Source organism: Burkholderia sp. AU33803, from assembly GCF_002223095.1.
GTDB lineage: Bacteria > Pseudomonadota > Gammaproteobacteria > Burkholderiales > Burkholderiaceae > Burkholderia.
Genome location: NZ_NKFJ01000004.1, coordinates 1 through 113,231, shown reverse-complemented (window position 1 = coordinate 113,231; position 113,231 = coordinate 1). Strand labels below are relative to the sequence as shown.

Sequence of the window (113,231 nt, the reverse complement as noted above, 5' to 3'; positions counted from 1 at the left end):
CACCTGCTCGTTCGCGAGCACGGTCTGGTCGACCGGGTCCCAGTTCACGGTACCCGTCTTCTTGTACGCGATGCCCTTCTCGAGCATCTTCAGGAACAGCCACTGGTTCCACTTGTAGTAGTCCGGCTTGCACGTCGCGATTTCGCGCGACCAGTCGATCGCGAGGCCCATCGACTGCATCTGGCGCTTCATGTAGTCGATGTTGTCGTAGGTCCACTTCGCGGGCGGCACGCCGTTCGCCATCGCGGCGTTCTCGGCCGGCATCCCGAACGCATCCCAGCCCATCGGCATCAGCGTGTTGTAGCCGTTCATCCGCAGATAGCGGTACATCACGTCGTTGATCGTGTAGTTGCGCACGTGACCCATGTGCAGCTTGCCGGACGGGTACGGCAGCATCGACACGCAGTAGAACTTCGGCTTCTGCGAATCTTCCTTCGTCTTGTAGGCATCGGCTGCGCGCCAGTCGCCCTGGGCGGCGGCTTCGACGTCGGCGGGTACGTATCTCTCGTGCATGGTGTGGTTCGGACTAGGCTTTAAGCGACGCGACGGCGCGCGCGCAGGAGTGGATCGAAAATCGTGCTTGCCCGGCGGACCTGCAGGTTCGCTGTTGCCGGACCTGTTCGCGGTTTCCGGGCATTTTCCGGGTAACCCGCAGCATGCCCGGGTAGCCTGGAAAATTCCGGGTTACCTGAAAAAAGCCTGCCAACCGGGAAAAACGTTGATTATACCGCCCGCGCCCGCCCATTCGACCGGTCTTGCGGCGTGCGGCCCGATCCCGCGGCCGGGACAGGCCCGCCGGCTCCGCTCAGCGGGTAGCCGGCGCGGCGGGCGCCGCCGCGGAACCGCCCGCCTGCGGCGGCACGTCGGTCACGAAGCCGATCCGCGTGAGGCCGGCGGCCTGCGCGGCGCCCATCACCTGCGCGATCACGTCGTAGCGGGTCGCACGCGATGCGCGCAGCCGCAGCTCGGGCGGCGCGCCGCCCGCGGCGGCGACCCGGAAGCGCGCGGGCAGCGCGTCGAGCGCGACCGGTGCGTCGTCCCAGTACAGCTTGCCCGCGTCGTCGATCGACAAGGTGACGGATTGCGGCGTGTCGCGCGCGACACTGGCCGCGACCTTCGGCAGGTCGAGCCGGATCGCGTGCGTCATCAGCGGCGCGGTGATGATGAAGATGACGAGCAGCACCAGCATCACGTCGATCAGCGGGGTCATGTTGATCTCCGCCATCGGCGCGGACGTCTTGTGGTGCTCGAGTCCGCCGAATGCCATGGTCGCTCCTCTACGGTCTGTTCACGCGTCAGGCTTCCTGCGCGCACACGAACACGTGCAGGTCGCGCGCGAAGCCGTCGAGTTCCTCGGCGAGCTGGCGCACGAGCCGCCCGAGGATGTTGTAGGCCAGCACCGCGGGAATCGCGACGACGAGCCCGAACGCGGTCATGATCAGCGCCTCGCCGACCGGCCCCGCGACGTTCTCGATCTGCGCCTGCCCGCTCGCGGCGATGCTGCCGAGCGCATGGTAGATGCCCCACACGGTGCCGAGCAGCCCGACGAACGGCGCGGTGCTGCCGATCGACGCGAGCAGCACCTGGCCGAATTCGAGGCGCCGCTGCGAGCGCAGCATCGCGTGCCGCAACGCGCGCAGCACGCGTTCGCCGCGCTCGACGCGCGCGGCCAGGGCAGCCGGGTCGTGGTCGTGGGCCGCATCGCGCGCGGCTTCGGCGAGCGGCACGAACACGCGCTCGCGATCGGCGCCGGCGAGCACGGCGATGCCCGCGTCGAGCGACGGCGCGCGCCAGAACGCGGCGAGCGCGCGCGGCCCCTGCCGCTTCGCGCGGACCAGGAGCCAGGCTTTCATGAGGAGGAAGCACCAGCTGGCGACGGACATCGCCAGCAGCACATAGGCGACGGCATGCGTGATCGCATCGCCGCTTTCGAGGTAGTGGACAACGCCGGTGGGTATCGCCATCGGAGTTTCCCCGTGGTGTCAGCGCAGGCCGAGCACGTCCTGCATGTCGAACAGGCCGGCGCCGCGCGCCGACAGGAAGTGGACCGCGCGCAACGCGCCCTGCGCGTACGACACGCGGCTCGACGACTTGTGCGTGATCTCGATGCGCTCGCCGATCCCGGCGAACAGCACGGTGTGATCGCCGACGATGTCGCCGCCGCGCACCGCGGCAAAGCCGATCGACGACGGATCGCGCTCGCCCGTCACGCCGTGGCGGCCGTACACCGCGCAATCGTCGAGCGAGCGCCCGAGCGCGCCGGCGACGGCTTCGCCCATCATCAGCGCGGTGCCCGACGGCGCGTCGACCTTGTGACGATGATGCGCCTCGATGATCTCGATGTCGTAGCCGTGCGAGAAATGCTTCGCCGCGAATTCGAGCAGCTTCAGCGTGACGTTCACGCCGACGCTCATGTTCGCCGCGAACACGATGCCGATCTTGCCCGCCGCGGCCTGCAGCTCGGCCTTCTGCTCGGCGGTGAAGCCGGTCGTGCCGATCACGAGCTTCACGTCGTGGCGCAGCGCGGCCTCGATATGGGCCATCGTGCCTTCCGGACGCGTGAAATCGATCAGGGTGTCGGCCTGCGCGAACACGGCGTCGAGGTCGGCGGTCAGCTTGACCCCTGTTTCCTTGCCGAGGAACGCGCCGGCGTCCTGGCCGAGGAACGGCGAATCGGCGCGGTCGAGCGCGCCGACGAGCTGCGCGTCGGCATCGTTGAGAACGGCTTCGATCAGCATCCGGCCCATTCGGCCCGATGCCCCGGCAATCGCAATCTTCATGGCTTTCTACACGACAGGTATAAAAGCGGGCGGCGCAGGCCGCCCTGTATCCGCACGCCGGCTGCTTACTGCGCCGGCGCGGTGAGCGGCTGGTTCTGCAGGTTGTCCGAGCCTTGCGGGCCGACCGGCGTCGCCTCGTTCGACACGTTCGGCTGCGGCGGACGATGGAACTGGAACTGCGGCTGGATCGCCGGCGCGGCGCCCGGCGGCTGGCCGCCCGGCACCGGCGCGCCGCCCGAGGCCTTCGCGGCCGGCGTGAACCGGCGCGAACCCGAACCCTGCCCCGACACCTGGTTGGTCGCGCGGTTCGCCGCGCGGGCGGCCTGCGCGTTCGCATCCTGGTCGACCACCGCACCGGCCGCCGGCACGGCGGACGGGCTGGCGACCGCCTCCGGCGCCGGCGCGCTCGCGCTCGCTTGCGCGGCGCTCGCGGCGGCAGCCTCGGCGGCCTTCTTCGCCGCTGCGGCCGCCTTCGCCTTCTTGCCGCCGCGGTCGCCGTCGATATCGGCCAGCAGGTCGAGCTCCGAAGGCAGGTTGTCCGCCCCCGTCCAGCTCGCCAGGCGATCGCCCGAGAACGTCACGACGAGATCGCGCTGCTGGACGACTGCCGTCGAGCCGCGCTTGAAGTAAAAGAGGTAGTCCCAACGGTCGGCGTGGAACATGTCGGCCAGCAGCGGGGTGCCGAGCAACGCGCGCACCTGCTCGCGCGACATGCCGACCTGCAACTGCGCGGCCTTCTCCTGCGACACGAAGTTGCCTTGCACGACGGTGATCCGGTAGGGGGTGATGCTCTGCGCGATGCGCTGCGTCACGCTGTCGTACGACGAACAACCAGCCAGCGCGGCAACGGCGGCGGCAGCGATGATGACACTCCGCATGCGGCTCCTCTGAAAGTGCGAAAGAGATTCTGGAATCATTTCCCTCACCGTGCAGGCCCGTGTGCAGGCCGCGCGTGTTTCTGGAACGGCGAAAAGCCGGTAACATTGAAGCCCTGCATTGTACTCTAGGGATGCCTAGCCATGACCAATCCGACGGATCTCAAGAATATCGGGCTAAAGGCCACCCTACCGCGCCTCAAGATTCTCGAGATCTTCCAGCAAAGCCCGGTGCGCCACCTGACGGCAGAAGACGTCTACCGGAACCTGCTCAACGAGCAGCTCGACATCGGGCTGGCCACCGTCTATCGCGTGCTGACGCAGTTCGAGCAGGCCGGCCTGCTCACGCGCAGCAACTTCGAATCCGGCAAGGCCGTGTTCGAACTGAACGAAGGCTCGCACCACGATCACCTCGTGTGCCTCGATTGCGGCCGTGTCGAGGAATTCTTCGACGCCGAGATCGAAGGCCGCCAGCAGGCGATCGCGAAGGAGCGCGGCTTCAAGCTCCAGGAGCACTCGCTCGCGATGTACGGTTCGTGCACGACCGAGAACTGCCCGCACCGCAAGCACTGATTCGCGCGCCTCGCGCACGCAGCACGGCCCGGCCGGCATCTCGCCGCCCGGGCCGTGTTCTTTTCGGGATGGCGGCGACGCACCGCCGCGCGGGTCGTGCGCCCAGGCTTTCGGAAACCCTTCGACACGCCCCCCCGGGCTGCCGTCAGGCAGCCGGAGCCGGGCGTTGCCGTTGCGTCAGGCCGCGCAGGCCGGCTCGAACTCGAGCGCCCACGCGCGCTCGAGCGGGATCTCGTCGCAATTGGGCTGCGGCCCGCCGCGATCGACGATCACGAAATCGCTGACCGCGTCGAGCGCGAGCAGCGGATGGTGCCAGACGCCCTTCGCATAATTCACGCCCTGCCAGCCTTGCGCGAGGAACGCGCGCATCGCGTCCGGCCGGAATTCGCCCGCGGGCGCGACGACGATCGCGTAGCGCGACACGGCCGCGAGCGGGATGAATGCCTGGCTGCCGTGCGGATGGCGCTCCATCAGCGTGACCGCGACCGGCAGCGTACGCGGCTGCGCGCGGAACACGCTGACGAGCGGGCGGCCGCCGTCCGCGCACACGTCGATCGTCGCGAGATCGTGGAAGCGCTCGGTCGTGCCGCCGTTGATCGGAAAATGCCGCGCGCCTTCGAGCGCGATCACGTCGCCGAACGGCGCGAACGCTTCGCGCGTCAGGCGCTCGACGCGCAGGATCCGGGATTCGCTCATGCCGTTGCCCTCCTTCAAGCCGGCTCGCCCCACAGACGCAGGCGCGACACGCCGCCGTCCGGGAAGATGTTGAAACGCACGTGCGTGACGGGGCCGAGCGCGGCAAGCTGGTCGAACGTGTGGACGTGGTCCATCTGCAGCTTCTGCTCGCCGAGCAGTTCGGCCCAGAACATCGCCTGCGTGACGAGCGAATCGTCGGTGCCGCCCGCGACCCGCGCGGCCTGCAGCGAGCAGCGGTCGGGGAAATTGCCCTTGAAGAACGCGGTATCGACCTCGACGCGCCGGATGATGCCCGGCCGCGCGAGCGCGACGATCGCCCAGTCGTTGCCGGGCTCGCGGCGGCGCCGCGTTTCCCAGCCGTCGCCCATGTTCACGCCGCGCCCCGGCATCAGCATCTGCGACGCCGGGCCGAAGTGCTGGTTGTTCGCCGCCACCAGGTAGCCGCCGTTCTCGATCGCCGCGAGATCGACGAGCTCGCCGGCCGGCACCTGGCGCCAGTCGCGCTGCGGCTGGCCGTACACGCGCAGCCGGGCAAGGCCGCCGTCCGGGTACAGGTTCACGCGCAGGTGCGTATAGGGCTGCGCATCGTCGACACTCACGTAGTGATGCGAATTGCCCTGCAGCGTCGTCGCCGGGACGATCGGGCGCCATTGCGCGTCATCAGGCGGCGTGTCGCCTTCGGCGACGCACGCGTCGATCGACGCGGCCGGCGGGAAGTTGCCGGTGAAATGGCTCGTATCGAGGTCGACGCCGTGGATCACGCCCGGCCGCGCGAGCCGCACCACGCAGAAGTCGTGGCCGGTCGTGCGCTTGCGGCGCGTTTCCCAGCCGTCCATCCACTTGCCGTGGTCGTCGTACTTGCCGGGGATGAACACGGCCGGCTCGGGATTGAGCATGCGCTCCTTCGGCGCGAAGAATTCGTCGCTGGCAAAGAGCGCCTGCGCCCCGAGGCGCGGGTCGGCGAGGTTCATGTAGCGCCGCGTGAAGGCCGGCGCATTCGGATCGAGGATGGGGGCTGCCATGTCGTCTCCTGATGTGGGATCGCGTGCCGGCGCATCGAGGCGCCGGCCGCATGCATTCGGGTGCGCGGAACGACCAGGGGAAGCCGCCCCGCGCGGGGGTGCGCTCAGAGCGCGTGAGCCTGGTCGCCGGCGACCGGGGCCGCGCGGCCTTCCTCTTCGGCCGGCACGTAGCGCAGCTCGCGATTCAGCACGCGGGTCGCGCGGGCACGATCGATGTCGTTCTCCCACACCGCGACGACCACCGTCGCGACGCAGTTGCCGATCAGGTTGGTCAGCGCGCGGGCGATGCCGACGAACCAGTCGACCGGCAGGATCAGCACGAGGCCGAGCACCGGAATCGCGGGGATCGCCGACAGCGTCGCCGCGAGGATCACGATCGCCGAGCCCGGGATCCCGTGCGCGCCCTTCGACGTGACGAGCGACACGAGCAGCACGACGATCAGGTCATGCGTCGACAGCGGCGTGTTGGTGGCCTGCGCGATGAACAGCACGGCGAGCGTCAGGTAGATCGAGAAGCCGTCGAGGTTGAACGAATAGCCGGTCGGGATCACGAGGCCGACCGTCGAATCCTTCACGCCCATGTATTCGAGCTTGCGCATCACCTGCGGCAGCACCGCGTCCGACGACGCCGTGCCGAGCACGATCGACAGCTCCTCGCGCAGGTAGCGGATCAGCTTGAACACCGAGAAGCCCGCGAGCCGCATCACGACGCCGAGCACGACCGTGACGAACACGAAGCAGCTCAGGTAGAACACCGCGACCAGGTAGCCGAGCTGCTTGAGCGACGCGACGCCGTACTTGCCGGTCGTGAACGCGATCGCGCCGAGCACGCCGAGCGGCGCGAGCTTGATGATGAAGCCGATGATCCGGAAGAACACGTGCGACAGTTCCTCGATCAGCGAGTTGACGCGCTGCGCCTTGTCGCCGAGCAGCGACAGCGCGGAGCCGAACAGCACCGCGAACACGAGGATCTGCAGGATGTCGCCCTTCGCGAACGCGTCGATCGCGGTCTCGGGGATGATCTTCATCAGGTAGCCGGCCGTGTCCTTCAGGCTTTCGGCGTTCTTCGCGTACGTCGCGAGCGACGACGCGTCGAGCGAGCGCAGGTCGATGTTCATCCCGACGCCCGGGCGCGTGAGCCACGCGAGCACGAGGCCGATGCCGAGCGCGAGCGTCGTCATGATCTCGAAGTAGATCACGGCCTTCAGGCCGACCCGGCCGACCTTCTTCAGGTCGCCCGCGTTGGCCATCCCGCTGACCACCACGCAGAACACGATCGGCCCGATCACCATCTTGATCAGCTTCAGGAAGCCGTCGCCGAGCGGTCGCAGCGACTCGGCGAAATGCGGGAAGAACGCGCCGAGCGCGATCCCTAGAATCAATGCGACGACTACCCGGCCAAACAGCGAATTGAGGAATTTCGACACGGCGCTCTCCCGATCCAACGGTTGCAGTTTCGTCTGTTCATACTGGTAAGACCAGTGATGTTATGGTGGATAGTAGGAAGCCGATATAGTCGCGTCAAGGACGGACAAAATAGGGATTTCCCGCCCCTGCCCGCCCGGTTTCGATGCACCGGGCAAGGTCGGGTCGTGGCTTTCCCGTAGGCCGGCCATGCACCGCCTGCGTGCGGATTACAATGCCGGTCAGACCGGCCCAAGTTCACATCATGAAAAACGTTCCGCATACCGTGACCGACGCCGCCATCGCGACGATCCGCGACCGGATCGAGGCAGGCGTTTATCCGGTCGGCAGCCTGCTGCCGGCCCAGCGCCAGCTCTCCGAGGAGCTGGAGATCAGCCGCGCGTCGCTGCGCGAGGCGCTGTCGACGCTCGAGGCGCTCGGGATGCTGCGCATCCGCGCCGGCAAGGGCGTGTATGTCGAAAGCGCGCAGGCCACGGCCGCGCATGCATGGCGCTTCGCCGAGCAGTCGTCGCCGCCCGACACGTACCAGATGCGCTACGCGCTCGAAGGGTTCGCCGCGCGGATGGCCGCGCACGTCGTCAGCGACGACGACATCGCGTGGTTCGAGGACAACCTCGCCGACCTGCACGTCGCGCTCACCGAAAGCGCACTCGACGCGGCATCGCAGCTCGACTTCGACTTCCACATGCGGATCATCCACCTCGCCGGCAACGCGGCGATCGAATCGGTGCTGCGCAGCAGCGCGGACATCATGAAGGAAAGCCAGCGCATGCCGTTCTACCGGCGCGAGCTGCTGCTGTCGACGTGGCAGGAGCACCGCGCGATCGTCGACGCGCTGATCGCGCGCGATGCGGGCGCCGCCGGCATCGCGATCGAAACGCACATCGCGAACGCCGCGCAGCGCGCGGGCATCTTCTTCCCGACCCCGCGCACATGACGGCCCGGGCGGCCGCGCGTCGCGCGCGCCGCCCGGTCTTGCCGGTCAACCTCCCGACGGATCCCGATACGCGAGCGCACGCTCGATGAACGCACGCGCCGCGACGCTGCGGTACGCGCCCTTGCGCGTGAGCAGCGCGGCCGTGCGCGCGGGCAGCGGCGGATCGATCTCCAGCGCGCACAGGTCGGCGCTCTCGCGCGCGACCGCGTCGGGCAGCACCGTCGCGAGCCGGCCGCACCGCACGAGCTCCAGCACCGCGCTGACCGTATTCGTCTCGATCGCGATCTTCGGCTGCGCGCCGTGCTCGATGAAATACCGGTCGATGCGCTCGCGCGTCGCGAACGCGCGGCTCAGCAGCACCAGCGGCTCGCCGCCGAGCTCGGCAGGCGTCAGCGCACGGCGGCGCCGCGCGAGACGGTGCGTGCGGCCCGTCACGAGCGCGAGCGGCTCGTCCCATAGCGGCAGCGCGTCGATGTCCGGCGCGCGCGGCGGCATGAACGCGAAGCCCGCGTCGAGCCGGTCGTCGGCGAGCAGCGCCTCGATGCGCGCCTGCGGCATCGCATCGATCGTCAGCGCGATGTTCGGATGGTCGGCATGGAACGCGTCGATCAGTGAGCCGCTCAGGTAGGCCGCGAAGGTCGGCATCATCGCGAGCCGCAGCGACCCGCTGCCGAGATCGGCGACGTCGTGCAGCGCGCGCTGCCCCGCCTCGAGCTCGTGCAGCGCGGCGCGCGCATGGCGCGCATAGACTTCGCCGAACTCGGTGAGCTGCACCGTGCGGCCCGAGCGGTCGAACAACGGCACGCCGAGCGTGTCCTCGAGCTGGCGCACCTGCTGCGACAGCGTCGGCTGCGAGACGTGCAGCGCGTCGGCCGCGCGCGTGAAACTGCGCTGCTCGGCGACGGCCAGGAAATAGCGGATGTGGCGCAGGAGCATGGCGGCGGAGGTATTGGTTTTGCCAATGAAGCGCATAACGATCCAGTCTTGGACGCTATGGTTCGATTCCCGCATCATACGCACATCCGTTCCCGTGCATGACCGCTGTCACCACACCGGAACGGCTCGCCCGGGCCCGCCCTGCCTCCGCCCGCCGCACGACGATCCGCCGCCCGCCCGATCCGGGCCCGGCCGCGATCCGCCCGGCGCGCATCGGCTCACCGCCGATCCGTCGACGCCGGCCCCGATTTCCGTCACCTCGCGCAACCGACGGCTCCGTGCCGCCGGCCGGCGCCGCTGTTTTTCGCGACCATGGAACCGCATCACGACACCCACCCTCCCCTGACCCGCGCCATGACGCTGCTGTTCGCCTGCGCGTGCGGCATCGTCATCGGCAACATCTATTACGCTCAGCCGCTGCTCGCCGCAATCGCGCGCAGCTTCGGGCGCGCGCCGACCGAGCTCGGCTATCTCGTCACGCTGACCCAGCTCGGCTATGCGGCGAGCCTGCTGCTGATCGTCCCGCTCGGCGACGCGGTCAACCGTCATACGCTGATCGTACGGCTGCTGATGCTCAACGTCGTCGCGCTGGTCGCGGTCACGTTCAGCACGAACTTCACGATGTTCGTCGTCGCGAACGTCGCGGTCGGCTTCGTCACCTGTTCGACGCAGCTGCTCGTGCCGTTCGCCGCATCGCTCGCCGATGCGCGCTCGCGCGGCCGCGCGGTCGGCACCGTGATGAGCGGGCTGCTGCTCGGCATCCTGCTCGCGCGCGTCGCGGCCGGTGCGATCGCCGACGGGTTCGGCTGGCGTGCGGTGTACGGCATCGCGGCGGTGATGGTGGCTGCCCTGACCGTCGTGCTCGCCGTGAAGCTGCCGAAGGATCGCCGCGATGCGCGCCTCGACTATGCGGCGTTGATGAAGTCGCTCGTCGCGCTGGTGCGCGCACAACCGCTGATCGCACTGCGCTCGACCTACGGCGCGCTCGTGTTCGCGTGCTTCAGCCTGCTGTGGACGGGCCTCACGTTCCTGCTCAGCCAGCCGCCGTACAGCTATTCCGAAGGGCAGATCGGCCTGTTCGGCATCGTCGGCGCGGTGGGCGCGCTCGCGGCGACGTCGGCCGGCCGGCTCGTCGATCGCGGCCACGGCAATGCGGCGACGGGGCTGTTCGCGGCGGCCGTGCTCGCGTCGTTCGCGCTGATCGCCACCGGCGCGCATTCGCTCGCGGCGCTGATCGCGGGCATCCTGCTGCTCGACGTCGGCGTGCAAGGCATGCACATCTCCAACCAGAGCGTGATCTATGCGCTGGCCGGCAACGCGCGCAGCCGCGTGACGACGATCTACCTGACGAGCTACTTCATCGGCGGCGCATTCGGGTCGTTCGCGGCGAGCGTCGCGTACGGCATCGACGGCTGGCGCGGCGTGTGCATCGCGGGCGCTGCGCTTGCCGGCGTGCTGATCGCGCTGTGGCTCGCGTCGCAGCGCGTCGGCGTGCGGCAGGTCACGCAGTAACGCAGTAGCGCAGTAGCGCGTGTTCGCTGCACGACGAAAAAAGGCACGCCGCGCAAATCGCGGGCGTGCCTTTTTGATGGCGTCGAGTCCGTCCGTCGCGCGCTAGCGCGTGATCGTCACGCGGCCTCGTCCGCGAAGTCGATCAGCACCTTCATCGCGCGCTGCCGGTCACCGGCCAGTTCGAACGCGAGGTTCGCATCGCGCATCGGGAACACGCGCGTGACGGCCGGGCGCAGGTCGACGCGTCCCGCGTTGATCAACTGCACCGCGAGCGCGAATTCCGCATGAAAACGGAACGACCCGCAGATCGACAGTTCCTTCGCGACCACGACGTTCTGCGGCAGGCTGACATCGCCGCCGAGCCCGAGCTGCACGACGACCCCACGCGGACGCATCACGTCCAGCCCGTCACGCAGCGCGCGCGCATTGCCCGAACACTCGATCATCACGTCGAACGTGCCCTTGTCGGCGCCGTAGCGCTCGACCCAGCCGGCATCGGCCGCCGCATTGATCGTGCGGTCGGCGCCAAGGGCGCTCGCCACGGCCAGCGGCGCCTCGACGACGTCGGTCGCGACGATCTCCGCCGCGCCGTGCACGCGCGCCGCTGCCACCGCCAGCACGCCGATCGGCCCGCAGCCCGACACCAGCACGCGCTTGCCGATCAGCGGACCCGCGCGCGACACCGCATGCAGCCCGACCGCGAACGGTTCGGCGAGCGCAGCGAGCGACAGCGGCACGTGGTCGGCAACCTTCACGCACTGCACCGCGTCGCACACGAGCGCGTTGCGGAACGCGCCCTGCACGTGCGGCATCCGCATCGCACTGCCGTAGAAGCGCATGTCGAGACACTGGTTCGGCAGCCCTTCGAGGCAATAGCGGCACGCGCCGCACGGCCGGCTCGGATTGACCGCGACACGATCGCCGACCTTCACCGACGTCACGTCCGGCGCGACTTCCGCGACCGTGCCGGCGACCTCGTGGCCGAGCACCATCGGCTGCTGCAGCCGGATCGCGCCGAAACCGCCGTGCCGGAAGTAATGGAGATCGGAGCCGCAGATGCCGCCCATCGCGACCTCGACGCGCACCTGGCCCGGGCCGATCTCGCCCGCGTCCTGCTCTTCGACCCGCAGGTCGTTCGGCCCGTGGATCACGACACACATGCAACGCATACGCATGACAGCCTCCTTGTCAGACGGCACTGGTCAAGCCGCCGTCGACGAACAGCGTCTGGCCGTTCACGAAATCGGACGCGGCCGACGCGAGGAAGATCGCCGCGCCGCACAGCTCGTCGACGCGCCCCCAGCGGCCGGCCGGCGTGCGCTTGCACAGCCAGTCCGAGAACGCCGCGTCGTCGACCAGCGCACGGTTGAGCTCGGTTTCGAAATAGCCGGGCGCGAGGCCGTTCGCCTGGATGCCGTGGCGCGCCCAGTCGGCGCACATCCCTTTCGTCAGCATCCGCACCGCACCCTTGGTCGCCGCATACGGCGCGATCGTCGGCCGTGCGAGCTCGCTCTGCACCGAGCAGATGTTGATGATCTTGCCGCGGCCGCGCGCGATCATGTGCCGCGCGACCGCCTGCGCGACGTTGAACACGCCGTCGAGGTTCACGCGCATCAGCGCATGCCAGTCGTCGGGGTCGAACGCATCGAGCGGTGCGCGGCGCTGGATGCCCGCATTGTTCACGAGGATGTCGATCGCGCCGACGCGCGCCTCGACATCGTCGATCGCCGCGCGCACCTGCGCGTGCTCGGCAACGTCGAATACCGCGTAGTCGGCCGTGAAGCCTGCCTCGCGCAGATGCTGCACGAGCGCTGCGGCCTTCTCCTCATTGCGATCGTTGATGACGATCGCCGCTCCCGCTTCGGCCAGCCCGCGGGCGAGCGTCAGCCCGATCCCGCGCCCGGAACCGGTAATCAATGCGCGGCGGCCGTCGAGGCGGAACCGTTCAAGCGCGTGGGTCATGCGTGTCTCCTCGTGCCAGTCGAGCCGGCGGCCCATTGCGGCCGGTCTCGCGTTGACCGTATCTTCGGCTGCCGGCCGGGCGCGCGCCAATGGTCTTTATTGATCCGGTTATCATGAAACTTGATCACCGCCCTCGCCTGCCCGCCGCCCATGGAACTCAAGCAATTGCGCGCCTTCGTCACGCTCGCGGAAGAGCTGCATTTCGGACGCGCCGCGCAGCGCCTGTTCATCGTGCAGCCTGCGCTGAGCATGCAGATCAAGGCGCTCGAGGAAGAACTCGGCGCGCGCCTGTTCGAGCGCGACCGGCACAAGGTCGAACTGAGCGACACAGGGCGCGTGTTCCTGCCCGAAGCGCGCGCCACGCTGCAGCAGGCCGCGCGCGCGGAACAGCTGGCGCGGCTGTCGAGCCGCGGCGAGATCGGCACGCTGCGGATCGCGTTCGTGTCGTCGGTGCTGCCCGCGCTGCTGCCGGCCGTGCTGCGCACGATGCGCGAGCGCTATCCGCTGATCACGCTCGAGCTGAAGGACCTGCCGACACCCGACCAGATCGCCGCGCTGCGCGACCGGCGGATCGATTTCGGGATGATCCGGCTGCCGGCCGCGTATGCGGGCATCGACACGCGCGTGGTGCTCGAGGAAGGTTTCGTCGTCGCGCTGCCGCTCGACCACCCGCTCGCCGTGCACGATGCGATCGCGCCGGCCGCGCTGCGCGGCCAGCCCGCGTTCGTGCTCGCGCGCCGCTACGCGCCGGGCTTTCACGACGACATGCTGCTCGCGCTGAGCCGCGCGGGCACGACGCTCGAGATCGCGCAGGAGTTCGGGGAATTCACGACGATGCTCGCGCTCGTCGCGGCGGGGATGGGCATCGGGCTGATTCCGGCGGAGGCCGCCAGCGCGCTGCCGCCGAACGTGCTCGCGCGGCCGCTCGACCTGGCCGGGCACCGCACCGGCATCGGCCTCGCGTGGACCGACCTCGACAGCCCGCTGAAGCGGGCGTTCGTCGCCGCGCTCGAGCAGGTGACGGCCGCATCGAGCCATAACGGCGGGCCATAAAAAAGCCCGGCCGGAAAAACCGGGCCGGGCTCGTTCGCCGCGCAGGCCGCCTTGCGGCGGCCGCGCAACGTGCGGGATTACTTCGCGTTCGCGAATGCGACAGCCGTATCCAGCATGCGGTTCGAGAAACCCCACTCGTTGTCGTACCAGCTCGACACCTTCACGAGGCGGCCCGACACCTTGGTCAGCGTGGCGTCGAACGTCGACGAAGCCGGGTTGTGGTTGAAGTCGATCGACACCAGCGGTGCGTCGTTGTAGCCGAGGATACCCTTCAGCGCGCCTTCCGATGCTTCCTTCATGATCGCGTTGACTTCCTCGACCGTCGTGTCGCGCTTCGCGATGAACGACAGGTCGACGATCGACACGTTGATCGTCGGGACGCGGATCGCGTAGCCGTCGAGCTTGCCGTTCAGTTCCGGCAGCACGAGGCCGACGGCCGAAGCAGCGCCCGTCTTCGTCGGGATCTGGCTGTGCGTGGCCGAACGCGCGCGGCGCAGGTCTTCGTGATAGACGTCCGTCAGCACCTGGTCGTTCGTGTACGCGTGGATCGTCGTCATCAGGCCGGTTTCGAGGCCGATCTTGTCGTTCAGCGGCTTGACGAGCGGCGCGAGGCAGTTCGTCGTGCACGATGCGTTCGAGATGACGGTGTGCTCGGCCTTCAGCACGTCGTGGTTCACGCCGTAGACGATCGTCGCGTCGACATCCTTGCCGCCCGGTGCCGAGATGATCACCTTCTTCGCGCCGCCCTTCAGGTGCGCGCTGGCCTTTTCCTTCGTCGTGAAGAAGCCCGTGCATTCCATCACGACGTCGACGCCCAGCTCGCCCCACGGCAGTTCGGCCGGGTTGCGGTTCGCCAGCACGCGGATCTTGTCGCCGTTCACGACGAGGTAGTCGCCGTCGACCGACACTTCACCCGGGAACTTGCCGTGCGCGGTGTCGTACTGGGTCAGGTGCGCGTTGGTCTTCGCATCGCCCAGATCGTTGATCGCGACGATCTCGATGTCGTGCTTCTTGCCGTTCTCGTAGAACGCGCGCAGCGTATTGCGGCCGATGCGGCCGTAGCCGTTGATTGCGACGCGAATCGTCATGGTCTATCTCCTGATGGCTGAAAAAATTCGTTTCGTGCAGCTTCACGGTGCGACGCGCGCGAGGGGTGGCGCGCGTCGCGTCTGTCTCTTTAGGCCAGCACGGCCTTGGCGGTCTCGACGACGTGCTCGACGGTGAAGCCGAAGTACTTGAACAGCACGCCGGCCGGCGCCGATTCGCCGAACGTGTCGATCCCGACGACGCCGCCTTCGAGGCCGACGTACTTGTGCCAGAAGCTCGTCACGCCCGCTTCGATCGCGACGCGGCGCACGCCGTGCGGCAGCACGCGCTCACGGTATTCGGCGTCCTGGCGGTCGAACACGTTGGTCGACGGCATCGACACGACACGTGCCGCGATGCCTTGCTGCGCGAGCGGCTCGACGGCCTTCATCGCGAGTTCGACTTCCGAGCCCGTCGCGATCAGGATGATCTTGCGCGCGACGATCTCGTCGTCCCAGTCCTTCAGCACGTAGCCGCCCTTCTCGATGTTCGCGATCTGCGCATCGGTACGCGGGTTGAACGCCAGGTTCTGGCGGCTGAAGATCAGGCTCGACGGACGGTCGGCAGCGACCGCGTGGGTCCAGGCGACGGCCGTCTCGACCGTGTCGGCCGGACGCCATACGTCGTGGTTCGGAATCAGGCGCAGGCTCGACACGTGCTCGATCGACTGGTGCGTCGGGCCGTCTTCGCCGAGGCCGATCGAATCGTGCGTGAACACGAAGATCGACGGCACCTTCATCAGCGCCGCCACGCGCAGCGCGTTGCGGCTGTAGTCGGAGAACGTCAGGAACGTGCCGCCGAACGGCTTGTGGCCGCCGTGCAGCGCGAGGCCGTTGATCGCGGCGCTCATGCCGAATTCGCGCACGCCGTAGTTGATGTGGTTGCCCAGCTGGACGCCCGGGCCTTCCGGATTCGCACGGACGGCCTTCGATGCCTTCCAGTTGGTCAGGTTCGAGCCGGTCAGGTCGGCCGAGCCGCCGAGCAGTTCGGGTAGGGCGGCAGCCAGGCCTTCGATCGCCTGCTGCGACGCCTTGCGGGTCGCCACCGTCTCGCCACGCTCGTTCGCGCCGGCGATGATCGCCGCAGCCTTTTCAGCCCAGTCCGCCGGCAGCCGGTTGGCCATCCGGCGCTCGAATTCCGCAGCTTCTGCCGGGAACTTCGCGCGATAGGCCGCGAACGTCGCATCCCATTCGCTTTCCGCGCGCTTGCCGGCTTCCTTCGCGTCCCATGCCGCGTAGACTTCCTGCGGAATCACGAACGGTTCCCAGGTCCAGCCGAGCGCCGCGCGCGTCTTCGCGATTTCTTCCGCGCCGAGCGCCGCGCCGTGCACGTCGTGGCCGCCGGCCTTGGTCGCCGCGCCCTGGCCGATCACCGTCTTGCAGCAGATCAGCGTCGGCTTGTCCGACAGCTTCGCCTTCGCGATGGCTGCGTCGACCGCGTCGACGTCATGGCCGTTCACGTTCGGGATCACGTTCCAGCCGTACGCTTCGAAACGCTTCGGGGTGTCGTCGTGGAACCAGTTCACGACGTCGCCGTCGATCGAGATGCCGTTGTCGTCGTACAGCGCGATCAGCTTGTTCAGCTTCAGCGTGCCGGCGAGCGAGCAGGCTTCGTGCGAGATGCCTTCCATCAGGCAGCCGTCGCCGAGGAACACGTACGTGTGGTGATCGACGATCTTCGCGCCGTCACGGTTGAACTCGTCGGCCATCAGCGCTTCGCCGAGCGCCATGCCGACCGCGTTCGCGAGACCCTGGCCGAGCGGGCCGGTGGTCGTCTCGACGCCCGGCGTGATGCCGTATTCCGGGTGGCCCGGCGTCTTCGAGTGCAGCTGGCGGAAATTCTTCAGCTCTTCGATCGGCAGGTCGTAGCCGGTCAGATGCAGCAGCGAGTACAGCAGCATCGAGCCATGGCCGTTCGACAGCACGAAGCGGTCGCGGTCTGCCCAGTGCGGGTTCGTCGGGTTGTGCTTCAGATGGCGCGACCAGAGCGCGACGCCGATTTCGGCCATGCCCATCGGCATGCCGGGGTGGCCGGAGTTCGCTTGCTGGACGGCGTCCATTGCGAGCGCACGGATCGCATTGGCCATCAGGGTGGTGGAGGCGGGAGACGAAGTCGTCATGTCGAGTCCGGAGAACGAGTCGAGGAAACGGGGGCACGGCGGCATCCGGAAGCTCGAGCGTCAATCGTTCCCGGCGCGCGGTGCGGCGCCTGACGGACGCGAAGCGGACGGAGCCTACGGACGGGGCTGCAAAGCTCGTCATTTTAACAGATGGGCTGACATTTCCCTTGTCGGCGAGTAGTGTTCCGGCACGGTTTTCCGTCAAACCGCCCGCCTCCTATAATTCAGACGTCGGAACTGCCAGCCCTGAGTGGCCCGCCCGTGAGCACGACTCTCCTTTTCCACCCTACGCCCGACTCCGCCTACGGCTTCCCGAACGCCCGGCGGCTCGCGCACGTCGCGTCGCCGCACCAGCGGATCGAGGTCTGGGAAACCCCGCAGCTCGGCCGCCTGTTCACGCTGGACGGCCGGCCGATGACGTCGGTCGGCGACGAGTACGTCTATCACGAGTGCATGACGCACCCGGCCGCGCTCGCGCATCCGTCGCCGCGCAAGGCGCTCGTGCTCGGCGGCGGCGACGGCGGTGCGGCGCGCCAGTTGCTCAAGCATGCGTGCATCGCGCGGATCGTGATCGCGGAACTCGACGACGAGGTGGTCGGGATGGCGCGCCGGTATCTCGACGACGTGCACCAGGGCGCGCTCGACGACCCGCGCGTCGAGGTCGTGATCGGCGACGCCGCGCATTTCGTCGAGTCGACCGTCGAGCATTTCGATCTCGTCGTGTTCGACCTCACGCCGCCCGATTCGCCGGCGGCCGGCCTCTATACCCGCGCGTTCTATGCGCGGCTCAAGCGGATCCTGACGCCGTGCGGCGCGATCTCGATGCACCTCGGCTCGCCGGTGTTCCACGCGGCGCGCATCGCCGCGCTGCTCGACGACCTCCGCGCGAGCTTCGCGGTCGTCGATCCGTTGTCCGCGCACGTGCCGCTGTACGGCTCGCAGTGGCTGATGGCGATCGCGAGCGACACGCTCGACGCGGCAGCGCTGTTCGCCCACGACATCGACGAACGGCTCGCGGCCCGCCGCGTCCAGGGCTTGCGCTACTACGACGCGCGGCTGCATGCGTCCCTCTTTGCCCTGCCGCGCGCGCTGCGCGATACACTGGGCGTTCGCCGCTGAGCGTCCGCGCGGCCGCCACGCTTCCGTTTTTCCATCGCGTCCTTGCAGGATTCGTGATGCATGGCACCGAGGCGGAACGTCCTGGACGCCGTGCCGCCCCCCCTGAACGAACGCCCGGGCATGGAATCAGAACACGTGCCCGAGCGCCCCCACAGGAGATTTTCATGACCGATCCACGTCCGGCCAACGTGCCTTGGTTGACGCCCTACCTGGCCGTACGCAACGCGCGCGCGGCCATCGATTTCTTCAAGGCCGCATTCGGCTTCGAGCTGCGCGACGTGCACGACGAAGACGGCGCGATCATGCACGTCGAGATGGCCTATCGCGGCCAGCTGATCGTGATGTTCGCGCCCGAAGGCGCATTCGGCTCGACCGCGCGCACACCGAAAAGTGCGAACGCCACCGCGCCGCAATCGTTCTACCTGTATGTCGACGACGTCGACGCCACCTGGCAGCGCGCGCTCGACGCGGGCGCGAAGTCGCTGAGCGCGCCGCAGGATCAGTTCTGGGGCGACCGGTTCGCACAGATCGAGGATCTCGACGGCTACCGATGGGCGCTCGGGCGCCGTCTCGACGCATGACCCCAACCGTTACACGCATGAACGAAGCCACCACCACCGCGGCCGTGCCGCGCTTTTTCGTCGACGCAGCCCTGCGCGCCGACGCCACGCTCGCGTTGCCGGCCGAGGTCGCGCGCCACGCACAGGTGCTGCGCCTGCAGCCCGGCGACGTGCTCGCGCTGTTCGACGGCACCGGCGGCCAGTACCGCGCACGGCTCGTCGAGATCGACAAGCGCAGCGCACTCGCGCAGATCGACACGTTCGAACCGGCCGAGGCCGAGCCGCCCTATCGCGTGACGCTCGCGCAAGGCATCGCCGGCGGCGACAAGATGGACTGGGTGATCGAGAAGGCCGTCGAGCTCGGCGTGACGGCGGTCGTGCCGCTGTCGACCGCGCGCGGCGTCGTGAAGCTCGCCGGCGAGCGCGCGGACAAGCGCGTCGCGCACTGGCGCGGCGTCGTGCGCGCATCGTGCGAGCAATGCGGGCGCAACCGCGTGCCCGACGTCGCGCCGGTCGCCGGCTTCAACGCGTGGCTCGATACGCTGCCGGCGGCACCGGCCGACGGCGAACTGCGGCTGCTGCTGTCGCCGCGCGCGAGCATCCCGTTCGCGTCGCTGCCCGGCACGCCGCCCGCTGCAACCGTCACGCTGCTGATCGGGCCGGAAGGCGGGCTGTCGCCCGACGAGGAAAATGCGGCCCGCGCGCGCGGGTTCACCGCGCTGTCGCTCGGCCCCCGCGTGCTGCGTACCGAGACGGCCGGCGCGGCCGTGCTCGCCGCGCTCGCGGCGCGCTGGGGCGGGTGGTGATGAGTAGTCGTGCCTGCGCAAGACGGCGCAACACGCCCTGACCGCACGCCACCCGGCCGCTGCGCGATACGCGGCCGGCATCGCCGCGGGAATGCGGCCCGTTGCGATGCAGCGGTCTATCGCGACTTACTTGTCGCTCGACGAGCCATGCGGCATCGCTTCTGACAACGCATCGAGCACCGGCGTCAGCACGTCTTGCGGGCTGCCGGTCGTCCAGCCGCCGCCGAGGCTGTAGACATCGATCTTGCCCGTCACGGGGTACGTGACCGGCGCTGCGTCCAGCACCTTCGCCATGCCGGAGAAGATCGCATTGAACGCGGCAATCCGGGCTGCATCATTCTTCAGACGGCCGTTGCCGAGCTTCGCCTCCAGCGCCTTCGCGCCGGGCCTCACATCCGGGACGCGGCACGCAAATTCAACCGTCGCGATCGTCTCGCCCTCGCGAGCCGAGTTCGGTTGCTGCGACGACCCGGTTGGCTTGCACTCCGAGCGATTGATCGCACGCTGATAGGCTGCGGCCATGCTCTGCACCGACGGACGCAATGCGGCACTCGCCTTCGGCGGCATCGGCGCCAGCAAGTCTTCGGCCATGTCCTTGCGCATCGAATCGCCCATCTTCGACAGAACGTCGACGTTGAGCGCGTCCTTGCCGCCGTAACTCGTGCGCACCGCATCGTTGAATTCGCGGGCTTTCGACACATCGCCGTTGACGAATGCGCCGATGTAAAGGTCGACGGTCTGCTCGGGCGTGAGCGGCGCCGCATGCGCGGCGCCCGCCACGACCAGCAGGGGCAGCACGACGGCGCGTGCGGAACGGGAAATATTCATGGGAAGACAGCCCTCTCTCGATGGTTTGTTGTATGCGCCCGATGCGGCCGCTGCCGCGACCGGGCCGATCGAGATTGTCTCGAAAAAAGGTGCCGGATGAAAGGACAATGTCAGCGGGCCACGCGCCGTTCCAGCCCGTCCGCATCACGCAGGTGCAAAAAAGCCCGCTCGAAGCGGGCTTCCGAAGGGTGATTCGCCGAACCGGCCGCGGGCCGACGTGCGCTTACGCGAACGAATAGAACACGCGAAACGCGACCTTGCGCTCGGCCCAGAATTCGGCCGCCTCGCGGAACACGTCGAGTAGCGTCTCGCGCCCTTCCTTGTCGAACTTCTGCGCGATCGGCAGCCCTTCGAGGACGATCACGAAACCGGGCTGCGCGCCGGCCTTCGCGACGAGGTCGGTCAGGGAGTCGTACAGCGCGTCGTAGTTCTTCCCGAAATGCTTCGGGAACAGGAACGACGTCGCGATCGTTTCCATCACTTCCTGCTTCGATTGCGCGGCGCCGCAAAACGCATACAGGAAATGCTGGCCGAGCCGGCCGGCTTCGTCGGCAAGATCCTGCACGCGGAACGCGCGGATCGACTGCACGAGATTGGGTCGCACGGTCGTGAAAAGGCTCATAGGCTCCTCGTTCGATGAAAGCCCGGGCTCGGCTTCCTGTTGCTCCGGCGTGCCGCCGGCCTGCGCCGCCGCGTGCAGTTGGATCACGCGCTGAAACAGATTGCCGTCGCCGGCCGCGAACAGTTCCGCCGCCGCCGTTTCGTGCGCGTAGATGGAGTCGCTCATGCCATTCGTCCCGAAGTCATTCAACAATACGTTTAAAACTGTTGTAGTGGTCGCCCGTGTAATAACAGTTGTCGATCCGGCGCAATGGCCCGCCGCAGACGATCCGGCGCGCCCCGCGATTGCGGGCACGCGGCGTCGGCACCGTGTACTCATGGTAGTAGCCGCGCTTCGCTTTCGGCAGGATCCGCTCGCGGTTGCCAAACACGACGCCGTCTTTCTCGTACGGATAGGGACCGCCGGCGCCGATCAGGCCCAGCGTGGTCACGGCCTCGCGCGGAAGACGAGCGGTCGGAATCGTATCGAGCCCGCTCGCCGCCACGTCGGCCGGAACGGCCTCCCGTGCGTAAGCGGCGGAAACCAGACTGCCCGTCGGCGTGCCGACGATACCCATCGCGAACATCGCGAAGACGGACGCGAGCGCGCCGTTGCGGAGCCACTTGCGTGCCATGAACCAGGGTTCCCGCTGTTAAATCAAGTAGTTGACGACCAACAAAGGCGTTAGCGTAGCGTTATTGGCCGCGCGAATCAATGTCCGTTTGGGAATCGAAAGGCCAGTGATACCCGGAATTGCGCATTTTTTACCGAAATCACACTACATTTATCTTACATGAGCTAAAATGCGGGCAGCATCTCTGGCATGGCAAGACTCTGCCTCCTTGCCATGCCGGCTACGCTGAGTGGAGAGAGATGCTGATGTTGCTTGAGGGAAGCGCGTTTGCGCCCTGCCCGCGGCGTGCCCATTGCGGGCACGCCTCTTTTTGCTTTTGTTTACAATTTCGCCCGACGCGCCACGCCGGTTCGACCGGCCTGGCGCGTTCGTTCTGGCTCAGCGCGTGGCGTTCACGTCGGCGACCAGCAGCGCCGCCATGTTGACGATGCGGCGAACGGTCGCCGATTCGGTCAGCACGTGCACCGGCTGCGCCGCACCCAGCAGGATCGGCCCGATCGCGATGTTGTTGCCCGCGGCCGTCTTCAGCAGGTTGTACGCGATGTTCGCGGCGTCGATGTTCGGCAGGATCAGCAGGTTCGCTTCGCCTTCCAGCGTCGATTCCGGCAGGATCTCCTTGCGCAGCGCCGCGTCGAGCGCGACGTCGCCGTGCATCTCGCCGTCCACCTTCAGCTCCGGCGCACGTTCCTGCAGGATCGTGAGCGTATCGCGCATCTTCTTCGCCGAAGGCGCGTTGCTCGTGCCGAAATTCGAGTGCGACAGCAGCGCGACCTTCGGCTCGATGCCGAAGCGGCGCACTTCTTCCGCGGCCATGATCGTGATCTCGGCCAGCTCTTCCGGGGTCGGATCGACGTTCACGTGCGTGTCGACGAGGAAAATCTGGCGGCCCGGCAGCACGAGGCCGTTCATTGCGGCGTACACGCTGCAGCCCGGGCGCTTGCCGATCACCTGGTCGATGAAGTGCAGGTGGCGGTGCGTGGTGCTGATCGTGCCGCAGATCATCCCGTCCGCTTCGCCCTTCTTCACCAGCATCGAGCCGATCAGCGTCGTGCGGCGGCGCATCTCGACGCGCGCGAGCTGCTCGCTGATGCCCTTGCGCGCCATCATCTTGTAGTACGTCTGCCAGAAATCGCGGTAGCGCTCGTCGTGCTCGGTGTTGACGACCGTGAAATCGGTACCCGGCGTCAGGCGCAGGCCGTAGCGATGGATACGGTGCTCGATCACCGACGGGCGGCCGATCAGGATCGGCTTCGCGAGTTTTTCGTCGACGATGATCTGAACGGCGCGCAACACGCGCTCTTCTTCGCCTTCCGCGAACACGACGCGCTTCTTCTCTTCCGGCGCGGCGCGCGCAATCTGGAAGATCGGCTTCATCGTCGTGCCGCTGTGGTACACGAACTGCTGCAGGTGCTGCTTGTACGCGTCCATGTCCTCGATCGGGCGCGTCGCGACGCCGCCGTCCATCGCGGCCTGCGCGACGGCCGGCGCGATCTTCACGATCAGGCGCGGATCGAACGGCTTCGGAATCAGGTATTCGGGCCCGAACGACAGGTCCTGGATGCCGTACGCGGTCGCGACGATGTCGCTCTGCTCGTGCTGCGCGAGCTCGGCGATCGCATTGACGGCCGCGATCTCCATTTCACGCGTGATCGTCGTCGCGCCGACGTCGAGCGCGCCGCGGAAGATGAACGGGAAGCACAGGACGTTGTTGACCTGGTTCGGGTAATCGGTGCGGCCCGTGGCCAGCACGGCGTCCGGCCGCACTTCGAGTGCGAGTTCCGGCAGGATTTCCGGCGTGGGGTTCGCGAGCGCGAGGATCAGCGGGCGCTCGGCCATGCCCTTCACCATCTCCTGCTTCAGCACGCCGGCAGCCGACAGGCCGAGGAAGATGTCCGCGCCGTCGATCACTTCGGCCAGCGTCCGGGCTTCCGTTTCGCGGGCGAAACGCTCCTTGTCCGGGTCCATCAGCTCGGTGCGGCCCTTGTAGACCACGCCCGCCAGGTCGGTCACGATGATGTTCTCGAGCGGCAGGCCGATGTCGACCAGCAGGTCGAGACACGCGAGCGCGGCCGCACCTGCGCCGGACGCAACGAGCTTGACCTTCTTGATGTCCTTGTTGACGACCTTCAGCCCGTTCGTGACGGCCGCGGCCACCACGATCGCGGTGCCGTGTTGGTCGTCGTGGAACACCGGAATCTTCATCCGCTTGCGCGCTTCGCGCTCGACGATGAAGCAGTCCGGCGCCTTGATGTCTTCCAGGTTGATCCCGCCGAAGGTCGGCTCCAGCGCGGCGATCACGTCCACCAGCTTGTGCGGGTCCGACTCGTTCAGCTCGATGTCGAACACGTCGATGCCCGCGAACTTCTTGAACAGCACCGCCTTGCCTTCCATCACCGGCTTCGACGCGAGCGGGCCGATGTTGCCGAGACCGAGCACCGCCGTGCCGTTCGTGACGACGCCGACCAAGTTGCTGCGCGCGGTGAAGCGTGCCGCGTTGAGCGGATTCTCGACGATCTCCTCGCACGCGTACGCCACACCCGGCGAGTACGCGAGCGCGAGGTCGCGCTGGTTGATCATCTGCTTGGTCGGGGCGATCGCGATTTTCCCGGGGGTCGGGAATTCGTGATAGTCGAGCGCGGCTTCGCGAAGTTTGGCTTTGGAGGAGGCTTGAGTAGACATGTGTCTCTTGGCGGGCGGATTAGAATAACTCTTCGACGGCATTGTAGCGCCAATCATCGGCCGCCAGACCGGCGATTGGGGTGCAACAGCCGCGACAAAATTGTACTGAACGGTGCAGGAACGCGGCCGCTCGCCTCGTACAATGCCGTTCCTTCCACCGTTTCGGATCCATCCGCCGTGCCAGCCGCCCTCTCCGAGTTTTCGCTGATCGAACGCTTCTTCACGCGCCGCGCCGCGCAGGGCGCCCGCGCGTCGACGCTCGGCATCGGCGACGACTGCGCGTTGATCGCGCCCCGATCCGGGAAATTGCTGGCCATTTCGACGGACATGCTGGTGGAAGGCCGCCACTTCTTCCCCGACGTCGCACCCGACGCGCTCGGCCACAAGACGCTCGCGGTCAACCTGTCCGACCTCGCGGCGATGGGCGCCGAGCCCCGCGCGTTCACGCTCGCGTGCGCGCTGCCGCGGGCCGACGCTGCATGGCTGGAAGCGTTCAGCAACGGGCTGTTCGCGCTCGCCGAGCGCTACCGCTGCGAGCTGATCGGCGGCGACACGACGAGCGGCCCGCTGAACCTGTGCGTGACCGTGTTCGGCGAAGTCGCGCCCGACGCGGTACTGCGGCGTGACGCCGCGCGCGACGGCGACGACGTCTGGGTGTCCGGCACGCTCGGCGATGCGCGCGCCGGTCTCGGCGTCGCGCGCGGCGAATGGACGGCCGGTGCAAACGAAGCAGCCGCGTTCCGGCGCGCGCTCGAGTACCCCGAGCCGCGCATCGCGCTCGGCCTCGCGCTCGCGGGCGTCGCGCACGCGGCGCTCGACCTCTCGGACGGCCTCGCCGGCGACCTGCAGCACATCCTGGCCCGCTCGAACGTGCGCGCCGAGATCGATGCCGACGCGGTGCCGCGCTCGGCCGCGCTCGCGACGCTGGCGCCCGACGTGCAGCGCCGCTGCACGCTGGCCGGCGGCGACGATTACGAACTGTGCTTCACCGCGCCGGCGGCGGCCCGCGCGGCGGTCGAGGCGGCGGGCGTGACGGCCGGCGTGGCGGTTACCCGAATCGGTACAATACGCGCGTTGTCCGCGCCGTCGGAGCAGCCCGCGATCACGTGGCGCGACGCGGCCGGCGCGCCCCTCGCTCTCACGTTGCACGGCTTCGACCACTTCCATGCAGACTGACCCGACGCCCGCGCACACCGCGGCCGAGCCCGGCGCCGCATCCGGCGGCAACGCGCCGCGGCGCGCGACCGCGCGTTTCATGCTGTCGCACCCGGCGCACATCGTGTCGCTCGGCTTCGGCAGCGGGCTCGCGCCGATCATGCCCGGCACGTTCGGCTCGCTGTTCGGCTGGCTGACGTTCGTCGTGCTCAACCGCTACCTGACGGTGCCCGAATGGTGGGCGCTGATCGCGGCCGGCTTCGTGGCCGGCACGTGGCTGACCGGTTTCACCGCGAGGAAGATGGGCTCGGCCGATCCGGGCGCCGTCGTCTGGGACGAGATCGTCGCGATCTGGCTCGTGATGCTGTTCGTCACGCCCGCGACCTTCGTCGGCCAGTTGTGGGCGTTCGTCGCGTTCCGCTTCTTCGACATGCTCAAGCCGCCGCCGATCCGCTATTTCGACCGCCGCCTGAAAGGCGGGCTCGGCATCATGGTCGACGACCTGGTCGCCGCGTTCATGACGCTGCTCGTGATCGCCCTGTGGCGCTCCGTCGTCGGCTGACCGATTTTCCGACTTCCGTTTCCCGACGCGCATGCCAACCGATTCCGTCGTCCACCAGCTTGCGATCCGCGCAGGCAACAAGCTGCGTGACGAGCACCTGACGCTCGCCACCGCCGAATCCTGCACCGGCGGCATGATCGCCGCGGCGATCACCGATATCTCCGGCAGCAGCCAGTGGTTCGAGCGCGGCTTTGTCACGTACTCGAACCAGGCCAAGATCGAGATGATCGGCGTGCCGCCCGACCTGATCGACAAGCACGGCGCCGTCAGCGAGCCGGTCGCGCGCGCGATGGCCGAAGGCGCGCTGCGCAACAGCCGCGCGCAGGTCGCGCTGTCCGTCACCGGCATCGCGGGCCCCGCAGGCGGCAGCGAGAAGAAGCCGGTCGGCACCGTGTCGTTCGGCTGGAGCAACCGGCTGCATACCGACGTCGAAACGCTCGTGTTCAAGGGCGACCGCGAACAGATCCGCACGCAGGCCGCCGCGCATGCGCTGCGCGGGCTGCTGAAGCTGCTCGACGAGCGCGAGGGCTGATCGGGCCGGAGGCGCGCGCCGCGCCCCCGCCTGCCCGCTTACTGGATCGCGTCGGGCTTCACGACGATCCAGTTCTTGTCCGCCGTCACCGGCAGGCCGAGCGACTTCTGCCGCGCGGCCGATTCGTCCGACCACGCGCGGATCTGCGCCATCTGCTTGTCCTTCTTGTTCACCCACACGCGCACGCCGCCGCGCGCGACGTCGGTCGCGTTCAGCAGCATGTAGCCGTCGGACGTCGGCGTGTCGCCCGCGACGAGCACCGGCTTCTTCCACTGGTCGATCCAGCCGACGATCGAGCCGAGCTTGCCTTCGTACCACGTCATCGGGTTCATCAGGAACGGCGTGATCACCAGGCTGCGGTTCGCGGCTTCGTCGTACTGGCCGGCCTTGATCTGCAACCGCGAGGTGGTCAGCGCACCGGTCGCCGGGTTGCGCAGCAGCGTCGTCACGCCGATCACGTTCTGCGGCTTCACGTTGTAGCCGTACTTCGGGTCGGACAGCACGAGCCGCGCGAGCTCCTCGTGCGCGGCCGTCATCACGTAGACCTCGATCCCGTTCTCGCGCAGCGCGTTGTACAGCTCCTGCATCCCGCGGAAGAAACGCGGCGGGTTCACCGTGCCGTCGACCACCTTGTCGCCCTGCCAGTAGCGGATCGGGATCGGCTGGCCGTCGGCGAGCATCGCGTCGACGTGACGCTTCAGGTCGGCCAGCGACTGCCCGGCGAACGCCTGCGCGATCCACGGGTAGCAGACCAGGTCGTCGATTTCGCACAGCCGGTAGTAATAGCTCGTCAGCGATTCCCGGTAGTCGGCGGAGTCCTTGAACGGGATCAGCTTCAGCGACGGGTCGAGCGTGTCGCGCGTCAGCACGCCGCGACGCTCGAGGTACGGCAGCAGCGACTCCTCGAGGTCGTAGCGGTAGGTCGTGTTGTCGGCGTCGAACACCGCGTAGTCGCCACGGTGCGCGTGCGCGGCGATCATCTCGTTCAGCGCCTTCGCGCTATCGGCCGGCCAGTGCGAGAGGTCCGCCGCATGGGCGAAGCTCATGCACAACGATGCGGCAAGCGCGCTCAGAAGACGTCGGGACAGCTTGGGCATGGCGTCGCTCCTTTCTTGACATTTTCGTTACGGATCGATGACAAGCGGCAGCATCGCGCGATTGGCGCGCGGGGATGCGGTGCGGAAGCGACGGGAAGTTGTCCGCGTGCGCCAGTGCGGGCCGGGCGGGCGGAGGAGCGGAAAAACGGGAGGAAAGCGCCGGGCTCGCGCGTGGGAGCCCGCCGGAACCGGCTGCCCGGACGGGCAACCGGTGCAACCGGTCAACGATGCGCGTTGATCGTGTCGCGCGTCTTCTGCGCGGCGAGCGCCGCAGCTTCGGCGAAATCCTCGCCCTTGCTCGCGTACAGGATCGCGCGCGACGAGTTGATCATCATGCCGGTGCCGTCGGCCGTGCGGCCCGCGTTGACGGTCGCCTGCACGTCGCCGCCCTGCGCGCCGATGCCGGGGATCAGCAGCGGCATGTCGCCGACGATCCCGCGCACGATCTCGATTTCCTTCGGGAACGTCGCGCCGACGACGAGGCCGAGCTGGCCGTTCTTCGCGTTCCACTTGTTCGCCGCGAGATCGGCGACGACCTGGTACAGCGGCCGACCGTTCGTGTCGAGGAACTGCAGGTCGGAGCCACCCGGGTTCGACGTGCGGCACAGCACGATCACGCCCTTGCCTTCGTGCTCGAAGTACGGCTCGACCGAGTCGTAGCCCATGTACGGGTTCACGGTGACGGCATCCGCGCGGTAGCGCTCGAACGCTTCGCGCGCGTACTGCTCGGCCGTGCTGCCGATGTCGCCGCGCTTCGCGTCGAGGATCACCGGGAGGCCCGGATGCTGGAGGTGGATGTGCGCGATCAGCCGTTCGAGCTGGTCTTCCGCGCGATGCGCGGCGAAGTAGGCGATCTGCGGCTTGAACGCGCTCGCGTATTGCGCGGTCGCGTCGACGATCTGCCGGCAGAATTCGAAGATCGCATCGGGCTGGCCGTCGAACTGCACGGGAAAGCGCGACGGCTCGGGATCGAGGCCGACGCACAGCAGCGAATTCGTGCGCTGCCACGCGGCGCGCAGCGATTCGATGAAAGTAAGCGGGGAAGACATGGCGGGTACTCGCGGCAAACCGTTGGTAGACCGCGTATTTTACCCGCGTCGCCGGCGTGCCTCGCGCGAAGCCGCATTGCCGCGCGCATCGGCGCGCTCGACGGTGAACGCGAAACGCCGCGTGAGCCGCTCGCCGGGCGCGAGCAGCGTCATCCCGTGCGCGGTCGCGCCGCCCGGCAGGTTCACCGCATTGATCGGATGATCGACCGGCTCGAAGCAGAAGAAATCCTCGCCGGGCGGCGTGTAGAGCACGTACGCGTCGGCGTCGGCCGCCACCGTCAGCGACAACCCGCGGCGCGGCCAGCTCACCGTCGCGTGGCCGCCCCAGCCGGTGAACGCATGATTGACGAGCGTGGCCGGCAGCGGATACGCGACGCCGAACTGCCACGCCGGCGGCACGCTCACGTGCCGCACCGGCAGGAAATCCGCGCCCGACAGCCACAACCCGCCGGCAGCCGCCGCCAGTTCGGTCGCGGCATCGCGAACGAGGAACGGATGCACGCCGAGCCCGAACGGCAGCCGCGCACGCCCCGCGTTCTCGATCGTCAGCGCGATCGACAGCGTCGCGTCGTCGAGCTCGTACGACTGGATCGCGCGGAACGCATACGGCGCGCCGGCGGTGCGGTCGAGCGACAGTTGCAGCGACGTGCCGGTCGCATCGTCCACCTGCCACGCCGCGAGCCAGCCGTCGCCGTGGATCGGCAGCGGCTCGTCGCGGCGGTTGCGCGGCACCGCGACCTTGCGCCCGTCGCACTCGAAGCGCCCGTCGCCGATCCGGTTCGAGTAAGGCAGCAGCGGATAGCACGCGAGCTCGTTCGGGTCCGTCGCCGTCTCCGGGTGCTCGCAGCGGCGGAACACCGGCATCAGCGCGCCATTGTCGCCGCGCCAGTCGAAGCGCGCGATGCCGCCGCCCAGATGCGGCAGCACATCGAGCCGCAGCGATGCGTTCGACAGCGTGACGGCCGCCGCATGCGCGGCGCCGACGCCCTGCGCGAAGGCTGCCGTCTGCGGGCCGGGGCTGACCGGCTGCGCGGCGGCGGCCAGGCGCGCGCGGCGCGACTGGCTGGTGGACGACGATGCGCTCGAGGACGTGGCGGTCATGGTGAACTCCTTTCCTTCGTCGAAGAAACGATGCGGGTCGTGCGAACGGTCAGGCCCAGCCGCCGTCGACGATCACGTCCTGCGCGGTGATCATCCGGCTGTCGTCCGCCGCGAGGAACAGCGCCATCCGCGCGAGATCGGCGGGCAGCAGTTCGGCATCGAGGCACTGGCCGGCCTTGATCGCCGCGCGGCCCGCGTCGTCGAGCCACAGCCGGCGCTGCTTGTCGGTCATCACCCAGCCGGGCACCAGCGAATTCACGCGGATGCCGAACGGGCCGAGGTCGCGCGCGAGGCCGCGCGTCAGCCCCTGCACGGCCGCCTTCGCCATCACGTAGACGGGATAGCCGCCGTTCTTCAGCATCCAGCTGATCGAGCCGAGATTGATGATCGCGCCGCCGCCCTGCCGCTTCATGTCGTCGATCACCGCCTGCGCGGCGAAGAACTGGTGGCGCAGGTTCACCGCGATGCCCGCGTCGAACGATGCAGGCGTCACGTCGCCGATCGCGTGGCGCGTGTCGTTCGCCGCGTTGTTCACGAGCACCGCGATCGCGCCGATGCGCGCGCGGATCGCGTCGATCGCATGGCGCAGCGCGTCGATGTCGGTCAGGTCGCACGGGAGAAACAGCGGCGCATGGCGTACGTGCGCGAGGCGTTCCGCGAGCGCGGCGCCGGCCGCCGCGTCGAGGTCGACGAACGCGACGCGCGCGCCCTGTTCGGCGAAGTGCTCGACGAACGCCGCGCCGATGCCGGTCGCGCCGCCCGTGATCAGCACCGCGCGATCCTCGAGGCTCGGATACCGTGCATAGCGCGCGTGGCTCGCCGAGTGCGGGTCGTGCGCGGAAGTGTCGATGGTCATGCGGTTCGTCTCCGTGAGAGCGGATCGGGTCAGTCGCGGACGCCGCGGTTCTTCAGCTGGTCGAGCAGCACGGCCGCGAGCAGGATCGCGCCGCGCACGAGGTACTGGTAGAACGCGTCGATGTTCAGCAGGTTCATCACGTTCTCGACGGTGCCCATGATCAGCACGCCGATCACGACGCCCGAGATCGTCGCGCGGCCGCCCATCAGCGACACGCCGCCGAGCACGCACGCGGAGATCACGTTCAGCTCGAAGCCCTGCGCGGCGTTCGGCTGGCCCGACGTGATGCGCGAGGCGAGGATCACGCCCGCGAGCGCCGTCACCGCGCCCTGGATCAGGAAGATGTACACGCGCGTGCGCTCGACGTTGATCCCCGCGAGCCGCGAGGCTTCCGGGTTGCCGCCGATCGCGAGCGTGTTGCGGCCATAGATGGTCTGGTTCAGCAGCACGCCGAACGCGATGAAGCACAGCAGCGTGACCCAGATCGGCAGCGACACGCCGAAGAGCGTGAGCCCGCCGAGCGCGATGAACGTATCCGACGACACGCCGACCGCCTGCCCTTTCGACACGATGAAGCCGAGCCCGCGCACGATCTCCATCGTCGCGAGCGTCGTGATCAGCGCGTTGATGCGCAGGTACGCGATCACCGCGCCGTTCACGAAGCCGATCGCGGCGCCGGCCGCGACAGCCGCGATGATCGCGACGAACGTGTTGTCGGTCGCGTTCAGCACCATCGCGCACAGCACGCCGGAGAACGCGACGGTCGAGCCGATCGACAGGTCGAAGTCGCGCGACGCGAGGCAGAACATCATCGTGCACGCGACCATGCCGATCTGCGAGATCGACAGCGCGAGGCCGAGCATGTTGTCGATCGAGAAGAAGTGATCGACGGTCAGCGACATCGTGATGAACATCACCGCGAAGATCGCGATCAGGCTGTATTCGGTCAGATGCTGCCACCATTTCTGGCGGTCGCTCTGCTGCGGCACCAGCGCGTCGGCCGACGGCTTCACGGCGGCGCTGCCAAGGTTTTCGTTGACTTGCATGATTGAGTCTCCTGCTCCTGCATCGCACGGCCCGCGCCGTGCATGTCCGATTCGATTGTCGTGTGCTGCGTCAGGCTGCCTCGACGGCGCTCGTCTGCGGCAGCGCCAGGCTCAGCACCGCGTGCTCGTTCGCCTGTTCGCGCGGCAGCTCGCCCGCGATCCGGCCTTCGCGCATCACGACGATGCGGTCGGACACGCCGAGCACTTCCGGCAGCTCCGACGACACCATCACGATCGCGCAGCCGCGTTCCGCGAGCCGGTAGATCACGTCGTAGATCTCGTGCTTCGCGCCGACGTCGATCCCGCGCGTCGGCTCGTCGAGGATCACGACCTTCAGGTCGGGCTCCGCGAGCCAGCGCGACAGGATCGCCTTCTGCTGGTTGCCGCCCGACAGGAAGCGGATCTTCTGGCGCCGGTTCGGCGTCTTGATCTTGAGCCGCTGGATGAAACGGTCGGCCGTTTCGCTTTCGGCCTTGCGGTTGATGAAGAGCCCCGCGCGCAGCGAATGGCGGCGGCAGCTGATGTTGATGTTCTCCGCGACCGACGCGATCGCGATGATCCCCTCTTCCTTGCGGTCCTCGGGGCACAGCACGATGCCGTGGCGGATCGCGTCGCCGGTGCGCTTCACGTCGATGCGCGCGCCGTCGAGCGTCAGCACGCCCGCACGCCGGTGATCCGCGCCGTACACGAGCCGCATCAGTTCGCTGCGGCCCGCGCCGACCAACCCGAAGAAACCGACGATCTCGCCCGCGCGCACCGAGAAGCTCGCGGGTTCGCGCAACGCCGGGCCGTCGATGCCTTCGGCCGCGAACCGCACGTCGCCGAGCGTGCGCGGCGCGTAATGGTAGATATCCGAAATCTCGCGCCCGACCATCTCGGCGACGAGCCGTTCGCGCGGCACGTCGGCGAGCGATTCGTGCGACGCGATCTTGCGCCCGTCGCGGAAGATCGTGCAGGCGTCGCACAGCCGGTAGATCTCGTCCATCCGGTGCGAGATGTAGATCAGCGCGCGGCCCTGCGCACGCAGGTCGTCGACGAGCTTGAACAGCACTTCGGTCTCGCGATGCGACAGCGAGCTGGTCGGTTCGTCGAGCGCGATCACGCGCGCATTGCGCATCAGCGCCTTGCAGATCTCGACCATCTGCCGCTGCGCGATCGACAGCCGCCCGAGCTTCGCATCGGGATCGAGATCGACGCCCATCGCGGCGAGCCGCTCGCGCACGAAACGCTTCGCCTCGCGCTTCCTCACCCAGCCGAACGCATTCGGCAGGCGGCCGAGCAGCAGGTTTTCCGCGACCGTCAGGTCGGGCACGTACTGCAGCTCCTGGTGAATCACCGCGATGCCGGCCGCGATCGACGCGGCCGCACTCGCGAACTGCACGGGCTGGCCGTCGACCAGCACGCTGCCCGCATCGGGCTGGTATTCGCCGCCGAGAATCTTCAGCAGCGTCGACTTGCCCGCGCCGTTCTCGCCCATCAGGCCATGCACCTCGCCCGCGTGCACGTCGAACGAGATGCCGTCGAGTGCGCGCACGCCGGGAAAGACCTTGCCGATATTGTCAAAACGCAGTGCCGCTGACACGTCGTCTCCCTACTCTTGCAGATCCATCGATCGCCGGCTGCCGCGTGGCCGCCGCAGCCGGCAAGCCGCTTACTTCGACGCGAGCCCCATCTCGTCACGCACCTTCGACACGTTGTCGCGCGTCGCGAGCATGCCGGTCGTCAGCGTCAGCGCCGGCGGTGCCTTGCCCTGCGTGATCCACGTGTACATCAGGTCCGAGGTTTCCTCGCCGTGGCGCTTCGGGCTGATGATCACGGTGCCGTAGAAGCCCGTCGGCTGCGGCTTCTTGAACTCGTTCAGCGCAGAATCGGAACCGCCGATCCCGATGCCGATCATGTTGTCCGCCTTGAAGCCGCGCCCTTCCGCCGCACGCACCGCGCCGAGCACGGCTTCGTCGTTCAGGCCGTACGCCACCCAATGCTTGAACTGCGGATTCTTCGTGAGCGCGATGTTCGCCGCGTTGAAGGCGTTCTCGGTGTCGGTCTTCGCCTGCGGCGCCGCGATCACGTTCGCCTTCGGGAAGCCGGCGGCCACCAGCGCGTCGGTCGCGCCGCTGGTGCGGTCATGCGCGGTCGGCAGCTGCTCGTAGGTGATGTCGATCGCGCCGACGTCCTTCATGTCCCAGCCGCGCTTCTTGATCTCGGCCGCGATGCCGTCGCCGACCTGCTTGCCGATGTTGTACGCGGAGATCCCCATGTGCGGGACCGCCTCGATCGGCTTGCCCGCGCCGTCGACGAGGCGGTCGTCCACCGTCATCATCTTCAGGTTGTGCGACTTCGCCTTCGCGACGATGCCCGGCCCGAGCTTCACGTCGGGCGTGCAGATGATGAAGCCCTGCGCCTTCTGCGCGGACAGGTTGTCGATCGCGCTCATCACCTTTTCGCCGGACGGCGCGCCGATCTTCACGAGCGTGAAGCCCTTCTGCTTCGCCGCGATTTCGGCGAACTTCCACTCGTCCTGGAACCACGGCTCTTCCGGCTGCTTCACGAGGAAGCCGATCTTGACCGGGTCGGCCGCATGCGCGACCGGGCTGCCCATCACCACCGCGGCCGCGGCCGCCAGCGTTACGAACGTTCTGCGTTTCATCTCCAGTGTCTCCTTGTTTTCATCGAACAGGATGCAGCCGCTTGTTGGTTTCGACGCAGCGTGCGCGCGGCCGTCGCACGTGCGGTCTTTCGAATCGTTACGTCAATCGCGTCAGTCGTGATACAGCGCCGCGCGCCCGCCATCGACGGTGATGCACGCGGCATTGATGAACGGCGCCTCGTCGGACGCCAGGAACACGGCCGTCATCGCGACCTCCTCCGGCCGGCCGATCCGCTTCATCGGCTGCAGCGCGAGCGTGTCGGCGCGCGCGGCAGCCGGGTCGGGTTGTGCGTCCCACCAGTCGCGCGTGAGCTGCGTCTCGATGTAGCCCGGCGCGATCGCGTTCACGCGCACGTTGCGCGCCGCGTATTCGATGCCGAGCGCACGCGTGAGGCCCAGCACGCCGTGCTTCGCGACCGGGTACGGAAAGCAGCCCGGGATGATCCTGAACGCGTGCGTCGACGCGATGTTCACGATGCTGCCGCGGCCGCGTTCGACCATTCCTTCCAGCGCCGCGCGGCAGCCGTGCCACACGCCGTCGAGGTCGACCGCGAAGCAGCGTCGCCAGTCGTCGTCGGTCATCGCCAGCGGATCGGCGAACACGTTGATGCCCGCGTTGTTCACCAGCACGTCGAGCGGGCCGAACGCCGCCTCGGTCTGCGCCAGTGCGTCGCGCACCGCGTCCTGCCGTGCGACGTCCGCCTGCAGCGGCAGCACGCGCGCGCCGGCGATCTCGTGCGCAATCGCGGCGGCCGTGCGCTGCGCCTGCGGAAAGTCGAGATCGACGAGCGCGACCGCCGCCCCCTCGCGAACGAACGCGCGGGCGATCGCGGCGCCGATGCCCCGGCCCGCGCCCGTCACCATCGCGACCTTGTCCGCGAGGCGGCCCATCATGCGGCTCCGCCGCGCGCCACGCGCAAGCCGGCCTGGAACGCACGCGCGTTCGCCGCGGTCGCGTCGGCCGACTGGCCGGGGCGGTACAGCGCCGAGCCGAGCCCGAAACCGTTCGCGCCGGCATTGAGGAACGGCGCCATGTTGTCGGGCGAGATGCCGCCGACCGGGATCAGCGGCACCGCGCGGTCGATCACCGCGCGCCACGCCTTCACGACCGGTACGCCGAGCTGCTCGGCCGGGAACATCTTCAGCACGTCGGCGCCGTTCGCGAGCGCGGCGAACGCTTCGGTCGGCGTCGCGACGCCCGGCGCACTCGCGAGGCCGCGCTCGCGGGCGCGGCGGATCACGGCCGCGTCGCTGTGCGGCATCACGATCAGCGCGCCGCCCGCGTCCTGCACGCGGTCGACGTACTCGGCGCGCAGCACGGTGCCCGCGCCGACGATCGCGTCGTCGGGCAGCGCACGCCGCAGCGCGGCGATGCTGTCGAACGGATCGGGCGAGTTGAGCGGCACCTCGACGATCCGGAAGCCGGCTTCATAGAGCGCACGGCCGTGGTCGGCCGCTTCGACGGGCGTGATCCCGCGCATGATCGCGATCAGCGGGCACGCGTCGAACGCACGCATCAGCGCGGCGTGGGGCGCGTAGGGTGCGGGCAAGGTCAGGTCGGACGGCATCGAAGGTTCCTCGGCAAACGGTTCATTGGTCGGCGCAGACGGGCTCGCCATCCGCGCGCACGAGCCCGGCGCGCGACGCGATCCGCCACAGGCCGCGGTCGGTCGCGTGTGCGACCACGCGGGCGGGCGGGTGGCCGAATTCCTGGAGCGCATCGGCGTAGCGCGCACACAAGCTGTCGTCGCCGATCAGCAGCAGCGGCTGGTCCGCGAGCGCGATGCCGCGCTCCGCGAGCATCGCGTCGAGCGCGTTGAGCTCATGGCCGATCAGCAGCCCGGACAGGTAGTCGCCCTGCGCATCGGGCGCGAGCCGGTCGGTCAGGCCGAGCGTACGCGTGCTGAAGATCGTCGCGAGCAGCCCCGTATGCTGCGCGCCGCGCGCGACCAAGACGCCGCGCACGAACGCCGCGCGATCGGGCGACGCGCCGGCGCGCATCGTGCGGCCGAGGATCGTGTGGTCGCGCAGCACCGCGAACAGCTCGCCCGTCATGAAGGTCTGGAAGCGCTCGATCAGCCCGTCCCTCACCCACGCCCATTTCGCATGGGTGCCCGGCAAGCCGATCAGTACCCCTGAACGATCGGTGCCAAGCGTGGGATCGCTCGCGAGTGCACCGAATATCTGCGTTTCTTCACCGCGCATCACGTCGGGCAGTTCGCCCGTGGCGATGACGCCCGGCACGATCGAGATCGTCGTGCCGCGCGCCGTCGTCACCGTGGTGAGGCCCGCGACGAGCGCGTCGGCGCCGGCCGGCACCGCGACGTACGGCGCCTCGCGCCAGCCCTGCGCGCTGCCGACCATCCCGGCGGCAAGCACCGGCAGGCCCGGCGAGCGGTCGAGCCAGTCGCCGCACGCTTCCTCGAACACAGCGTCGAACGCGCGCGCGCCGCCGCCCGGCACATGCATCACGCCCGCCGCACGGCTGCGCGTGTCGATGAGCGCGCCGTGCGCGTCGTACAGGTAAGCGCGCAGCGACGTCGTGCCCCAGTCGAGCGCGATCAGCGACGGGGTGGCGGAGCTGGCATCCGGAACGGGCCGGGTCGAAGTCGTCATCGTTTGATCCTGCGGGTACCCTGCGGCGGGCTCCAGCCCAGTTCCGCGGAAATGGCTCGCGCTTCGCGCTGCACGAGCGGAATCAGTTCGTCCATCCGGTCGTGCGGCATGTACGGAATCGTGCTCGCGACCGACACGGCCGCGACGATCGCGCCCGATGCGTCGCGGATCGGCGCGGCCACGCAGCGGATCGACGCCTCGTTCTCCTCGAGATCGAACGTATAGCCGCCGGCCGCGTAATGCGCCATGCGCTGCAGGAACGCGCTCGTCTCGGGCCGGTTGTCCGGCTTGAAATTGACGCCGGCGAGCGCCCGCCGGGCGGCCTCGAACAGCGCGCGCCACGTGTCGGGATCGGTGTCGAGCATCATCGCCTTGCCGATGCCGGTCGACGCGAGCGGCATCCGGTGGCCGACGCGCGAGCGCATCTCGAGGCCGCGCGTGCCGGGAATCTTGTCGATGTACAGCACGTCGTCGCCGTCGCGCACGCCGAGATGGATCGTGTCGAGCGTCGCTTCCGCGAGCGCTTCGAGGTGCGGGCGCGCCACCGCGGTGAGCGGCATCTGCTCGAGCGCGATCGTGCCGAGCTCGATCAGCTTCGGGCCGAGCAGGTAGCCGCCCTGCACCTGGCGCAGGTAGCGCGCCTGCACGAGGCTGCTGACGAGGCGGTGCGTGGTGCTGCGCGTCGTGCCGAGCGCGGCGCCGATCGCGCGCATGTCGCGCGCGCCGTTCGCGATCGCCTCGAGGATCGCAAGGCCGCGCAGTAGCGTCTGCGTACCGGCCTGCTGCGCGGCGAGATCGAGCGGCGTGCTGGTCGCGCCGATGCTGTCGGTGAGCGACGCATCGTCCGGCGTCGCACGCCGGGCGTCGAGTGCAAGGGTGTCGGGCATCTTGGTCATGGGGCAGGCTTCTTCAACGGAACCGGTGAAGCCGTTCGCACGATGCCGGCATGGCGTCCGGCGTCGCGACGAGGCGGCGGTCGATGCACCGAATAAAGCGCCCGGCGAACTTCATGGAAGGTGTCTCCGTGTGCGTCGGGCGCCGCGCGATGCGTGGGTCCGAAGCTGTGATGTGCTTCGGATTGTAGGAGCGCACGCACTCGTCTCCAATATTTGAGTGCGTTGCCCAGATAATGAGAATTCGGCGCGAATCCGCCCGTCTTCGACGTCATGGCGGCTTCATGTGCACGGGGGCGGAACCCGCCGCGCAGCAGGTTCCGCCCCCGTTTGTTCACCGCGCGCCGCGCTTACTGCTGGCTGCTCGTGCTGCGTGCCTGCATGTAGCGCTGGACGTCCGCGAACGACACGCGGCCGTTGCCGCCCGAGTCGATCTGCCGGAAGTGGTTCGCGACATAGCCGAGGCCGGCCGCGCGTGCCTGCGACTCGGTGATCGAACCCGTGTTCTGCGCGTCGGCCGCGCTGAACTGCCGCGCGAGCTTGCGCACCACCTGCGCATGCAGCGCGGCGCCCGTCGTCTGCGTGCCGGCGGTCGGCTTGCGCGCGGCCGGCGGTACGTACGGATCGCCGAGCTGCGCCTGGCGCGCACGCACCGGCGCGGCGGCGTCGCTCGCCTGCGCGAACGCGGATACGGATGCTGCGGCGCCGACACAGGCGAGCGCCGCGGCAACGACGATGAAACGATTCTTCATATCAGGCTCCAGTCTGGAATGAGGTCGTCGACGGCAGGCGCGGCGCCACCGCGGGCGCGCGTCGCCTGCCTGGCGCAGCATCAGTGCGCGGCCGCGTTGTAGAAGGTCACGAGGTCGGCTTTCTCCTGCGGACGCGACGTATCGTCGAGATAGACCATGTGTCCGCCCTGATAGTCCTTGATCGTCAGGTTCGGTTGCGTCCCGAGCCGCGCGAGGTCGAGCTCGGTCTGGTAGAACGGCGTCGCGATGTCGTGATACCCGTTCAGCGACAGCACCTTCAATTGCGGATTCAGCGACAGCGCCGCGGCGAGATCGGGAATCGTGTCCGGCATCGCGAGGCCGTCGTGCGTCCAGTCCCACGTGTTGATCGCATTGCTGCTCACCGAGTAGGCCGACTGCGCGGTGTACTTCAGCTCGTTCGGCAGGTAGCTGCCGATCGTGTCGGTGAACGGCTTCGTGATGAACGTGCTCGACGGGTCGCCGCCGGATGCCAGCGGGCTCGACACCGGCACGTTCACGCGCGCGTCGTAGCGGCCGATCAGCGTGCCCGGGATCAGCGACAGCTGGAAGCTGTTGTCGAAGAAAGTCGGGATCACGTTGAAGTCCGCATTCCACAGCGACTGCTTCACGCCGGTCGAATTCACCATCGTCGTGACGAGGGTCGGCGGCGGCGGCGTATGGCTCGCCAGGTACGCGTTCACGGCCGGCGCGTAGCTGCCGGCCGTCAGCAGGCGCATCTGGTCCGCATACTGCGGCAGGCTCGACGGGTTCGGGTTGTCGAGCTGGTAGTACGCGCCGACCGTGCCGTACGACGGCACGAAACCCGCGCAACTCACCGGGCTCGACCCGTTGTTCGAGTTGCCGATGTAGTCGCTCGCCATGTCGCAGTTCACGTTGTAGTTCAGGATCGACGACTGCAGCACGATGCCGTCGAGCTTCACGCCGGCCGTCTCGAGCAGGTTCGCGAGCACGTCGGTGCGCGGCGTGCCGTACGACTCGCCGAACAGGTATTTCGGCGAATCGTTGCGCTGGTTCACGGTGAGGTAGCGCGTCACGAAATCGCGGAACGCGCCGCCGTCCTGGTCGACGCCCCAGAACGTCTGGTTCGTATTCGGCGCGATCGCTTCCGAGAAGCCGGTGCCGATCGCATCGACGAACACGAGGTCGGTCGTGTCGAGCAGGCTTTCCTGGTTGTCGACGAACGGGAACGTCGACGTGTTCGCGTTCGGGTCGCCCGTCTGGATCCGGCGCGGGCCGAACGAGCCGAGGTGCAGCCACACCGATGCCGAGCCGGGGCCGCCGTTGTACAGGAACGTGACGGGCCGCTTCGCCGCGGGCTGGTTGTCGGCCGTATAGGCGACATAGAAGAACGATGCTTCGGGCGCGCCGGTCTGCGGATTGCGCGCGACGAGGTGGCCGGCCGTGGCCGTGTAGCGGATCGTCTTGCCGTTGAGGGTGATCTGGTGATGCGTGACGGCGGCCTTTTCGACCGCGGCGGAGGCGTCGAGCGACGCGTTCGCGCTCGACGAATAACTGTTCGGATCGTTGTACGCCCTGTCCACCTGACTGGCGGGATCGGCTGAATTGTCGGCGCTGGCAGCAGAAGACGATGTCACGTCGTCGTTGCAGGCCGTCAGGATCAGCGAAGAAAACACCACTCCCAACAACAGCTTCGCTTTGCTTGCTGGCATCGTTGCTTTCCTTCTCTCGGATGTTTTTTGTGTCGAGCAGCCGGGTAAGCCACCCCCCGCCTCGATTGGGGCCGATAGGCCGAGGCGCTGGCCAATATACGCGAGGCCGTCAGCTTTGAAAAATTTTGAAATATTTGGCGCGCAGCCGGTGCGGCGCACACCTTTCAGGAATGCTTCGGTTTGCGAAACATTACATTTCACACACCTTTCACGGACTTTCGTGTTTATCCGGGGAGACTAAAAATCTCCGAATTTCGCGCCATATCGGGCAACAAAATCACACGACGCCCGGTATTGCTCAGCAAAACGAAATAGACGGATTCGTCTAAAGGATGTGGCCCGAAATGATCGCGACATGAATGCGCTGCAGCGCACAACCGGCCCGTGGCGGGCGCACGGGCGACGAAACGGTCAATGCGACGGCGCGAGCGCGCCGTTCACTCCGATTGCGGCAGCGCGGCCGCCCCCATCCGGCGCGCGATGATCGCCGCGCGCTGCGCCTGGTACGCCGAGCCGCGATGTGCGTCGAACCAGCGCGGCTTCGGCAGCATCACCGCGAGACGCGCCGATTGCCACGCGCCGAGCCGGCTTGCGGGAATCTTGTAGTAATAGCGGGCGGCTGCTTCGGCGCCGTACACGCCGCGCCCCCACTCGACGGAATTCAGGTAGATCTCGAAGATCCGCTCCTTGTCGAGCACCGTTTCGAGCATCCACGTGATGATGAGCTCCTGCCCCTTGCGGATGTAGCTCTTCTCGCGCGACAGGAACAGGTTGCGTGCGAGCTGCTGCGTGATCGTCGAGCCGCCCGCGACGATCCGGCCGCGCGCCTTGTTCTTCTCCCACGCCTGCAGGATCGCGTCGACGTCGTAGCCGTTGTTGGTCGCGAAGGTCGAGTCTTCCGATGCGATCAGCGCGCGCTTCAGGTTGCGCGAGATCTGGTCGTACGGCACCCATTGATGCTGGATCTGCGCAGGCGGCTTGTCGCGCGACAGCCACCACGCGTCGGTACGCATGAACGCGGTCGACCCGGGGTTCACGAACGACCACAGCGCGATTTGCGCGAGATAGAACAGTTGCGTCGCGAGCCACGCCCCCGCGAACACCGATCCCGCATAGATGAACCAGCGCGTCGGGCTCACCATCCGCGTGGGCTGCGTGCCGCTCACCGCCACCACGTGCCGCGCTCCGCTCAGCTCGCCGCGAGCGCCTGGCGCAGCGCGGCCAGCACCGGCGCGCCGTCCGGCCGCACACCGCGCCAGATGAAGAACGATTCGGCCGCCTGCTCGACGAGCATGCCGAGGCCGTCGGCCGTGCGCGCGCCGAGCGACGCCGCATGCTGCATGAACACCGTCGGCTGCGCGCCGTACATCATGTCGTACGCGAGCGTGCCCGCGCCGAACGCGGCCGCATCGCACTCGGGCAGCGCGGCATCGAGGCTGCCGGCCGTCGCGTTGATCACCACGTCGTACGGCTCCGCGCGCACGACGTCGGGGCCGCCGCCCGCGAGCGTGCAGCCCGCATCGTGCGCGGCCTGCATGAACTGGCCCACGAGCGCTTCGGCCTTGCTCGCGGTGCGGTTCACGATTCCGATCGACAGCGGTGCGCGGTCGAGCAGCGGCAGCACGACACCGCGCGCCGCGCCACCGGCGCCGAGCAGCAGGATGCGTGCGCCCGCCAGCGACACGCCGAGATTCGCTTCGATGTCGCGCACGAGGCCGACACCGTCGGTGTTGTCGCCGTGGATGCGGCCGTCGGCGTCGATGCGCAACGTATTCACGGCACCTGCCGCCGCCGCGCGCGGCGACAGCGTGTTGGCAAGCGCATGCGCTTCGAGCTTGAACGGCACCGTCACGTTCGCGCCGCGACCGCCTTCGGCGACGAAGGCGCGCACGGCCGCGTCGAAACCGTCGAGCGGCGCGAGCCGGTGCGTGTATTCGACCGGCTCGCCCGTTTGCACGGCGAATTGCGCGTGGATGAACGGTGACTTGCTGTGCGCCACCGGGTTGCCGAACACCACATAGCGGTCGGCGCCGCTCGTCGACGCAGTCGCGGTCATGATGCGCGCCCCTCTTCGCCGGCGTTACCGTTCGCGGCTTCGCCGCCTTCACCGGCCGCCGCGCCATCCGCTTCCGCCAGTGCTTCGGCTTCGGTTTCGGCGGTTGCGTCTTCGGTGTCGATCAGCGTGTCGTCGCCGCCTTCGGCGTCATCCTCTTCCTCGGCAGCGTCGCCGCTCGTCACGGTCGGCGCGTCGAGCACGTTCAGCAAACGTACCGACGCCTCGATCGTCAGCTCATCGAGCGCCATCACGTCGAGCAACACGCGCGTGCCGCGCGCGTGCACGCCGAGCCCCGGCACGTGCAGCAGCAGCGGAATTTCCTCGAGGCGCACGAGGTCGCCCTTCACGACGCTCGCGACGACCTGCTTCTTCTGTTCTTGCGCGAGCCAGCGCAGGCACCAGAAATACTCCATCCGGCGCTGGTAGTCGGCGTAGGCCGTGTAGGTGTCGTCGAAGCCCTGCACGACCGCGTACAGGTCGGCGTCCTTCGGCTTGAACGGCGCGGCGAGCTTCGCGGTGACGCCATGCTGCACGCATGCGAGCAGTTGCCACTGGTTCACGAGGTCGACGTAGCGGCGCAGCGGCGACGTGCTCCACGCGTACTGCGCCACGCCGAGGCCTTCGTGCGGCGCGGCCGTCGTCTGCATCCGCGTGCGCTTCGGGCCCGGCGCGCCGAAGCCGCGCTGCGAGCGGTAGATGCCCGGCACCGTGTGGTCGTGCAGGAAGGCGCCCCAGGTCGAGTTCGCGAGGATCGCAAGCTCCGACACGATCAGGTCGAGCGGCGACCCGCGACGGCGCGGCGTGATCGACACGTGCTCGCCGTCGACGTAGAAGTTGTAATCGGTGTTGCGCTGCACCTCGCGCTTCAGGCCGTAGCCCGCGCGCGCGACCTGGCGCTTCTCGAACAGCGCCTGTGCGAGCGGCCACAGCACGGCGATGTCGTCCTTGTGCGGATACTCGCCGGTGCCGGCCGCGAGCGTCTCTTCGTTGACGAGCTCGTCGAGGTGGTTGTGCCGCAGGTTGCTCTTCACGAACACGAGCTCGGCGCGCGTCTCGTTCGCGACGATCTCCTGGGTTTCGCGATTGACGATGATGTACAGCGACAGCGCCGGACGATAATCGCCTTCCTTCAGCGTGAACACGTCGACGACGTCGTCCGGCAGCATCGTGATCTTGTCGCCCGGCATGTAGACGGTCGACAGGCGCGTGCGCGCGATCGCGTCGACCGGGTCGCCGCGCACGATGCCGAGCGCCGGCGCCGCGATGTGCACGCCGATTCGCACGCGGCCGTCGGCGAGGTGCTCGACCGAGAACGCGTCGTCGATTTCGGTCGTCGTGATGTCGTCGATCGAGAACGCCTGGACGTCCGCACGCGGCAGGTCGTCCGGCAGCGGGCCGACCGTGACGGCCGGGAAGCCCGTGCCGTGCGGGAAGAATTCCGCGAGGAAGCGCGCCTCGTGCAGCGCACGCGGCGACGCGATACCGCCGCAGTCGAGCATCAACCGCGCCGGCGACACGCCGCGCGCACCGGCCGCCGCTTCCATCGCCTTGTATTCGATCGAGTTCTTGTCCGGCCGCGTCAGCAGCCCGAGCACCTTGCCCGCGAACGCCTCCGGCAGCTTGCCGGCCTTCAGTTCCTCTTCGTACTGCACCTGGACGAGCGCCTGCTGGCGCTTGCGCTCGAGCGATGCGAGCGCCATCTTGAGCTGCTCTTCCGGCGCGCGCTGGTACTGGCCGCGCCCCTTGCGGCGGAAGTAGACGGGCGAACCGTGCAGGCGCAACACGAGCGCCGCGCGCTCGACCGGGCCGTACGACGCGCCGAAATATTCCGCGGCCAGCGCCGTATAGGCAAACTCGTCGGCCGGCGCGCATTCCCACAGGAAATCCAGATCGATCTGCTGCGCGGCCGTGTCGGCCTCCTGCATCAGTTCGCTTGCGGCCGGCTTGTCGAATTCGATCAGCACGTCTTTCGCGCGCACCTTCGCCCGCCGCCCGCCGGGCAACTCGACCTGAAACGCGTCGCCCTGGCGCGACAGCACGCTGCCCGCCTTGAAACTGCCCGATTCCTCGAAGAAAACGTTCACTCAGTACTCTCGTTCAGACTGCCGGGCGCCGCATCGGCGGCGCCGCATGATGATGGGAATTCGATCGGCACATGGCCGGTTTAAGACGTCTTTCCGTCGCAAAACGCGAGAACGTCGTCGACATAGTCGGCAAATTCGCTGATCCCGTGATCGCTGCCTTCGATCACGCGCGTCTTCGCGCCCGGGTAATGCGCGAGCATCTCGCGGTAATCGAGCACTTCGTCGCCGGTCGCCGCGAACAGATAGTAGCGTTCGGCACGCGTGATCGCCGGCACGCGCAGCGCATCGAGCTCATGCAGGTGACGGCGCTCGACGACGATCGTGCCGCCGCCGTGATACAGCGGCTGTTCGCCCAGATGCTGCTCGAGATCGCGCTGCGGCACGATCGCCGGATTCAGCAGCACGGCCTTCCAGCCGTGCTTTTCGGCCAGCCACGTCGCGTAATAGCCGCCGAGCGAGCTGCCGATGACGGTCACGTCGCGCGCACCAGCCACCTCGGCTTCCGCGACTGCGATCGCTTCGAGCGGGGACACCGACAGTGACGGGCACCGCCACTCGTCAATCCGGCCGAGGTCGGCCATGCGCGCGGCGAGCTGGCGCGACTTCTGCGATTCCGGCGACGACCGGAAGCCGTGCAGGTACAGGATCACGTGCGGCTCCCGAGCGCATCGAGCAACTTCTGGTGCACGCCGCCGAAGCCGCCGTTGCTCATCACGAGCACGTGGTCGCCCGGGCGGGCGGCTGCGACGACGGACTTCACCAGCAGGTGCAGATCGTCGAATGCGTGCGCCTTCTCGCCGAGCGGCGCCAGCGCTTCGGCCAGGTTCCAGCCGAGCGCGTCGCGCCCGGTCGGCGCGCCGTAGCCGAACACCAGATCGGCGTCGGCCAGGCTCGCCGGCAATTGCGACTTCATCACGCCGAGCTTCATCGTGTTCGAGCGCGGCTCGAGCACCGCGAGGATGCGGGCATTCTGACGGCCGATGCGGGCACGAAGGCCGGCGATCGTGGTGTCGATCGCGGTCGGATGGTGCGCGAAGTCGTCGTAGACGGTCACGCCGTCCACGCTGCCGCGCACTTCCATCCGGCGCTTCACGTTGCGAAACGACGCGAGGGATTCGGCCGCCTGCGCGGGCGGCACGCCGACGTGGCGCGCGGCCGCGATCGCCGCGAGCGCGTTCATCCGGTTGTGGTCGCCCTGCACCTGCCACGCGACTTCGCCGACGCGTTCCGCGTGCGAATACACCGCGAAGCGCTCGTCGACCGGCACGCCGTCCTCGGCCGGCAGCGCCTGCCAGCCGCCGTCGACGCCGAAGCGCTCGACCTCGCTCCAGCAGCCGCGCGCCAGCACGCGCTCGAGCGCGTCCGAGCGGCCGTTCGTGACGATCCGGCCGACACCGGGCACGGTACGCACGAGATGGTGGAATTGCGTCTCGATCGCGGCGAGATCCGGGAAGATGTCGGCGTGATCGAATTCGAGATTGTTCAGCACCGCGGTGCGCGGCCGGTAGTGGACGAACTTCGAGCGCTTGTCGAAGAACGCCGTGTCGTATTCGTCGGCCTCGATCACGAAGAAGCTCGAATCGGTGAGCCGCGCCGACACGCCGAAGTTCAGCGGCACGCCGCCGATCAGGAAGCCCGGATTCAGGCCCGCGTCTTCCAGCAGCCACGCGAGCATCGACGACGTGGTCGTCTTGCCGTGCGTGCCCGCCACCGCGAGCACCCATTTACCGGCCAGCACGTGCTCGCCGAGCCACTGCGGGCCCGACACGTACGGCAGGCCGCGATCCAGGATCGCCTCCATCAACGGATTGCCGCGCGTGACGACGTTGCCGATCACGAACAGGTCCGGTTTCAGGTCGATCTGCTCGGCGCCGTAGCCCTCGATCAGCGTGATGCCCTGCGCCTCGAGCTGCGTGCTCATCGGCGGATAGACGCCCGCGTCGCAACCCGTCACCGTGTGGCCCGCCTCGCGCGCGAGTACGGCGAGACCGCCCATGAAGGTGCCGCAGATGCCAAGAATGTGGATGTGCATAGATGAATGCTTTCGCGCCGCCGGGCGCCGTCGATTCGGAAAGGATGCGTGTGCGGCGCGGCGGACAGGCCGTGCGGCCGGCGACCGGCCAACGGCTTTTGCCGCGACACAAAGAACAGTATTGTAACTGACGGCCTGCCGTGCCCGGCGGCCCGAACGCTGCGCGCGAACGTCGCCGGCACGCCGGGCGGCAGGCCGCCGCACCCGCGCTCGGGCCCTGCGGCGATCGAGTATGATTGCCGGATCATGTCTCGTAAAACCCTTCTCGACCCGCGGCGCGTCCGCGAGGAAATCGCCCAGTCCGCCGCGCGCCTGATCGCGGAGGACGGCTTGGACTATGCCGGTGCAAAGCGCAAGGCCGCGCGCCAGTTGCTGGGCGATACGCGCGTTGCCGGCGAATGGCTGCCGGATAACGACCAGATCGAGGAAGAACTGCGCGAGTACCTGGCCCTGTTCCAGAGCGACACGCAGCCGGACGAACTGCGCCGCCTGCGCGAAATCGCGCTCGACTGGATGCGCCGGCTCGCCGAATTCCATCCTTATGTGACGGGCGCCGTGCTGAACGGCACCGCGAACGCGCATTCGGATATCCATTTGCAGGCATTCACCGACAACCCGAAGGACGTCGCGATCTACCTGCTGAACCAGAACGTCCAGTACGACGTCTCCGAGACGCGGCACTTCGCGGGCCGCGCCGACGTCGAGACGCTCAGTTTCCTGTGGCGCCCGCGGCGCGACGTCGATGCAATCGGCATCCATCTCGCGCTCTATGCGAGCGACGACCTGCGCGGCGCGGTCAAGGCCGACGCGCGCGGCCGGGTCGCCCGTGCCGATGCCGCTGCGCTGCGCGCGCTCGTCGAAGCAGGCAAGACCCCTTCCGAACCGGAATGATTCAACGATGATGATGAAACGCATGTTGGCGCTCGCGGTGGTCGCGGCCGCCGCCGTTGCCGGCGGGCTCGCCGCCGGCCATTGGTTCCGCGGCCCCGCCGACGACGGTGTCGCCGTCGCCGCGCCCGCCGCGCACGGCAGCCCCGTCGAACAGTTGTGGGCGGCGTCGCTGACGGGCACCGACGGCAAGCCGGCCACGTTGTCCGCGTTCAAGGGGCAGAAGGTCGTCGTCAATTTCTGGGCGTCATGGTGCGGCCCGTGCGTCGAGGAGATGCCGGAGCTCGTCGCGCTGTCGCACCAATACAAGCAGAAGGGCATCCGTTTCATCGGAATCGGCGTCGATTCCGAACAGAACGTGAAGAACTTTCTGCAGAAGGTGAAGGTCGATTACCCGGTATTCGTCAGCGGATATGCGGGCGCCGATCTGGCCCGCAATTTTGGAAATACGGCCGGCGCACTGCCGTTTACGGTCGTCATCGACGAAACCGGCAAGATCCGCGAGACAAAATTGGGGCAAATCCAGCCGGCGGAGCTCAAAAAGACGCTCGACGCGCTGTAACCTGCCCGAACGGCGGCCCGCACGTTGGCGGCAATTTGCCCGTCGATCGCCGCAATTTCGCGTGAATTCGCCGACACTTTGGATGCGCGCCGGTAATTCTTGCAGGTCGCGCGCGCTCGGCCGTTCGGCAAAACTAGACAAATTTCTCTAAATAGCGCTAAAGTTCGCGCAATTCCGCAGAAATAGAAGCGACCATGACACGATTGCTGGTGCTGCACGGCCCTAACCTGAACCTTCTCGGCACCCGGGAACCGGAGGTGTACGGCCGCGTCACGCTCGCACAGATCGATCAGGCGCTTGCCGCGCGTGCCCGGGAAGCCGGCGCCGAACTGTCGTCGTTCCAGAGCAACCATGAAGGCGCGCTGGTCGACCGCATCCAGGCCGCGCGGGAGGAACAGACCGATTTCATCCTGATCAATCCGGCCGCGTACACGCACACGAGTGTCGCGATCCGGGACGCGATCGCCGGCGTTGGCATCCCGTTCGTCGAGGTTCACTTGTCGAACGTGCATCGCCGCGAAGCGTTCAGGCACCACTCCTACTTTTCCGACCAGGCCGAAGGCGTGATCTGCGGGCTCGGCTGGAAAGGTTATCTGTACGCGCTCGAGTACGCGCTGGACAAGCTGCAAGGCACGTCGCGCGGCTGATTTCGCGATCTAGATTCAGCGCCGGCCCCTAACCGGCGCTTTCACGTATTGAAAGGGGAATTCCCGATGGATCTTCGTAAGCTGAAAACTCTGATCGACCTCGTTTCCGAATCCGGCATCTCCGAGCTGGAAGTGACGGAAGGCGAAGGCAAGGTGCGCATCGTCAAGAACGCGCCCCCGGTCTACGTGCAGCCGACGGCTGGGTATGCCCCGCAAGTCAGCGCGCCCGCCCCGTCGGCCGCGCTGCCGACCGAAGGCGCTGCCGCGCCGGCCGCGGGCGGCGCAGCCGCTCCGGCTGTCCCGCAGGGCCACGTCGTGACGTCGCCGATGGTCGGCACGTTCTATCGCGCACCGTCGCCGGGCGCGGACCCGTTCGTCCAGGTGGGCGATACGGTCAAGGAAGGCCAGACCATCTGCATCATCGAAGCGATGAAGCTGCTCAACGAGATCGAGTCGGACAAAGCCGGCGTGATCAAGGAAATCCTCGTCGAGAACGGCCAGGCCGTCGAATACGGCCAGCCGCTTTTCGTGATCGGCTAAGTCCGCCGCGCGGCCTGCGGGCCGCGCGCCGCCGATGCCCGCCAGGCGCCGTTCGCGCGCCCCTCGAAGAGACGAATACTCGCTATGTTTGAAAAAATCCTCATTGCCAACCGCGGTGAAATCGCGCTGCGCATCCAGCGTGCGTGCCGTGAGCTCGGCGTCAAGACGGTGGTCGTCTACTCGGAAGCCGACAAGGAAGCCAAGTACGTGCGCCTCGCGGACGAAGCCGTCTGTATCGGCCCGGCCCCGTCGAACCTGAGCTACCTGAACATGCCGGCGCTGATCAGCGCCGCGGAAGTCACCGATGCCGAGGCGATCCACCCCGGCTACGGCTTCCTGTCGGAGAACGCCGATTTCGCGGAACGTGTCGAGCAGTCGGGCTTCACGTTCATCGGCCCGCGCCCCGAAACGATCCGCATGATGGGTGACAAGGTCACCGCGAAGCAGACGATGATCAAGACCGGCGTGCCGTGCGTGCCGGGCTCGGAGGGCGCGTTGCCGGACGATCCGAAGGAGATCGTCAAGATTGCGCGCGCGATCGGCTATCCGGTCATCATCAAGGCGGCAGGCGGCGGCGGCGGGCGCGGGATGCGCGTCGTGCACACCGAGGCCGCGCTCGTCAACGCGGTCAACATGACCCGCGAGGAAGCCGGCCGTGCGTTCGGCAACCCGCAGGTGTACATGGAGAAGTTCCTCGAGAACCCGCGCCACATCGAAATCCAGGTGCTGTCCGACGCGTACAAGAACGCGATCTGGCTCGGCGAGCGCGATTGCTCGATGCAGCGCCGCCACCAGAAGGTGATCGAGGAAGCGCCGGCACCCGGCATTCCGCGCCGCCTGATCGACCGCATCGGCGACCGCTGCGCGGACGCCTGCAAGAAGATGGGCTACCTCGGTGCGGGCACGTTCGAATTCCTGTACGAAAACGGCGAGTTCTACTTCATCGAGATGAACACGCGCGTGCAGGTCGAGCACCCGGTATCGGAGCTGATCACGGGCGTCGACATCGTGCAGGAACAGATCCGCATCGCGGCCGGCGAGAAGCTCACGCTGCGCCAGCGCGACATCCAGTTCCGCGGGCACGCGATCGAATGCCGGATCAACGCGGAGGATCCGTTCAAGTTCACGCCGTCGCCGGGCCGGATCACGTCGTGGCATACGCCGGGCGGCCCCGGCGTGCGCGTCGATTCGCACGCCTACAATGGCTATTTCGTGCCGCCGAACTATGATTCGATGATCGGCAAGCTGATCACCTACGGCGCGACGCGCGAGCAGGCGATCAGCCGGATGCGCATCGCGCTGTCGGAAATGGTCGTCGAAGGCATCCAGACCAACATCCCGCTGCACCGCGAGCTGATGATCGATTCGAAGTTCGTCGAAGGCGGCACCAGCATCCATTACCTCGAAAACCGGCTCGCCCAGAAGCAGCAGGTCGCACCGGAAGAAGCGTAAGCATGAGCTATCGCGAACTCGTCGTCGAACTGGCCCGTGAGCATGCGGAGGCGCTGTCCGACGCGCTGCTCGAACTCGGCGCGCTGTCGGTGTCGGTCGAAGATGCCGACGCCGACACGCCCGACGAACAGCCGCTCTTCGGCGAGCCGGGCCTCGTGCCCGACCGCACCGCGTGGCAGCACTCGCGCGTGGTCGCGCTGCTCGCGGCCGACCATGAGCCGGCCGTGCTGCTCGCGGCGGCCGCGAACGAGATCGGCGTCGCCGAGACGCCGGCATTCACCGTCCGCGAAGTCGAAGAGCAGGACTGGGTGCGTCTCACGCAATCGCAGTTCGAGCCGATCCCGATCGGCGAGCGGATCTGGGTCGTGCCGTCGTGGCACGATGCGCCCGATCCCGACGCGCTCATCCTCGAACTCGATCCGGGCCTCGCCTTCGGCACCGGCAGCCACCCGACCACGCGCCTGTGCATGGAATGGCTCGAGCAGTCGGTGCAGCCCGGCCAGTCGGTGCTCGACTACGGCTGCGGCTCGGGCATTCTCGCGATCCTCGCGAAGAAATGCGGGGCGAACCCCGTCATCGGCATCGACATCGATCCGCAAGCGGTCGAATCGGCGCGGCAGAACAGCGAACGCAACCATGCGGAAGTCACGTACGGGCTGCCCGATGCGTGCCCGGACGGTGAATTCGACATCGTCGTCGCGAACATCCTGTCGAATCCGCTGAAGCTGATGGCGTCGATGCTCGCATCGAAGGTCAAGCCGGGCGGGCGCATCGCGCTGTCGGGCGTGCTCGCGCGCCAGGCGGACGAAGTGGCGGCCGTCTACGCACGCTATGTCGACATCTCGGTCTGGCGTGAGCACGAAGGTTGGGTATGCCTCGCCGGAACCCGACGCGAAAGCCATTAGAATAGCGCTGTCCTTCACTCTGGCCAGCAGGCCGCCCGGCTCGACATGCTTCTTGCGACGCGCTGCCCTCATTGCGAAACCGTCTTCCGGCTGCAGCAGGAACAGCTCTCGCTGCATCAAGGGCTCGTGCGCTGCGGGCATTGCCACGAAGTCTTCAACGCGTCCGAGTCGCTCGTTCCCGAGCACGCGCAGCAGCCCGAGCCGGTCCTGACCGAACCGGCTGCCGCGCAGGATGACGGTGATGCGCGTCATCCGGCCCCGCCTCGGCTGTTCGCCGCCGAAGCGCCGGCCGGGTCACCTTCCGACACCGATTACAAGCCCGAAGGCTGGGACATGTGGGCGCCGTGGCTCGATGCCGGCGTCGACCCGTCGCTGCAGCACAACGTGCGGACCGTGCGCACCGAGCCGCTGATCCCGCTTGCCCTTCCGTCCATCGAAGCCGGCGTCGTGCACCTGTCGGGTACGCCCGCACCGTTCGCGCCCTCCCCGGCCGAGCTGCCCGCCTCCGCTGCCGTCGAACAGCCGGCCGAATCGCTGCAGACGCAAACGCAATCGCAATCGCCGCAGGATGTCGAACCATCGGCCGCGCCCGTCGAACGCGACCCGCGTGAGCCCCGCTTCGTCGCGCACCTTCCGTCGGACGCAGAGACCGCTCACAACGCCGCCGAGCCCGTCGGTACCACGCATTTCGCCGTGCAGGACGACGAGCGCGCGCCGCGCGAACCGCGCTTTGCGTTCGCGCCTGCGCCAGCCGTCACCGAAGCCGCGCCCGAGCCCGACTCCGGCACCACGCGGCACGACGAGACGCCCGCCGCCACGACCCACGCGCCGGCCGCCCCCTTCCCCGCTGCGCTGACCGACGACGATCGTCCGCATTTCGCCGTCACGCGGGAAACCCGCGCGCCGCAGCGGCGCGGCATGCTCGGCGGCTTTTTCGGCGGCCTCGTCGCTGCCGTGCTCGCCGTGCTGCTCGTCGGGCAACTCGCATGGTGGCAGCGCGAAACGCTGATGATCTACTGGCCCGTCACGCAGGGCTGGTTCCGGCAGGCCTGCGCGCCGCTCGGCTGCACGGTTGCGCCGCCGCGCGCGATCGACGGCCTGCGGCTCGACGCGACCGACCTGCGCCAGCTCGACGGCCCGCGCGAGCTCGAGCTGAAGGTGCCGCTGACGAACCGCTACCGCGTCGCACTCGCCTACCCGTCGCTCGAGCTGACGCTGCTCGACGACACCAACCACGTGACCGTGCGCCGCGTACTCGCGCCGCGCGACTACGTGCGCCCGGGCACGCCGATCGACGCCGGGCTGCCGCCCGGCACGACGCAGACGATGGTCGTCCGCGTCGAAACGAACGGTGCGCCCGCCTCGAATTTCCGCGTCCAGATTTTCTATCCGTGACGCGCCGCGGCGCGCGCCTGCGCGCCCGTCTCAACCCGCGCGCCCGAGCGGCGCGCTATTTCGGAGCACGAACATGAGCAAAGTTACGCTGGGTGGCAACCCGATCGATCTCGCCGGCACGTTCCCGGCCGTCGGCGCACAAGCCGCCGATTTCAAGCTGGTCGGCAAGGACCTCGCCGACCTGTCGCTCGCCAGCTTCGCGGGCAAGCGCAAGGTGCTGAACATCGTCCCGAGCCTCGACACGCCGACCTGCGCGACGTCGACCCGCAAGTTCAACGAAGCCGCATCGTCGCTCGACAACACGGTCGTCGTCGTCGTGTCCGCCGACCTGCCGTTCGCTGCGACGCGCTTCTGCACGACCGAAGGCCTCGAGAATGTCGTGACGGCTTCGACGTTCCGCACCGGCCGCGCGTTCGCGAACGCGTACGGCGTCGACGTGACGAGCGGCCCGCTGAACGGCCTGACCGCACGTGCGGTCGTCGTGCTCGACGCGCAGGACAAGGTGATCCACGCGGAACTCGTCGGCGAAATCAAGGACGAGCCGAACTACGATGCCGCGCTCGCCGCACTGAAGTAAGCTTTCTTTCGCTTTCCCCTGCCGCGCCGCGCCTTTCGCGCGGCGTTGTCGCGCAGGGTTCCTCATTTCTACAGGAACGCACACCTTGGCTACGTTGATTTGCGGCTCGATCGCCTACGATTCCATCATGACCTTCGAGGGGCGGTTCCGCGAGCACATCCTGCCCGACCAGGTGCACCTCATCAACCTGAGCTTCCTGGTGCCGACGATGCGCCGCGAATTCGGCGGCTGCGCGGGCAACATCGCGTACGCGCTGCACCTGCTCGGCGGCGATGCGCGCATCATGGGGACGATCGGCGCGCTCGACGCGCAGCCGTATCTCGACCGGCTCGACCAGCTCGGCCTGCGCCGCGACCACGTTCGCGTGCTGCCCGACACGTATACCGCGCAGGCGATGATCACGACCGATCTCGACAACAACCAGATCACGGCGTTCCACCCGGGCGCGATGATGCAGTCGCACCTGAACCACGCGGGCGACGCGCCGGGCATCAAGCTCGCGATCGTCGGCCCCGACGGCTTCGACGGGATGGTGCAGCACGTGGAAGAACTCGCCAAGGCCGGCGTGCCGTTCGTGTTCGATCCGGGCCAGGGCCTGCCGCTGTTCGACGGTGCGACGCTGCGCCGCAGCATTGAACTTGCGACCTTTGTAGCGGTCAACGACTACGAGGCCAAGCTGGTGAGCGACAAGACGGGATGGTCCGAAGATGAAATCGCCAGCCGGGTCGATGCCCTCGTCATTACGCGCGGCGAGCACGGCGCGACCATCCGCCACAAACAGGGCACGGAGCAGATTCCTGTCGTGCCGGCCGAGCAGATCTCCGATCCGACCGGCTGCGGCGACGCCTTCCGGGGTGGCTTGCTGTACGGCATCGAGCATGGCCTCGACTGGGCAACCACGGGCCGCCTCGCGAGCCTGATGGGCTCGATCAAGATCGCCCACCAGGGGCCCCAGACTTACGTACTGACGCGCGCCGAAATCGACGCACGCTTCGAGACTGCATTCGGTTACAGTCTCAAATGAATTTTGTGGGAGAGCAAAGATGTTGACGAAAAAGACCCTCACGCTCGCGGCCATGCTGACGGCCTCGCTGACGCTCACCGGTTGCTTCACCGCACCCGGTTCGGCGGATGTCTATAGCGTCGGCCAGGCGCAGCGCGAACAGACGGTCCGCATGGGCACCGTCGAAAGCGTCCGCGCGGTGCGCATCCAGTCCGACGGCGGCGGCAGCGCGATCGGCACGCTCGGCGGCGGCGCGCTCGGCGCAGTGGCAGGCAGCGCGATCGGCGGCGGCAAGGGGTCGATCCTGACCGCGATCGCCGGCGGCCTCGTCGGCGCGGTCGCGGGCAACGCGGTCGGCGAAAACCTCAGCACGGCGAACGGTGTCGAAATCACCGTGCGCCTCGACAACGGCGATCTGCGCTCGATCACGCAGGCTGCAAGCGGCGAAGCGTTCCGCGCCGGCGAACGCGTGCGACTGCTGTCGAGCGGCGGCGTCACGCGCGTCACGCACTAACAGGTACCTCAGCACGCGGCGCAAGCCGCGGTCGAACGCATGTGCGAAGCTGCACATGCGTTTTTTTTCGTCCGTGCTCGCCGCAGCCGGCTTGTGGGTGTCCGGGATGCGGGCACATCGGCAGCGACGGACGAAAAAAATCCCGCCACCTGAGCCAGATGGCGGGACTGATTGAGTAGCGCTACTCAACCCACGGACACCACGTGAGTGTCCGGGTGGTGCAGGTCAGCCTCGATTACGGACGGCTGCCGGTCGGGAACGGCCATGCCGCTGCCGGGTTGAGCGCGGTCTTCACGCCCGATGCCGGCGCAACCGATGCGGTCGACGCGGTCGTTGCCGGCGCAGCCTTCTTCACGACGGCCTTCTTCGGAGCAGCAGCCTTCTTCGGAGCCGCGGCCTTCTTCGCCGGAGCCGGAGCGGCAGCCGGAGCAGCAGCGGCAGCCTTCTTCGCCGGAGCAGCGGCCTTCTTCGCAGGGGCAGCCTTCTTCGCAGCAGGCGCAGCCTTCTTCGCGGCAGCCTTCTTCGCAGGCGCAGCCTTCTTCGCAGCAGCCTTCTTCGCCGGCGCGGCCTTCTTCGCAGCAGCCTTCTTAGCCGGTGCGGCCTTCTTCGCAGCAACCTTCTTCACTGCGACTTTCTTGGCGGCAACCTTCTTCGCTGCGGCCTTCTTCGCCGGTGCTGCCTTCTTCGCGGCAACCTTCTTCACTGCGACCTTCTTGGCTGCAACCTTCTTCGTTGCGACCTTCTTCGCAGCAACCTTCTTCACTGCTGCCTTCTTCGCCGGTGCTGCCTTCTTCGCGGCAACCTTCTTCACCGCGACCTTCTTCGCAGCAACCTTCTTCACTGCAGCGGCCTTCTTCGCCGGAGCAGCAGCCTTCTTCGCAGCGACCTTCTTCACTGCGGCCTTCTTTGCAGCCGGTTTCTTCTTGGCAAGTGCCATGTTGTTCTCCTTCAGGTTCAGATGAGAGTCAGTTCAAACTACACCCTTCGTCAAAACCCGCTTCCCGCGGACGCTGTTCAGGACGTGCGCTTCGAAGCGGGCTATTCATCGGCGTACGCGGATACCACGCGCTTACGCTAATGAATACGGTATGGCGCGCGTGGCCACTCGGCCTCGCGCGCCAAATCAAGTCGGTAGCCGGCGCACCTCGCGCCGCTACCCCTAATCGCTTGATCAAGCGGACCGCCACACGGCCGTCCGCTTTTTCCGGAGGGAAGTTTGCCCATCCCACTGAAGGGTTCGCAAAGTGCCTGTCGTGTCGTCGTGCCGTTAAGGCACCGGGCATGCTTTGCATCAGGCGTTCTTGCTCCTAAACCTTGAGCCGGGGCCGAGAGGCCGCCGGCTGTTCCATCATGTGACGGGTTCGCTGCTGCGGGTTATTCCCAGGACAGCGCGCCGCCCGTCTGATACTCGATCACACGCGTCTCGAAGAAGTTGCGTTCCTTCTTCAGGTCGATCATCTCGCTCATCCACGGGAACGGGTTTTCCTCGTTCGGGTACAGCGGATCGAGGCCGATCTGCTGGCAACGACGGTTGCTGATGAAGCGCAGATAGCTCTTGAACATCGACGCATTCAGACCCAGCACGCCGCGCGGCATCGTGTCCTCGGCGTAGCGGTATTCGAGTTCGACGGCCTGCTTAAACAGCTCGCGGATCTCGGCGCGGAATTCGGCGGTCCAGAGATGCGGATTCTCGAGCTTGATCTGGTTGATCAGGTCGATGCCGAAGTTGCAGTGCATCGACTCGTCGCGCAGGATGTACTGATATTGCTCTGCAGCACCCGTCATCTTGTTCTGGCGGCCGAGCGCGAGGATCTGCGTAAACCCGACATAGAAGAACAGGCCTTCCATGATGCAGGCGAACACGATCAGCGACTTCAGCAGCTTCTGATCCGCTTCGAGCGTGCCGGTCTTGAAGGCCGGATCCGTCAGCGTGTGGATGAACGGGATCAGGAATTCGTCCTTCGCGCGGATCGACGTGACCTCGTGGTACGCGTTGAAGATCTCGCCTTCGTCGAGACCGAGCGATTCGACAATGTATTGGTACGCGTGCGTGTGGATCGCCTCTTCGAACGCCTGGCGCAGCAGGAACTGCCGGCACTCGGGCGCCGTGATGTGGCGGTACGTGCCGAGCACGATGTTGTTCGCCGCGAGCGAATCGGCCGTCACGAAGAAGCCGAGGTTGCGCTTCACGATGCGGCGCTCGTCCTCGGTCAGACCGTTCGGGTCCTTCCACAGAGCGATGTCGCGGGACATGTTGATTTCCTGCGGCATCCAGTGGTTCGCGCAACCGGCCAGATACTTTTCCCACGCCCACTTGTACTTGAACGGCACCAGCTGATTGACGTCAGTCTGGCCGTTGATGATGCGCTTGTCGGCGACATTGACCCGCGCTTCCGAACCGCCGGCGGGAACAGCCGATGCTTGCGGGGGCACCGCAAGATCGCCTTCGAAAATGTCGCGGACCTGATGGGCGGCAGGCGTTGCAGCCTGCAGTCCGACAGCCGTTCCTGCGGAGGTGCGCATTGCGTTTTGCTGCGCTCCGCTCGCGGGAGTTACGGCAGTCTTCTCTTCATCCCAGTTGAGCATAAATTCTCACCATCAATTTAGAACGGTTTGTACCATCTTTTCCTGAGCGATAAAAGGGTTCGCTCACGAAAAATCCTTTTTTCGATTCGCGTTGCGACCTCGATACAACACTTTGAGCAACGCATCGTCGTTCATGCAGCGCGCGATGTGCGTCGCGCGTGTATCGCGAGGTGCGCTCGACGCATCGAACGCTGATCGAAACGCGACGTCGTCGGGGATGTTTCGATCGCTTGTCACTGCCTGCAACGCAGGTGCCGCGTTACAGATTCCTTATCATTTTTTTAGTTGAGAGCGGCGCACACTTCAACCTCGATCGGTCGTCGTGTGCGCCGCGCTGACCTGCTTCCCAGGTCAGGCGCACTGCGTTACTGGCACGCTTCGCATTCGTCGAAGCCAGGATCTCCGGGACGCATCGTGCACACCGGACCATCTGCCTCGACCGGTGCGAGTGCCGGTGCCGCGTTGACCGCGCCCGACGACGCATCGCCGCCTGCCGCACCGAAGCCGCCGGCTGCGCCTTGCGCGCCGCCGCTGCTCGAGCCGCCGCCCGTCGGCACGGCGTTCAGCGCGCCGTGTGCGACCGTCGACTTCTCGACGTGCGTCGCCGCCATCGTGCGGAGGTAGTAGGTCGTCTTCAGGCCACGCAGCCATGCGAGCTTGTAGACCTCGTCGAGCTTCTTGCCCGACGCGCCGCCCATGTAGATGTTCAGCGACTGCGCCTGGTCGATCCACTTCTGGCGACGCGATGCCGCTTCGACCAGCCACGTCGGGTCGACTTCGAACGCGGTCGCGTAGATCGCGCGCAGGTCGGCCGGGATGCGGTCGATGCGCGACAGCATGCCGTCGAAGTACTTCAGGTCGGCGACCATCACTTCGTCCCACAGGCCGCGTTCCTTCAGGTCGCGCACCAGGTACTCGTTCACCACCGTGAATTCGCCCGACAGGTTCGACTTCACGTACAGGTTCTGGAAGGTCGGCTCGATACAGGCCGACACGCCGATGATGTTCGAGATCGTCGCCGTCGGCGCGATCGCGACGCAGTTCGAGTTGCGCATGCCGTGCGCGGCGATCCGCGAACGCAGCGACGTCCAGTCGAGCGATTCGGAGGTGTCGACTTCGACGTAGCCGCCGCGTGCTTCCGTCAGCAGCTTCAGCGTGTCCTGCGGGAGGATGCCGCGATCCCACAGCGAGCCGCGGTAGCTCGAGTAGCGGCCGCGCTCTTCGGCCAGCTCGGTCGACGCGTAGTACGCGTAGTAGCAGACCGCTTCCATCGAACGATCGGCGAACTCGACCGCCGCTTCCGACGCGTACGGCGTGCGCAGCAGGTGCAGGCAGTCCTGGAAGCCCATGATGCCCATGCCGACCGGGCGGTGCTTCAGGTTCGAGTTTCGCGCCTTCGGCACCGCGTAGTAGTTGATGTCGATCACGTTGTCGAGCATGCGCATCGCGACGCTGATCGTACGCTTCAGCTTGTCGTGGTCGAGCGCGTAGCTGCCGTCGGCCTGCTTCACCAGGTGGGCGACGAGGTTCACCGAGCCGAGGTTGCACACCGCGATTTCAGTGTCGCTCGTGTTCAGCGTGATTTCCGTGCACAGGTTCGACGAGTGGACGACGCCGACGTGCTGCTGCGGCGAGCGCACGTTGCACGGATCCTTGAACGTGATCCACGGGTGGCCCGTCTCGAACAGCATGCCGAGCATCTTGCGCCAGAGTTGCTGCGCCGGGATCTTCTTGAACAGCTTGATCTCGCCGCGCGCGACCTTGTCTTCGTAAGCCGTGTAAGCCTTCTCGAATTCCGCGCCGAACTTGTCGTGCAGGTCCGGGCAGGTCGACGGCGAGAACAGCGTCCAGTCCGCACCTTCCATCACGCGCTTCATGAACAGGTCGGGAATCCAGTTCGCCGTGTTCATGTCGTGCGTCCGGCGGCGATCGTCGCCCGTGTTCTTGCGCAGCTCCAGGAACTCCTCGATGTCGAGGTGCCACGATTCGAGGTACGCGCAGACCGCGCCCTTGCGCTTGCCGCCCTGGTTGACCGCGACGGCCGTGTCGTTGACGACCTTCAGGAACGGAACCACGCCTTGCGACTTGCCGTTCGTGCCCTTGATATGCGAGCCGAGTGCACGCACGCGCGTCCAGTCGTTGCCCAGGCCGCCGGCGAACTTCGACAGCAGCGCGTTTTCCTTCAGCGCTTCATAGATGCCGTCGAGATCGTCCGCGACGGTCGTCAGGTAGCACGACGACAGCTGCGAGCGGTGCGTGCCGGAGTTGAACAGCGTCGGCGTCGAGCTCATGAAGTCGAAGCTGGACAGCACGTTGTAGAACTCGATCGCGCGCGTTTCGCGGTCGATCTCGTTCAGCGACAGGCCCATCGCGACGCGCATGAAGAAGGCCTGCGGCATTTCGATGCGGGTGCCTTCGACGTGCAGGAAGTAGCGGTCGTACAGCGTCTGCAGGCCGAGGTAGCCGAACTGCAGGTCGCGGTTCGCGTCGAGCGCTTCGCCGAGGCGCTTCAGGTCGAACTGCAGCAGCTTGTCGTCGAGCAGGCCGGCGTCGACGCCGCGCTTCAGGAACTGCGGGAAGTATTCCGCGTAACGGGTCGACATCTCGGCCTGGACCACTTCCTCACCGAGGATCTCGCGACGGATCGTATGCAGCAGGATGCGCGACGTGACCTGGCTGTATGCCGGATCCTTCTCGATCATCGTGCGCGCAGCCAGGATCGCCGAGTCGTAGACCTGGCTCATCGGCACGCCGTCGTACAGGTTCTTCACCGTTTCGGCGACGATCGGGTCAGGGTTAACCGCAGCGCCGAGGCCGTCGCATGCCGACACGATCAGCGCGCGCAGCGCGTTCAGGTCGAGCGGGCGCGTGACGCCGTTGTCGACGACGTTGATGCCGGTGCTCGCCTCGCCGCCGGCTGCCGCTGCGTCCTCGCCCGCGTGCTGGCGCTCGAGGTGACGCTTCTCGCGATACAGCACGTACGCACGCGCGACGTTGTGCTCGCCGCCGCGCATCAGCGCGAGTTCGACCTGGTCCTGGATGTCTTCGATATGGAACGTACCGCCGTTCGGGCGGCTGCGCACGAGCGCGCGCACGACGTTGTGCGTCAGTTGCTCGACCTGCTCGCGCACGCGCGCCGATGCCGCACCCTGCCCGCCATTGACGGCCAGGAAAGCCTTGGTCACCGCAATCGCGATCTTCGAAGGTTCGAACGAGACGACGCTGCCGTTGCGGCGGATCACCTTGTAGTCGGCGAACGTGGCCTGCGGCGCGAGCGCCTTCGCGCCCTGTTCGGTCCCGCCGAGCGGACGGCTCGAGGCGCTCTCGTACTGGGACGTCGCGTTGTCGGTGGTTTGCATGTGCAAAGCTCCTGGTGTTGGATGGTGCGGAGAGAACCGCGGATTAAAACGAACGCTGCGCAACGCGGTGCGCGAGCGGTAAGAGGCGAGCGATGCGCCGGGGAAGCCGGTTCGGTCGATGCGCGACAACCGGTCCGGTCGTGTGCTTCGTCATGTGTACCCTGCCCCGTCGATGTTCGCTGCGCTGATCGCGACGCCCGGACCGCCCGGCCTGACGCGCCGCCCTGAGAACCCTGTCCGCCGGCGTTGCCCGCCGGCCGGTGCCGCTCGGGTTTCCCCTGCGACACACACTATATCTAGTGCAGAACTGCTCAACTGGCACCAAGTATAGTGGACATTCGGAGCACATCAAAATGGATAATTTGCGATGGAGGTATTGACATCACCCCCACCCCGCGCAGGCTCAGACGCGACAAGGCATTGGTCGGAAAAAAAAATTTCGCGCCCTCAAAAACCCTGCGATCAGTGCTGACGGAAAGGAAAGTATTCGGCGGAAAAACCGGCATCGCTCGCGAAGCGTTGCCAATCGAAATGCGGGCCCGGGTCGGTCTTGCGGCCCGGCGCGACGTCCGAGTGCCCCGCGAATGCGTCGACCGGGTAGCGTGCGGCGAGCGCGCGGGAGAGCGCGGCGAGCATCGCGTACTGCGCGTCGTCGAACGGCACGTCGTCCGCTCCCTCGAGCTCGATGCCGATCGAAAAGTCGTTGCAGCGCGCCCGGCCGAAGAACTCGGACGAGCCCGCATGCCACGCACGCTCGTCGCACGACACGAACTGCACGAGTTCGCCGTTGCGGCGGATCAGGAAGTGCGCGGACACGCGCACGCCGCGCAGGTGGCTCTGGTAATAGGGGTGCGCATCGCAGTCGAGACGATTCAGGAACAGCGCCTCGATCGCGTCACCGCCGAATTCGCCGGGCGGCAGGCTGATGTTGTGGACGACCACGAGCGTCGGCACCACGCCCGCGGGCCGCACCTCGAAGTTCGGCGACGGCGCGTGGCGCGCTTCGCGCACCCAGCCGTGCGCGTCGACCGACAGCACCCGCGCGTCGCTCATCGTGCGTCGCGACCGCTCGACCGCGCGGCGTGGCGCTGCGCGTGCTCGGTACTGCAGAAGTATTCGCCGCCCGCGGCGACGGCGTCGCCCTTCGGCGCATGCACGCCGCATTCGGCACAGCGCACCATCGGCTCGGGCAGCGCCCGCGCGTCGCCGTTCGGGCGCCCCGCACCCGCACCGCCGGCGCCGGGCGTGCCGTCGTAACCGGCGCCGCGGCCGGTGCGCGCCTGCGCGTGCTCCTGGGCCTGGCGCAGCTTGCGCGCGATCCACGAACCCGCGAAGAAAAGAAGAATCAGGAGAAGAATCTGTCGCATCGGAAACCTGCGTTCAAACCACGGAACGGTGCAGCAGCACCTCGAAAACGAACCGGCTGCCGACATACGCGAGCAGCAGCGCGGCGAACGACACGAGCACCCAGCGCGCGGCACCGCGGCCACGCCAGCCCGACGTCTTGCGGGCGACCAGCAGGCCGCCGAACATCAGCCACGACAGGATCGCGAATACCGTCTTGTGGTCGAGGCGCAGCGCGCGCGCGTCGACCTGCTCGCTGAACAGGATGCCCGACGCGAGCGTCAGCGTGAGCAGCACGAAGCCGGCACCGATCAGGCGGAACAGCAGCTTCTCGAGCGTGAGCAGCGGCGGCAGCGTCTCGAGCCAGCTCGCGATCCAGCCCGTCGAGCCGTCGCGCCCGCCGCTCCTCAGCGACTGCAGGCGCCGCTCGACCATCAGCATCAGGACCGCGTGCAGCGCCGCGATCGCGAACAGGCCGTAGGCGATGTTCGCGATCAGGAAATGCAGCTTGAACAGCGGTGCTGCGGCATAAGGAAGCACCCGCACGCCGCCGAACAGGAGCGGCAGCAGCGACGCGCCGCACGCGAGCGGCAATACCAGCAGGCGCAGGCTGTCGAGCGGGAAGAAGAAGCTCTCGATCCAGTAGATGCCGGCGCCGAGCCAGAACATCGCGGACAGCGCGAACGCGAAGCCGAACACCATCGCGTCGTTCGGAAAGATCGTCATGTGGAGCAGCACGCCGTGCGCGACCAGCGCGGCGAACAGCAGCGCGCGGCCGGCCCCGCTCATCCCGGACGCGGCGGACGCGGGGACCGGCACGGCCGGCACGCTCGCGACGAGCGGCGTCGCGCCCTGGCGGTGCGTGCGCCAGCCTGCGACGGCGAGGCCGCCGTACAGGAATGCGGTGAGGGCATACAGTACAATATCCATGTTCGAAGTTTACACTAGGCCCCCTTCCCGCGACGGCTCCCTTTGTTCGGTTCCGCCGCGCCTTCGGGCCCCACTGTCCATCGCTCCCCATGCTCGACAATCTCACTCAACGGATGGCGCGCGTCGTCAAGACGCTGCGCGGCGAGGCCCGGCTTACCGAGGCGAACACCCAGGAGATGCTCCGCGAGGTGCGTCTCGCCCTGCTGGAGGCCGACGTTTCGCTGCCGGTCGTCCGCGAATTCATCGCCAAGGTCAAGGAAAAGGCGCTCGGCGAAGAAGTGATCAGCAGCCTGTCGCCGGGTCAGGCGCTGGTCGGCGTGGTCCAGAAGGAACTGACCGCCGTGATCGGCGGCGACTACGAAGGCAAGGCCGCCGAGCTGAGCCTCGCGGTCACGCCGCCCGCCGTGATCCTGATGGCCGGCCTGCAGGGCGCGGGCAAGACCACGACCGCCGGCAAGCTCGCGAAGCTGTTGCGCGAGAAGTACAAGAAGAAGGTGCTGACCGTGTCGTGCGACGTGTATCGCCCGGCCGCGATCATGCAGCTGAAAACGGTGAGCGAACAGGTTGGCGCCGACTTCTTCCCGTCCACGCCGGACCAGAAGCCCGTCGACATCGCGATTGCGGCCGTCGACTGGGCGAAGCGCCACTACCATGACGTGCTGATCGTCGATACGGCCGGCCGCCTCGGCATCGACGAGGCGATGATGCAGGAAATCGCCGCGCTGCACGGCACGCTGAAGCCGGCCGAAACGCTGTTCGTCGTCGACGCGATGCTCGGCCAGGACGCGGTCAACACCGCGAAGGCGTTCAACGACACGCTGCCGCTCACCGGCGTCGTGCTGACCAAGCTCGACGGCGACTCGCGCGGCGGCGCCGCGCTGTCGGTGCGTCACGTCACGGGCAAGCCGATCAAGTTCGTCGGTGTCGCCGAGAAGCTCGACGGCCTCGAGGTGTTCCACCCCGACCGGATGGCGAACCGGATCCTCGGCATGGGCGACATCCTCGCGCTCGTCGAGGAGGCGCAGCGCGGCGTCGACGTGCAGGCCGCGCAGAAGCTCGCCGACAAGGTCAAGAAAGGCGGCGACTTCGACCTGAACGATTTCCGCGCGCAGATCTCGCAGATGAAGAACATGGGCGGCCTGTCGTCGCTGATGGATAAGCTCCCTGCGCAGTTCCAGCAGGCGGCGGCCGGCGCCGACATGGGCCAGGCCGAGAAGTCGATCCGCCGGATGGAAGGCATCATCAGCTCGATGACGCCGGCCGAGCGCGCGAAACCCGAGATCATCAAGGCGACGCGCAAGCGCCGCATTGCGGCCGGCGCGGGCGTGCCGGTGCAGGAAGTCAACCGGATGCTGAACCAGTACGACCAGATGCGTACGATGATGAAGAAGCTGAAGGGCGGCAACATGCAGAAGATGATGCGTGGCCTGAAGGGCATGATGCCCGGCATGCGCTGATTCCGCCCATCGGCCGGCGCGCGGGTTTTTGCTGTAGCGCGCGGCGGCCGTTCTGCTTCATTCTTATTTGTATACCGACTGCCCGCCAGAACACATGAACCGCGAAGAAGCCCTCCACATTTTCAACCACTCCGAAGAGATCGTCTCGGCGGACGCCGTCAACGCATCGATCTCCAAGATGGCCGACGCGATCCGCGCCGAGATCGGCGACGCGTTCCCGCTCGTTCTCTCGGTGATGGGCGGCGCCGCGGTGTTTACCGGGATGCTGCTGCCGCATCTCGATTTCCCGCTGGAATTCGACTACATCCACCTGACCCGCTACCGCAACACGACGCAGGGCAGCCCGGAGATGCACTGGCGCGTCGCGCCGCGCGAATCGGTGAAGGACCGGATCGTGCTCGTCCTCGACGACATCCTCGACGAAGGCGAGACGATGGCCGCGATCCGCGACCGCATTCTCGACATGGGCGCCAAGCGCTTCATGTCGGCCGTGCTGTGCGAGAAGACGCTCGCGAAGGCCAAGCCGCTGCACCCCGACTTCTGCGGCTTCGCGGTGCCGGACCGCTACGTGTTCGGCTGCGGGATGGATGCGAAGGGCTACTGGCGCAACCTGCCGACGATCCGTGCGCTGACCACGAACGTCTGAGCGCCCCGCTCCGCACTATATAAATAGAAAGCGGCGCTCCGGTTTCCCGGAGCGCCGCTTTTTTTGGGCGTGTTGGGTGTGCGCCGCCCCGCCCTACAGCTGGTGCACGAACGCGCGGACGCCGCCCAGCATCATCTCGACCGAAATCGCGACGAGCACGAGGCCCATCAGCCGCTCGAACGCCGCGACGGTCCGCTCGCCGATCCATTGCTGGATCCGCTCGGCCAGCACCAGCGTCACCGCGCAGACGATCATCGTGACCGTCAGCGCGCCGACCCACTCGAGCATCTTGCCGGGCCCCTGCGACGTCAGCAGCATCACCGTCGCGAGCGCGGACGGCCCGGCGAGCGCCGGAATCGCGAGCGGCACGATGAACGGCTCGCCGCCCGCACGCGGGTCGTTGCCGAGCGCGCCGTCCGGATGCGGGAAGATCATCCGCAGCGCGATCAGGAACAGCACGATCCCGCCGCCGAGCCGCAGCGACAGGTCGGTGAGGCTCATCATCCGCAGGAAACGGTCGCCGACCAGCATGAAGAACAGCAGGATCACGAACGCGATCCCCACTTCACGCAGGATCAGCTTCACGCGCCGCTCGCGCGGCACATCCCGCATCGCCGCAATGAACAGCGGGATATTGCCGAGCGGATCGGTGATCAGCACCAGGAGCACGGTGGCCGACAGGAAGGTGTATTCCACCGCGTTCCCCGGTCGGTGCGCTTAGCGCGCGAGCGCGGCGCGGATCTTCTCCGCGACCGTCGCCGCAGCCGCGTCGGCCGGCAGCAGCGTCGCTTCGGCGTCGCGGCGGCCCTGATACTCGATCTTGCCTTCCTTCAGGCCGCGCTCGCCGATCACCAGGCGATGCGGCACGCCGATCAGTTCCCAGTCGGCGAACATCACGCCCGGGCGCTCGCCGCGATCGTCGAGGATCACGTCGATGCCGGCGGCGACGAGTTCCGCGTACAGCTTGTCGGCGGTCTCGCGCACCATGTCGCTGCGGTCATAGCCCATCGGGCACAGCACGACTTCGAACGGCGCAATCGACTCGGGCCAGATGATGCCGCGGTCGTCGAAGTTCTGCTCGATCGCCGCGCCGAGAATGCGCGTGACGCCGACGCCGTAGCAGCCCATCAGCATCGGCTGCGGCTTGCCCGACTCGTCGAGGAACGTCGCACCCATCGCTTCCGAATACTTGGTGCCGAGCTGGAACACGTGGCCGACTTCGATGCCGCGGCAGATGTCGATCACACCCTTGCCGTCCGGCGACGGGTCGCCCTTCTTCACGTTGCGCACGTCGGCGACGTCCGGCTCGGGCAGGTCGCGGCCCCAGTTCACGCCAGCGATGTGGTAGTCGACCTCGTTCGCGCCGACGACGAAGTCGCTCATGTTCGCGACCGTGCGGTCCGCGATCACCTTCACGGGCTTCTTCGTGCCGACCGGGCCGAGATAGCCCGGCGGCGTGCCGAACCACTCGACGATTTCCTGCTCGGTCGCGAAGCGGTGGTTCTTCAGGCCCGGCAGCTTCGACACCTTGATCTCGTTCAGGTCGTGATCGCCGCGCAGCATCACGAGCCAGATGGTCGGCTCGGCGCCTTCGTTGTCGGTCGCGAGCACGATCGACTTGATCGTGCGCTCGAGCGGTATGGCCAGCAGCTCGGCGACGGCTTCGCACTTCGCCTTGCCGGGCGTCGCGACCTTCTCCATCGCTTCGGCCGGCGCCGCGCGCTCGGGCGTCAGCGGCAGCGCTTCGGCCGCCTCGATGTTCGCCGCGAATTCGGACGTCGGGCAGTACGCGATCGCGTCTTCACCGGTGTCGGCGATCACGTGGAATTCGTGCGAGAAGTTGCCGCCGATCGAGCCGCTGTCGGCCGCGACCGCACGGAACTCGAGGCCGAGGCGCGTGAAGATGCGCACGTACGCGTCGTACATCTTGCGATACGACTCGTTCAGGCCGGCCGCATCCTTGTCGAACGAGTACGCGTCCTTCATGATGAATTCGCGGCCGCGCATCACGCCGAAGCGCGGACGGATCTCGTCGCGGAACTTCGTCTGGATCTGGTAGAAGTTCACCGGCATCTGCCGGTAGCTCTTGATCTGGTTGCGCGCGATGTCGGTGATGACTTCCTCGTGCGTCGGCCCGATCACGAAGTCGTTGTCCTTGCGGTCCTTGAAGCGCAGCAGCTCGGGGCCGTACTGCTCCCAGCGGCCCGATTCCTGCCACAGTTCGGCGGGTTGCACGGCCGGCATCAGCAGCTCGATGGCGCCCGCCCGGTTCATTTCCTCGCGCACGATCGCCTCGACCTTGCGAATCGAACGCAGGCCGACCGGCAGGTAGTTATAGATGCCGCCGGCGACGCGACGGATCATGCCGGCGCGCACCATCAGCTTGTGGCTGACGATCTCTGCGTCGGCGGGTGCTTCTTTCAGGGTGCCGATAAAGAAACGGGAAGCTTTCATGCGGACGGTTCCAAAAACGGCGCCCCCAGGCGGGGCGCCCGAAAAAGTTTCAAGGTGAAAAAGCTGCGCGCGACGAACGACGATGGCGCAGATGACGTAGCAGACTAATCAGGGACAATTCAGCCGGTGCCCCCCGCGCGGATTCGCTCCGTCACGGTGCGCAGCGCCCGTTATCTGTTTATAATCAAAGCAATTTTAAAGGATTCGAAGGTGGTTGTATGCTGGATCGTGAAGGCTTTCGCCCGAACGTCGGCATCATCCTCTTGAACGCGCGCAACGAGGTGTTTTGGGGCAAGCGGCTCCGCGAGCATTCCTGGCAGTTTCCTCAAGGTGGGATCAAGTACGGCGAGACCCCCATGCAGGCGATGTACCGGGAACTGCACGAGGAAACGGGCCTGCACCCGGAACACGTCAAGATAATCGGCCGCACACGCGACTGGTTGCGTTATGAGGTGCCTGACAAGTTCATTAAACGCGAAGTACGCGGTCATTACCGCGGCCAGAAGCAGATCTGGTTCCTGCTGCGGATGGTTGGACGCGATTGCGACATTTGCTTGCGCGCGACCGACCACCCGGAGTTCGATGCGTGGCGCTGGAACGAGTACTGGGTGCCGCTCGATGCGGTGATCGAGTTCAAGCGGGATGTCTATCAGTTGGCGCTGACGGAACTGTCGCGCTTCCTGCGCCGCCCGGCGCAGCGAGCCGAGAAGCCGCCGCGTGGGCCGCGTCTGTCGCGCTATCCGCGCGTCATTGGCGTACAGGCCCAGCAGACGCTGACGATTGTCGACACATCGGTAGTCTGTTCGGAGATCGAAGTGGAAGCGGGCACGCTCGACGAGATGCCGCCCCACGTGATCGTCGGCAAATGACGAATCGAACTGCATGACCGGGCGCGACCTTGGTGTCGCGCCCTTTTTTTACGAGGAATGCATATTGGAAGCGATTGCTCTCGCGCTCGCATCGATTGCCGCGGTAGCCACACTGGCAGGTTGCGCGAATTCGAAGACGCCCACCAACAAGGATGACAGCGAGTTCGTGTATCTGCTGGACCGCCAGGGCACGTGGAAGGAAAACACGGTCGACTCGCTGCCGCCGCTGCCGCAGACGGGCGACCTGCTGCCGTTCAACGTATCGCAGAACACGCCGCTCAAGTTCTTCGTCGATGCGAAGTCGCTGGCGGTCGGCACCGATGGCGTCGTGCGCTATGCGGTCGTCATCACGAGCCCGGCCGGTGCGCGCAACGTGAACTACGAAGGCATCCGCTGCGACACCTACGAATGGCGCCAGTATGCCGGCCTGAATTCGGAACACGACGGCTGGGATCGCACGGTCGAGAACGACTGGCGGCGCATCGAGAACGGCGAACTGAATGCCTACCATTCGGCGCTCTATCAGGACTACTTCTGCGCGAACAAGATGCCGCAGGGCTCGACCCAGCAGATCCTGGAGAACATCCGGTTTCACCGCACCGCGATGAGCCAGTTGCGCTGACGGCGCGCGGCGCCCACCGCGCCTTCGTTCGTCGCATGAAAAAGCCCGCTTCACGCGGGCTTTTTCGTTTTACGGCAGGAACCGGCACGAATGGTCACACCAGCACCAGGTTGTCGCGGTGGATCAATTCGGGCTCCAGCATGTAGCCGAGCACGGATTCGATCTCGCCGCTCGGCTTGCGGTGAATCAGTTTAGTCTCTGCACTGCTGTAGTTCGTGAGCCCGCGCGCCACTTCGCGCCCGTCGGGGCCGACACACGCGATGACTTCGCCGCGCGCGAACGCGCCCTGCACGTCGATCACGCCGATCGGCAGCAGGCTCTTGCCGCCGGCCGTCAGCTTCTCGACCGCGCCTGCGTCGATCACGACATGGCCGCGCACCTGAAGATGGTCGGCCATCCACTGCTTGCGTGCCGCCATCCGCGCGGTACGTGCGATCAGTTGCGTGCCGATCGCCTCACCGGCCGCCAGACGCACGAGTACGTCGGCCTCCCGGCCGCTCGCGATCACGGTGTTCGCGCCGCTGTGCGCGGCGCGCTTCGCCGCGAGGATCTTCGTTAGCATCCCGCCGCGGCCGAGGCTGGAGCCCGCGCCGCCGGCCATCGCCTCGAGTTCCGGCGCACCTGCACTGGCTTCTGCAACGAGCGTCGCGTTCGGGTCCTTGCGCGGATCGGCCGTGAACAGCCCCGACTGGTCGGTCAGGATGATCAGCGCATCGCCTTCGATCAGGTTTGCAACGAGCGCGCCGAGCGTGTCGTTGTCGCCGAACTTGATTTCGTCGGTGACGACCGTGTCGTTCTCGTTGATGATCGGCACGACGCCAAGCCGCAACAGCGTCAGCATCGTCGAGCGCGCATTCAGGTAACGCTCGCGGTCCGCCAGGTCGGCATGCGTCAGCAGGATCTGCGCGGTGCGGATGTCGTGCTCGGTGAAGCGGCTTTCATAGACCTGCGCGAGCCCCATCTGGCCGACTGCGGCGGCAGCCTGCAACTCGTCGATTTCTCGCGGTCGCTTGCTCCAACCGAGCCGCTGCATCCCTTCCGCAATCGCGCCCGAGCTGACGAGCACGACTTCCTTGCCCTGCGCGCGCAGTGCGGCGATCTGAGCCGCCCAACGGCCGATCGCCGCATGATCGAGCCCCTTGCCGTCGTTGGTCACGAGGCTGGAGCCCACCTTCACCACCAATCGCTTCGAATCCGCGATGATCGAACGCATCCTGCACTGTCTCCTGTATCTGCTGCCTTTCCGACCGGGCGCGATTGAACGCCGGCGCCGGGCGGCACGCCCGGCGCGTTCCGGAATCGCTCAGGCGTCGTCGCCCGGCGCTGCATCGCCCTTGGCAGGCGGCGCATCGCGGAAACGCACGTCTGCCGCGAGATCTTCCGCCTCCGCGGCGCGATGCGCGTCCGAATGTTCGGAGAGGTAGTCGTAGATCGCGTAGCACAGCGCTTCACAACCCTGGCCCGTCAGTGCCGAGATCTCGAACACGGGGCCGTCCCACTCGAAGCGCTCGAGGAAATCCGCGACCCGTGCCTTGCGCTCGTCTTCCGGCACCATGTCGAGCTTGTTGAGCACGAGCCAGCGCGGCTTCTCGTAGAGCGCCTCGTCGTACTTGCGCAGCTCGCCGACGATCGCCGTCGCTTCCGCCACCGGATCGACGCTTTCGTCGAACGGCGCGAGATCGACCAGATGCAGCAGCACGCCGGTGCGCTGCAGGTGGCGCAGGAACTGATGGCCGAGGCCCGCGCCTTCGGCGGCGCCCTCGATCAGCCCCGGGATGTCGGCGATCACGAAGCTCTTGCTCGGACCGACGCGCACCACGCCGAGATTCGGCGCAAGCGTCGTGAACGGGTAGTCGGCAATCTTCGGCCGCGCATTCGACACCGACGAGATGAACGTCGACTTACCTGCGTTCGGCATGCCGAGCAGGCCGACATCGGCGAGCACCTTCAGCTCGAGCTTCAGCATGCGACGCTCGCCGGGCTTGCCGTCCGTCTTCTGGCGCGGCGCGCGGTTCGTGCTCGACTTGAAATGCAGGTTGCCGAGCCCGCCGGCACCGCCCTGCGCAAGCATCACCTGCTGGTCGTGTTCGGTCAGGTCGGCGATCAGCTCGCCGGTATCCATGTCGCTGATCATCGTGCCGACCGGCATGCGCAGCGTGACATCGTCGCCGCCCTTGCCGTAGCAATCCGATCCGCGCCCGTTTTCGCCGTTGCGCGCCAGGTGCTTCTTCGCGTAACGGTAGTCGATCAGCGTGTTGATGTTGCGGTCGGCGATCGCGTATACGCTACCGCCCCGGCCGCCGTCGCCGCCGTCCGGCCCGCCGAACGGGACGAATTTCTCGCGGCGCATCGACGCACTGCCATCGCCTCCGTCTCCGGCGATGACTTCGATTCGTGCTTCGTCAATGAACTTCATTCGTCACTCCGCCCAGTATTTCCGCTATTGTGCCGCGCGCCGGCGCGCTTGAACAATCTGCCGTTCGGCCGATCGTACGCCGGTTGCGCGATGGCCGCCCGGACACACACGCGCCCGGCGGCCAAATAAAAAAAGGCCCCGCGAAGACTGCGGGGCCTTTCGGCTACGAAGCCCGTGGGTGCCTGAACTTAGGCAGCCGCCGGGACAACGATGACCAGATGCTTCTTGTCCGCGCCCTTCGTCGCGAACTTGACGTGACCGTCGACCAGCGCGAACAGGGTGTGATCCTTGCCCATGCCGACGTTCTCGCCTGCGTGCATGCGCGTACCGCGCTGACGCACGATGATGCCGCCGGCATTGATTGCCTGGCCGCCGTACACTTTCACGCCGAGACGTTTCGACTCGGAGTCGCGGCCGTTCCGGGAAGAGCCGCCTGCCTTTTTGTGTGCCATCTGATTGCTCCTTTACCGAGGCGCTTACGCGTTGATCGCGTCGATGCGCAGCTCAGTGTAGTTCTGGCGGTGGCCGCCGTGCTTTTGGTAGTGCTTCCGGCGACGCATCTTGAAGATGGTGACCTTGGCATGACGACCGTGCGACACAACGGTGGCCTTGACGGAAGCCCCACTGACCAGCGGCGTACCGAACTTAATCGATTCGCCTTCGCCCACTGCGAGAACCTGGTCGAGCGTGATTTCAGCGTCAATGTCAGCCGGTATCTGTTCTACTTTGAGTTTTTCGCCAACGGCAACCTTGTACTGCTTGCCGCCGGTTTTTATGACCGCGTACATTGAGAACCTCACTCTGGATCCAATTTTTCCGCACACCACGCGCGGAAAACACGTGATTATACATGGGGTTAGCACCCAAGTCAAAGCCGATCGACGATTGCCGCGCGCGGGCCTCTACCGGACGGCCAAAATCGCGCCGCTGCTACGTCTGACAGACCGGCATATCGCGGATTCGACTTATAATCCGCGGCATCACCCAATTCCATCATCATGTCGTCGTCCACCGCCTCCCCCACCCTCAGCGCCGCCCATCTGCTCGCTCCGATCACCACTGACATGGAGCAGGTGAATCGCGTTATCCGGCAAAGCCTCGCGTCCGATGTGCTGCTGATCAACCAGATCGCCGAGTACATCATCGGCGCGGGCGGCAAGCGGCTGCGTCCGGCATTGCTGCTGCTCGTCGCCGGCGCGCTCGGCGAGACGTCGCACCAGCGGCACGTGCTGGCCGCCGTCGTCGAGTTCATCCACACGGCCACGCTGCTGCATGACGACGTCGTCGACGAATCCGAGTTGCGCCGCGGCCGCCAGACCGCCAATGCGCTGTTCGGCAACGCGGCGAGCGTGCTGGTAGGCGACTACCTCTATTCGCGCTCGTTCGAGATGATGGTCGGCGTCGGCAAGATGCGCGTGATGGAGATCCTGTCGGAAGCGACGACGATCATTTCCGAAGGCGAGGTGCTGCAGCTCCTCAACATGCACGATGCAGACGTCGACGAAACGCGCTACATGCAGGTGATCCGTTACAAGACGGCCAAGCTGTTCGAGGCCTCGGCACGTCTGGGCGCGGTACTCGCGGGCGCCGATGCGCCGACCGAGGCGGCCGCCGCCGAATACGGCCGCCGGATCGGCACCGCATTCCAGATCATGGATGACTGGCTCGACTACGCGGGCACCGCCGAGGCAATGGGCAAGAATGCCGGCGACGATCTTCGCGAAGGCAAGCCGACGCTGCCGCTCATCTATCTGATCGAACGCGGCACGCCCGAACAGTCGGCGCTGGCACGCGAAGCGATCGAACAGGGCGGCACCGATCGCTTCGACACGATCTTCGAAGCGATCACGCGCTCGGGCGCACTGGATCACACGCTCGAATGCGCACGCCAGGAAGCGCAGGCGGCAGCCGCGGCGATTGCTGCGTTCCCGGACTCGATCTATAAGGAAAGCCTGCTCGGGTTGTGCTCATACTCGACGTCGCGGCAATCGTAAACACGCCGCGAACGCGACGCGATGCCTTGTCCCGAAAATTTTCTTCATCAAAGTATTCCCTTTTAGAAAAAACATCGTTATAGTTACGTTCTTGCTTGTGACGACGCAGCGATTCTTAACGAAAGCAGCGAAGTCCGAAGAGCAAAAAATCGGGGTGTAGCTTAGCCTGGTAGAGCGCTACGTTCGGGACGTAGAGGCCGGAGGTTCGAATCCTCTCACCCCGACCAGATTTTTAAAAAACCGTGCACTTCGTGCACGGTTTTTTTTTACCCGGCCGCCGCTAGCTCCTCGTGTCGCGCACGACACATCGCGGTCGCCGGCCTCTGCTATATTTCTCCCATCCCAGTCCTTCACTGCCCTTCCAACGCGTGGACCAAATTCCCTTATGGGCGCAAATCGGCGCCGTCTTCCTGCTTCTCCTCTGTTCCAGCTTCTTTTCGATTTCCGAGACCGCGATGATGGCGCTCAACCGCCATCGGCTGAAGCATCTCGCCAGCCAGGGCGCACTCGGCGCGAAAACCACGCAAGGGCTGCTCACGCGCACTGACCTGCTGCTCAGCGTGATCCTGATCGGCAACAACCTGTTCAACACGATCATCCCGGTCCTGACGACGTCGCTCGCGCTGCATACGTTCGGCCGCAACAACCTCGCGCTGTCGATCGCGACCGGCATCGTCGCGTTCCTGATCATCGTGTTCGCCGAAATCGCGCCGAAGATCGTCGGTGCGACGTTCCCCGAACGCATCGCGCTGCCCGCGAGCCTCGTGATCGCGCCGCTGATGCGCGTGTTCAAGCCCGTCGTCTGGTTCGTCAACGCCCTCGCGAACGGCGTGCTGTGGGTGCTGCGCATCAACACGAAGAAGGGTCGCGACCAGCGAATGTCGGCCGACGAGCTGCGGGCCATCGTGCTCGAGTCGAGCAGTTTCATGCCGACCAAGCACCGCAGTATCCTGCTCAACCTGTTCGACCTCGAGAACATCACGGTCGACGACGTGATGGTGCCGCGCCGCCAGATCGAGTCGCTCAATTTCTACGCGCCGCTCGACGACGTCCTGCATCAGCTCGAAACCTGCTATCACAACCGGCTCGTCGTCTACGAAGGCGACATCGACAAGGTGCTCGGCGTGTTGCACGTCCGCAAGACGCTGACCGCCCTGCACAACCAGGAATTCGACCGCGAGACGCTGCGCGCGCTGCTCGCCGAGCCGTACTACGTGCCGTCCGGCACGCCGGTGGTCCAGCAGCTCCAGTTTTTCCAGGAAACCCGGCAGCGGACCGCGCTCGTCGTCAACGAATACGGCGAGCTCGAAGGGCTCGTGACGCCCGAAGACATCATCGAGGAACTGATCGGCGAATTCACGACGTCGCTGCCGCGCAGCGAGCGCAAGGGCGGCTGGGACGAGAACGGCGAATGCATCGTCTCGGCGAGCATGCCGCTGCGCGAACTGAATCGCTGGCTGCACCTGAAGCTGCCGACCGACGGGCCGAAGACGCTGAACGGCCTGGTGCTCGAAATCCTCGAGGAAATTCCGGAAGACGACGTGTGCCTGAAAATCGGCGATGTCATGCTCGAGGTGATGCGCAGCGACGATCAGGCCGTGCGCACCGTCAAGCTCTTCAAGCCGCGCAGCTCGCGCACCGCACGCGTCACGTCGCGCTAGCCGAACGGCTGACTGCCGGCGCCGCCCGCGACGCGCGACCATCTGCGGGTCACGGTCAACAGGCGGCCAGCGTGCCGGCTCACATGCACTTCCCTCCTTCCGGGGCGCCGCTGCGCACGCAGCCGGCCGCCCATTCCGATGCGTCGCCCGCTGCCGCACCGCGCGCGCTCGACGCGGCCCAGCTCGACGATGCACCGGCCGTGCGGCTGCTGACGGACACGCTTCACGCGGCTCGCGTGCGCGACGCATCCGACATCCACGTCGAACCATTCGAAGCCGGCTGGCGCATTCGCCTGCGCATCGACGGCGTGCTGCACGAACATGCGCGGCCGCCCCTTCATCTGCGCGACGCGCTCGTCACACGGATCAAGGTGCTCGCGCGCATGGACATCGCCGAGCGGCGGCTCCCGCAGGACGGCAGGCTGCGCATCGTGATCGACGGCGGTACGCGCGGCGACTACCGGGTCAGCTCGCTACCCACGTTGTTCGGTGAAAAGCTGGTGCTGCGGCGGCTCGAAACCATGCCGACCGACCTCACGCTCGCCCGCCTCGGCTTCGACGCGCAGCAGGCGGCCGCGATGGAGGCCGCGATACGCGCCCCGCATGGCCTCGTACTCGTCACGGGTCCGACCGGCAGCGGCAAGACGCTGTCGCTCTACTGCGCGCTGCAGATGCTCGATCGCGACGCGCACAACGTCTGCACGGTCGAGGATCCCGCCGAGATCCAGCTCGACGGCATCAGCCAGGTCGGTGTCGCCGAAAAGGCCGGGCTCACGTTCGCGACGGCACTGCGCGCGCTCTTGCGGCAGGATCCGGACATCATCATGGTCGGCGAGATTCGCGATGCGGAGACGGCCGACGTCGCGATCAAGGCCGCGCAGACCGGCCATCTCGTGCTGTCGACGCTGCATACGAACGACGCACCGGCCGCCGTCGCGCGGCTGCTCGACATCGGCGTCGCACCGTACAACCTCGCGGCCGCGCTGCACCTCGTCACCGCGCAGCGCCTCGTCCGGCGGCTGTGCACCGCCTGCCGCGTGCACTCGGACGCACCGGTGCCCGTCCTGCGCGAAGCCGGCTGCGACCCGGCCGCCCTCGCAACCGGATGGCGGCCGTTCGTCGCGCGAGGCTGTCCGGCCTGTCACGGCATCGGCTATCGCGGCCGTGTCGGCCTGCATCAGACGATGCCGGTGTCGTCCGGGCTGGCGGAACGCATCGTCGCACGGGCAAGTGTCGGCGAACTCGCACAATGCGTGGCGGCCGAAGGCGTGCGCAGTCTGCGCGACGCGGCGCTCGCGCGCGTCCGTGACGGCACGACGAGCATCGCGGAAGCCCTCGCCGCGACGCCTGCCGCATGAGCATGCACACGCCGCCGCGCGAAACCCGCTTCGCGTGGCGCGGCCGCCGTCGCGACGGCACGTCGCGCCGCGGGACCGTCATCGCATTCGATGCCGCGAACGCACGTGCCGCGCTCGCACGCGACGGCATCGCCGTACTGTCGCTCGATGTCCGCGGGGCGGCCCGGCCGCCCACGGCCAGCGCGCGGGACGTCACGCGCTTCACGCGCCAGCTCGCGAGCCTGCTGCAGGCCGGGTTGCCGCTCGCGCCGTCGCTCGAGATGCTCGCGCGTACGCGGCCACACGACGGCCTGCCGCGCATCGCAGCCGGGCTCGCCCGCGAGATCGTCGGCGGCCGGCGCTTCGCCGATGCACTCGCACGCTATCCCTCCCAGTTCGGCACGCTGTATCGCCAGCTGATCGAGGTCGGCGAAGCGTCCGGCTCGCTCGGCATCGTGCTGACGCGGGTCGCGGAACACCGCGAGCGCACCGACGCGCAGTGGCGCAAGTTGCGGGCCGCGCTCGCGTACCCGGCGGCCGTCATCCTGTTCGGGCTCGCGATCTCGGCCGCGCTGATGGTGTGGGTGGTACCGACGTTCCGCCAGATTTTCGACGGGTTCGGCGCCGCACTGCCGGCGCCAACCCGCGCGCTGCTCGCGCTGTCCTCCGCACTGTCGGCATGGGGCGGTGGGCTCCTTGCCATTGGCGCAGCAGCCGGGCTGGCCGCGCATCACGCGCTGCGGCGCTCGGCACCGCTGCGCCACGCTGTCGCGCGGCGGCTGCTGCACGCACCGCTCGCGGGTAGCGCACTCAGCCGGTACGGGGCCGCACGCTGGTGCCGCTCGCTGGCGACGCTGCTCGGCGCCGGCGTGCCGCTCGCCGACGCCTTCGCCACCCTCGAGCGCACCGCCGGCCATCCGGTGTTCGAGCACGCCACTGCGCACATCGCAGCCCGCGTGCTGCACGGCGCACGCCTCGCGGACGCCATGCAGCACGCGGGCTGCTTTCCGGACGACGTCGTGCAGCCGATCGCCGTCGCTGAGGAAACCGGTGCGCTCGACACGATGCTCGCCGACATCGCGGCGCTGTGCGAACGCCAGCTCGACGCGCGTCTCGATGCACTCGCCGCGCTCGGCGAACCGCTGATCGTGATCGTACTGGGCGCACTCGTCGGCGGCCTCGTGATCGCGATGTACCTGCCCATCCTTCAGCTCGGCAACGTGGTGTAGCATCGCAACCGATTCTGTCGCCTTTTAGTCCGAACCTTGAGCCTCATGACGCCAGCGCCCCTGTACTCCGTTACCGATTCGCCCGAGAGCACGCTGCTCGCGCTGGCGATGCTGCCGCCCGCGCTGCAGTATGCGTTCGCGGTCATCGTCGGCCTTTGCGTCGGCAGCTTCCTGAACGTGGTCGTTCACCGGCTACCCGTGATGATGCAGCGTGCGTGGCAGGCCGAGATCGATGAAGCGACCGGCAACGCGAGCGCGCCGCCCGACGACGGCTACCCGCCGCGCTACGATTTGTGGCGTCCGCGCAGCGCCTGCCCGCATTGCGGCCACGTGCTGCGTGCATGGGAAAACATCCCGCTCGTCAGCTTTCTGATGCTGCGCGGGCGCTGCCGGCGCTGCGGCCGCGGGATCGGCATCGTATATCCACTCGTCGAGCTCGCGTGCGCGGTGCTCGCCGCCGGCTCGCTCGCGGTATTCGGCCCGACCGTCGCCGCGCTTGCCGCGTTCGCGCTGTGCGCCGCGCTGCTCGCGATGAGCGCGATCGATATCCGGACTGGCTACCTGCCCGACTCGATGACGCTGCCACTCCTCTGGGCCGGGCTCGCGCTGAACCTCGGCGGCACGTTCACGTCGCTGCGCTCGGCCGTGATCGGGGCCATGGCCGGCTACCTGTTCCTGTGGGCGATCTACTGGCTGTTCAAATGGCTGCGCGGCATCGAGGGCATCGGTTTTGGCGACCTCAAGCTGCTCGCCGCGCTCGGCGCATGGATGGGCTGGGCCGCATTGCCGCAGGTCGTGCTGTTCGCCGCGGTGACGGGCGCGATCGTCGGGCTCATCGCGACCTGGCGCGGCCGCATGCGCTTCGAGGAGCCGATTCCGTTCGGTCCGTTCCTCGCGGCAGGCGGCGCCGCGACGCTGTTTTTCGGCACCCCGTTCTATTCGGCGCTCGGAGGCTGACATGTTCGCAATTGGACTCACCGGCGGCATCGGCAGCGGCAAGACGACCGTCGCCGACCTGTTCGGCGCCCGCGGCGCGTCACTGGTCGATACCGATCTGATCGCCCATCGCATCACCGCACCGGGCGGTCTCGCGATGCCGGCGATCGAACAGGCATTCGGCCGCGGCTTCGTTGCCGCCGACGGCTCGCTCGACCGTGCGAAGATGCGCGCACTGATCTTCAGCGACGACGCCGCGCTCCGACGCCTCGAAGCGATCACGCATCCGCTGATCCGCGCCGAGACCGATCGCGAAGCACGCGAAGCGCAAGGCCCGTACGTGATGTTCGTCGTGCCGCTGCTCGTCGAGTCCGGCAACTGGAAGGCGCGCTGCGACCGCGTGCTCGTCGTCGATTGCCCGGTCGAAACGCAGATCGCACGCGTGATGCGGCGCAACGGCTTCACGCGCGAGCAGGTCGAGGCGATCATCGCGAAACAGGCCACGCGCGAAGCGCGCCTCGCGGCGGCCGACGACGTGATCGTCAACGACGCGACGACACCCGACACGCTCGCCGCACAGGTCGATGCACTGCACCAACGCTATCTCGGATTTGCGGCCGCCGCACGCTGAACCTCGTGCCCAATCGTGATGGTGTACGAAATTGGCGCGTTGCTAGGGTAGAGAGTGAGCATTAGAATGTCCTGCATTGTTTCAATCCCTACCCAAGAGGCGAGCGCGCTTGATTCTTTACGAGTATCCGTTCAACGAGCGAATTCGCACGCTGTTGCGCCTCGAAGATCTCTTCGAGCGCTTCGCGTTCTTTTTGGCTCAGGAGGACCCGCGTGAACACCACGTCGCGCTGACGACGCTGTTCGAAATCGCCGAGGTAACGGGCCGCGCGGACCTGAAATCGGATCTGATGAAGGAGCTCGAACGTCAGCGCCAGACGCTCGCCCCCTTTCGCGGCAATCCGGGCATCGAGCAGAACGCGCTCGAAGCCGTGCTCGGCGAAATCGAGCAGACGCTCGCGAACCTCGCGCAGATGCAGGGCAAGACCGGGCAGCACCTCGTCGACAACGAGTGGCTCGCCAGCATCCGCAGCCGTGCGGTGATTCCCGGCGGCACGTGCAAGTTCGACCTGCCGTCGTACTACGCATGGCAGCAGTGGCCCGCCGAGCAGCGGCGCCAGGACATCGCGAAGTGGATCCTGCCGATGCTGCCGCTGCGCGACGCGGTGACGATCGTGCTGCGGCTCGCGCGCGAATCGGGCCAGGCGTCGAAGGTCATGGCGATGCAGGGCAGCTACCAGCAGATGCTGTCCGGCCGCACCTACCAGCTGATGCAGGTGCGCGTGCCGCCGGAGTTGCGCGTCATTCCCGAAGCGAGCGCGAACAAATACATGCTGTGGGTACGGTTCACCATGCAGGACGGCGATGTGCGTCCGCGCGCGGTGGATATCGACGTGCCGTTCCATCTGACACTGTGCAATCTGTAACGGCCGCGCGCCGGATCGCTTTCGTATGACTACCGTTGTGAAATGCCCGTCGTGCGGCGCCGAAGTGCGCTGGACGCCCGAAAATCAATTCCGCCCGTTCTGCTCGGCCCGCTGCAAGCAGCTCGACCTCGGCGCATGGGCCGCGGAAAAGTACCGGATCGGTGGATCCTCCGACGAGGGCCCCTCGTCGGAAGAAGACGGCACGGACGGCCGCCGCGACAGCTGAGCGGCGCGCGGCACCGCCTGCTAGTGATATGGCCCGCCTTTCCGGCAGGCCATCATGGCGTCAGTTCGACGCGGCTTCCTTCTCGAGCAGTTCGAGCACCGGCAGCGCGGCCGGCAACAGCGGCGCGACGGCGACCGGCAGTTGCTGCCACACGAACGCCTGCCCTTCCTTGCTGTGCGGCTCGCCCGTCCAGCCCGTCACCTTGCAGAAATACAGCCGCACGTACGCATGCGGATAATCGTGCTCGAGCGTGTGCCAGCGGTGACTGGCCGTGACTTCGATGCCGAGCTCCTCGTGCAGTTCGCGCGCAAGCGCATCCTCGACGCTTTCGCCGGCCTCCAGCTTGCCGCCCGGAAACTCCCAGTAGCCTTCATACGGCTTGCCTTGCAGCCGCTGTGCGAGCAGATAGCTTCCGTCCGGCTGCACCATCACGCCGACCGCGACTTCCGTCACCTTGCGGCCATCGGGCGCGCGCACCGCGCCTTGTGCGAGATCCGGGCTCATGCCTGCTCCTTGCGGCCCGACCAGTCACGCGCAAACTGCCACGCGACGCGCCCCGAGCGCGAACCGCGCTCGAGCGCCCACACGAGCGCATCGCCGCGTGCGGATTCGATCTCCGCGTCCGGGCAGCCGAAATGACGCAGCCAGTGCCCGACGATGTCGAGGTAGTCGTCCTGCTTGAACGGATAGAAGCTGACCCACAGGCCGAAGCGCTCCGACAGCGAGATCTTTTCCTCGACGACTTCGCCGGGGTGAATCTCGCCATCCGGAAGATGCTTGTACGACTCGTTGTCACTCATGTACTCGGGCAGCAGATGGCGGCGGTTCGACGTCGCGTAGATCAGCACGTTGTCCGACTGGGCGGCGATCGAGCCGTCGAGCGCGACCTTCAGCGCCTTGTAGCCCGACTCGCCTTCCTCGAACGACAGGTCGTCGCAAAACACGATGAAGCGCTCGGGACGCTGCGAGATCAGGTCGACGATGTCGCCGAGATCGTGCAGGTCGTCCTTGTCGACTTCGATCAGGCGCAGGCCGTCGTTCGCATACGCGTTCAGGCACGCCTTGATCAGCGACGATTTGCCGGTACCGCGCGCGCCGGTCAGCAGCACGTTGTTGGCCGGCTTCTGCTGCACGAACTGCCGCGTGTTCTGTTCGATCAGCCCTTTCTGGCGATCGATGTTGTGGAGGTCACCGAGCGTGATCGACGACACGGCCGGCACCGGCTGCAGATAGCCGCGCCCCTGGCGCTTGCGCCAGCGGAACGCGTGCGCGGCATTCCAGTCGACCGCGGCCGGCGCGGGCGGCAGCATCCCCTCGAGACGGCCGAGCAGCGCTTCGGCACGCGTCAGAAACTGTTCAAGCTTGTCCATGGCGTTCGAACGCTCCCGATCAGGAGCGGTAATCCGCGTTGATGCTCACGTAGTCGTGCGACAGGTCGCACGTCCAGATGGTGGCCTGCGCGTCGCCGCGGCCGAGCAGCACGCGAATCGTGATTTCGCTCTGCTTCATCACGCGCTGGCCGTCTTCTTCCTGGTAAGCCGGATTGCGGCCGCCCGCCTTCGCGACGAGAACGTCGTCGAGATAGAGGTCGATCTTGTCGACGTCCAGATCCGCGACGCCCGCATAGCCGATCGCCGCGAGAATCCGGCCAAGGTTGGGGTCGGATGCGTAGAAGGCCGTTTTCACGAGCGGCGAATGGCCGATCGCGTAAGCGATCTGGCGGCATTCCGCGACGTTCTTGCCGCCTTCGACCTGCACCGTCATGAATTTCGTCGCGCCTTCGCCATCGCGCACGATCAGTTGCGACAGCACCTGCGCGACTTCCGTCACCGCATCGCGCAGCGCCGCGTAGGCCGGCGAATCGGTCGACGTGATCGCGGGCAGCGTGCTCTTGCCCGACGCGATCAGGATGAACGAGTCGTTCGTCGACGTGTCGCCGTCGATCGTGATGCAGTTGAACGAGCGATCCGCGACTTCCTTTACGAGCGTGTCGAGCACCGGCTGCGCGACGTTCGCGTCGAACGCGAGGAAGCCGAGCATCGTCGCCATGTTCGGCTTGATCATGCCCGCGCCCTTGCTGATGCCCGTCAGCGTGACCGTATGGCCGTCGATCGTCACCTGGCGCGACGTGGCCTTCGGCAGCGTGTCCGTCGTCATGATCGCCTGCGCGGCGTCGAACCAGTTCGCGGCCTTGCGGTTCGCGAGCGCGGCCGGCAGGCCGGCCTTCAGGCGATCGATCGGCAGCGGCTCGAGGATCACGCCGGTCGAGAACGGCAGCACCTGCGCCGGCTCGATGCCCGCAAGGCGCGCGAGTTCCGTGCAGGTTTCGCGTGCGTTCACGAGGCCCGGCTCGCCGGTGCCCGCGTTCGCATTGCCCGTATTCACGACGAGCGCGCGAATGCCCGCGCCGCCCGCGCGCACCTTCGCCAGGTGCTCGCGGCAGACGGTGACCGGCGCTGCGCAGAAACGGTTTTCAGTGAACACGCCCGCGACCGTCGCGCTTTCGTCGACGGAGATGACCAGCACGTCCTTGCGATTCGGCTTGCGGATGTTCGCTTCCGCCCAGCCGAGCGTGACGCCGGCGACGGGATGCAGTTGGGCGGGATCGATCGACGGAAAATTGACAGCCATGGGGCACACCTGCCGGATGGAAAATGCCGGCATGCGCCGGCATCGATTGGAAGAACCAGCGGCCGCACGCGCGGGCCGCCGCAACTCACATCACTCACGCGAAGCTGCGAATGAAGCGGCACGCGCGATGCGCGCCGCCGTCGATCATGACAGCTTCCCGTGACATTGCTTGTACTTCTTGCCGCTGCCGCACGGGCACGGGTCGTTGCGGCCGACCTTCGGCATTTCGCCGCCGGGGCCGCTGTGCGTCATCGCGCTGCCGACCATGTCGGCCGTCGCCGTGGCCGCCACGGCAGCCGTGACGTTGGCCACCGGCGCACCGGATTCCGCGTAATCGGCGTGCTGGTACTCGACGTTCTCGAGATGACCGCCACGCTCCTCGATCTGCTCGGCGGCCTGCTCGAGCTGTTCCGGCGACTGGATCTGCACGTTCATCACGACGCGCGTGACTTCCTGCTTGATCGCCTCGAGCATCGCGGCGAACAGTTCGAACGCTTCGCGCTTGTATTCCTGCTTCGGATTCTTCTGCGCATAGCCGCGCAGGTGGATACCCTGGCGCAGGTGGTCGAGCGCCGCGAGGTGCTCGCGCCACAGACGGTCGACCGTCTGCAGCATCACCGAGCGCTCGAACGCGCTGAACGATTCGCGGCCGACCATCGCGACCTTCGCCTCGTACTGCTCGTCGGCGGCCGTCGTCACCGCGTCGAGGATCTCCTCGGCCGTGATCGACGAGGACTCGTTCACCATTTCCTGGATCGCGAGGTCGAGCTGCCATTCGTTGCGCAGCACTTCCTCGAGCTCGGGCACGTCCCACTGCTCTTCGATGCTGCCTTCCGGCACGAACTGGCGGACGACTTCGGTAATCACGCCGTGACGCATCGCGGTGATCGTCTCGGTGATGTCGTGCGCTTCGAGCAACTCGTTACGCTGCTGGTAGATCACCTTGCGCTGATCGTTCGACACGTCGTCGTATTCGAGCAGCTGCTTGCGGATGTCGAAGTTGCGCGCTTCGACCTTGCGCTGCGCGGACTCGATCGAGCGCGTGACGATGCCGGCCTCGATCGCCTCGCCTTCCGGCATCTTCAGGCGATCCATGATCGAACGCACGCGGTCGCCCGCGAAGATGCGCAGCAGCGGATCGTCGAGCGACAGGTAGAAGCGCGACGAGCCCGGATCGCCCTGGCGGCCCGCACGGCCGCGCAGCTGGTTGTCGATCCGGCGCGATTCGTGGCGCTCGGTGCCGATGATGTGCAGGCCGCCCGCGGCCTTCACTTCCTCGTGCAGCGTTTCCCACTCGTCGTGCAGCTGCTGGATGCGGCGCGCCTTTTCGTCGGCCGGGATCGCTTCGTCGGCCTCGATGAACGCCGCCTGCTTCTCCGCATTGCCGCCGAGCACGATGTCGGTACCGCGGCCGGCCATGTTGGTCGCGATCGTGATGCGCTTCGGCCGGCCGGCTTCCGCGACGATCGCGGCTTCACGCTCGTGCTGCTTCGCGTTCAGCACCTCGTGCGGCAACCCGGCCTGCTTCAGCAGGTGCGACAGCAGCTCCGAGTTCTCGATCGACGTCGTGCCGACCAGCACCGGCTGACCGCGTTCGTAGCATTCGCGGATGTCGCGGATCACCGCGTCATAGCGCTCCTTGGCCGTCTTGTAGATCTGGTCCTGCTTGTCGATCCGCTTCGGCGGGCGGTTGGTCGGGATCACGACCGTTTCGAGGCCGTAGATCTCGTTGAATTCGTACGCTTCGGTGTCGGCGGTACCGGTCATGCCGGCCAGCTTCGCGTACATCCGGAAGTAGTTCTGGAACGTGATCGACGCGAGCGTCTGGTTCTCGCTCTGGATCTTCACGTGTTCCTTCGCCTCGACCGCCTGGTGCAGGCCGTCGGACCAGCGGCGGCCGGCCATCAGGCGGCCCGTGAATTCGTCGACGATGACCACTTCGCCGTTCTGCACGACGTAGTGCTGATCCTTGTGGAACAGCGTGTGCGCGCGCAGCGCCGCGTACACGTGGTGCATCAGCGTGATGTTCTGCGGCGCGTACAGGCTCTCGCCCTCGCCGATCAGGCCCCATTCGGCGAGCAGGCGCTCGGCCTTCTCGTGACCCGATTCCGTCAGGAACACCTGGCGCGCCTTCTCGTCGAGCGTATAGTCGCCCGGCTTCTCGACGCCCGTGCCGTCGGCCTTCTCTTCGCCGATCTGGCGCTCGAGCAGCGGCGGCAGTGCGTTCATCCGCACGTACAGCTCGGTGTGATCCTCGGCCTGGCCCGAAATGATCAGCGGCGTACGCGCCTCGTCGATCAGGATCGAGTCCACTTCGTCGACGACCGCGAAATTCAGGGCCCGCTGCACGCGCGCGTCGGTCTCGTAGACCATGTTGTCGCGCAGGTAGTCGAAGCCGAATTCGTTGTTCGTGCCGTACGTGATGTCCGCCGCGTACGCCTGCTGCTTCTGGTCATGCTCCATGCCGGACAGGTTGATGCCGACCGACAGACCGAGGAAGTTGTAGAGGCGCGCCATCCATTCGGCGTCGCGCTGCGCGAGGTAATCGTTGACGGTCACCACGTGCACGCCGCGGCCTGCCAGCGCGTTCAGGTACACGGGCAGCGTCGCGACGAGCGTCTTGCCCTCGCCGGTGCGCATTTCCGCGATCTTGCCGTAGTGGAGCACCATGCCGCCGATCATCTGCACGTCGAAGTGCCGCATCTTCAGCACGCGACGGCTGGCCTCGCGGCAGACCGCGAAGGCCTCGGGCAGCAGCTTGTCGAGCGACTCGCCGGCCGCGACCCGCTGGCGGAATTCGTCCGTCTTGCCGCGCAACTGGTCGTCCGTCAGCTTCTCGATCTGCGTTTCGAGCGCATTGATCGTCGTGACGGTCTTTTGGTATTGCTTGACGAGCCGCTGGTTGCGGCTGCCAAAAATTTTCTGGAGAAAACCGGTTGTCATCGGATCGGATCCTGCGTCGCAGCACCGGCGCCCGGCGCGTGTTGCGCGCCCCGGCGCCCGAGCCTCGGCGGCTTAGCGAATTAGTGGACTCAAACGATGAATTTTAGCACGCGGGGACGCGTGCGCCCGTGTCTCGGCCGGACGGGCACTGCGCGCCGACCGCCGGGCCATCGGGGCGAAAGCCGCCCGTGCACGAGCCCGCGCGGGTACAATCGGCGTCAACGTCCGCCCGCGTGCGCGCCCGAAGAATGTCTCGATGAACCGATTTTCCAAGCGTTTCGGCCCGCTGGCCCCTTATCGCCCGCAACCCGTGTCCGAAGTGCTCGGCCGCACCGACGCATTCGCGGCGCTGCGCGCCGGCGTCGAACAGATCGCGTCGCTGCAGCGCGACCTTGCCGCGCTCCTGCCCGACTATCTGGCGAATCACGTCGAACCGGGCTTCATCAAGGATGGCACCCTGACCCTCTTTGCTGCGCACAACGCATTGGCCGCTCGCCTGCGACAGGTCGAGCCGCGGTTGCTCGGCGATCTGCAAAAACGCGGCTGGCCGGTCTCGACGCTACGCGTACGCGTGCGCCCGAAGGATGCGCCGGAGCCGCCCCACGTGAAGCAGGCGCGGATGACGTCGGTCGGCGCGGCCGCGTTGCGCGACCTGGCAGATCATCTCGAACCGTCACCGCTGCAGGACGCGCTCGCGCGGATGGCGGCCCGGCATGGCGCGAAGCCGCGCTGACGGCGCGCGCCGCCGGCAGCGCCAGGTGGCCTGGCCAATAAAAAAGCAGCCCGAAGGCTGCTTTTTTATTGCTTGCGCCAAACGCAGGTCACGCGAAGGCCGTCTGCATGTCGAACGCGAAGCCCTTCGGTGCGGCTTGCGGATCGTCGAACGTGACGATCTCGTACGCATCTTCGTTCGCGAGCAGTTCGCGCAGCAGCGCGTTGTTCAGCCCGTGGCCCGACTTGTACGCCGTGTACGACGCCAGCAGCGGATGGCCGATCACGTACAGGTCGCCGATCGCGTCGAGCATCTTGTGCTTCACGAACTCGTCGTCATAGCGCAGCCCGTCGTTGTTCAGGATGCGGTACTCGTCGAGCACGATCGCGTTTTCCATGCTGCCGCCACGGGCGAGACCCATCTCGCGCAACATCTCGGCTTCATGGGCGAAACCGAACGTGCGTGCCCGCGCAATCTCGCGCACGTACGACGTATTCGCGAAATCGACCTCGAGCTCCTGGCCGGTCTTGTCGACGGCCGGGTGACGGAAGTCGATCGAGAATTTCAGCTTGAAACCGAAGTACGGATCGAGACGCGCGAACTTGTCGCCATCACGGATTTCGACCGTCTTCTTCACCTTGACGAAGCGCTTCGGTGCGTTCTGCTCCTCGATCCCGGCGGACTGGATCAGGAACACGAAGGTCGCCGCGCTGCCGTCCATGATCGGGATTTCCTCGGCCGTCACGTCGACATAGAGGTTGTCGATACCGAGGCCGGCACATGCCGACATCAGGTGCTCGACGGTCGACACGCGCACGCCATCCTTCTGCAACACCGACGCGAGCCGCGTATCGCCGATCGACGTCGCCGCGGCGGGAATGTCGACGGGCGTGGGAAGGTCGACGCGCGAGAAGACGATGCCCGTGCCGGGTGCGGCAGGACGGAGCGTCAGCTCGATCTTGCGGCCCGAGTGGACACCGATACCCACGGTCTTCACGGTGGATTTGATGGTGCGCTGCTTCAGCATGATGTTCTTCGTCGTGATTGAAGATATCAATCAGGAGTTATATTCAATAGGGGAGATTATAGCGTAATTCCCTATTCAGCGTCGTTTGAAACTGCGTATCAATCTGTTTCGACCGTTTACCCGCGCCGATACGGGACGGGCCGATGCCCGGAACGGAGGCGTTTCCGGTCATCGGCCCGTGTTACAACTGCCCTGAGGCCGGTGAGCAGCGTTGCCGGAAGGCAACGGCGCACCGCACGATCAGGACGTCAACGTCGCGAGAACACTCGCCGCATCGCTCACTTCGAATTTGCCCGGCGCCTCGACGGCCAGCGTCTTGACCACACCGCCGTCAATCACCATCGCGTAGCGCAGGGAACGAATTCCCATGCCACGCGCCGACAAATCCTGCGTCAGCCCCAGCGCATGAGTGAAAGCAGCGCTGCCGTCCGCCATCATGCGCACCTTGCCCGCGGTGTGCAGATCACGTCCCCATGCGCCCATCACGAATGCGTCGTTGACGGACACGCACCAGATCTCGTCGATGCCCGCCGCGCGCAACTGCTCGGCGTGTTCGACGTAGCCCGGCACATGCTGCGCCGAGCAGGTCGGCGTGAAAGCGCCCGGCAATCCGAAGATCACCACCCGCTTTCCCGCAACCTGGTCGCGCACGCTGTAGGCGTTCGGCCCCAGCGTGCACCCTTCGCGCGCGTCGTCGATGTACTCGAACAATTGCGCGTCGGGCAGCGCGTCGCCCACTTGAATCATGGCTGGTCCCTCATAGCGATACGGTTTTTCAGCGTGTCGCGGACAGCACGGTCCATCCCGCCCCGCTTGAGCGGAGAGGGCACGTTTCCCGGCCCGGCGTCGCAGCCGACGCGGCCTGTCGTGGTCCGTAGCATCCGTCACGCCGGCGTTACCGCGGCAGATTCGCCGCGGCTTCGCCTGTGTGTGCGTCAGTCAGCCTGCTTGCGCAGGAAAGCCGGGATGTCGTACGTGTCGACACCCTTCTCCTGCAGCGCCTGCACGTGCGATGCCGCGGTTTCGCGCGAATTGCGCCACACCGCCGGCGTGTCGAGCGCGCCGTAGTCTGCCGTGCTGACGTGATGCGTCGGCGCATAACCGTGCGACACCGCGCTGACCGGCTGGTTGTCCGTACCCGTGCGCAGCAGCGTCATCGGTGCCGATTGCTGCTTCTTCGCCGCACGACCCAGACCCGTTGCCACGACCGTCACGCGCAGCGCATCGCCCATTGCGTCGTCGTACACCGCACCGAAGATCACCGTCGCATCTTCCGCCGCGTAGCTCTTGATCGTGTTCATCACTTCGCGCGTTTCCGACAGACGCAGCGAACGGCTCGACGTGATGTTGACCAGCACGCCGCGCGCGCCCGACAGATCGACGCCTTCGAGCAGCGGGCTCGCCACGGCCTGTTCCGCCGCGAGGCGTGCGCGATCGACGCCGGCGACCGTCGCCGTGCCCATCATCGCCTTGCCCTGCTCGCCCATCACCGTCTTCACGTCTTCGAAGTCGACGTTCACGAGGCCATCGACATTGATGATTTCAGCGATGCCTGCGACCGCGTTGTTCAACACGTCGTCCGCGCACTGGAAGCACTTGTCCATCTCGGCGTCGTCGCCCATCACGTCGAACAGCTTGTCGTTCAGAACGACGATCAGCGAGTCGACGTGATCCTCCAGTTGCTGCGAACCGGCTTCAGCGACGCGCATGCGCTTGCCGCCTTCGAACTCGAACGGCTTGCTGACGACACCTACCGTCAGGATGCCCATCTCCTTCGCGATCTGCGCGACCACCGGTGCCGCGCCCGTGCCCGTGCCACCGCCCATGCCGGCCGTGATGAACACCATGTGCGCGCCGCGCAGTGCGTCGGCGATGCGCTCACGCGCTTCTTCCGCTGCCGCACGACCCATTTCCGGCTTCGCACCGGCGCCCAGGCCCGTGTTGCCGAGCTGGATCACCGACGATGCGCGCGAACGCGACAGCGCCTGCGCATCCGTGTTCATCACGATGAAGTCGACGCCCTGCACGCCGCGGTTGATCATGTGCTGGACGGCATTGCCGCCAGCGCCGCCAACGCCGACCACCTTGATGATGGTGCCGTTGGTCTCGGTTTCCAGCATTTCGAATTCCATTGTTGCCTCCGTCAAGAGAATGACTGCTACTCGGCCGTTATTCGGCAGGAGATCGGGCAACCCCCTGTCGCGCGCCAGCCGCCGGCACCAGCGCGAATTTCGATTCGGTTCGATTCGTCAGAAGTTGCTCAGGAACCATTCCTTCATCCGCGAGAACACTTGCCCCGCGTTGCCGGACTGCACGGCGACCTTGCGGCCGCGCATGCGCTGGGCACTGCCTTCGACGAGCAGCCCCATCGCCGTCGAGTAGCGCGGATTGCGCACGACGTCGGAGAGGCCACCTGCATATTCCGGCGCGCCGATGCGCACCGGTTTCAGGAAAATGTCTTCGCCGAGCTCGACCATGCCGGGCATCATCGATGCACCGCCGGTAATGACCACCCCGGAGCTCAGCAGTTCTTCGTAACCGGATTCGCGCACGACCTGCTGCACGAGCGAGAACAGTTCCTCGACGCGCGGCTCGATCACCGCGGCCAGCGCCTGGCGCGACAGCGTGCGCGGACCGCGTTCGCCGAGGCCCGGCACTTCGACCATTTCGTCCGGATCGGCGAGCGCCTGCTTCGCGATCCCGTAGCCGACCTTGATGTCTTCCGCATCCGGCGTCGGCGTGCGCAGCGCCATCGCGATGTCGCTCGTGATCTGGTCGCCGGCGATCGGAATCACCGCGGTGTGGCGGATCGCGCCTTCGGCGAAGATCGCGATGTCCGTCGTGCCGCCGCCGATGTCGACCAGCACCACGCCGAGATCCTTCTCGTCTTCCGTCAGCACGGCCAGCGACGACGCGAGCGGCTGCAGGATCAGGTCGTTCACTTCGAGCCCGCAGCGGCGCACGCACTTGACGATGTTCTGCGCGGCACTCACCGCGCCCGTCACGATGTGCACCTTCACTTCCAGCCGGATGCCGCTCATGCCGATCGGCTCGCGCACGTCTTCCTGGCCGTCGATGATGAATTCCTGCGTGAGGATGTGCAGCACCTGCTGGTCGGTCGGGATGTTGATCGCCTTCGCGGTCTCGATCACGCGCGCGACGTCGGTCTGCGTGACTTCCTTGTCCTTGATCGCGACCATCCCGCTCGAGTTGAAGCTGCGGATGTGGCTGCCCGCGATCCCCGTGAACACGTTGGTGATCTTGCAGTCGGCCATCAGCTCGGCTTCCTCGAGCGCGCGCTGGATCGACTGCACGGTGGCCTCGATGTTGACCACCACACCTTTCTTCAGACCCTTCGACTCGCTCTGGCCGAGGCCGATCACCTCGTAGTGGCCTTCGCCCTTCAGCTCGGCGACGATGGCCACCACCTTCGACGTGCCGATGTCGAGGGAAACCAGCAGATCCTTGTAGTCTTTGCTCATAAAGTGCTCTTGCGTGTGATCTCTCGTTACTTCTTGCGCTTGTCGGTATCGGTCAGGAACCGCATGCCTGCCGCGCGAATCGCGAATCCGTTCGGATAGCGCAGGTCCGCGTACTCGATGTCGTTGCCCCAGCGCTCCGTGACAGCCGGCCATGCGGCGACCAGGCGCTGGCTCCGGTCATGCAGCGACTCGCTGTTGCGTTCCTTGCCCAGCTCGACCTGCATGCCGTTCGACAGCTTCACCGTCCACGCGTACCGCGCCGACAGCGTCACTTCTTCCGGCGCCGCCTTCAGCGGCGCAAACCATTTCCCGAAGTCGCGATACCGCGTGACGACTTCCTTCGCACTGCCCTCCGGGCCGTCGAACGCCGGCAGTTCCTGCTCCAGCTCGCCCTGGTTCGCGGTGAACAGCTCGCCATCGACGCTCACGAGCTGGTCGCTGCCCCAGGTCCCGAGCGGTTTGTACTCCTCGAGCGTGACAGCCAGCGCATTCGGCCACACCCGGCGCACGCTCGCATGGCGCACCCAGGGCATCTGCTCGAACGCGGCGCGCGCGGCGTCGAGATCGACCGTGAAGAAATTGCCCTTCAGCCGGCCGACCACGCCCGCGCGCACCGTCGGTGAATTGATGTGCTCGGTGTCGCCGTCGATCCGGATTTCCCGCAGCGCGAACGTCGGGCGCTGGATCAGCCAGTAGCAACCGGCCGCCGCCAACACGAGCAGCAGCAGCGCGTACAGCGCGCTGGCGGCAAGGTTGAGTTGGCGAACGTTGTTCCACATACGTCGTTCCGTTCCTGCGTCAGTCGTTGAGCGTGAGCGACAGCACCTTCACGACCAGCTCCGAATAGCTGATGCCGACCGCGCGCGCGGCCTTCGGCGGCAGCGAGTGGTCGGTCATGCCCGGCGCGGTGTTCACTTCCAGGAAGTACGCGTTGCCGTCGGCGTCGAGCATGAAATCCGCGCGGCCCCAGTCGGTGCAGCCGAGCACGTCGAACGCCCGGCGCGCGACGCGCTTGAGCTCCGTTTCCTTGTCGGCGGGCAGCCCGCACGGAATCAGGTATTGCGTGTCGTCGGCGACGTACTTCGCGTGATAGTCGTAGAACTCGCCGGCCGGCACGATCTTGATCACCGGCAGGTCGAGATCGCCGGCGATGCAGGCGGTGTACTCGCCGCCGCCTTCGATGCTCTTCTCGACGATCACGATCGGGTCATGCTTGGCGGCTTCCGCAAGCGCGGCCGGCAGCGCGTCGGCCGTCTTCACCTTCAGCACCGCCACGCTCGAGCCCTCGCTCGCCGGCTTCACGAACAGCGGCAGGCCGAGCTTCGCGACGATGTCCGTCGCGCGCGCCGCGAGGTCGTCGCCGCGCAGCACCGTCTCGAACGGCGGCGTCGGCACGCCCGTCTGCTGCCACACGAGCTTCGTGCGGAACTTGTCGAGGCCGAGCGCCGACCCGAGCACGCCGCTGCCCGTGTAGCGAATGCCGTAGAAATCGAGCGCGCCCTGGATCTGGCCGTTCTCTCCGTAGCCGCCGTGCAGGGCGTTGAACGCGCGCACGAAGCCTTCATCCTTCAGCGCCGCCAGCGGACGCTCGGCCGGGTCGAACGGGTGCGCGTCGATGCCCGCGTCGCGCAGGCCCTGCAGCACGAGCTTGCCCGACGTGAGCGACACCTCGCGCTCCGAGGACTCGCCGCCGAACAACACCGCCACCTTGCCGAAACGTTTCGGATCAATCCCGCTCATGTCATGCCTTCTGTTGAGTGTGCTGCGCAACCTTCGCCGGCACGCCGCCGATCGAACCCGCGCCCATCGTGATCACCACGTCGCCGTTCTGCGCGACCTTCGCCAATGCGTCCGGCACGTCGTCGACCGTCGCGACGAACACCGGGTCAACCTTCCCCACCGCGCGCAGCGCGCGCGACAGCGCGTCGCCGCTGGCGGTCGAGATCGCCGCCTCGCCCGCCGCGTAGACTTCCGTCAGCACCAGCGCGTCGACCGTCGACAGCACGTTGACGAAATCGTCGAAGCAGTCGCGGGTGCGCGTGTAACGGTGCGGCTGGAACGCCAGCACGAGGCGGCGGCCCGGGAACGCGCCGCGCGCGGCCGCGATCGTCGCGGCCATCTCGACCGGGTGATGGCCGTAGTCGTCGATCAGCGTGTACTGGCCGCCGTCCGCGGTCGGCACGTCGCCGTAGCGCTGGAAGCGCCGGCCGACGCCGTTGAATTCCGCGAGCGCCAGCTGGATCGCATCGTCCGACACGCCGAGATCGGTCGCGATCGCAATCGCCGCGAGCGCGTTCTGCACGTTGTGCAGGCCCGGCATGTTCAGCACGACCGCCAGCGGCGCGCGCCCTTCGCGGATCACCGTGAAATGCATGCGGCCGTCGCGTGCGTCGATGTCTTCCGCGCGCACCTGCGCGTCCGGCGACAGCCCGTAGCGCACGACCGGCTTCGAAATGAACGGGATGATCTGCCGCACGTTCGGATCGTCGACGCACACGACCGCGCTGCCGTAGAACGGCAGGCGCTGCGTGAATTCGATGAACGCCTGCTTGAGCCGCGCGAAATCGTGGCCGTAGGTGTCCATGTGGTCGGCGTCGATGTTCGTGATGACCTCGATCACCGGATACAGGTTCAGGAACGACGCGTCCGACTCGTCGGCCTCGGCGACGATGAAGTCGCCGGTGCCGAGCCGTGCGTTCGCGCCGGCGCTGATCAGGCGCCCGCCGATCACGAAGGTCGGATCGAGCCCGCCCGCCGCCAGCACGCTCGCGACGAGGCTCGTCGTCGTGGTCTTGCCGTGGGTGCCGGCGATCGCGATGCCCTGCTTCAGGCGCATCAGCTCCGCCAGCATCACCGCACGCTGCACGATCGGCACGCGCTTCGCGCGCGCGGCCAGCACTTCCGGGTTGTCCGAACGCACGGCCGTCGACACGACGACCGCGTTCGCGCCCTCGATGTTCGCCGCGTCGTGGCCGATCGCGATCCGCGCGCCGAGCGCCTGGAGACGATCGGTCACCGCGTTGCGCGACAGGTCCGAGCCGCTGACCTCGTAACCGAGGTTGACGAGCACTTCAGCGATGCCGCTCATGCCCGCGCCGCCGATCCCGACGAAATGAATGTGTTTGACGATGTGTTTCATTGCAGTGTTTCCAAGTTCGCGCCGGCCGCCTTCGCGCACACGCGCGCGACTTCGTCGGTGGCCTCGGGCTTCGCCAGCGAGCGCGAACGCTCCGCCATGTCCGCGAGCGATGCACGCGACTGGCCGCGCAGCCAGTCGGCAAGCAGTTCCGCCGACAGGTCGCGTTGTTGCACCAGCACGGCCGCGCCCGCATCGGCGAGGAACGCGGCGTTGCTCGTCTGGTGATCGTCGACCGCGTACGGGAACGGCACGAACAGCGCCGCCACGCCCACCGCCGCGATCTCCGACACCGTCATCGCCCCCGACCGGCAGATCACGAGATCCGCCGCCGCATACGCGGCCGCCATGTCGTCGATGAACGGCACGAGCCGCACGTCCTCGCCGGCCGCGAAACCGGCCGCTTCGTAATTCGCCTTCAATGCTTCGATGTGCTTCGCGCCGGCCTGGTGCACGATGCGCGGGCGTTCGCCCGGCGCCAGCATCGCCAGCGCGCGCGGCACGACCTCGTTCAGCGCGGCCGCCCCGAGGCTGCCGCCGACGACCAGCACGTTCAACGGGCCGCTGCGCGATGCATAGCGTGCTTTGGGCGCTTGCGTGCCGGCAAGTTCCGCGCGAATCGGGTTACCCGTCCATTCCGCGTGCGGCAGCGCGCCGGGGAACGCGACGAGCACGCGTTTCGCGAATTTCGCGAGCACCTTGTTCGTCAGGCCCGCGATCGAATTCTGTTCATGCAGCACGAGCGGACGGCCCGACAGCGCGGTCATCACGCCCGCCGGGAACGTGATGTAGCCGCCCATCCCGAGCACGACGTCGGGCCGTACGCGGCGCAGCGCGGCGAGGCTCTGCCCGCATGCGCGCAGCAGGTTGAACGGCAGCGTCAGCTTGGTCTTCAGGCCCTTGCCGCGCAGCCCGCCGAACCGCACGTATTCCATCGGAATGCCGTGCTTCGGCACGAGCGTCGCTTCCATCCCGGCCGGATTGCCGAGCCACACGACTCGCCAGCCCGCCGCTTCCATCCGGTGCGCGACCGCGAGCCCCGGGAACACGTGGCCCCCGGTGCCGCCTGCCATCACCATCAGCGTGCGTTGCGACGCGGTCATACCTTCCCTCCGCGCATCAGCAAGAATGAACGAATGTTTTGGCTACGGCCGCTTCGCTTAACTTCGCGCGCTTCGCGCACGAAGTTAGCCTTCACCGAAATCGCGTACTGACGCGGGGAGGTCATACCTTCCCTCCCCGCATCAGTACGCGATTTTCGTAGTCCACCCGCAGCAGCACCGCGAGCGCGACGCAGTTCAGCAAAATGCCCGAGCCGCCGTAGCTCACGAGCGGCAGCGTCAGGCCCTTGGTCGGCAGCAGCCCGAGGTTCACGCCCATGTTGATGAAGGTCTGCGCGCCGAACCAGATGCCGATCCCCTTCGCCATCAGGCCCGCGAACGTGCGATCGAGTGCGAGCGCCTGGCGGCCGATCTCGAACGCGCGGCGCACGATCCAGTAGAACAGCAGGATCACGACCAGCACGCCGACGAAACCGAGCTCCTCGCCAATCACCGCGAGGATGAAGTCGGTATGCGCTTCCGGCAGGTAGTTCAGCTTCTCGACGCTGCCGCCGAGGCCGACGCCGAACCATTCGCCGCGGCCGAACGCGATCAGCGAGTGCGTGAGCTGGTACGCCTTGCCCTGCGCGTAACGCTCGTCCCACGGATCGAGGTACGCGAAAATCCGCTCGCGACGCCACGGCGACAGCCACACCAGCATCGTAAAGGTGCCGATCGCGGTGGCGACCAGGCCGCCGAACAGCTTGCCGTTCACGCCGCCGAGGAACAGCACGCCCATCGCGATCGCCGCGACCACCATGAACGCGCCCATGTCCGGCTCGAGCAGCAGCAGCGCACCGACCAGGCCGACCGCGAACGCCATCGGCAGGAAGCCCTTGGCGAAGCTCTGCATGTATTCCTGCTTGCGCACCGTGTAGTTCGCCGCGTAGATCGTCACCGCGAGCTTCATGATTTCCGACGGCTGCATGTTCGTGATGCCGAGCGGAATCCAGCGGCGCGCACCGTTCACGCCCTTGCCGACGTGCGGGATCAGCACGATCACGAGGCCCACGAGCGCGATCAGGAAGAGTTGCGGCGCGTATTTGTCCCACGTCGACACCGGCACGCGGAACGCGACCACCGCCGCGACGAACGCGACGGCGAGCGAGATGCAGTGGCGCATCAGGAACGCGTAATCGTGATACGACGCGTATTTCGGCGAATCGGGCATCGCGATCGACGCCGAATACACCATCACGACGCCGAGCCCGAGCAGCGCGATCGCGACCCACAGCAGCGAGTAGTCGAAGTCGAGCATCCGCGAACGGCTCGGGCGCACGCCGTTGACGACGCTCGCGAGGCCGCCCGTCGCGGCGCGCGTGGCCGACGCGACGCGGCCGCCCGCGGCATTGCCGCCGGTGTCGCGACGATCGTTGAAACGGGAGACGATGCGATCGGACCAGCTCATGGCGTCGCTCCTTTGTCGATGGCGATTTCGTCGACCGCCGCGCGGAACACATCCGCGCGATGGGCGTAGTTCCTGAACATGTCGAGGCTCGCGCAGGCAGGCGACAGCAGCACCGCATCGCCCGGCTCCGCGAGGTCGGCCGCCGCGTGCACCGCCCCTTCGAGCGTCGTGTGGTCGGCGAGCGGCACGCCCGTTTCGGCGAGCGTGTCGCGGAGCGCCGGCGCGTCGCGGCCGATCAGCATCACCGCGCGGCACCAGCGCGCGACCGGCGCGACCAGCGGTGCGAAATCCTGCCCCTTGCCGTCGCCGCCCGCGATCAGCACGATCTTCTGCGCCAGCCCGTCGAGCGCGGCAACCGTCGCGCCGACGTTCGTGCCCTTGCTGTCGTCGACGTAGTCCACGTCGTCGATCGTCGCGATGACTTCGACGCGATGCGCTTCGCCGCGGTACTCGCGCAGCGCGTGCAGCAGCGGTGCGGCCGGCAGGTCGATCGCGCGGGCGAGCGCGAACGCGGCCAGCGCGTTCGCCGCGTTGTGCAGCCCGCGGATGCGCAGCGCGTCGGCCGGCATCAGGCGCTTCTGCGCGATGTCGGGCGTATGCGCGGCATCGCGCTTGCGCCGACGGGTCGTCGTCGCGGTTTCGTCCGGGGCGTCGCGATCGACCGCTTCGACCAGCCACGCGATGCCGTTATCGCGCGACAGCCCGTAGTCGCCGTCCTGCACCGGTTCGTTCAGGCCGAACGTGATCGTGCGCGGCGCGTCGGCCGCGCCGGCTGCCGGGGCGAACTTCATCACGGCCGCATCGTCGCGGTTCAGCACGCGCGTCGTCGTTGCGCCGAAGATCCGGCCCTTTGCCTGCGCGTACGCGTCGAAGCTGCCGTGCCAGTCGAGGTGGTCCTGCGTGATGTTGAGGATCGCGGCCGCATCGGGCGCGAACGTGCGCGCGGTCTCGAGCTGGAAGCTCGACAGTTCGAGCACCCACACGTCGGGCAGCGCGGTTTCGTCGATCGCGCTGGCGAGCCGGTCGAGCATCGCCGGGCTGATATTGCCCGCGACGGCGACCTTCTTGCCCGAGCGCTGGCACAGCAGGCCGGTGAGGCTCGTCGTCGTGGTCTTGCCGTTGGTGCCGGTGATCGCGAGCACCTTCGGCTGGTAGCCGCTCGTGCCGAGCGCGCGCAGCGCCTGCGCGAAGAATTCCAGCTCGCCCCACACCGCGACGCCCTGTTCGTTCGCGGCCGCGACCAGTGACGCGAGTGCCGGTTCGAGCGGCGACAGCCCGGGGCTCAGCCCGACGAGCTCGACACCGCCGTCGAGCAGCGCAGGCGTGAACGCCCCGCCGACGAATTCCGCATCGATGCCTTCGGCCTGCAGCGCGGCAAGGTTCGGCGGCGCCTCGCGGGTATCGGCAATACGCAGCCGGCACCCGTGCCTCGCGCACCATCGCGCGATCGCGAGACCCGATTCCCCGAGCCCCAGTACGAGCACCATCGGCCGTTGCCGATCTCCAAACATCTCGCCAGACATCCTTGTTACCTTTCCTTTACCGCAGCTTGAGGGTGGTCAGACCGAACAGGCACAGCATCAGCGTGATGATCCAGAAACGCACGACCACCTGCGTTTCCTTCCAGCCGGACAATTCGAAATGGTGATGCAGCGGCGCCATCTTCAGCAGGCGCCGCCCTTCGCCGTAGCGCTTTTTCGTGTACTTGAACCACGAAACCTGCAGCATCACCGACAGCGTTTCCGCGACGAAGATGCCGCCCATGATGAACAGCACGATTTCCTGGCGCACGATCACCGCGACAGTGCCGAGCGCGCCGCCGAGCGCCAGCGCGCCGACGTCACCCATGAACACCTGCGCGGGGTGCGTGTTGTACCAGAGGAACGCGAGCCCTGCCCCACCCATCGCGGAACAGAAGATCAGCAGTTCGCCCGCGCCCGGAATGTGCGGGAACAGCAGGTATTTTGAATAGACGGCGCTGCCCATCACGTACGCGAACACACCCAGCGACGCACCGACCAGCACGACCGGCATGATCACGAGGCCGTCGAGGCCGTCGGTCAGGTTCACCGCGTTGCTCGCGCCGACGATCACGAAGTACGTCAGCACGATGAAGCCCCACACGCCGAGCGGGTAGCTGATCGACTTCAGGAACGGCAGCATCAGGTCGGCGCGTGCCGGCAGCCCCATCGACAGGCCGCTCCTCACCCATGCCATGAACAGGTCGAACACGCGCACGTTGTTCGCCTCGGATACGCTGAAGGCGAGGTAGACGGCCGCGAACAGCCCGATCACCGATTGCCAGAAATACTTCTCGCGCGACGACATCCCGCGCGGATCCTTGTGGACGACCTTGCGGTAATCGTCGACCCAGCCGATCACGCCGAAACCGAACGTGACGAGCATCACGATCCAGATGAAACGGTTGGTCAGGTCGCCCCACAGCAGCGTCGCGACCGCGATGCCGATCAGGATCAGCACGCCGCCCATCGTCGGCGTGCCGGACTTGACCAGATGCGTCTGCGGGCCGTCCTTGCGCACGGCCTGACCGACCTTCATTTGCGTCAGCTTGCGGATCACCCACGGTCCGCACACGAGCCCGATCCCGAGCGCGGTGATGGTGGCCATCACCGCACGGAACGTGAGGTACGTGAACAAGCGCAAAAAGCTTGCGTCTCCTTGCAGCCATTGCGCCAGCGCCAGCAGCATGCTTCCTTCCTTCTACTCAGTGTGCAGCGGACGTCGTGCCCGCTGCGGGTTGGTTCGTCAGCGCGTCGACCACGCGCTCCATCTTCATGTACCGCGAGCCCTTCACGAGCAGCGTCGCCTGCGCGCCGTAACCCGCCGCGAGCAATGCGCCGACCAGCGCGTCGACGTCGTCGAAATGGCGGGCCGTGTCGCCGTACGCGGTGCAGGCATCGCGCGACGCGTCGCCGAGCGCGAACAGCGCGTCGATCCCGCGCTCGCGCGCGTAGGCACCGACCTCGCGATGGAAGGCCGGGCCTTCGTCGCCGACCTCGCCCATGTCGCCAATCACCAGCACGCGCGGCGCCGGTTGCGCGGCGAGCACGTCGATCGCGGCACGCATCGAATCGGGATTCGCGTTGTACGTATCGTCGACGACCGTTGCGCCCGCGAGGCTGCCTGCGATCGCCTGTTTCACCTGCAGCCGGCCCTTGACCGGTTCGAACGATTCGAGACCCTGCTTGATCGCCGACAGCGCGACGCCGGCGCCCAGCGCCGCCGCCGTGGCGGCCAGCGCGTTGCGCGCGTTGTGCTCGCCGAGCGCACGCAGCCGCACCGTGACGGCGCCCGCGGGCGTGTCGATCGCGAGTTCGCCGCCGTGCAGGCGGCCCGTGACCTGCGCGTCGCTTTGCCGTTCGGCATCGTGCAGCGCGAAATCGAGGATCCGGTTGCCGGTTGCCGCAACGCGCCAGATGCCCGCGTATGCGTCATCGGCCGGAAACACCGCGACGCCGTCCGGCGGCAACGCGTGAATCACGGCCGCGTGCTCGAGCGCGACGGCTTCGACCGTCGCCATGAACTCCTGGTGCTCGCGCTGCGCGTTGTTGACGAGCGCGACCGTCGGCGCCGTGAGGCGCGCAAGGACTTCCGTCTCGCCCGGGTGATTCATCCCGATCTCGATCACCGCGAGACGATGCGCGGCCGACAGGCGCAGCAGCGTCAGCGGCAGGCCGACATCGTTGTTCAGGTTGCCGGCCGTCGCGAGCCGCGCGTCGGCGCCGACCGCCGCCGCGAAGATCGACGCGATCATTTCCTTGACGGTCGTCTTGCCGTTGCTGCCCGTCACCGCGACGAGCGGCAGCGCGAATCGTTGGCGCCAGCCATGCGCCAGCGCGCCGAGCGCAGCACGCGTTTCACCGCCTTCGATCACCGGCATCGTGACGCCCGCCGGCACGTGCGCGACCAGCGCCGCGGCAGCGCCGCGCGCGGCGACATCGCCGAGGAAGTCGTGCGCATCGAAGCGCTCGCCTTTCAGTGCGACGAACAGGTCGCCGGGGCCGGCCGTGCGGCTGTCAGTCGACACCCGGTCGAACGTGACGCTCGCGTCGCCGTGGACGGTCGCGCCGGGGATCAGCCGAGCGGCTTCGCCGAGACTGAGCATCGTCATTCGGCGCCTCCCTTGCCGTGCGTCGCGCGCGCTGCGAGCGCGAGCCGCGCGTGATCCTGGTCGGAGAACGTACGCTTCTTGCCCATGATTTCCTGCGTGGCCTCGTGGCCCTTGCCGGCCAGCACAACGACATCCTCGCGTGCCGCGCCGCGCACGGCCTGCAGGATCGCGCTCGCGCGATCCTCGATACGGCGTGCGTGATCGGGCGCGGTCATACCCGCGACGATCTGGTCGATGATGCGCTGCGGATCCTCGCTGCGCGGGTTGTCGCTCGTGACGACGGTTTCATCGGCGAGCCGCTCCGCGATCGCGCCCATCAGCGGGCGCTTCGTCGCATCGCGATCGCCGCCGCAGCCGAACATGCAGACGAGCCGGCCGCCGCGCGCCGTGGCGATCGGGCGCAGCGCGTCGAGCGTCTTTTCGAGCGCGTCGGGCGTGTGTGCGTAGTCGATCACGACCAGCGGTTCGTCGTTCTGCAGCCGGCCGCCGAGCCGCTGCATCCGGCCGTTGACGGACTCGAGCCGTGCGATCTCGGCGAGCGCCGCGTCGAACGGCACGTCGGCCGCAAGCAGCGAGCCGAGCACGGCCAGCAGGTTGCTGACGTTGAACGTGCCGAGCGTGCCGACCTCGACGTCCGCGTCGCCCCACGACGAACGCAGGCGGAACGCCGTGCCGGTCGCGGTGGCGCGCACGTCGAGCGCGACCAGTTCGCGATCGGCGTCCGGCACCGGTGCATCACCGATCCCGTACGCGATCGTACGCACGCGACCGGCCAGTTTCTCGAGCAGGCGCCGACCTGCTGCGTCGTCGCGGTTGACGACTGCCGCGCGCAGGCCGCGCCATGCGAACAGCTTCGCCTTCGCGGCTTCGTACGCGTCGAACGTGCCGTGATAGTCGAGGTGATCCTGCGTGAGGTTCGTAAACACCGCGATGTCGAAAGCCGTCCCGTTCACGCGCCCCTGGTGCAGCGCGTGCGACGACACCTCCATCGCCACGGCCTTCGCGCCCGCGTCGCGCAATTGCGCGAGGCTGCGCTGCAGTTGCGGCGCGTCGGGGGTCGTGAAACCGGTCGGCACGAGCTGGCCGGGCATCCCGGTGCCGAGCGTGCCGATCACCGCGCACGGCTGGTGCAACGCCGTCAGCGCCGTGGCGATCCACTGCGTGCACGAGGTCTTGCCGTTCGTGCCGGTCACCCCCACCGCGAGCAGGTTGTCGCTCGGATCGCCGTACCAGCCGCTGGCGATCTCGCCGGCGAGCTGGTCGAGCGCCGGCACGGCCAGTGCGACAGGCACCGCCGGCGCAGCGGCCAGCCCTTCCGGCTGATACAGCACGGCGGCCGCACCGCGCGCGACGGCTTCGGCAATGAATGCGCGGTTGTCGGCCCCGTCGACTGCATACGCAAAAAACACGTCGCCCGCCTCGAGGCTGCGCGTGTCGGCATGCAGTTGCGCTGCGGGGGCCACATGCTGACGCAGCCACGCAAGCGCGGCTGCGATCTGCTGATGCGCCGGATGGGAACTGCGAGCGGCGCTCATCGAACAACTCCTGGTGAATTACGCGTCGTGCTGGACACGATCATATGCTTCGCACCGCCACCCGCGGGCAGCTTTTGCGGCCCCGTCGCGGAAGGTGCTGCCGGCGAATCGTCAGACACGACGAGCTGCTTGATCGGCATGTTCGGCGGCACGTTCAGCGCACGCATCGTGTCGCCGGCGATCGCCGAGAATACGGGGCCGGACACCTGGCCGCCGAAGTGGCTGCCGGCGGTCGGCTCGTCGACCGACACCGCGACGACGATGCGCGGATTCGGCATCGGCGCCATCCCGACGAACGAGGCGCGGTACTTGCGCGTGTAGCCGTGGCCTTCATGCTTGTACGCGGTACCGCTCTTGCCGCCGACGCGATAGCCCGGCACGGCCGCATCCGGCGACGTGCCGCCCGGCGCCACCACCGTCTCGAGCATCGCGCGCACTTCGCGCGCGGTGGTCGGGTTGAACACCTGCGTGCCGACGACCGGCTGGTTGGGGTCGGTCTTGAAAATGGTCACGGGCATCAGCTCGCCGTCATGCGCGATCGCCGTGTAGGCGCGCGCGAGCTGGAACAGCGACACCGACAGGCCGTAGCCGTACGACATCGTCGCCTGCTCGATGCGGCGCCAGCTCTTCCACGGACGCAGGCGGCCGGCCACCGCGCCCGGGAACCCGACCTTCGGCGCCTGGCCGAGGCCGATGCTCGTATACATATTCCACATTTCCTCGGGCCGCATCGTCATCGCGATCTTCGTCGCGCCGATGTTGCTCGACTTCTGGATCACGCCGCCGACCGTCAGCGTGCCGAACCCCGCGTCGTCGGTGATCGGTGCGCCATCGAGCACGAAATGCCCGTTGCCCGTCTCGACGAGCGTGTTCGGCGTCACGCGGTGCAGGTCGAGCGCGAGCGACACCGTAAACGGCTTCATGATCGAGCCCGGCTCGAACACGTCGGTCATGATCCGGTTGCGCAACTGCTCGCCCGTCATGCGCGAGCGGTCGTTCGGGTTGTACGTCGGGTAGTTGACGAGTGCGAGCACCTCGCCGGTGCGCACGTCGACGACCATCGCCGCGCCGGCCTTCGCCTTGAACTTCTCGACGGCGGACTTCAGGTTCGCGTACGCGATGTACTGGATCTTGCTGTCGATCGACAGGTCGACGTCGGTGCCGTTGTGCGGCGGGATCTGCTCGGCGACGTCCTCGACGATGTGCCCCATCCGGTCCTTGATCACGCGACGCATGCCCGACGTACCGGACAGCATCTTCTGGTCGCCCAGCTCGACGCCTTCCTGCCCTTCGTCCTCGACGTTCGTGAAGCCGATCAGGTGAGCGGTGATCTCGCCTTCCGGATAGAAGCGCTTGTATTCGTTGCGCTGATAGATACCGGGAATGTCGAGCGCGGCGACCTTGTCCGCGACGTCGATCGGCACCTGGCGCTTGACATAGACGAAACCCTTGTCTTCCGACAGCTTCACGCGCAGTTCCTTCGACGTCATGCCGAGGAGCTTGCCGAGCTGATTGACCTTGTCGGCATCGAGATCGTCCGGCACCGCGTCGGGAATCGCCCAGATCGCGCGCACGGGCAGGCTCGTCGCGAGCACGAGCCCGTTACGATCGAGAATCTTGCCGCGCGTCGCCGGCAGATCGATCGTGCGCTGATAGCGGCTTTCGCCCTGCTTCCGATAGAACGCGTTGCCGGGCCCCTGGATCCAGAACGCGCGTGCGGCCAGCGCGACGAACGCCATGAACAGCAGGAACACGACGAGCTTCGAGCGCCACATCGGCAGATGCACGCCGAGCACGGGGCTCGACGAGAACTTCACGTTATGGCGCTGCGGAGACGGCTTCATCGCGCGCCTCCCTTGCCCTTGCCGGCCGTGTCCGCCGAAGCCGGGATCGGCGCATCGATCGCCTTCGCGGCGCCCGGCGGCAGCGTCAGGTATTGCGTGCGGCCGGTCGTGATCGGCTGCATCTTCAGCGAATCGTTCGCGAGCTGCTCGATGCGCGAGGTCTTCGACAGCGCGCTCTGCTGATATTGAAGCTGCGCGTAGTCCTGCTGGAGCTGACGCTCCTGCGACTGCGCACGCTGCAGCTGGATGAAGATCTGGCGCTGCTGGTTCGTCGAATTGACGACCGACAGCGCGCAACCCATCACGATGATCAGCAGGAAGATGTTGAAGCGGCTCATGGCGTGACGCGCTCCGCAATGCGCATCACGGCGGAGCGGGCGCGCGGGTTCGCTGCGACTTCCGCTTCACTCGGAAACTGGCGGCTGACGATCTTGAGCGGCGGGCTCGGGAGGTCGACGGCGCGGATCGGCAGGCGACGATCGACCGCAGGCGCACTCGCGTGCGCCTGCATGAATCGCTTGACGATCCGGTCCTCGAGTGAATGAAAGCTGATGACCACCAGCCGCCCCCCTTGCTCCAGCAACGACAATGCCGCGTCTAGTACGACTTGCAGGTCCGCAAGCTCTTGATTGACGTGAATCCGTATAGCCTGAAAGGTGCGGGTTGCCGGATCCTTGCCCTTCTCACGGGTTTTGACGACGTGACCCACGATTTGGGCAAGCTCGCCCGTGGTGTCGAGAGGCCCAAGACGGTCGGACTCTGCCCGGCGAGCAACAAGCGCCTTTGCAATCTGAAAAGCAAACCGTTCTTCCCCATAATCCCGTATCACCTCCGTCAATTCCTGCACCGAAGCCCGTGCGAGCCATTCCGCCGCCGACTCGCCGCGCGTCGGATCCATCCGCATGTCCAGCGGACCATCGGCGCGGAAGCTGAAGCCGCGCGCCGGATCGTCCACCTGCGGCGAGGACACGCCCAGGTCGAGCAACACCCCCGACACCTTCTCGACGCCGCGCGCCGCAAGCGCGTCGCGCATCGATGCAAAGCTGTCATGCACGATCGAGAAGCGCGCATCCTCAATGCCCTGCGCCGTCTCGATCGCCCTCGGATCCTTGTCGAACGCGATCAGCCGCCCGCCCGGCGCCAGCCGCGCGAGCACCGCACGGCTATGGCCGCCGCGCCCGAACGTACCGTCGACATAAATGCCGTCCGGTCGCGTCACGAGCGATTCGACCGCTTCGTCCAACAACACGGTCCGATGCTGCAATTCGTTTCCCATCGCGGGCGTCTCCGTCACCGCAATCAGAACGTGAAATTCTTCAGCGCGTCGGGCATGCCCTGCGCCATCGCTGCCTGCTCCTTCGCGTTGTAGGTCTGCGAATCCCACAGCTCGAAGTGACTACCCATTCCCAACAACATGACTTCCTTTTCCAGTCCGGCTGCCATGCGCAGCTCGGGCGATACGAGAATCCGGCCCGCGCTGTCGAGATCGACATCCATCGCATTGCCGAGAAAAATGCGCCGCCACCAGTGCGCGTCCATCGGCAGCGCGGCGATCTTGGCGCGGAATACTTCCCATTCGGGGCGCGGAAACAGCAACAGGCAGCCGTCCGGGTGCTTGGTCACAGTCACCCGTCCTTCTGCCTGTCCTTGCAGCGCTTCGCGATAGCGAGCCGGCACCGACATCCGCCCTTTCGCATCGAGCGTCAGCGCCGACGCCCCTTGGAACACTTTCCGCTCTCCCGTTCAGGGCACCGAAGCACCCGCTACATGCTGAGAATTTAGCCGGAATAGCCCGCCAAATCACACAAAAATACACTTTTTCACACTGTCTCCCACTTTAGAGGAAGGGTGTGGCACGGTCAAGGGAGCGGCCCGCTTTTTTGACGAATTTTGTTAGTTAGAACAAGGACTTACGCGCACATGCTCATGCGGCCCCTCATTCTAAAAACCGTTATAAATGAATGAGCTAGTGCAACTTGTGAAGGTGATACGTGAGAAAGACGGGCCAGACGGGTGTGCGCACGGGGCTTTCGGGGGCGGGAAAACGCGGAATAAACGGGCGGTATCAGCGGTGGGGAACCGGGACGACGTCATGCATCGCCCCGGTGGGAATCTCACAGATAGTACGCAGTGCTCGTCATGACTTTCGACGCGGCGCGCATCAGCATCCGTGCGGGCAGCGGCAGCTCGATCCCGCCTGCGTCGGCCGCGGCCTTGCCGTGCTTCACCTCGTCGATACGCATCTGGTCGACGATTGCGCGCGACGCGGTATCGGCCGCCGGCAACTCGGACATGTGGCCTTCGAGATGGCTCTCGACCTGCCGTTCGGTCTCGGCCATGAAGCCGAGGCTGACCTTGTCGCCGAGCGCGCCGGCCGCCACGCCGATTGCGAGCGAACCCGCATACCAGAGCGGGTTCAGCAGGCTCGGGCGAGAGTCGAGCTCTTTCAGGCGATGCGCGGTCCACGCAAGGTGATCCTCCTCCTCGCGTGCGGCCTCCTCGAACATCGCCTTCGCCGACGCCGTGCGCGCGGTGAGTTTCTGCGCCTGGTACAGCGCCTGTGCGCAGACCTCCCCGACGTGGTTCACGCGCATCAGCCCGGCGGCATGCGTACGCTCCGCAGGCGTCAGTTCGACGGCCGGCGCCTCCGCCGGCGCGGGCACCGGCCGGCTCATCCGGCTAATGCCGGTCAGCGATCGCAGGCCGCGATCGAATTCGCTGATCAGTTCATCCAACACCATCCTGTTCTCCTGGCTGCAGGTGCTGCCGCGAGCGGCAAGGGCACGAGTCCGCTGCGTAACCGACTTGATTATTCAGCGGAAATTGCGGTTAACCCGTGATTTTAACCATTGTTGCATAAAGGAAACATGGCGACCTTGAGCTGCGGCATTTCGCTTTGTGGCAAAAAGCGGTTTTGCTACATTACGTGCGACTTCTTGCGAAGTTGATGGGGCCCGTCAACAGAACATAACTATCCGCCCCGCCAGAAAAATTCAGTGAATTTTGGAGATCCGTTAATGAAAAAGTCGCTTCTCGCGCTCGTCGCGCTGGGCGCGTTCGCTGGCGCTGCCCACGCGCAAAGCAGCGTGACGCTTTACGGCATCATCGATGAAGGCCTGCTCTTCAACAACAACGCGGGCGGCAAGCACCTGTACAGCATGGCCAGCGGCGTGATGCAAGGCAGCCGCTTCGGCCTGCGCGGCACCGAAGACCTCGGTGGCGGCCTGAAGGCGATCTTCACCCTCGAAAACGGTTTCGACGTGAACAGCGGCAAGCTCGGTCAGGGCGGCCTGATGTTCGGTCGTCAGGCTTACGTGGGCCTGTCGAGCCAGTACGGTACGGTCACGCTGGGTCGTCAATACGACTCCGTCGTCGACTTCGTCGGCCCGCTCGAGGCAGGCGACCAGTGGGGCGGCTACATCGCTGCTCACCCGGGCGACCTCGACAACTTCAACAACGCGTATCGCGTGAACAACGCGGTCAAGTTCACGAGCAACACGTACGGCGGCTTCTCGTTCGGCGGCTTGTACAGCTTCGGCGGTCAGGCAGGCCAGTTCTCGAAGAACCAGGTCTGGTCGCTCGGCGCAGGCTACAACAACGGCCCGCTGGTCTTGGGCGTCGGTTACTTGAACGCACGTACGCCGAACCAGTTCGGCGGCATGTTCAACAACGGCTCGGCATCGTCGTCGGTCTCGTCGCCGATCTACGGCGCGTACGCGAACAACGCGAACACGTACCAGGTCATCGGTGCAGGCGGCGCCTACACGTTCGGCGCAGCGACGATCGGCGCGACGTACTCGAACACGAAGTTCAAGGGCTTCTCGGCAGGCCCGTTCGTGAACCAGACCGCGACGTTCAACAACGGCGAAATCAACTTCAAGTATCAGCTGACCCCGGCGCTGATTCTCGGCGCTGCGTACGATTACACGCAAGGCAGCAAGATCGACGGCAACTCGGCAGCCAAGTACCACCAAGGCTCGCTGGGCGTCGACTACTTCCTGTCGAAGCGTACGGACGTGTACGCAATCGGCGTGTACCAACACGCATCGGGCAACGTGCTCGACTCGAACGGCAATGTCCTGAAGGCGACGGCAGCGATCAACGGTCTCGCAGGTTCGAGCTCGGCCAACCAGGTCGCAGCACGCGTCGGCATCCGCCACAAGTTCTAATCAGCTTGCCTGGCAAGCCGCAGCATATTGAAGGCGCCTTCGGGCGCCTTTTTCTTTTCCGGTCGGTGCAGCCGCGAAGCCTGAGCGTGGCGAATCGTCCCGCCTCCGACAAACCGGTTTTGGGGGTGCCGTGCCGCCCCTGCGGCATCGAAACGTGCTGCCGCCACCGCAAGCCCACTCCGGCGGCCGCGTCGCTCGAAAACAGCCTCGCCGGAGCCACGCCACAAACCAAAAAGCCCGGCACAAGCCGGGCTTCCCTTTCGTTCGACCACGCCGTTACGCGCGTCCGTCGCGCAGTTCGCGCCGCAGGATCTTGCCGACGTTCGTTTTCGGCAGCTCCGTACGGAACTCGACCAGCTTCGGCCGCTTGTAGCCGGTGAGCCGCTCCTTGCAGTAGGCAAGGATGTCCTTGTCGGTGAGCGCCGGGTCCTTCTTCACGACGAACAACTTCACGGCTTCGCCGGAATGCTCGTCGGGCACGCCGACCGCCGCCACCTCGAACACGCCCGGATGCGACGCCACCACGTCCTCGACTTCGTTCGGGTACACGTTGAAGCCCGACACGAGGATCATGTCCTTCTTCCGGTCGACGATCTTCACGTAACCTCGCGCATCCATCACGCCGACGTCGCCCGTCTTGAAGAAGCCGTCCGCGAACATGACCTTCGCGGTTTCGTCCGGCCGGTTCCAGTAGCCGGCCATCACCTGCGGCCCGCGAATGCAGATCTCGCCGGGTTCGCCGAGCGCGACGTCGTTGCCGGCGTCGTCGCGAATCGCCACTTCGGTCGACGGCAGCGGCAAGCCGATCGTCCCGCTGTACTCGGTCGCCGTCACGGGGTTGCAGGTCGCCACCGGCGACGTTTCGGACAACCCGTAACCTTCGATGATTGCCGTATGGGTCTTTTCATACCAGCGTTTCGCGACGCCTTCCTGGATCGCCATGCCGCCGCCGTTGGCGATCACGAGCTTCGACAGGTCTAGCTGATTGAATTCCGGGTGGTTCAGCAGTGCGTTGTACAGCGTATTGACTGCCGGGATCGTCGAGATCTGGTAGCCCTTCAGCTCCTTGATCATCCCGGCGATGTCGCGCGGGTTCGGGATCAGGATGCCCATGCCGCCGGTGCGCATCGTCAGGAAACCGCAGACGGTCAGCGCGAACACGTGATACAGCGGCAGCGCGACAACAGTCACGAACTGTTTCACGTCGGGGAATTTCTCATGCGCCGGATGATGCCAGGCGCCCGCCTGCAACACGTTCGACACGATGTTCCGGTGCAGCAGCGTCGCCCCCTTCGCCACGCCGGTCGTACCGCCCGTGTATTGCAGGAACGCGACGTCATCGGGGCCGATCTTCTGCGCCTTGAATGCCTGGCGCGCCCCTTCCGACAGTGCGGCCTTGAAGCGCGTGAACGACGGCAGTTGCCAGGCAGGCACCATCTTCTTGACGTTGCGCACGACGTAGTTGACGAGCCATCCCTTGATGCCCAGCAGATCGCCCATCGATGCGACGACGACGTGCTTGACGCCCGTATTCGCGATGACGGCCTGCAGCGTCGACGCAAAATTCTCGAGGATGACGATCGCCTCCGCACCGCTGTCCTTCAGCTGATGCTCGAGCTCGCGCGGCGTATAGAGCGGATTGACGTTGACGACGGTGTAGCCCGCGCGCAGCACCGCAGCGATCGCCACAGGGTACTGCAGCACGTTCGGCATCATGATCGCGACGCGCGCGCCGCGCGCAAGCCCGCGCGATTGCAGCCACGCGCCGAACTGGCGCGACAGCTTGTCGAGTTCGCCGTACGTGATGCCCTTGCCCATGCAGACGAATGCCGTGCGGTCGCGATACTGCCGGAAGCTTTCGTCGAGCAGGTCGGGAACAGAGGGATAAGGAGACGCGTCAATTTCGGCTGGAACGCCGGGTGGGTACGATTTCAGCCAAATTTTGTCCATACCGCGCGTCTCCTCACTGATTTTCGAATGGTCGTGCTAAAACGCATCGTAACGGCTCGCTCGTTCCGAGACAACAGGGTTAGATGTCCACTTCGAACTTCCGTGGAAATTCGTCTGATCATACGGGGATATCCGATCAAACGCGCTCAACTTCCACGAGGCAGTCGTAGAACGTCGCCGAATTCCCGAGATCGGTGAGTGCCTGGCTCGTCACTTCGTTCGCGTTTCTGCCGTCCGGCGACAGTTTCTTCCACCAGATCGACAGCCCGACGACGAGCCCTGCGCGCGCGCGATCGGTAACTCTCGCGAGCGCCTGCATCGATCCGCGGTCGTTGAAGATGCGAACGACGTCACCTTCCACGATCCCGCGCGCATCGGCGTCAGACGGGTGGATGTCGAGATGCGGCTCGCCTTCGGTATGACGCAGGCTGTCGACGTTCACGAACGTACTGTTCAGGAAGTGGCGAGCCGGCGGCGAGATCATCGCGAGCGGATAGCGTGCGGCGAGCTCCGGCGCGGCCTCTGCCGACTCGAACGGCGGCAGGTAGTCGGGCACGGGATCCACGCCCATCTGCTCGAGTCGGGGGCTGTAGAACTCACACTTGCCGGACGGCGTGCGGAAACCACCGTTTGCGAACGGCGCCTCCGGCAGCTTGAGCTTCAACCAGCCATCGCGCTTGAGCGTATCCCAATCGCTGTCGAGCACTGGATCGTCCCAGCGGAGCGCCGCGCGCGCGACCTCTTCGTCGTTGTGATAAAGCGCCGGTTCATCGAGCCCCATGCTTCGCGCGATGCCGCGGAAGATCTCCGTATTCGGCCGAGCCTGTCCCACCGGAGGAATCGACGGCAGGTTCGCCATCACGTAGGTGTGACCGTACGATTTGTGGATGTCCAGATGCTCGAGCTGGGTGGTGGCCGGCAACACAATGTCGGCGAAATCGACGGTATCTGTCTTGAAATGCTCGAGAACGACCGTGAACAGATCCTCACGCGCGAACCCTGCCGCGACCTTCGATGAATCCGGCGCGACCGCCACCGGGTTCGAGTTGTATACGATCACCGCTTCGACCTTCGGCCCGAAGGTAGCGTCGCCCGGGTGCAGCAACGCGTCGCCGATTGCGTTCATGTTGATGATGCGCGGGAGTTTGTGCGGCCAGCCCGGCATCAAATCCGGACGAAGCAGCGCAGCCTGGTTGACCGGCGCGGATTCCGACGACGAGAGCAACAGCCCGCCGGCCCGGTCCCGCCAGGCGCCCGTGAGTGCTGGCAGGCTTGCGATCGCGCGTACGGCGTTGCCACCGCCGCGAACGCGCTGCATGCCGTAGTTGAGTCGGATCGATGCCTTGCGGGTGGCACCGTAACAACGTGCAAGGTCGATCAGTTCCGACGCGTCGATCCCGCAGATCTGCGCAACGCGTTCCGGCGGATAGGACATCGCCCGCTCCTTGAGCGCATCGAAGCCGAGCGTATGGCTGGCGATGTAATCGTGGTCGAGCAGGTCTTCGGTTATCAGCACGTACATCATGCCGAGTGCGAACGCGCCGTCGGTACCAGGCTTCAACGCGATGTGCTGTTGACACTTCTCGGCTGTCAGCGAACGATACGGATCGATGGCGACAAGACGTGCGCCTCGGCGCTTCGCTTCCTGCGCACGCGTCCAGAAGTGCAGGCTCGACGCGATCGGGTTTGCTCCCCAAATCAGAATCAGCTCGCTTTCCTCGAAATGCTCGAGGTGCATGCCGAGACTGCCGCCATAGGTGTAACGCAACCCCGCTGCACCGGCCGCCGCGCAAATCGTGCGCTCGAGGCGCGAGGCGCCGAGCTTGTGGAAGAATCGCTGAGCGATGCCCTCCCCCTGCACGAGCCCCATCGTCCCTGCGTAGCTGTACGGCATGATCGCTTCCGGCGCGCGCGCCGCGATTTCACCGAGACGACGACCGATCTCATCGAACGCCTCGTCCCAGCTGATGGGTACGAAATGCCCCTCCCCCTTGGCACCGACGCGCTTGAGCGGGACGGTGAGGCGATCGGGGTGATGAACGCGATCGGCGTATCGACTGACTTTCGTACACAACACGCCTTGTGTCGGCGGATGGTCGGGATCGCCCGTGACCTTGATCGCCTTGCCGTTTTCGACGGTCACACGCATTGCGCACGTGTCCGGACAATCATGCGGGCAAACGGCCCTAGCTACCTGAATGGCGGCGTTCATCGTTTTGTGTGCAGAGATGGGGATTCGCAAATTTTACGTGGACACGCCGAATAAAGCGTTCATTTCGTACGGTGTCTGAGGTATTTGGCCGAAACGCGATGGGGGAATCGGTTCAGTTTCGGTGGTTCGGTGCGTTGTCCGCGGGGGATTTGCGTGGCGACCCAACACTTGTTGTCGACGATGGCAAGCTGATCACGTACGAGTGTGCTGCCCCAGGTGCGGGAGAGAGAAATTGCAGCTTTGATCGGAGATAGCAGCAATAGGCTAAGGGATCGCGGATGATACTGGCCGATTGGCGTGCCGGGAGCGGCGAGTTCTCGGGAACGGCAGGTGTCTGAATCGACGCATTCGGCGCGTGGATATGGCCAGGCTGGCCACTACGCGCACCGTGCATTTCCGCCGCTTAAATGCAAAAACCCCCGCCTTTCGGGCGGGGGTTCTTGGCTTAGGGAGCCTGACGATTACCTACTTTCACACGGGAATCCGCACTATCATCGGCGTAGAGTCGTTTCACGGTCCTGTTCGGGATGGGA

Annotated in this window: 106 protein-coding genes and 1 tRNA gene (1 of these 107 running past the window's edge); 35 read left to right on the top strand and 72 right to left on the bottom strand. The window is 66.7% G+C overall.

Annotated features, from left to right (window positions below):
• From leuS to bamE, 5 genes are all read right to left on the bottom strand, one after another.
• A protein-coding gene (leuS, locus tag CFB41_RS02940) for a leucine--tRNA ligase (protein ID WP_089439222.1) crosses the window boundary here: on the bottom strand, positions 1-513 show its 5' end (the start). Its footprint begins 2,082 nt before the window's first position; the window shows 513 of its 2,595 coding nt (coding positions 1-513); the start codon lies at positions 511-513; its stop codon lies off the left edge, out of view.
• Between the two features lie 292 nt (positions 514-805).
• Positions 806-1,267 carry a biopolymer transporter ExbD gene (locus CFB41_RS02935; RefSeq protein ID WP_089455574.1) on the bottom strand — a complete coding sequence of 154 codons (462 nt, stop codon included), beginning with the start codon at positions 1,265-1,267 and terminating at the stop codon, positions 806-808.
• A gap of 28 nt (positions 1,268-1,295) precedes the next feature.
• On the bottom strand, positions 1,296-1,964 hold the full coding sequence (locus CFB41_RS02930) for a MotA/TolQ/ExbB proton channel family protein (protein WP_089439220.1): 669 nt from the start codon (positions 1,962-1,964) through the stop codon (positions 1,296-1,298).
• A gap of 18 nt (positions 1,965-1,982) precedes the next feature.
• On the bottom strand, positions 1,983-2,780 hold the full coding sequence (dapB, locus tag CFB41_RS02925; protein ID WP_089424479.1) for a 4-hydroxy-tetrahydrodipicolinate reductase: 798 nt from the start codon (positions 2,778-2,780) through the stop codon (positions 1,983-1,985).
• A 65-nt stretch (positions 2,781-2,845) separates the two neighbouring features.
• Positions 2,846-3,658: an outer membrane protein assembly factor BamE gene (gene bamE / locus CFB41_RS02920; protein ID WP_089455573.1), complete on the bottom strand. Its 813-nt coding sequence runs from the start codon at positions 3,656-3,658 to the stop codon at positions 2,846-2,848.
• A 141-nt stretch (positions 3,659-3,799) separates the two neighbouring features.
• Between bamE and fur the strand changes: the two genes are divergently transcribed.
• Positions 3,800-4,228: a ferric iron uptake transcriptional regulator gene (fur, locus tag CFB41_RS02915; RefSeq protein ID WP_043191276.1), complete on the top strand. Its 429-nt coding sequence runs from the start codon at positions 3,800-3,802 to the stop codon at positions 4,226-4,228.
• Between the two features lie 177 nt (positions 4,229-4,405).
• Here fur and CFB41_RS02910 read toward each other — a convergent pair whose 3' ends face one another.
• The 3 genes from CFB41_RS02910 to CFB41_RS02900 all read right to left on the bottom strand — a co-directional run bounded on the left by CFB41_RS02910 (position 4,406) and on the right by CFB41_RS02900 (position 7,373).
• Positions 4,406-4,924: an ureidoglycolate lyase gene (locus CFB41_RS02910; protein ID WP_089456540.1), complete on the bottom strand. Its 519-nt coding sequence runs from the start codon at positions 4,922-4,924 to the stop codon at positions 4,406-4,408.
• Between the two features lie 14 nt (positions 4,925-4,938).
• A complete protein-coding gene (alc, locus tag CFB41_RS02905; RefSeq protein ID WP_089439217.1) occupies positions 4,939-5,946 on the bottom strand; it encodes an allantoicase in 1,008 nt (335 codons plus the stop codon).
• Positions 5,947-6,050: 104 nt separating this feature from the next.
• On the bottom strand, positions 6,051-7,373 hold the full coding sequence (locus CFB41_RS02900) for a C4-dicarboxylate transporter DctA (protein WP_089440347.1): 1,323 nt from the start codon (positions 7,371-7,373) through the stop codon (positions 6,051-6,053).
• Positions 7,374-7,585: 212 nt separating this feature from the next.
• Between CFB41_RS02900 and CFB41_RS02895 the strand changes: the two genes are divergently transcribed.
• Complete coding sequence (locus tag CFB41_RS02895; protein ID WP_089439216.1) at positions 7,586-8,308, top strand: FadR/GntR family transcriptional regulator; 723 nt, start codon at positions 7,586-7,588, stop codon at positions 8,306-8,308.
• Positions 8,309-8,353: 45 nt separating this feature from the next.
• Here the strand turns inward: CFB41_RS02895 and cynR are convergent, their stop codons facing one another.
• Positions 8,354-9,244 (bottom strand): transcriptional regulator CynR, encoded by an 891-nt coding sequence (cynR, locus tag CFB41_RS02890; protein WP_089456539.1) that lies wholly within the window; start codon positions 9,242-9,244, stop codon positions 8,354-8,356.
• Between the two features lie 312 nt (positions 9,245-9,556).
• Between cynR and CFB41_RS02885 the strand changes: the two genes are divergently transcribed.
• Positions 9,557-10,756 (top strand): MFS transporter, encoded by a 1,200-nt coding sequence (locus tag CFB41_RS02885; protein ID WP_089455572.1) that lies wholly within the window; start codon positions 9,557-9,559, stop codon positions 10,754-10,756.
• A gap of 116 nt (positions 10,757-10,872) precedes the next feature.
• Here CFB41_RS02885 and CFB41_RS02880 read toward each other — a convergent pair whose 3' ends face one another.
• Positions 10,873-11,931 (bottom strand): L-idonate 5-dehydrogenase, encoded by a 1,059-nt coding sequence (locus CFB41_RS02880; protein ID WP_089455571.1) that lies wholly within the window; start codon positions 11,929-11,931, stop codon positions 10,873-10,875.
• Between the two features lie 13 nt (positions 11,932-11,944).
• On the bottom strand, positions 11,945-12,718 hold the full coding sequence (locus CFB41_RS02875) for an SDR family NAD(P)-dependent oxidoreductase (RefSeq protein ID WP_089456538.1): 774 nt from the start codon (positions 12,716-12,718) through the stop codon (positions 11,945-11,947).
• A gap of 150 nt (positions 12,719-12,868) precedes the next feature.
• Here CFB41_RS02875 and CFB41_RS02870 point away from each other — a divergent pair, with 150 nt between their 5' ends.
• The gene (locus tag CFB41_RS02870) at positions 12,869-13,771 is read left to right on the top strand and encodes a LysR family transcriptional regulator (RefSeq protein ID WP_089439213.1); all 903 of its coding nucleotides are present in this window, start codon (positions 12,869-12,871) and stop codon (positions 13,769-13,771) included.
• 77 nt (positions 13,772-13,848) lie between these two features.
• Here the strand turns inward: CFB41_RS02870 and gap are convergent, their stop codons facing one another.
• Both gap and tkt read right to left on the bottom strand, forming a co-directional pair.
• Positions 13,849-14,859 carry a type I glyceraldehyde-3-phosphate dehydrogenase gene (gene gap, locus CFB41_RS02865; protein ID WP_059500962.1) on the bottom strand — a complete coding sequence of 337 codons (1,011 nt, stop codon included), beginning with the start codon at positions 14,857-14,859 and terminating at the stop codon, positions 13,849-13,851.
• An 89-nt stretch (positions 14,860-14,948) separates the two neighbouring features.
• Complete coding sequence (tkt, locus tag CFB41_RS02860; protein WP_089439212.1) at positions 14,949-17,021, bottom strand: transketolase; 2,073 nt, start codon at positions 17,019-17,021, stop codon at positions 14,949-14,951.
• A 216-nt stretch (positions 17,022-17,237) separates the two neighbouring features.
• Here tkt and speE point away from each other — a divergent pair, with 216 nt between their 5' ends.
• The 3 genes from speE to CFB41_RS02845 all read left to right on the top strand — a co-directional run bounded on the left by speE (position 17,238) and on the right by CFB41_RS02845 (position 19,461).
• Complete coding sequence (gene speE / locus CFB41_RS02855) at positions 17,238-18,095, top strand: polyamine aminopropyltransferase (RefSeq protein WP_089455570.1); 858 nt, start codon at positions 17,238-17,240, stop codon at positions 18,093-18,095.
• Positions 18,096-18,259: 164 nt separating this feature from the next.
• Complete coding sequence (locus CFB41_RS02850; protein WP_089455569.1) at positions 18,260-18,676, top strand: glyoxalase/bleomycin resistance/extradiol dioxygenase family protein; 417 nt, start codon at positions 18,260-18,262, stop codon at positions 18,674-18,676.
• A 17-nt stretch (positions 18,677-18,693) separates the two neighbouring features.
• Positions 18,694-19,461: a 16S rRNA (uracil(1498)-N(3))-methyltransferase gene (locus CFB41_RS02845; RefSeq protein ID WP_089439209.1), complete on the top strand. Its 768-nt coding sequence runs from the start codon at positions 18,694-18,696 to the stop codon at positions 19,459-19,461.
• A 126-nt stretch (positions 19,462-19,587) separates the two neighbouring features.
• Here CFB41_RS02845 and CFB41_RS02840 read toward each other — a convergent pair whose 3' ends face one another.
• From CFB41_RS02840 to CFB41_RS02825, 4 genes are all read right to left on the bottom strand, one after another.
• The gene (locus CFB41_RS02840) at positions 19,588-20,289 is read right to left on the bottom strand and encodes a hypothetical protein (RefSeq protein ID WP_089455568.1); all 702 of its coding nucleotides are present in this window, start codon (positions 20,287-20,289) and stop codon (positions 19,588-19,590) included.
• Between the two features lie 223 nt (positions 20,290-20,512).
• Positions 20,513-21,076 (bottom strand): barstar family protein, encoded by a 564-nt coding sequence (locus CFB41_RS02835; protein ID WP_089439207.1) that lies wholly within the window; start codon positions 21,074-21,076, stop codon positions 20,513-20,515.
• Positions 21,077-21,092: 16 nt separating this feature from the next.
• On the bottom strand, positions 21,093-21,524 hold the full coding sequence (locus tag CFB41_RS02830) for a ribonuclease domain-containing protein (RefSeq protein WP_031398890.1): 432 nt from the start codon (positions 21,522-21,524) through the stop codon (positions 21,093-21,095).
• A gap of 378 nt (positions 21,525-21,902) precedes the next feature.
• A complete protein-coding gene (locus CFB41_RS02825) occupies positions 21,903-24,245 on the bottom strand; it encodes an NADP-dependent malic enzyme (protein ID WP_278190120.1) in 2,343 nt (780 codons plus the stop codon).
• A gap of 135 nt (positions 24,246-24,380) precedes the next feature.
• Between CFB41_RS02825 and thiL the strand changes: the two genes are divergently transcribed.
• The 3 genes from thiL to CFB41_RS02810 are packed head-to-tail and all read left to right on the top strand — an operon-like array spanning position 24,381 to position 26,452.
• Positions 24,381-25,379 carry a thiamine-phosphate kinase gene (thiL, locus tag CFB41_RS02820; RefSeq protein ID WP_089455567.1) on the top strand — a complete coding sequence of 333 codons (999 nt, stop codon included), beginning with the start codon at positions 24,381-24,383 and terminating at the stop codon, positions 25,377-25,379.
• Entirely contained in the window at positions 25,369-25,920 is a 552-nt protein-coding gene (locus CFB41_RS02815; RefSeq protein ID WP_089455566.1) for a phosphatidylglycerophosphatase A, read from the top strand. Before thiL ends, CFB41_RS02815 begins: the two co-directional genes overlap by 11 nt.
• 31 nt (positions 25,921-25,951) lie before the next feature.
• The gene (locus CFB41_RS02810) at positions 25,952-26,452 is read left to right on the top strand and encodes a CinA family protein (RefSeq protein ID WP_034186407.1); all 501 of its coding nucleotides are present in this window, start codon (positions 25,952-25,954) and stop codon (positions 26,450-26,452) included.
• Positions 26,453-26,490: 38 nt separating this feature from the next.
• Here CFB41_RS02810 and CFB41_RS02805 read toward each other — a convergent pair whose 3' ends face one another.
• The 18 genes from CFB41_RS02805 to mpl form a co-directional block, all read right to left on the bottom strand.
• Positions 26,491-27,549, bottom strand: a complete 1,059-nt coding sequence (locus CFB41_RS02805; protein ID WP_089439203.1) for a phosphorylcholine phosphatase — start codon at positions 27,547-27,549, stop codon at positions 26,491-26,493.
• Positions 27,550-27,770: 221 nt separating this feature from the next.
• Positions 27,771-28,598: an orotidine-5'-phosphate decarboxylase gene (gene pyrF, locus CFB41_RS02800; protein ID WP_011350899.1), complete on the bottom strand. Its 828-nt coding sequence runs from the start codon at positions 28,596-28,598 to the stop codon at positions 27,771-27,773.
• Between the two features lie 39 nt (positions 28,599-28,637).
• Positions 28,638-29,699, bottom strand: a complete 1,062-nt coding sequence (locus CFB41_RS02795; RefSeq protein ID WP_089455565.1) for an aldose 1-epimerase — start codon at positions 29,697-29,699, stop codon at positions 28,638-28,640.
• A 49-nt stretch (positions 29,700-29,748) separates the two neighbouring features.
• Positions 29,749-30,555, bottom strand: coding sequence for an SDR family NAD(P)-dependent oxidoreductase (locus CFB41_RS02790; protein WP_089439201.1), 807 nt, complete (start codon positions 30,553-30,555; stop codon positions 29,749-29,751).
• A 29-nt stretch (positions 30,556-30,584) separates the two neighbouring features.
• Positions 30,585-31,601, bottom strand: coding sequence for an L-arabinose ABC transporter permease AraH (araH, locus tag CFB41_RS02785; RefSeq protein WP_089455564.1), 1,017 nt, complete (start codon positions 31,599-31,601; stop codon positions 30,585-30,587).
• Positions 31,602-31,671: 70 nt separating this feature from the next.
• On the bottom strand, positions 31,672-33,183 hold the full coding sequence (gene araG, locus CFB41_RS02780; protein WP_089455563.1) for an L-arabinose ABC transporter ATP-binding protein AraG: 1,512 nt from the start codon (positions 33,181-33,183) through the stop codon (positions 31,672-31,674).
• Between the two features lie 69 nt (positions 33,184-33,252).
• The gene (locus tag CFB41_RS02775; RefSeq protein ID WP_039353007.1) at positions 33,253-34,248 is read right to left on the bottom strand and encodes an arabinose ABC transporter substrate-binding protein; all 996 of its coding nucleotides are present in this window, start codon (positions 34,246-34,248) and stop codon (positions 33,253-33,255) included.
• A 111-nt stretch (positions 34,249-34,359) separates the two neighbouring features.
• Entirely contained in the window at positions 34,360-35,139 is a 780-nt protein-coding gene (locus tag CFB41_RS02770; protein WP_089456536.1) for an SDR family oxidoreductase, read from the bottom strand.
• Positions 35,139-35,816, bottom strand: a complete 678-nt coding sequence (locus tag CFB41_RS02765) for a 2-dehydro-3-deoxy-6-phosphogalactonate aldolase (protein ID WP_089456537.1) — start codon at positions 35,814-35,816, stop codon at positions 35,139-35,141. Before CFB41_RS02765 ends, CFB41_RS02770 begins: the two co-directional genes overlap by 1 nt.
• A gap of 22 nt (positions 35,817-35,838) precedes the next feature.
• Positions 35,839-36,864 (bottom strand): 2-dehydro-3-deoxygalactonokinase, encoded by a 1,026-nt coding sequence (locus CFB41_RS02760; RefSeq protein ID WP_089455562.1) that lies wholly within the window; start codon positions 36,862-36,864, stop codon positions 35,839-35,841.
• Positions 36,861-37,760 (bottom strand): IclR family transcriptional regulator, encoded by a 900-nt coding sequence (locus CFB41_RS02755; RefSeq protein WP_089439195.1) that lies wholly within the window; start codon positions 37,758-37,760, stop codon positions 36,861-36,863. Before CFB41_RS02755 ends, CFB41_RS02760 begins: the two co-directional genes overlap by 4 nt.
• Positions 37,761-38,107: 347 nt before the next feature.
• Positions 38,108-38,509: an EF-hand domain-containing protein gene (locus CFB41_RS02745; protein ID WP_046544902.1), complete on the bottom strand. Its 402-nt coding sequence runs from the start codon at positions 38,507-38,509 to the stop codon at positions 38,108-38,110.
• An 80-nt stretch (positions 38,510-38,589) separates the two neighbouring features.
• The gene (locus tag CFB41_RS02740) at positions 38,590-40,200 is read right to left on the bottom strand and encodes a S10 family peptidase (RefSeq protein ID WP_089439194.1); all 1,611 of its coding nucleotides are present in this window, start codon (positions 40,198-40,200) and stop codon (positions 38,590-38,592) included.
• 437 nt (positions 40,201-40,637) lie between these two features.
• A complete protein-coding gene (mtgA, locus tag CFB41_RS02735) occupies positions 40,638-41,375 on the bottom strand; it encodes a monofunctional biosynthetic peptidoglycan transglycosylase (RefSeq protein ID WP_089455561.1) in 738 nt (245 codons plus the stop codon).
• Positions 41,376-41,389: 14 nt separating this feature from the next.
• The gene (gene aroE, locus CFB41_RS02730; RefSeq protein WP_089455560.1) at positions 41,390-42,256 is read right to left on the bottom strand and encodes a shikimate dehydrogenase; all 867 of its coding nucleotides are present in this window, start codon (positions 42,254-42,256) and stop codon (positions 41,390-41,392) included.
• Positions 42,253-44,340, bottom strand: a complete 2,088-nt coding sequence (locus CFB41_RS02725) for a ribonuclease catalytic domain-containing protein (RefSeq protein ID WP_089430583.1) — start codon at positions 44,338-44,340, stop codon at positions 42,253-42,255. Before CFB41_RS02725 ends, aroE begins: the two co-directional genes overlap by 4 nt.
• 80 nt (positions 44,341-44,420) lie before the next feature.
• Positions 44,421-44,990 carry a YqiA/YcfP family alpha/beta fold hydrolase gene (locus CFB41_RS02720; protein ID WP_089455559.1) on the bottom strand — a complete coding sequence of 190 codons (570 nt, stop codon included), beginning with the start codon at positions 44,988-44,990 and terminating at the stop codon, positions 44,421-44,423.
• Complete coding sequence (gene mpl / locus CFB41_RS02715; protein ID WP_373558609.1) at positions 44,987-46,576, bottom strand: UDP-N-acetylmuramate:L-alanyl-gamma-D-glutamyl-meso-diaminopimelate ligase; 1,590 nt, start codon at positions 46,574-46,576, stop codon at positions 44,987-44,989. The genes CFB41_RS02720 and mpl overlap by 4 nt, the downstream gene beginning before the upstream one ends.
• Before the next feature lie 42 nt (positions 46,577-46,618).
• Between mpl and CFB41_RS02710 the strand changes: the two genes are divergently transcribed.
• The 10 genes from CFB41_RS02710 to CFB41_RS02665 all read left to right on the top strand — a co-directional run bounded on the left by CFB41_RS02710 (position 46,619) and on the right by CFB41_RS02665 (position 54,855).
• The gene (locus tag CFB41_RS02710) at positions 46,619-47,263 is read left to right on the top strand and encodes a hypothetical protein (RefSeq protein ID WP_039353186.1); all 645 of its coding nucleotides are present in this window, start codon (positions 46,619-46,621) and stop codon (positions 47,261-47,263) included.
• 7 nt (positions 47,264-47,270) lie between these two features.
• Entirely contained in the window at positions 47,271-47,822 is a 552-nt protein-coding gene (locus tag CFB41_RS02705) for a TlpA disulfide reductase family protein (protein WP_089455558.1), read from the top strand.
• 194 nt (positions 47,823-48,016) lie between these two features.
• A complete protein-coding gene (gene aroQ, locus CFB41_RS02700) occupies positions 48,017-48,469 on the top strand; it encodes a type II 3-dehydroquinate dehydratase (protein WP_011350880.1) in 453 nt (150 codons plus the stop codon).
• Positions 48,470-48,535: 66 nt separating this feature from the next.
• Entirely contained in the window at positions 48,536-49,009 is a 474-nt protein-coding gene (gene accB, locus CFB41_RS02695) for an acetyl-CoA carboxylase biotin carboxyl carrier protein (RefSeq protein WP_046544894.1), read from the top strand.
• 84 nt (positions 49,010-49,093) lie between these two features.
• On the top strand, positions 49,094-50,461 hold the full coding sequence (gene accC, locus CFB41_RS02690) for an acetyl-CoA carboxylase biotin carboxylase subunit (RefSeq protein ID WP_021161890.1): 1,368 nt from the start codon (positions 49,094-49,096) through the stop codon (positions 50,459-50,461).
• Between the two features lie 2 nt (positions 50,462-50,463).
• Positions 50,464-51,366: a 50S ribosomal protein L11 methyltransferase gene (gene prmA / locus CFB41_RS02685; protein WP_089455557.1), complete on the top strand. Its 903-nt coding sequence runs from the start codon at positions 50,464-50,466 to the stop codon at positions 51,364-51,366.
• A 45-nt stretch (positions 51,367-51,411) separates the two neighbouring features.
• Positions 51,412-52,761 (top strand): DUF3426 domain-containing protein, encoded by a 1,350-nt coding sequence (locus tag CFB41_RS02680; protein ID WP_089455556.1) that lies wholly within the window; start codon positions 51,412-51,414, stop codon positions 52,759-52,761.
• Between the two features lie 73 nt (positions 52,762-52,834).
• Complete coding sequence (gene tpx / locus CFB41_RS02675) at positions 52,835-53,338, top strand: thiol peroxidase (protein ID WP_027783488.1); 504 nt, start codon at positions 52,835-52,837, stop codon at positions 53,336-53,338.
• An 85-nt stretch (positions 53,339-53,423) separates the two neighbouring features.
• Positions 53,424-54,362 carry a carbohydrate kinase family protein gene (locus CFB41_RS02670; protein WP_089439186.1) on the top strand — a complete coding sequence of 313 codons (939 nt, stop codon included), beginning with the start codon at positions 53,424-53,426 and terminating at the stop codon, positions 54,360-54,362.
• A 19-nt stretch (positions 54,363-54,381) separates the two neighbouring features.
• On the top strand, positions 54,382-54,855 hold the full coding sequence (locus CFB41_RS02665; RefSeq protein ID WP_021161893.1) for a glycine zipper 2TM domain-containing protein: 474 nt from the start codon (positions 54,382-54,384) through the stop codon (positions 54,853-54,855).
• A gap of 235 nt (positions 54,856-55,090) precedes the next feature.
• On the opposite strand, the gene CFB41_RS02660 is transcribed toward CFB41_RS02665, so the two are convergent.
• The 7 genes from CFB41_RS02660 to CFB41_RS02620 all read right to left on the bottom strand — a co-directional run bounded on the left by CFB41_RS02660 (position 55,091) and on the right by CFB41_RS02620 (position 63,074).
• Positions 55,091-55,792: a histone H1-like DNA-binding protein gene (locus CFB41_RS02660; protein WP_089439185.1), complete on the bottom strand. Its 702-nt coding sequence runs from the start codon at positions 55,790-55,792 to the stop codon at positions 55,091-55,093.
• 28 nt (positions 55,793-55,820) lie between these two features.
• A complete protein-coding gene (locus CFB41_RS02655) occupies positions 55,821-56,147 on the bottom strand; it encodes a hypothetical protein (protein WP_089455555.1) in 327 nt (108 codons plus the stop codon).
• Between the two features lie 82 nt (positions 56,148-56,229).
• On the bottom strand, positions 56,230-57,441 hold the full coding sequence (locus tag CFB41_RS02650) for a ribonucleotide-diphosphate reductase subunit beta (protein ID WP_039353057.1): 1,212 nt from the start codon (positions 57,439-57,441) through the stop codon (positions 56,230-56,232).
• A gap of 365 nt (positions 57,442-57,806) precedes the next feature.
• A complete protein-coding gene (locus CFB41_RS02640) occupies positions 57,807-60,800 on the bottom strand; it encodes a ribonucleoside-diphosphate reductase subunit alpha (RefSeq protein ID WP_089439183.1) in 2,994 nt (997 codons plus the stop codon).
• Between the two features lie 462 nt (positions 60,801-61,262).
• Positions 61,263-61,853 carry a 1,6-anhydro-N-acetylmuramyl-L-alanine amidase AmpD gene (gene ampD / locus CFB41_RS02630; RefSeq protein WP_089455554.1) on the bottom strand — a complete coding sequence of 197 codons (591 nt, stop codon included), beginning with the start codon at positions 61,851-61,853 and terminating at the stop codon, positions 61,263-61,265.
• Entirely contained in the window at positions 61,850-62,167 is a 318-nt protein-coding gene (locus CFB41_RS02625; protein ID WP_089455553.1) for a PP0621 family protein, read from the bottom strand. Before CFB41_RS02625 ends, ampD begins: the two co-directional genes overlap by 4 nt.
• Before the next feature lie 13 nt (positions 62,168-62,180).
• Entirely contained in the window at positions 62,181-63,074 is an 894-nt protein-coding gene (locus tag CFB41_RS02620; RefSeq protein ID WP_089455552.1) for an inner membrane protein YpjD, read from the bottom strand.
• Positions 63,075-63,163: 89 nt separating this feature from the next.
• On the opposite strand from CFB41_RS02620, the gene ffh reads away from it, so the two are divergent.
• Together ffh and CFB41_RS02610 are read left to right on the top strand one after the other, a co-directional pair.
• On the top strand, positions 63,164-64,531 hold the full coding sequence (ffh, locus tag CFB41_RS02615; protein ID WP_089455551.1) for a signal recognition particle protein: 1,368 nt from the start codon (positions 63,164-63,166) through the stop codon (positions 64,529-64,531).
• Between the two features lie 94 nt (positions 64,532-64,625).
• A complete protein-coding gene (locus CFB41_RS02610; protein WP_089424439.1) occupies positions 64,626-65,177 on the top strand; it encodes a hypoxanthine-guanine phosphoribosyltransferase in 552 nt (183 codons plus the stop codon).
• Positions 65,178-65,270: 93 nt separating this feature from the next.
• Here the strand turns inward: CFB41_RS02610 and CFB41_RS02605 are convergent, their stop codons facing one another.
• Both CFB41_RS02605 and CFB41_RS02600 read right to left on the bottom strand, forming a co-directional pair.
• Positions 65,271-65,873, bottom strand: a complete 603-nt coding sequence (locus CFB41_RS02605; protein ID WP_089455550.1) for a MarC family protein — start codon at positions 65,871-65,873, stop codon at positions 65,271-65,273.
• 21 nt (positions 65,874-65,894) lie between these two features.
• A complete protein-coding gene (locus CFB41_RS02600; RefSeq protein ID WP_089439179.1) occupies positions 65,895-67,631 on the bottom strand; it encodes a proline--tRNA ligase in 1,737 nt (578 codons plus the stop codon).
• A gap of 218 nt (positions 67,632-67,849) precedes the next feature.
• On the opposite strand from CFB41_RS02600, the gene CFB41_RS02590 reads away from it, so the two are divergent.
• Both CFB41_RS02590 and CFB41_RS02585 read left to right on the top strand, forming a co-directional pair.
• Positions 67,850-68,500 carry an RNA pyrophosphohydrolase gene (locus CFB41_RS02590; RefSeq protein WP_089439178.1) on the top strand — a complete coding sequence of 217 codons (651 nt, stop codon included), beginning with the start codon at positions 67,850-67,852 and terminating at the stop codon, positions 68,498-68,500.
• Positions 68,501-68,513: 13 nt separating this feature from the next.
• Complete coding sequence (locus CFB41_RS02585; RefSeq protein ID WP_089455549.1) at positions 68,514-69,122, top strand: CNP1-like family protein; 609 nt, start codon at positions 68,514-68,516, stop codon at positions 69,120-69,122.
• Positions 69,123-69,216: 94 nt separating this feature from the next.
• Here CFB41_RS02585 and proB read toward each other — a convergent pair whose 3' ends face one another.
• The 4 genes from proB to rplU all read right to left on the bottom strand — a co-directional run bounded on the left by proB (position 69,217) and on the right by rplU (position 72,326).
• On the bottom strand, positions 69,217-70,335 hold the full coding sequence (gene proB, locus CFB41_RS02580; protein ID WP_089439177.1) for a glutamate 5-kinase: 1,119 nt from the start codon (positions 70,333-70,335) through the stop codon (positions 69,217-69,219).
• Positions 70,336-70,425: 90 nt separating this feature from the next.
• On the bottom strand, positions 70,426-71,538 hold the full coding sequence (gene obgE, locus CFB41_RS02575) for a GTPase ObgE (protein ID WP_089455548.1): 1,113 nt from the start codon (positions 71,536-71,538) through the stop codon (positions 70,426-70,428).
• Positions 71,539-71,726: 188 nt separating this feature from the next.
• Positions 71,727-71,990 carry a 50S ribosomal protein L27 gene (gene rpmA / locus CFB41_RS02570; RefSeq protein WP_006476999.1) on the bottom strand — a complete coding sequence of 88 codons (264 nt, stop codon included), beginning with the start codon at positions 71,988-71,990 and terminating at the stop codon, positions 71,727-71,729.
• A gap of 24 nt (positions 71,991-72,014) precedes the next feature.
• Positions 72,015-72,326 carry a 50S ribosomal protein L21 gene (gene rplU, locus CFB41_RS02565; protein WP_006025184.1) on the bottom strand — a complete coding sequence of 104 codons (312 nt, stop codon included), beginning with the start codon at positions 72,324-72,326 and terminating at the stop codon, positions 72,015-72,017.
• A 210-nt stretch (positions 72,327-72,536) separates the two neighbouring features.
• Between rplU and CFB41_RS02560 the strand changes: the two genes are divergently transcribed.
• From CFB41_RS02560 to CFB41_RS02520, 9 genes are all read left to right on the top strand, one after another.
• Complete coding sequence (locus tag CFB41_RS02560; protein WP_089424435.1) at positions 72,537-73,532, top strand: polyprenyl synthetase family protein; 996 nt, start codon at positions 72,537-72,539, stop codon at positions 73,530-73,532.
• Between the two features lie 150 nt (positions 73,533-73,682).
• Positions 73,683-73,759, top strand: a tRNA-Pro gene (locus CFB41_RS02555).
• A 141-nt stretch (positions 73,760-73,900) separates the two neighbouring features.
• Positions 73,901-75,193: an HlyC/CorC family transporter gene (locus CFB41_RS02550; protein ID WP_179243610.1), complete on the top strand. Its 1,293-nt coding sequence runs from the start codon at positions 73,901-73,903 to the stop codon at positions 75,191-75,193.
• A gap of 83 nt (positions 75,194-75,276) precedes the next feature.
• Complete coding sequence (locus CFB41_RS02545; RefSeq protein ID WP_089455547.1) at positions 75,277-76,551, top strand: GspE/PulE family protein; 1,275 nt, start codon at positions 75,277-75,279, stop codon at positions 76,549-76,551.
• Positions 76,548-77,759 (top strand): type II secretion system F family protein, encoded by a 1,212-nt coding sequence (locus tag CFB41_RS02540; RefSeq protein ID WP_089455546.1) that lies wholly within the window; start codon positions 76,548-76,550, stop codon positions 77,757-77,759. The genes CFB41_RS02545 and CFB41_RS02540 overlap by 4 nt, the downstream gene beginning before the upstream one ends.
• A 45-nt stretch (positions 77,760-77,804) precedes the next feature.
• Positions 77,805-78,716, top strand: coding sequence for an A24 family peptidase (locus CFB41_RS02535; RefSeq protein WP_089455545.1), 912 nt, complete (start codon positions 77,805-77,807; stop codon positions 78,714-78,716).
• A 1-nt stretch (position 78,717) separates the two neighbouring features.
• Positions 78,718-79,326: a dephospho-CoA kinase gene (gene coaE, locus CFB41_RS02530; protein WP_089455544.1), complete on the top strand. Its 609-nt coding sequence runs from the start codon at positions 78,718-78,720 to the stop codon at positions 79,324-79,326.
• Between the two features lie 109 nt (positions 79,327-79,435).
• Positions 79,436-80,191: a cell division protein ZapD gene (gene zapD, locus CFB41_RS02525; protein ID WP_039353119.1), complete on the top strand. Its 756-nt coding sequence runs from the start codon at positions 79,436-79,438 to the stop codon at positions 80,189-80,191.
• 25 nt (positions 80,192-80,216) lie between these two features.
• Positions 80,217-80,417, top strand: coding sequence for a DNA gyrase inhibitor YacG (locus CFB41_RS02520; protein WP_027788444.1), 201 nt, complete (start codon positions 80,217-80,219; stop codon positions 80,415-80,417).
• Positions 80,418-80,477: 60 nt separating this feature from the next.
• Here CFB41_RS02520 and CFB41_RS02515 read toward each other — a convergent pair whose 3' ends face one another.
• The 4 genes from CFB41_RS02515 to secA form a co-directional block, all read right to left on the bottom strand.
• Entirely contained in the window at positions 80,478-80,921 is a 444-nt protein-coding gene (locus CFB41_RS02515; RefSeq protein ID WP_089455543.1) for an NUDIX domain-containing protein, read from the bottom strand.
• On the bottom strand, positions 80,918-81,787 hold the full coding sequence (locus tag CFB41_RS02510; RefSeq protein ID WP_089439171.1) for an ATP-binding protein: 870 nt from the start codon (positions 81,785-81,787) through the stop codon (positions 80,918-80,920). The genes CFB41_RS02515 and CFB41_RS02510 overlap by 4 nt, the downstream gene beginning before the upstream one ends.
• A 19-nt stretch (positions 81,788-81,806) precedes the next feature.
• Complete coding sequence (gene argJ, locus CFB41_RS02505; RefSeq protein ID WP_089455542.1) at positions 81,807-83,048, bottom strand: bifunctional glutamate N-acetyltransferase/amino-acid acetyltransferase ArgJ; 1,242 nt, start codon at positions 83,046-83,048, stop codon at positions 81,807-81,809.
• 144 nt (positions 83,049-83,192) lie between these two features.
• Complete coding sequence (gene secA / locus CFB41_RS02500) at positions 83,193-85,991, bottom strand: preprotein translocase subunit SecA (protein WP_089455541.1); 2,799 nt, start codon at positions 85,989-85,991, stop codon at positions 83,193-83,195.
• 256 nt (positions 85,992-86,247) lie between these two features.
• On the opposite strand from secA, the gene CFB41_RS02495 reads away from it, so the two are divergent.
• Positions 86,248-86,724 (top strand): DUF721 domain-containing protein, encoded by a 477-nt coding sequence (locus CFB41_RS02495; RefSeq protein WP_039353137.1) that lies wholly within the window; start codon positions 86,248-86,250, stop codon positions 86,722-86,724.
• A gap of 88 nt (positions 86,725-86,812) precedes the next feature.
• On the opposite strand, the gene lpxC is transcribed toward CFB41_RS02495, so the two are convergent.
• The 18 genes from lpxC to coq7 form a co-directional block, all read right to left on the bottom strand.
• Positions 86,813-87,730: a UDP-3-O-acyl-N-acetylglucosamine deacetylase gene (gene lpxC, locus CFB41_RS02490; RefSeq protein ID WP_089455540.1), complete on the bottom strand. Its 918-nt coding sequence runs from the start codon at positions 87,728-87,730 to the stop codon at positions 86,813-86,815.
• A gap of 240 nt (positions 87,731-87,970) precedes the next feature.
• A complete protein-coding gene (locus CFB41_RS02485) occupies positions 87,971-88,477 on the bottom strand; it encodes a peroxiredoxin (RefSeq protein ID WP_011350844.1) in 507 nt (168 codons plus the stop codon).
• Positions 88,478-88,665: 188 nt separating this feature from the next.
• Complete coding sequence (gene ftsZ / locus CFB41_RS02480; protein WP_011350843.1) at positions 88,666-89,862, bottom strand: cell division protein FtsZ; 1,197 nt, start codon at positions 89,860-89,862, stop codon at positions 88,666-88,668.
• 117 nt (positions 89,863-89,979) lie between these two features.
• Positions 89,980-91,212 (bottom strand): cell division protein FtsA, encoded by a 1,233-nt coding sequence (gene ftsA, locus CFB41_RS02475; protein ID WP_006487138.1) that lies wholly within the window; start codon positions 91,210-91,212, stop codon positions 89,980-89,982.
• Between the two features lie 26 nt (positions 91,213-91,238).
• Positions 91,239-91,991: a cell division protein FtsQ/DivIB gene (locus CFB41_RS02470; protein ID WP_011350842.1), complete on the bottom strand. Its 753-nt coding sequence runs from the start codon at positions 91,989-91,991 to the stop codon at positions 91,239-91,241.
• A gap of 19 nt (positions 91,992-92,010) precedes the next feature.
• Entirely contained in the window at positions 92,011-92,952 is a 942-nt protein-coding gene (locus CFB41_RS02465; protein WP_089455539.1) for a D-alanine--D-alanine ligase, read from the bottom strand.
• Position 92,953: 1 nt separating this feature from the next.
• Complete coding sequence (gene murC, locus CFB41_RS02460) at positions 92,954-94,351, bottom strand: UDP-N-acetylmuramate--L-alanine ligase (RefSeq protein ID WP_089455538.1); 1,398 nt, start codon at positions 94,349-94,351, stop codon at positions 92,954-92,956.
• The gene (murG, locus tag CFB41_RS02455) at positions 94,348-95,451 is read right to left on the bottom strand and encodes an undecaprenyldiphospho-muramoylpentapeptide beta-N-acetylglucosaminyltransferase (RefSeq protein ID WP_089439164.1); all 1,104 of its coding nucleotides are present in this window, start codon (positions 95,449-95,451) and stop codon (positions 94,348-94,350) included. The genes murC and murG overlap by 4 nt, the downstream gene beginning before the upstream one ends.
• Positions 95,452-95,572: 121 nt before the next feature.
• A complete protein-coding gene (gene ftsW / locus CFB41_RS02450; protein WP_089455537.1) occupies positions 95,573-96,856 on the bottom strand; it encodes a putative lipid II flippase FtsW in 1,284 nt (427 codons plus the stop codon).
• The gene (murD, locus tag CFB41_RS02445; RefSeq protein ID WP_089455536.1) at positions 96,853-98,367 is read right to left on the bottom strand and encodes a UDP-N-acetylmuramoyl-L-alanine--D-glutamate ligase; all 1,515 of its coding nucleotides are present in this window, start codon (positions 98,365-98,367) and stop codon (positions 96,853-96,855) included. Before murD ends, ftsW begins: the two co-directional genes overlap by 4 nt.
• Before the next feature lie 28 nt (positions 98,368-98,395).
• Positions 98,396-99,565, bottom strand: a complete 1,170-nt coding sequence (gene mraY / locus CFB41_RS02440; protein ID WP_006477019.1) for a phospho-N-acetylmuramoyl-pentapeptide-transferase — start codon at positions 99,563-99,565, stop codon at positions 98,396-98,398.
• 16 nt (positions 99,566-99,581) lie between these two features.
• A complete protein-coding gene (gene murF, locus CFB41_RS02435; RefSeq protein ID WP_089455535.1) occupies positions 99,582-100,988 on the bottom strand; it encodes a UDP-N-acetylmuramoyl-tripeptide--D-alanyl-D-alanine ligase in 1,407 nt (468 codons plus the stop codon).
• Positions 100,985-102,523, bottom strand: a complete 1,539-nt coding sequence (locus CFB41_RS02430) for a UDP-N-acetylmuramoyl-L-alanyl-D-glutamate--2,6-diaminopimelate ligase (protein WP_089455534.1) — start codon at positions 102,521-102,523, stop codon at positions 100,985-100,987. The genes murF and CFB41_RS02430 overlap by 4 nt, the downstream gene beginning before the upstream one ends.
• The gene (locus CFB41_RS02425; protein ID WP_089455533.1) at positions 102,520-104,367 is read right to left on the bottom strand and encodes a penicillin-binding protein 2; all 1,848 of its coding nucleotides are present in this window, start codon (positions 104,365-104,367) and stop codon (positions 102,520-102,522) included. The genes CFB41_RS02430 and CFB41_RS02425 overlap by 4 nt, the downstream gene beginning before the upstream one ends.
• Complete coding sequence (gene ftsL, locus CFB41_RS02420; protein WP_009694564.1) at positions 104,364-104,705, bottom strand: cell division protein FtsL; 342 nt, start codon at positions 104,703-104,705, stop codon at positions 104,364-104,366. The genes CFB41_RS02425 and ftsL overlap by 4 nt, the downstream gene beginning before the upstream one ends.
• On the bottom strand, positions 104,702-105,643 hold the full coding sequence (gene rsmH, locus CFB41_RS02415) for a 16S rRNA (cytosine(1402)-N(4))-methyltransferase RsmH (RefSeq protein WP_089455532.1): 942 nt from the start codon (positions 105,641-105,643) through the stop codon (positions 104,702-104,704). Before rsmH ends, ftsL begins: the two co-directional genes overlap by 4 nt.
• A gap of 23 nt (positions 105,644-105,666) precedes the next feature.
• On the bottom strand, positions 105,667-106,095 hold the full coding sequence (gene mraZ / locus CFB41_RS02410; protein WP_006487094.1) for a division/cell wall cluster transcriptional repressor MraZ: 429 nt from the start codon (positions 106,093-106,095) through the stop codon (positions 105,667-105,669).
• A gap of 386 nt (positions 106,096-106,481) precedes the next feature.
• Positions 106,482-107,108, bottom strand: a complete 627-nt coding sequence (coq7, locus tag CFB41_RS02405) for a 2-polyprenyl-3-methyl-6-methoxy-1,4-benzoquinone monooxygenase (protein WP_089424416.1) — start codon at positions 107,106-107,108, stop codon at positions 106,482-106,484.
• Between the two features lie 276 nt (positions 107,109-107,384).
• Here coq7 and CFB41_RS02400 point away from each other — a divergent pair, with 276 nt between their 5' ends.
• Positions 107,385-108,536 carry a porin gene (locus tag CFB41_RS02400; RefSeq protein WP_089455531.1) on the top strand — a complete coding sequence of 384 codons (1,152 nt, stop codon included), beginning with the start codon at positions 107,385-107,387 and terminating at the stop codon, positions 108,534-108,536.
• 276 nt (positions 108,537-108,812) lie between these two features.
• Here the strand turns inward: CFB41_RS02400 and CFB41_RS02395 are convergent, their stop codons facing one another.
• Positions 108,813-110,486: a long-chain fatty acid--CoA ligase gene (locus CFB41_RS02395; RefSeq protein ID WP_089439157.1), complete on the bottom strand. Its 1,674-nt coding sequence runs from the start codon at positions 110,484-110,486 to the stop codon at positions 108,813-108,815.
• A 136-nt stretch (positions 110,487-110,622) separates the two neighbouring features.
• Positions 110,623-112,698: a molybdopterin-dependent oxidoreductase gene (locus CFB41_RS02390; protein ID WP_089455530.1), complete on the bottom strand. Its 2,076-nt coding sequence runs from the start codon at positions 112,696-112,698 to the stop codon at positions 110,623-110,625.
• Positions 112,699-113,231: the final 533 nt, after the last annotated feature.

What these genes read in the sequence shown, in the direction of transcription:
- CFB41_RS02620 (WP_089455552.1), bottom strand. Translation starts at nt 63,074, where the DNA reads ATGGATATTGTACTGTATGCCCTCACCGCATTCCTGTACGGCGGCCTC.
- murG (WP_089439164.1), bottom strand. Translation starts at nt 95,451, where the DNA reads ATGACCGCGTCGCAACGCACGCTGATGGTGATGGCAGGCGGCACCGGG.
- CFB41_RS02660 (WP_089439185.1), bottom strand. Translation starts at nt 55,792, where the DNA reads ATGGCACTTGCCAAGAAGAAACCGGCTGCAAAGAAGGCCGCAGTGAAG.
- CFB41_RS02770 (WP_089456536.1), bottom strand. Translation starts at nt 35,139, where the DNA reads ATGGGCCGCCTCGCGGACAAGGTCGCGATGGTGACGGGCGCGGGCCGG.
- lpxC (WP_089455540.1), bottom strand. Translation starts at nt 87,730, where the DNA reads ATGCTGAAGCAGCGCACCATCAAATCCACCGTGAAGACCGTGGGTATC.
- CFB41_RS02600 (WP_089439179.1), bottom strand. Translation starts at nt 67,631, where the DNA reads ATGAAAGCTTCCCGTTTCTTTATCGGCACCCTGAAAGAAGCACCCGCC.
- CFB41_RS02760 (WP_089455562.1), bottom strand. Translation starts at nt 36,864, where the DNA reads ATGACGACTTCGACCCGGCCCGTTCCGGATGCCAGCTCCGCCACCCCG.
- CFB41_RS02895 (WP_089439216.1), top strand. Translation starts at nt 7,586, where the DNA reads ATGCCGGTCAGACCGGCCCAAGTTCACATCATGAAAAACGTTCCGCAT.
- pyrF (WP_011350899.1), bottom strand. Translation starts at nt 28,598, where the DNA reads ATGTCTTCCCCGCTTACTTTCATCGAATCGCTGCGCGCCGCGTGGCAG.
- murF (WP_089455535.1), bottom strand. Translation starts at nt 100,988, where the DNA reads ATGACGATGCTCAGTCTCGGCGAAGCCGCTCGGCTGATCCCCGGCGCG.
- CFB41_RS02710 (WP_039353186.1), top strand. Translation starts at nt 46,619, where the DNA reads ATGTCTCGTAAAACCCTTCTCGACCCGCGGCGCGTCCGCGAGGAAATC.
- CFB41_RS02850 (WP_089455569.1), top strand. Translation starts at nt 18,260, where the DNA reads ATGACCGATCCACGTCCGGCCAACGTGCCTTGGTTGACGCCCTACCTG.
- CFB41_RS02830 (WP_031398890.1), bottom strand. Translation starts at nt 21,524, where the DNA reads ATGGCACGCAAGTGGCTCCGCAACGGCGCGCTCGCGTCCGTCTTCGCG.
- CFB41_RS02560 (WP_089424435.1), top strand. Translation starts at nt 72,537, where the DNA reads ATGTCGTCGTCCACCGCCTCCCCCACCCTCAGCGCCGCCCATCTGCTC.
- CFB41_RS02510 (WP_089439171.1), bottom strand. Translation starts at nt 81,787, where the DNA reads ATGGACAAGCTTGAACAGTTTCTGACGCGTGCCGAAGCGCTGCTCGGC.
- mraY (WP_006477019.1), bottom strand. Translation starts at nt 99,565, where the DNA reads ATGCTGCTGGCGCTGGCGCAATGGCTGCAAGGAGACGCAAGCTTTTTG.
- CFB41_RS02745 (WP_046544902.1), bottom strand. Translation starts at nt 38,509, where the DNA reads ATGAAGAATCGTTTCATCGTCGTTGCCGCGGCGCTCGCCTGTGTCGGC.
- CFB41_RS02485 (WP_011350844.1), bottom strand. Translation starts at nt 88,477, where the DNA reads ATGATTCAAGTGGGCGACGCGCTGCCCGACGCGCAATTGTTCGAGTAC.
- cynR (WP_089456539.1), bottom strand. Translation starts at nt 9,244, where the DNA reads ATGCTCCTGCGCCACATCCGCTATTTCCTGGCCGTCGCCGAGCAGCGC.
- aroQ (WP_011350880.1), top strand. Translation starts at nt 48,017, where the DNA reads ATGACACGATTGCTGGTGCTGCACGGCCCTAACCTGAACCTTCTCGGC.
- CFB41_RS02840 (WP_089455568.1), bottom strand. Translation starts at nt 20,289, where the DNA reads ATGAATATTTCCCGTTCCGCACGCGCCGTCGTGCTGCCCCTGCTGGTC.
- CFB41_RS02910 (WP_089456540.1), bottom strand. Translation starts at nt 4,924, where the DNA reads ATGAGCGAATCCCGGATCCTGCGCGTCGAGCGCCTGACGCGCGAAGCG.
- CFB41_RS02625 (WP_089455553.1), bottom strand. Translation starts at nt 62,167, where the DNA reads ATGCGACAGATTCTTCTCCTGATTCTTCTTTTCTTCGCGGGTTCGTGG.
- proB (WP_089439177.1), bottom strand. Translation starts at nt 70,335, where the DNA reads ATGCGTTCGATCATCGCGGATTCGAAGCGATTGGTGGTGAAGGTGGGC.
- CFB41_RS02810 (WP_034186407.1), top strand. Translation starts at nt 25,952, where the DNA reads ATGCCAACCGATTCCGTCGTCCACCAGCTTGCGATCCGCGCAGGCAAC.
- CFB41_RS02740 (WP_089439194.1), bottom strand. Translation starts at nt 40,200, where the DNA reads ATGCCAGCAAGCAAAGCGAAGCTGTTGTTGGGAGTGGTGTTTTCTTCG.
- CFB41_RS02705 (WP_089455558.1), top strand. Translation starts at nt 47,271, where the DNA reads ATGATGATGAAACGCATGTTGGCGCTCGCGGTGGTCGCGGCCGCCGCC.
- CFB41_RS02835 (WP_089439207.1), bottom strand. Translation starts at nt 21,076, where the DNA reads ATGAGCGACTCCATCTACGCGCACGAAACGGCGGCGGCGGAACTGTTC.
- ftsZ (WP_011350843.1), bottom strand. Translation starts at nt 89,862, where the DNA reads ATGGAATTCGAAATGCTGGAAACCGAGACCAACGGCACCATCATCAAG.
- CFB41_RS02545 (WP_089455547.1), top strand. Translation starts at nt 75,277, where the DNA reads ATGCACTTCCCTCCTTCCGGGGCGCCGCTGCGCACGCAGCCGGCCGCC.
- CFB41_RS02655 (WP_089455555.1), bottom strand. Translation starts at nt 56,147, where the DNA reads ATGCAAAGCATGCCCGGTGCCTTAACGGCACGACGACACGACAGGCAC.
- CFB41_RS02885 (WP_089455572.1), top strand. Translation starts at nt 9,557, where the DNA reads ATGGAACCGCATCACGACACCCACCCTCCCCTGACCCGCGCCATGACG.
- CFB41_RS02540 (WP_089455546.1), top strand. Translation starts at nt 76,548, where the DNA reads ATGAGCATGCACACGCCGCCGCGCGAAACCCGCTTCGCGTGGCGCGGC.
- rpmA (WP_006476999.1), bottom strand. Translation starts at nt 71,990, where the DNA reads ATGGCACACAAAAAGGCAGGCGGCTCTTCCCGGAACGGCCGCGACTCC.
- ftsA (WP_006487138.1), bottom strand. Translation starts at nt 91,212, where the DNA reads ATGAGCAAAGACTACAAGGATCTGCTGGTTTCCCTCGACATCGGCACG.
- tkt (WP_089439212.1), bottom strand. Translation starts at nt 17,021, where the DNA reads ATGCCGCCGTGCCCCCGTTTCCTCGACTCGTTCTCCGGACTCGACATG.
- CFB41_RS02845 (WP_089439209.1), top strand. Translation starts at nt 18,694, where the DNA reads ATGAACGAAGCCACCACCACCGCGGCCGTGCCGCGCTTTTTCGTCGAC.
- CFB41_RS02465 (WP_089455539.1), bottom strand. Translation starts at nt 92,952, where the DNA reads ATGAGCGGGATTGATCCGAAACGTTTCGGCAAGGTGGCGGTGTTGTTC.
- aroE (WP_089455560.1), bottom strand. Translation starts at nt 42,256, where the DNA reads ATGACCGCGACTGCGTCGACGAGCGGCGCCGACCGCTATGTGGTGTTC.
- CFB41_RS02390 (WP_089455530.1), bottom strand. Translation starts at nt 112,698, where the DNA reads ATGAACGCCGCCATTCAGGTAGCTAGGGCCGTTTGCCCGCATGATTGT.
- CFB41_RS02815 (WP_089455566.1), top strand. Translation starts at nt 25,369, where the DNA reads ATGCAGACTGACCCGACGCCCGCGCACACCGCGGCCGAGCCCGGCGCC.
- murD (WP_089455536.1), bottom strand. Translation starts at nt 98,367, where the DNA reads ATGTTTGGAGATCGGCAACGGCCGATGGTGCTCGTACTGGGGCTCGGG.
- CFB41_RS02585 (WP_089455549.1), top strand. Translation starts at nt 68,514, where the DNA reads ATGACCGGGCGCGACCTTGGTGTCGCGCCCTTTTTTTACGAGGAATGC.
- accB (WP_046544894.1), top strand. Translation starts at nt 48,536, where the DNA reads ATGGATCTTCGTAAGCTGAAAACTCTGATCGACCTCGTTTCCGAATCC.
- CFB41_RS02795 (WP_089455565.1), bottom strand. Translation starts at nt 29,699, where the DNA reads ATGACCGCCACGTCCTCGAGCGCATCGTCGTCCACCAGCCAGTCGCGC.
- CFB41_RS02875 (WP_089456538.1), bottom strand. Translation starts at nt 12,718, where the DNA reads ATGACCCACGCGCTTGAACGGTTCCGCCTCGACGGCCGCCGCGCATTG.
- argJ (WP_089455542.1), bottom strand. Translation starts at nt 83,048, where the DNA reads ATGGCTGTCAATTTTCCGTCGATCGATCCCGCCCAACTGCATCCCGTC.
- CFB41_RS02930 (WP_089439220.1), bottom strand. Translation starts at nt 1,964, where the DNA reads ATGGCGATACCCACCGGCGTTGTCCACTACCTCGAAAGCGGCGATGCG.
- rplU (WP_006025184.1), bottom strand. Translation starts at nt 72,326, where the DNA reads ATGTACGCGGTCATAAAAACCGGCGGCAAGCAGTACAAGGTTGCCGTT.
- ftsW (WP_089455537.1), bottom strand. Translation starts at nt 96,856, where the DNA reads ATGAGCTGGTCCGATCGCATCGTCTCCCGTTTCAACGATCGTCGCGAC.
- CFB41_RS02775 (WP_039353007.1), bottom strand. Translation starts at nt 34,248, where the DNA reads ATGAAACGCAGAACGTTCGTAACGCTGGCGGCCGCGGCCGCGGTGGTG.
- CFB41_RS02825 (WP_278190120.1), bottom strand. Translation starts at nt 24,245, where the DNA reads ATGCCGTCGAAGAGTTATTCTAATCCGCCCGCCAAGAGACACATGTCT.
- CFB41_RS02680 (WP_089455556.1), top strand. Translation starts at nt 51,412, where the DNA reads ATGCTTCTTGCGACGCGCTGCCCTCATTGCGAAACCGTCTTCCGGCTG.
- CFB41_RS02870 (WP_089439213.1), top strand. Translation starts at nt 12,869, where the DNA reads ATGGAACTCAAGCAATTGCGCGCCTTCGTCACGCTCGCGGAAGAGCTG.
- CFB41_RS02425 (WP_089455533.1), bottom strand. Translation starts at nt 104,367, where the DNA reads ATGAAGCCGTCTCCGCAGCGCCATAACGTGAAGTTCTCGTCGAGCCCC.
- alc (WP_089439217.1), bottom strand. Translation starts at nt 5,946, where the DNA reads ATGGCAGCCCCCATCCTCGATCCGAATGCGCCGGCCTTCACGCGGCGC.
- CFB41_RS02495 (WP_039353137.1), top strand. Translation starts at nt 86,248, where the DNA reads ATGAACCGATTTTCCAAGCGTTTCGGCCCGCTGGCCCCTTATCGCCCG.
- CFB41_RS02590 (WP_089439178.1), top strand. Translation starts at nt 67,850, where the DNA reads ATGCTGGATCGTGAAGGCTTTCGCCCGAACGTCGGCATCATCCTCTTG.
- CFB41_RS02650 (WP_039353057.1), bottom strand. Translation starts at nt 57,441, where the DNA reads ATGCTCAACTGGGATGAAGAGAAGACTGCCGTAACTCCCGCGAGCGGA.
- CFB41_RS02880 (WP_089455571.1), bottom strand. Translation starts at nt 11,931, where the DNA reads ATGCGTATGCGTTGCATGTGTGTCGTGATCCACGGGCCGAACGACCTG.
- rsmH (WP_089455532.1), bottom strand. Translation starts at nt 105,643, where the DNA reads ATGGGAAACGAATTGCAGCATCGGACCGTGTTGTTGGACGAAGCGGTC.
- dapB (WP_089424479.1), bottom strand. Translation starts at nt 2,780, where the DNA reads ATGAAGATTGCGATTGCCGGGGCATCGGGCCGAATGGGCCGGATGCTG.
- CFB41_RS02665 (WP_021161893.1), top strand. Translation starts at nt 54,382, where the DNA reads ATGTTGACGAAAAAGACCCTCACGCTCGCGGCCATGCTGACGGCCTCG.
- CFB41_RS02765 (WP_089456537.1), bottom strand. Translation starts at nt 35,816, where the DNA reads ATGCCGTCCGACCTGACCTTGCCCGCACCCTACGCGCCCCACGCCGCG.
- tpx (WP_027783488.1), top strand. Translation starts at nt 52,835, where the DNA reads ATGAGCAAAGTTACGCTGGGTGGCAACCCGATCGATCTCGCCGGCACG.
- ftsL (WP_009694564.1), bottom strand. Translation starts at nt 104,705, where the DNA reads ATGAGCCGCTTCAACATCTTCCTGCTGATCATCGTGATGGGTTGCGCG.
- gap (WP_059500962.1), bottom strand. Translation starts at nt 14,859, where the DNA reads ATGACGATTCGCGTCGCAATCAACGGCTACGGCCGCATCGGCCGCAAT.
- secA (WP_089455541.1), bottom strand. Translation starts at nt 85,991, where the DNA reads ATGACAACCGGTTTTCTCCAGAAAATTTTTGGCAGCCGCAACCAGCGG.
- coaE (WP_089455544.1), top strand. Translation starts at nt 78,718, where the DNA reads ATGTTCGCAATTGGACTCACCGGCGGCATCGGCAGCGGCAAGACGACC.
- CFB41_RS02515 (WP_089455543.1), bottom strand. Translation starts at nt 80,921, where the DNA reads ATGAGCCCGGATCTCGCACAAGGCGCGGTGCGCGCGCCCGATGGCCGC.
- CFB41_RS02400 (WP_089455531.1), top strand. Translation starts at nt 107,385, where the DNA reads ATGAAAAAGTCGCTTCTCGCGCTCGTCGCGCTGGGCGCGTTCGCTGGC.
- CFB41_RS02640 (WP_089439183.1), bottom strand. Translation starts at nt 60,800, where the DNA reads ATGCAAACCACCGACAACGCGACGTCCCAGTACGAGAGCGCCTCGAGC.
- CFB41_RS02935 (WP_089455574.1), bottom strand. Translation starts at nt 1,267, where the DNA reads ATGGCATTCGGCGGACTCGAGCACCACAAGACGTCCGCGCCGATGGCG.
- CFB41_RS02470 (WP_011350842.1), bottom strand. Translation starts at nt 91,991, where the DNA reads ATGTGGAACAACGTTCGCCAACTCAACCTTGCCGCCAGCGCGCTGTAC.
- bamE (WP_089455573.1), bottom strand. Translation starts at nt 3,658, where the DNA reads ATGCGGAGTGTCATCATCGCTGCCGCCGCCGTTGCCGCGCTGGCTGGT.
- CFB41_RS02535 (WP_089455545.1), top strand. Translation starts at nt 77,805, where the DNA reads ATGACGCCAGCGCCCCTGTACTCCGTTACCGATTCGCCCGAGAGCACG.
- ffh (WP_089455551.1), top strand. Translation starts at nt 63,164, where the DNA reads ATGCTCGACAATCTCACTCAACGGATGGCGCGCGTCGTCAAGACGCTG.
- CFB41_RS02755 (WP_089439195.1), bottom strand. Translation starts at nt 37,760, where the DNA reads ATGACCAAGATGCCCGACACCCTTGCACTCGACGCCCGGCGTGCGACG.
- prmA (WP_089455557.1), top strand. Translation starts at nt 50,464, where the DNA reads ATGAGCTATCGCGAACTCGTCGTCGAACTGGCCCGTGAGCATGCGGAG.
- accC (WP_021161890.1), top strand. Translation starts at nt 49,094, where the DNA reads ATGTTTGAAAAAATCCTCATTGCCAACCGCGGTGAAATCGCGCTGCGC.
- ampD (WP_089455554.1), bottom strand. Translation starts at nt 61,853, where the DNA reads ATGAGCGACGCGCGGGTGCTGTCGGTCGACGCGCACGGCTGGGTGCGC.
- CFB41_RS02430 (WP_089455534.1), bottom strand. Translation starts at nt 102,523, where the DNA reads ATGAGCGCCGCTCGCAGTTCCCATCCGGCGCATCAGCAGATCGCAGCC.
- CFB41_RS02395 (WP_089439157.1), bottom strand. Translation starts at nt 110,486, where the DNA reads ATGGACAAAATTTGGCTGAAATCGTACCCACCCGGCGTTCCAGCCGAA.
- CFB41_RS02520 (WP_027788444.1), top strand. Translation starts at nt 80,217, where the DNA reads ATGACTACCGTTGTGAAATGCCCGTCGTGCGGCGCCGAAGTGCGCTGG.
- fur (WP_043191276.1), top strand. Translation starts at nt 3,800, where the DNA reads ATGACCAATCCGACGGATCTCAAGAATATCGGGCTAAAGGCCACCCTA.
- CFB41_RS02790 (WP_089439201.1), bottom strand. Translation starts at nt 30,555, where the DNA reads ATGACCATCGACACTTCCGCGCACGACCCGCACTCGGCGAGCCACGCG.
- coq7 (WP_089424416.1), bottom strand. Translation starts at nt 107,108, where the DNA reads ATGGTGTTGGATGAACTGATCAGCGAATTCGATCGCGGCCTGCGATCG.
- murC (WP_089455538.1), bottom strand. Translation starts at nt 94,351, where the DNA reads ATGAAACACATCGTCAAACACATTCATTTCGTCGGGATCGGCGGCGCG.
- obgE (WP_089455548.1), bottom strand. Translation starts at nt 71,538, where the DNA reads ATGAAGTTCATTGACGAAGCACGAATCGAAGTCATCGCCGGAGACGGA.
- CFB41_RS02805 (WP_089439203.1), bottom strand. Translation starts at nt 27,549, where the DNA reads ATGCCCAAGCTGTCCCGACGTCTTCTGAGCGCGCTTGCCGCATCGTTG.
- CFB41_RS02610 (WP_089424439.1), top strand. Translation starts at nt 64,626, where the DNA reads ATGAACCGCGAAGAAGCCCTCCACATTTTCAACCACTCCGAAGAGATC.
- araH (WP_089455564.1), bottom strand. Translation starts at nt 31,601, where the DNA reads ATGCAAGTCAACGAAAACCTTGGCAGCGCCGCCGTGAAGCCGTCGGCC.